Below are 113543 nucleotides of genomic sequence, written 5' to 3'. Positions count from 1 at the left end.
TCGGCCAGCCGTCGATAGTGAGCTGCTTGGAGCCGTCGGCCCTGGTCACCTCGCCGATCAGTGAGGCATCGGTGCCCGGGGCGGCGGAGGCGCCGCCGGCGGCCACGACGGGCCATGTCTTCGCGCACTCGCCTTCGCAATTGGACTTCGGCGGGCTGGCGGTGTCCTTGTCGAAGCGGTAAAGCGTGAAGCCGGCGCTGTCGGTCACGACCTTGCCGAGCTCCTTGCTGTCCCAGACGGCCAGTTGGCCGGCGGGCTTGGCGGCCGCCTGGTCGGCGGCGCCGGCGCCGTAGTCCGAGCCATAGCCGCCGTCCGCGGGCTGCTGCGCCGGGTTGGCCGCGCCTACCGCCTGACCATTGGGGTTCTCAGTGCCTTTGTCCTGACCGCACGCCGTCGTCAGCGCGAGTACGGCCGCTGCAGTCACCGCGAGCGAGGCGTTCCGCCAGGTGTTCATGTCCACTCCCGTAGTCCATCGAGCTTGCCTCGGCGCCCAGGTGCGCCGCTCATGGCCCTAGGTACGGACAGCGGGGCGCGATGTGTTCAACGCGTGCGAAAAAATCTTCCTCAGTCGCAGTCGCGAATCGTCGAAATCCCCTTCCACCAGGGGAATTCATCCCAAGACGGAATGGCTTGATTCAACCGAACCATTGGCTCCGTCAGTCACTCGGACAACTGAACCGGTCGAGTGCTCCGCGTACCTGTGCTCGCATCGAGGCGCTGCCCTTGTGCCCCGAGTCGTCGACCACGACGAGTTCGGCGTCGGGCCATGCGCGAGTCAGTTCCCAGGCAGTGTCGAGCGGGCTGCTCAGATCCAGTCGGCCGTGGAAGAGGACGCCGGGAATTCCCTTGAGCCGACCGGCGTCGCGCAGCAGGGCACCCTCTTCCAACCAGGCGCCGTGCGCGAAGTAATGAGAGGCGATCCGTACGAGCGCCAGTCGCGCTGCCGAGGGTCGGCCGCTGTAGGGACTCGGCCCGCCCTGGGGTTCCAGGGACAGTACGGCGTCCTCCCAGCGGCACCATTCGGCGGCGGCCCGCTCCCGTACGCGAGCGTCGGGGTCCGCCATCAGGCGCGCGTAGGCGGCTACGAGATCTCCCTCGCGGTCCCCCTCGGGAACACCGGACCTGAAGCGCTCGTGCTGCTCGGGGAAGAACCGTCCGACCCCGCCGTAGAGCCAGTCGATCTCCGACCGCCGGGTAGTGGTGACCCCATTGACGACGATCTGGGACACCCGCCGCGGATGCCGCTCGGCGTACGCGAGGAGCAGCGTCGAACCCCAGGATCCGCCGAAGAGCAGCCAGCGCTCGATGCCGAGGTGCTCACGCAGCCGTTCCATGTCGGCGAGGAGATGGCCGGTGGTGTTGTGGGTCAGGTCCGCCGCGGGATCGGCGGCGTGCGGCGTACTGCGGCCGCAGCCGCGCTGGTCGAAGAGGACGACGCGGTAGCGGTCCGGGTCGAAGTAGCTACGGACACCCGTGGAGCACCCGGAGCCCGGACCGCCGTGGACGACGAGGGCAGGCTTGCCGTCAGGGTTGCCGCAGACCTCCCAGTGGACCAGATGGCCGTCGCCGGCATCGAGCATCCCCTGTTCGTACGGCTCGATCGGCGGATACAGCTCGGACATCCTTGCGCTCCTTGCCTGCACGGACGGCTTCCGTCCCCAGTGCACCCGGTCGGTCGTACGCTCGCCGGCACGCAGCCGCGGCTTCACCCGGCAGCGGAAAACGACATCGTGACACGCCCCGGCGATGGGCCGCACGGGGGACATGGATAACCCATTCGCGCGACAGCGATCGCGGGGAGTAACAGCCCCTCTTAGCGTTTCGGTCATCGAGGTGCATTCTCTGCCTTTTGTGGAAATCCGTTCCGCAGCTGCTCCTCGGAGACCCGGAGGAATGTCCATGCGTGCGATACGTGTCGCATCCGCCGCTCTGCTGGGAGTGGCCTCATTCACGCTGACCGCCCCCACCGCGGCCGCAGCCGACAACCAGGTGACGTCACCCGTCTTCAGCGTCAGCCCTTCGACCGTCGCGCCGGGCGGGCGCGTCACTCTGTCCGCCAGCGGATGCAACACCACGGCCACCGCCGCTTCCGGGGTCTTCGACACCGTCACCATCCGACCGGGCTCCTCCACCACGGCCGTCGTCGACACGGACGCCAGAGTCGGCGCGCAGTACTCGGTCCAGTTCAACTGCCCCGGGCAGGGGACCGGATCGTTCAACCTCACGATCGCGGGCGGAAGGTCCACTCCGACCATTGGCAGCACCGCCACCGCCACCGCGCCCGGGCCCGCCAGGGGCGGGCTCGGCGGCAGCATCGGCGGGCTCAACGGCGGGCAGCTCGTGGCCGGCACCGCACTGGTCGTGGTCGCGGCCACCGCCACCATCTTCGTCGTCCGCAGGCGGGCGGAGGGCCGCCGGCACTGAGAGCTTTGCCCGTACCCCTCTTGATACGCCCGTCGCCCCGAGTCCTGGACCTGGACTCGGGGCGACGGGCGTATCAACCTGACCGGGACGTTCAGCCGCTCAGGCGTCAGTGCCGACCATACGGCGGCGACGGACAATGAAGAGACTGCCGCCGACGGCCGCGCTGAGCACCAGCCCGGCGCCGATCGCCATCTCGGTGGAGCTGGGGCCGACGGAGCCGCCGAGACCGCCGAGCGCGCCCCTGCCTGCGAGCACGGTGAACTGTTGGGTCGCCACCGCCACGCTGTCACCACACCTGACCGCCAGGTTGTACAGACCCGGTGCCGCGTCGTTGTGGATCCGCGCGATGGCTGTGCGGTTCGCGGAGAGGTTGGTCTGCGGGAAGGCGTTGGACGTGACCGTGCCGCCGCGGGTGCAGCCCTGGACCGTGAGCGTCAGGGAGCCGCCCTGGTGTACGGATTGCGGGTTGAGGACGACGCGGACGGCGCTGTTGCCCCCCAGGACGCCTGCCAGGCCGCCCAGGCCGTTGTTGTCGCGACCGTTGCCGCCCTGGCCGTTGTTGTCACGGCCGTTCCCGCCCTGGCCGTTGTTGTCACGGCCGTTCCCGCCCTGGCCGTTGTTGTCACGGCCGTTGTTGTCGCCACCGTTGCCACCCTGGCCGTTGTTGTCACGGCCGTTGTTGTCGCCACCGTTCCCGCCCTGGCCGTTGTTGTCGCGACCGTTGTCTCCCTGGCCGTTCCCCCCTTGACCGTTGTTGTCGCGACCGTTCCCCCCTTGACCGTTGTCGCCCTGACCGTTGCCGCCCTGACCGTTCCCGTTCCCGTTCCCGTTCTCACCCCGGCCGTTGTCGCCCTGACCGTTCCCTCCTTGACCGTTGTCTCCGCGACCGTTGTCCCCCTGGCCGTTGCCGCCCTGGCCGTTCCCGTTCTCACCCCGGCCGTTGTCGCCCTGGCCGTTCCCACCCCGGCCGTTATCTCCCCGGCCGTTCCCCCCTTGACCGTTATCTCCGCGACCGTTATCTCCCTGACCGTTGCCGCCCCGACCATTGTCTCTGTGACCGTTGTCTCCCTGAACGTTCCCACCCAGGTCGTTCCTCCCTAGACCATCCCCTCCCTGACCGATCACCCCTAGGTTTTGACCGATATCCCCTACACCGACGTCTGCACCGACGTCTGGACCGACGTCACCGCCCGCCGCGGCAAGCGGGGCAGTGAGCGCGACGGCCGCGATGGCGGCCGCGGCCACTGCGAGAGAGCGTGTCGAACGCATCGTAGAACCTCCTGTGGAAGACGCCCCAAAGCGGGCGCTCCGGGAAAATCGACGAGTACGTCTTCCATGACGAACACTCACTGGGGCGGACAAACGCCGCATTTCGACACTGGTCCACCCCAGTGAGGCGACACGCCGACGACGCGCCGGAGGATCTGATGGAGCTGCAGGTCACAGACCGTCAGAAATTTTTATACGGCTCATTGCTCGGATGGGGCATCGCCCATGCTCACCACCCGTTCGCCTCTCCCCCCTCGCCGCGTGGACAGAGCGCGCTTAGCGTGCTTACAGAGGCCACGAAGGGAGAACCATGGGCCTGCACCACGGCGACTCGGAGAAGAAGAGGCGCTCACCCTGGGGCGTGCTGGCCCTCGCCTTGCTCAGCGGAATCGCGATGATAAGGAATGGCGCGGACGTCTCCCTGGGACCGCCCCAGCCGGCCGCGGCCGCCTCGCTGGCCGGCCGTGCCCAGGGCGAGACGTTCATCCCACTCGCCCTCGAGCCGCTCGCGTACGCCCCGGTGGAACGGGTGCGGATTCCGGCGATCAACGTGGACGCTCCGGTCATGAACGTAGGCCTGGACCCGGAGGGCTGGATCGCAGCGCCGCCCGCGCACGACCCCAATATGGCGGGCTGGTACCAGAACGGCATCGCCCCGGGCCAGCGGGGCACGGCGGTCGTCGTAGGCCATGTGGACAACCTGTCAGGGCCCGCCGTCTTCTACGGCCTCGGCTCCGTCCAGAAGGGCCAGCACATCGAGGTGAGCCGCTTCGACGGCAAGACCGTGGTCTTCGAGGTGTACGGCGTCGAGGTGTTCGCCAAGGACAACTTCCCCGGCTCCCAGGTGTACGGCGACACAGGGCAGGCGGAGCTGCGGGTGATCACCTGTGGCGGCGGCTACTCCGAGGCGCACGGCTACGACGGGAACGTCGTCGTGTTCGCGCGGATGGTCAGGATCCACTGACCCCGGCCTTTGCGGGCAAGCCGCCGCGTGGCGGTCGAGCAGCCGCCGCGCGGTTCAGCGGCGCGGAACCGTGATGCGGTACCCGGCGTCGAGCAACTCGGGCAGATAGCTGCGCAGCGCGGCGACGCTCTGCGAGCGGTCGCCGCCCGCGTCGTGCGACAGGACGACGACGCCGGGTCCCGCGCCGTCCAGCACGCGGCGGACGATCGTCTTCGTGCCGGGCTCGGTCCAGTCCAGGGTGTCGACGGTCCATGCCAGCGGCTCCATTCCGAGCTTCGCGCCGATCTCGAAGGAGTGCTTGTTCCAGGCTCCGAACGGAGCCCGGTACCAGAGCGGCGGGGTGCCCAGCGTCTCTTCGATCACTTCGCTGGTACGGCCCAGCTCCTCGCGGATCCTGGACGGCGGCAGCTTCGGGATCAGCGGGTGCGACCAGGTGTGGTTGCCGACGACATGCCCGTCGTCGGCCATCTCACGGAGCAGATCGCGGTGGTCCGAGGCCATCTCGCCGCAGACGAAGAACATCGCGGGCACCTCGTACTTGCGCAGCGTCCTCAGGATGCCCGGCGTGTAGCGGGGGTCGGGGCCGTCGTCGAAGGTGAGCACCATGGTGCGACCGACCGCCGACATCTTCAGGAATGGCCGCTGGCGCACGGGTGGCATCGCCCGCCGGAATCTCGGCGGAGAGTACGCCGTCATGGGCTGCAGCCGGTAGGCCGATGCGTTGACCGGCCGGCGCGCGACCGCCCGGGGACCCGCTGCCGGGCGCGTGACCGGGGTCCTGGACCCTCGCTCGGTGAAGAGCAGCCCGGCGGTGGCGGCTGCGCCGAGGCAGGCGGCGATGCGCAGCACCGACCGACGCCCCGGGAGCATCTGATCCGTTTTCATGACCAACTGCTCGCACGGTCGGCGCCCCGGGCACCTCATCAACACCGGTGACGCAGGCGAAAGCACCCGATAGGAGCAGCGGAACCCCGATTCGGACCGTCAGCCGCGGCGCACCAGCGGGAAGGGCAGCGTCTCGCGGATGGTCAGTCCGGTGAGGAACATGACGAGCCGGTCGACTCCGATGCCGAGACCGCCGGTCGGCGGCATGGCGTACTCCAGCGCGTCCAGGAAGTCCTCGTCGATCTCCATGGCCTCGGGGTCGCCGCCGGCGGCGAGCAGCGACTGGGCGGTGAGCCTGCGCCGCTGCTCCACGGGGTCGGTCAACTCCGAGTAGGCGGTGCCCAGTTCCGTACCGAAAGCCACCAGGTCCCAGCGTTCGGCGAGCCGTGGGTCGCGGCGGTGCTGACGGGTGAGCGGGGAGACATCGGTCGGGAAGTCCTTGTAGAAGGTGGGCATCTTGGTCCGCTCCTCGACGAGGCGCTCGTACATTTCGAGCACCACATCCCCGCGGGTGTCGTCCGGGATGTGCGGGACGCCGGCCCGGTCGCAGAGCCGGCGCAGCACCGCCTCGTCGGTGTCGGCGTCGATCTCCTCGCCGAGCGCCTCGGACACCGCTTCGTACAGCGTCTTGACCGGCCAGGGGCCGGAGATGTCGTGGGCGACGAGCCTGCCGTCCGGGCCTGCCTTGTGCGCGATCGGGGCGCCGAAGGCAGCGGTGGCCGCGCCCTGGATCAGCTCGCGGGTCAGATCGAGCATCACGTCGTAGTCGGCGAAGGCCTGATAGGCCTCCAGCATCGTGAACTCGGGGTTGTGCTTGTAGGAGACTCCTTCGTTGCGGAAGGTGCGGCCCATCTCGAAGACCTTCTCCAGACCGCCCACGCACAGCCGCTTCAGATACAGCTCGGGCGCGATGCGCAGATACAGGTCGAGGTCGTAGGCGTTGATGTGAGTGGTGAAGGGGCGGGCGTTGGCGCCGCCGTGGATCTGCTGGAGCATCGGCGTCTCGACCTCGAGATAGCCGCGGTCCAGCAGGCCCTGGCGCAGCGCCTGGACGGCGGTGGATCGGTTGCGTACGACATCGCGCGCCTCGGGGCTCGCCACCAGGTCGAGATAGCGGCGGCGGACCCGGGCCTCGGGGTCGGCCAGTCCGTGCCGCTTGTCGGGCAGCGGGCGCAGGCATTTGCCGGTCAGCTGCCACTCGGTGACGAAGACGGAGAGCTCGCCCTTGTCGCTGGCGCCGATCTCGCCGCCGACGGTGATGTGGTCGCCGAGGTCGACGACGGAGGTGAAGTCCTTCAGGACGCCCTCCCCGCAGTCCTCGCGGGTGAGGGCGAGCTGGAGGTCGCCGGACCAGTCGCGCAGTACGGCGAAGACGACGCCGCCGAGGTCGCGTACGGCCATCACGCGCCCGGCTACGGTGGCCTTGCGGCCGGTGCGGGTGCCGGGTTCGGGCGCGGGGGTCACGGCCCGGATCTCGGCGAGAGTGTCGGTGCGCTGGGCGATGCCGACGGGATAGGGGTCAGTGCCGTTGGCGCGCAGCCGCTCCAGCTTGCGGTGGCGGATCCGCACCTGCTCGGGCAGCCGCTGCTCGCCCGCCGCGGCGGGCGAGTCCGGACCCACCAGGCCGAGCGAGTCGATGGACGGCAGCCCCTCGGTGGTGACGGGGGTGACCATTCCCCTCGGCCGTCCCTTGCCCCTCCCCCAGAGCTTGCGCAGGCTCGGTACGGAGACGAAGCCCTCGGCGATCCCGGAGGCCAGGCCCACGCGCGCGAGGGAGCCGGCATCGCCGTAGCAGAGGAAGCGCGGGTACCACTCGGGCTGGTACTTGACGTTGGACCGGTAAAGGGCTTCCAGCTGCCACCACTTGGAGAAGAAGAGGAGCAGCTTGCGCCAGATCCGCAGGACGGGGCCCGCGCCGATGCGGGCGCCCTCCTCGAAGGCGGAGCGGAAGACGGCGAAGTTGAGGGAGATCCGGCGGATGCCGACTCGGCGCACGTGGGCACAGAGCTCGGCGACCATGAACTCCATGACGCCGTTGGGCGCGGTGCGGTCACGGCGCATCAGGTCGAGCGAGATGCCGTCCCTGCCCCATGGCACGAAGGAGAGCAGGGCCACCAGATTGCCGCCCCCGTCGAGGGCCTCGACGAGCAGGCAGTCGCCGTCGGCCGGGTCGCCGAGGCGGTCGAGCGCCATGGAGAAGCCGCGTTCGGTCTCGGTGTCCCGCCAGGCGTCGGCCTTGTCGACGGTGCGCTGCATCTCCTCGTCACTCAGGGCGGAGTGACGGCGGATCCGGGTGGTGGCGCCGGTTCGCTGCACACGGTTCACGGCCTGCCGGGTGACCCGCATGTCGCGGCCGTTCAGGTCGAAGCGGCCGACGTTCAAGATCGCCTCGTCGCCGAGCTGGATCGCCCCGAGCCCGGAGCGGGCGAAGACCTTGGCGCCTTCCTCGGACGCGCCCATCACGGCGGGGGCCCAGGCGTAGCGTCTGGCGACGTCCAGCCAGGCCTCGATGGCGGGGGTCCACGCCCCCCTGTCGCCGACCGGATCGCCGCTGGCGAGGCAGACGCCTGCCTCGACGCGGTAGGTGACGGCGCCCTTGCCGTTGGGTGAGAAGACGACGGCCTTGTCGCGGCGGGTGGCGAAGTAGCCGAGCGAGTCCTGGGAGCCGTAGGCGCCGAGCAGGGCACGGATACGGGACTCCTCGTCGCCGTGCAGGGCGGCTTCCATGCGCTGCGAGCGAAACAGCGTCGCGGCCGCGCTGAGCAGGGCGATCGCGCCGAAGAGGCCGAGCAGGAAGAAGAGCGGTCGCGGCGGTAGGCCGTCGAATTCGTTGCTGGAGACCAGTCCGCCGAGCACCCGGTTGGCGGCCCACAGCAGCCGCTGGCCCCGGGGCAGCCCGCCCGGGAACAACTCGACAAGACCCCAGCCGACGAGGATTCCGGCGGCGAGCCCGAGAACCAGGACGAGGAGCGCGCGCCGCAGGGCCCCTCGCCGGGTCTCGGCGTAGAACTCCCCGCGGGCCATGACGAGCACCGCCAGGGCGATCGCGCACAGCACCAGACTGGGGATCCAGACCCAGTCCCTGTCGAAGATCAGTACCAGGACGTCGGTGATCAGCAGCAGGGCCAGATAGCCGACGACCAGCCACCAGGCGGCCTTCTTGCGGGCGCCGACGGCCGCGGCGAGCAGCAGCAGGAACGCGGCGTAGGCGAGGTTCGCGCTGACGGGGACAGTGACCCGGTCCAGGAAGAGGGCGACCGGGCGCAGCACATGCCGCAGCGGAGGGATCAGTGCGAGGACGACGCAGAACACGCCGAGTGCGCCGAAGAACATCGCGAATGCGCCCGGCACCCTGCTCAGCAAGCTGCCACGGGCGGGAGTCGGCTCCAGCACGGTGACACTCATGATCTGCACTCTAAAGAGGCCACCAGCGGGCCGCCTGTCGGGAGCGACTAGCCTCGTTGGTGTGACAGAGCAGCAGCCTCGGCAGCAACCGCAGCAGTTCGAACGCGGCACCGACGGCCCGAAGGTCATCGTGGTCGGCCTGGACGGTTCCGATTCCTCGCTGCGGGCGGCGGCGTACGCGGGCGGTCTCGCACGTCGGCAGAACGCCCTGCTCGCCATCGTGTACGTCCAGCCGGTGATGCCGGCGGGCGCGGCGTTCGGCGTCCCGGTCGGGGACGCGACCGGGGAGATCGCCGAGGAGCTGGTGGCCGAGATCCGGTCCGCCGCCGAGCGGGTCAAGGGGATCTGGGACGTCCGCTGGGAGTTCCACACCGTCCGCGGTGACCCGTACAGCGGACTGGTCACCGCGGCCGACGAGCTGAAGGCGGACGCTGTGGTGGTCGGGGCTTCGGAGTCGGCGGGGCACCGGATCGTCGGGTCGGTGGCGGTCCGTCTGGTGAAAGCCGGGCGCTGGCCGGTGACCGTCGTTCCGTAGCCGGTCGCCCCTGTGGGTGGGGCGCTGGCGGCTCATGGTGAGGCCGTCCTTGGCGGCCCCGCGGCCGAGGACCGCCTTGCGGATCGCCGCCTGGGCCTCGCGGTAGTCGTCCCGGTCGGCGGCGCGGCGCAGCGCGTCCGGCAGGCTGATGACGCGACTGGCTCTGGCGTCCATCCACTGCGGCACGAACTCCGCCTTCGTCACCGGCCAGCGCTCACCCGCCTCGGCAGGCGGTGAGAAGGTGAAACAGCCGAGGGAGCCCTGGTTGCCGCAGGGGTCGCTGCCACCGGAACGGCTGACCGCCGAACCGGCGATCTCGTCGCCCATGCCGTAGACGGTCCGCGCTGAGACGGAGCTGCCCGTTCCGATTGCTCCGGCTGACCGCTCACCGCACCATTCGTCGCTCCGTGCGACCGCTCGCCGAAGACAACCGTGCGTCATCTGTCCCTCCGCGCCCGGATGCGTTCGTATACGCCACGTGGAGCGATTCTGCACGAAGGGGTGTTGACAATGGCGACCGCGACCGCTTCAGCGACAACCGACGAGCGCGCCATGGTGGAGCTGCAGCGTGAACACGGCCCCGCTCTGTTCAGCTTTCTGCTCGGTCTGACCTATGGGGACCAGCAGCGCGCCGAGGATCTGCTGCAGGAGACGCTCGTACGGGCCTGGCAGCACCCCGAGGCGTTCGAAGGCCCTTACGAGTCGATGCGGCCCTGGCTCTTCACGGTCGGCCGCCGCCTCGCGATCGACGCCCGCCGATCCCGGCTGGCCCGTCCCACCGAGATCGGCGACGGGGTTCTGGCCACCACGCCGGACCCGGCGGACGTCACAGAGGCGGCCGTCGCCGCGCTCGACGTCCGGGCCGCCGTGGAGTCACTGACCCCCGAGCACCGCGCGGTGCTGGTGCAGATCTACTTCCACGGGCTGAGCGTCAACGAGGCCGCAGAAACGCTCGGGATACCGGCGGGGACGGTCAAGTCGCGTTCGTACTACGCACTGCGTGCGCTCGCCCGCTGCCTGCCTGGCTACGCGCGACCGCGCGCGAGGGCGGGCGCGGGCGCGGGCCGTCGCTGACGCCGCGCACCGGTCCGCCGCGCCGCTCGTCGCGCCCCTTCGACCGTTGGTCGCCGCTGCCGCGCCGGATCCGACAGCCGAGCCCGGGCAGTCACGCGCGCCCCGGATGTCCCGCCGGTTTCCCCGTCCCCCTCGGGTCACGGCCAAAGGGCGACCGTATGCGAAACCTCACGCTCAAGTTGAGTAAAGACGGGCTCCCAGCCGTGTCTCTCGGTGGAGGCTCTTCGTCGGGGCCGGCGCACGAAGCCGCCCAACGAAGTCGTCCGGGAGGAAGGTGGGAAGCGTGCGGCCCGAGAGTTCGAACGGCACCAGCGGAGGCGGGCTGGCAGTACCCATGGCGTGGCTCTGCGCCGAGTACATCGCCGACGAGATGCTGCGCACGGGCGCTCTCGTCGAGGGCGGCTCGCTCGAGTACCGGGCGGGCCGGGAGACGCTGGCGCTGACCATCTATCTGTGTGACAGCGCGGAAGAGCTCGCGGGCGTCCGGGTGGTCTCCCGCATCGACGAGTGGCTGTCTCTGACCTCCTACGGCCATCCCTGGCGTGAGTGGGTGGAGGAGCGGCTGGCCGCCCGGCGGCAGCGGGAGAGCGAACTGGGCGACGGCGCCGACCCGGATCTGGCCCTCGCGCTGGGCGCCTGGAGCTGGCTGCGGCAGACCGAGCTGCTCGCCGCCGATCTCGGCGAGGGCGGCGATCCGTGGCACTCGCCGAACCCGATGGACGCAGCCGTGGACGAGTACGCGCAGATATGGACACCGGCCTGGCAGTTGGGACTTCCGCTGAGCCATCTGGCCATCCATCTCTTCTGAAGAACGCGAGGGATGGCCGCCGGGAAAGCCTGGGCGGCGCGGAGCTGCCTCGCCCCGCGGCTGAGCTGCCGCACGGCGCGGGTGGCCCCCGGCCCGGCCAGCCGCAGATGCACCTCGGTCACCCGCAGATGCACCTCGGTCAGAGGAAGCCCGCTCACTCCGCGGACCGGCGGCCCGCCGAGGAGTGCACGCCCGCACGGTACTTGGGGATCCGGATCGTGATCTTCATGCCCGCGCCGACGCCAGTTTCGATGACGAGCCCGTGATCGTCCCCGTACACCTGGCGCAGCCGTTCGTCGACGTTGGACAGGCCGATGCCCGACGACGTCGTCCGCTCCCCCGCGAGGATCCCGCGCAGCACGTCCGGGTCCATGCCCACGCCGTCGTCCTCGATGGTCACCATCGCCTCTGCGCCGGCGTCCCGCGCCGCGATCGTGACGCGGCATTCGCTCTTCGAGTCCTCCAGACCGTGTTTGACGGCATTCTCGACGAGCGGCTGCAGACACAGGAACGGCAGCGTCACCGGTAGCACTTCCGGCGCGACCTGGAGGGTCACCTTGAGCCGGTCGCCGAAGCGGGCCCCGGCCAGCGCCAGGTACTGCTCGATGGAGCGCAGCTCGTCGGCGAGGTTGGTGAACTCTCCGTGCCTGCGAAAGGAGTAGCGGGTGAAGTCGGCGAATTCCAGGAGCAGTTCACGGGCGCGCTCGGGGTCGGTGCGGACGAAGGAAGCGATCGCGGCCAGCGAGTTGAAGATGAAGTGGGGCGATATCTGGGCGCGCAGCGCACGGATCTCCGCCTCGATGAGCCGGGTGCGGGACCGGTCGAGCTCGGCCAGTTCCAGCTGGACGGAGACCCAGCGGGCCACCTCGGTGGCGGCCCGCACCAGAACGGCCGACTCCCGCGAGCCGTAGGCGACGAGCGCGCCGAGCACGCCCTCCTCGCCGGTCAGCGGGGCGATCACGGCCCAGCGCAGCGGGCACTCCAGGTCCTCGCACTCGGTATGCACACTCTGACTGCGCCCGGAGTCCAGCATTTCGGCGACGCGCACCATCACGCGCTGCTCGTGGTGGTCGGCACCGGGACCGTCCCAGGCGAGGACGGATTCGCGGTCGGTGAGGCAGAGCGCCTCTGTGCCGAGCAGCGAGCGCAGCCGCCGGGCGGCCTTGCGTGCGGTGTCCTCGGTGAGGCCGGCCCGCAGTGGGGGCGCGGCGAGCGATGCGGTGTGCAGGGTGAGGAAGGTGGCCCGTTCGACGGGCGTGCCCAGGTCGAGGTCGGACTTGACGACGCGCCGTGCCGTCAGCCTGCCGAGCGCGATTCCGGCCGTGAGCAGTACCGCTCCGGCGGCTACGAGTGCGGCCATTCCCATCCCGGTCATCGTTCCGCTCCTTCGGGCTGCGGCCTGCCAGCGAGATCTTCCGGCAGGTGCAGCCGCGCGAGGATGGCGGTGGCGCCGGGAGGTATATGGCTCGGCGTGGCCAGCGAGACCAGCACCATGGTCAGGAAGCCGACGGGCACCGACCACACCGCGGGCCAGGCCATCAGGGTGTGCGCCCAACCCTCGGGCGCGAGGCCCGCGCGGGTGGCCATCACCGCGGTGAGCGCCGCCCCGCCGCCGACGACGAGCCCGGCGGCGGCGCCCGGCGGCGTGAGTCTTCGCCACCAGATGCCGAGCACCAGCAGCGGGCAGAAGGAGGACGCGGAGACGGCGAAGGCCAGCCCCACCGCGTCGGCGACGGGCACATTGGTGGCCACGACGCTGACGGCGAGCGGCACCGCCATGGCGAGGAGGGTCGCGAGGCGGAAGTACCGTACGCCGCGCGCGGGCAGCACATCCTGCGTGATGACGCCGGCGACGGACATGGTCAGTCCGGACGCGGTGGACAAGAACGCGGCGAACGCACCGCCCGCCAGCAGCGCCCCCAGCAGGTCCCCCGCTATTCCGCCGACCATCCGCTCCGGCAGCACGAGCACGGCCGCGTCCGCGTCCCCGGTAAGGGAGAGTTCGGGCGCGTAGATCCGCCCGAGCGCGCCGTAGACGGGCGGCAGCAGATAGAACGCGCCGATCAGCCCCAGGACGACGAGGGTGGTGCGCCGCGCGGCACGTCCGTTGGGGCTGGTGTAGAAGCGGACCGCGACATGCGGAAGCCCCATCGTGCCGAGGAAGGTGGCGAGGATCAGTCCGTACGTCGCGTACAGGTGATAGCCGTCCCGGCCGCCGGAGAGCGGCTGCGACCAGCTTGCCGGATCGGTGCCCGACGAGGCCGAGGCCCGTTGGGGCACTTCGGCGCCCTTCGGGAAGCCCAGAGTCGTCCCGGCCTCGATGCGGTGGGTGCCCTTGTCGAGAGTGACCTTCCGGTCCTCGTACCGTGTGTCGTCGACGTCGCCGGTGACGGTGAGGGTCAGCGGCCCGTCGAGATCGACGCGGACGGTGTCGTCGATGCGCACGGCCGTGTGCTCGCGGAAGAGCGCGGGTGCGTCGAAGCGTGCCCGGGGCGTGTCGTCACCGGCCCAGGCCGCGACGAGGAAGAGCGCGGGCACCAGCAGGGCGGTGAGCTTGAGCCAGTACTGGAAGGCCTGTACGAAGGTGATGCTGCGCATGCCGCCCGCCGCGACGGCCCCGGTGACGACAACGGCGACGACAAGGCCGCCCACCCAGTCGGGTGCACCGGTGAGGATCTCCAGAGTGAGGCCCGCGCCCTGTAGCTGGGGCAGCAGATAGAGCCAGCCGATGCCGACGACGAAGAGGCTGGCGAGCCTGCGCACGGCGGCGGACTCCAGCCGGGCCTCGGCGAAGTCGGAGAGGGTGTACGCCCCCGAGCGGCGCAGCGGGGCGGCGACCAGCACCAGCAGGACGAGATAGCCGGCGGTGTAACCGACCGGGTACCAGAGCATGTCCGGGCCCTGCAGGAGGACCAGCCCCGCTATGCCGAGGAAGGAGGCGGCCGAGAGGTACTCGCCGCTGATGGCTGCGGCGTTGAGGCCGGGTTTCACGCTGCGGGAGGCGACATAGAAGTCGGAGGTGGTGCGGGATATGCGCAGACCGAGGGCGCCGATGAGGACGGTGGCGAGCACCACGACGGTGACGGCCGTCACCGCGTAGGTCTGGTTCACGAGGTCAGCGTCCTTCGACGAGCCTGGTGAAGTCCTCTTCGTTGCGCTCGGCCCGGCGCACGTACCAGCGGGCGGTCAGCCACATCACCGGGTAGACCGCCACACCGAGAGCCGCCCAGACGAACGGCTCGGGCGAGGAGAGGGTGCCGCCGAAGACGGCCGGGAGCGCGAAGAGCAGCGGCAGCGAGCCGACGAGCAGGGCGAGCGTCCCGAGCGCGTAGAGCGCGGCGCGCAGCTGGCTGCGCATGAGCGAGCGGACATACGTTGCGCCGAGTGTGGTCTGCTCGCTGATCTCGGACCGGGCGGGGGCGTGCCCGGGAGCGCGCCTGGCGCTGCGCGGCACGCCGGTGACCACTTCACGGCGGGGTTGTTGCTCTGCAGACATCGTCGTCCGCTCCAGCATCTCTCGGCGAACTCTTGAGAGCTGTGGAGTCTACGCAGGGGTGATTACCTGCGGTAGACACCAGCCGAAGCTCGAGACGGCGACGGTAGAGCGACGACTTTCAGTGGCCCGTGCGCTGCGCGCAGTCACTCAGCGCGATCTCCAGCTCGACGTAGGACTCCTCGGCCCTGCGGAACGCGACTTCGAGAGCGGCCTCGGCGCGCGGGCCGGCCAGGCCCTGTGCCGATTCATGGATCTCGTACAGCACATCCGCCCATCGCCCGGCCGCGCTCTTCACCGTGGTGAGCAGTGTCTCCAGGTCACCAGCGCTGGACAGCCGGGTCGACGGCAGGCTCCGGAGTTCCTCCAGCAGTGCTTCGATGTCGGACATCAGGCCCCTTCTCCCCAGGCCCGATCAAGGCTAGGCGGCGGGCGGGGGCGGCTGCGCCGAATCCGGCGGCGGCTCGGTCAGCGGATGACGTACGTCGCCGTACGGCGGTGGTGGGGCGACGAGCGGTTCCGTCCGCCCGTCCGGCGGTCGACCGGGTCCGGGCGCCGGGGGTCCCGGGCGCTGGGTCCGCCCACGCGGTTCAGCCCCTGACGTGCCGCATCAGCAGTTCGCGCAGCTGGCGCGCATGGCGGCGGCTGACGGCGAGTTCGGCGGAGCCGACCCGGACCGTGGTCGTCCCGGCGTCCAGGCGCAGTTCGTCGATACGGGCGAGGGCGACGAGATGGCTGCGGTGTATGCGCACGAACCCGCGCGACGCCCAGCGCTCCTCAAGGGTGGACAGCGGGATGCGCACCAGGTGGCTGCCGTCCTCGGTGTGCAGCCTGGCGTAGTCCCCCTGGGCCTCCACGTAGGCGATGTCGTCGATCGGCACGAACCGTGTGACGCCGCCCAGTTCGACGGGTATCTGCTCAGCGGCCTGGCCGGTCCCCCCTTGGGCGGCCTGCTGCGCGAAGGCCGGTGGGGTGCTGGGTACGGGGGTGGGCAGCGCGGGGCCCACCGGGTCGGGCTGCCGGGGCTCGCGCGCCGAGACGACCAGGTCGCGGACCCGGCGTACGGCTTCGGCCAGCCGCTCCCTGCGCACCGGCTTGAGAACGTAGTCGACGGCCTTGAGGTCGAAGGCCTGGACGGCGAAGCCCTCGTGGGCGGTGACGAACACGATCAGCGGCGGCCGGGCGAATCCGGCGAGCAGTTTGGCGACGTCGAGACCGGTGAGACCGGCCATGTGGATGTCGAGGAAGACGACGTCGATGGCGTTGTCCCCGTCCGGGCCCGCGTCCAGCGCGCGGCCGATGCGGCGCAGTGCCTCGGTCGCGTCCGTGGCTCCTTCGGCGCTCCTGATGCGGGAGTCGGAGCGCAGCAGGTAGAGCAGCTCTTCGAGTGCCGGTTTCTCGTCATCGACAGCCAGTACGCGCAGCATGCTACGGAGTGTAGGCGTGCCTCCGCGGCCGGACTACGGCGTCCGGCCGCCGGGACCGGGGACCGGCAGGTGGCCACGGGCGCGGGCGTCCTCGGCCGGACCGAGCACACCCAGGACGTACGCGCCGAGCAACCGGGCAGTGCGGGGGTTGCGCTCGACGCCCATGGAGTTGAGCACGGCGCGCACCTGATCCGTACTTCAGGGCGACAGACCCGCTACAGACCCGCTACAGACCCGAGACGCAGTACGGCAACGGGGCGAAAGACGAATCGAGGACGCCATGAGCTTGCAGCAGCGGCACCGGGACGTGGCCGCCTATGCACTGGGCGTCCTGGAGCCCGCGGACGCGTTCCGATTCGAGGAGCATCTGGCGGACTGTGCGATGTGCACGGTACAGCTCTCCGACTTCGCCTCGGCCGCCACGTCGCTGGCCGAACTCGCAGGCCCCGACCGGGTCGAGGCCCGTCCCAGCAGACGGCTGCTCGACCGGCTGACCGACGAGGTCGTCGTGGTGCGGCGGCGCAGCCGCAGGCGCCGGCTGCAGCTGGTCGCGGCGGCCGCGGCTCTGATCGTCGCCCTGCCCGCCGCGGCGCTCGCGATCCAGGACGCCGGGAGCGGGAGCCCCGCCCCTCGCCAGATCGTGGCGAAGGATGCCACGACGGGTGTCACGGCGGCCGCCGCGACGCAGGACCGGGCCTGGGGCACGGCGGTCGCGCTGCGTCTGTCGGGTCTCAAGGGGCCCGGCGCCTGCCGTCTCGTCGCCATCGGCAAGGACGGCATCGAACACCCGGTCCTCACCTGGACGGTGCCGACCGGTGGCTACGGGATACCGGGCTCTGAGGGCCACGAGGATCCGCTGGACATCGAGGGGGGTACGGACCTGCCGAGCGGCGACATCGGCCACTGGGAGGTTCGTACCCTCGACGGACAGCCTCTCGTCTCCCTCAAGGGGTAGCTCCGGGCTCTCGGGGCCGCTGTCCGGCGCTACTTCAGAAGCCGGGAGAGTCTGCGGTCGGCGAGCGGCTTGCCGCCGGTCTGGCAGGTGGGGCAGTACTGCAGCGAGGAGTCGCTGAAGGAGACCTCACGGATGGTGTCGCCGCAGACGGGGCACGGCTGACCGGTGCGGCCGTGGACGCGCAGGCCGCTCTTCTTCTCGGCCTTGAGCCGGCCGGCGGCGACTCCGCGCGAGCGCTCAACTGCGTCACGAAGGGTGGAGCGCAGGGCCTCGTACAGGACGGTGATTTCGTCCTCTGCGAGGTTATGCACGGGCTTGAACGGCGACATCTTCGCGGCATGCAGGATCTCGTCGCTGTACGCGTTGCCGATTCCGGCGATCAGGCCCTGGTCGCGCAGCGCGCCCTTGATCTGCCGCCGTTCCCCGGCGAGCAGCGCGGCGAAGGCGTCCCGGTCGAAGCCGTCGGCGAGCGGATCGGGGCCGAGACGGGCGATGCCGGGGACCTCGGCCGGATCGCGTACGAGATGGACGGCGAGGCGCTTGGTGGTGCCCGCTTCTGTGAGGTCGAAGCCGCCGCCCGAAGCGAGGACGGTACGCAGCGCGAGCGGACCTTTGCCGGGGCGTGGCGGGGCGGCCGGGAACTCGTCCTTCCACTGGAGCCAGCCCGCCCGGGCGAGATGGGTGACCAGATGGAGTGGGCCGACGCTGATGTCGAGCCACTTCCCGTGCCGGTCCACGGCGGTGACCTCTTCGCCCTCGACGGCGGTCAGCGGTGGGTCGTACGTCTTCAGGACGCTGATCGCCAGCGGCAGGACGCGGACGACCTCCTGCCCCACCAGGTGGGTGTCGAGGAACTCTCTCAGCGCTTCGACTTCGGGCAGCTCAGGCATGCATCCAGGGTGCCAAAGGGGCGGGGCGGGCGCAGGCTCACCGAGATTCACCGTGCGGGGGCAGTCCGTAGACCCGGCTCGCGGTGGTCTCGAAGACGGCGGTGGTCGGCGGGTACGGCGAATCTCCGATCTGTCCGATCTATCGGGCCGGAGTATCGAGCGGGGCCACTGGAATCAGATCGAGGAGTTCTGCGAGCTCCTCCCCCAGACTCCGCGCCAGCCGGTCGAGATCGGGCAACGCCTTGCCGTCGGCGACCAGTCCGACATGCACCCGGCCGCCATAGGTGGACATGGCGATCGCCAGGGACTGCCCGCGGGCGAGGGGCGCCATCGGGTAGACCTCGCGCAGCGGGCAACCGCCCAGCGACAGGGCCGAGCGCGGCAGCGGCACGCTGGTCACCAGCACGTCGAAGAGCATCCTGGCCGCGCCGCCCGCCAGGGGCGCGCCGAACCGGTGTGCCAGCGGCGGCAGTTGATCGGCGAGCACGGCCAGCGCCCCGGCGCCGCGCGAAGGCCCTGCCGCCTTGTTGCGGTCCATGGCGGTGCGTACGGCGTCGAGCCGTGAGCGCGGATCGGGGTCGGAGACCGGAAGCTCCAGCAGATACGCGGAGAACTTGTTGCCAGAGCCGGGCGGGCTGCCGGGCCTGCGCTGGGAGACGGGCACCAGGGCACGAGGGTCGGCGGCCGGCAGCCGCTCGCCGCGCTGTTCCAGCCAGCGCCGCAGCCCGCCCGCGACGATGGCGAGCAGCACATCGTTGGCGGTGCCGCCCGCCGCCCTGCGTACGCGCTGCACGTCTTCAAGGTCGAGTACGGCGGTGCCGAGCCGCCGGGTGCCGCTCGAACCGGCCGTGAGCGCGGCTGTGCCGCGCGGGTCGAGCCTGCTGGCCCGGACGACCGAGGCCCCCACACCGACGGCCCGGCCGAGCTCCTCGATCCGGCCGCGGGCGAAACCGGCCACCTGTGAGGGACCCGCGAACCAGGGCCGGGGCGGCACAGTACGCGCCCGCCGTACGCCGGTCGTGCGGGCGTCGGCGATCTCGTCGAAGATGCCGGCCCCGATGGCGACCGCGCGCATGCCGTCCGCCAGCGCGTGGTGCAGCTTCACCAGCACCGCGAACGGGCCGCCCGGCTCACCCGTGAGGAGGTACATCTCCCACGGCGGCCGACCTCGTTCGAGAGGACGTTCCATCAGCTCGCCGGCGATCCCGGCGGCCTCGGTGGCGAAATCACCGGCCGGGAGGCGGACATGGTGCACATGCCGCCGTACGTCGAAGTCCTTGGCCACGGTCCAGCGCGCGCCGCCGACGGGCAGCAGGACATCCCTCACCCGCATCCGCAGCCGGCGGATCGCGGCGGCGCGCGTGGCGAGCAGATCGAGGATGCCGTCGTCGCTCCGCGCCCCGGCCGCGGGCGCGGGCGCGGGCGCGAAGAAGGCAAGGGCACCGAGGTGCATCGGATGGCCGGCGGACTCGAGGTGCCAGAACGCCAGGTCGAGGGGGGCAAGAAGCTCGCTGCTCAAGGGGACCTCTTGTCCTAGAAGGTGTCCGAAAGGGTGTCCTGAAGGCCACAGAATACGAAGTCAAACGCCTGCGGTCGATTACGGTCAAGTACGATCACTTCACGGACAGTTAACAACAGGTTTCCATCAGTTGGGCGGCCGGTCCGGAACTATGAACTCGCACCAGACACATTTGCCGCTGCCTCTCGACTCCACGCCCCAGGCCTCCGCCAGCCTGTCCACCAGCATCAGCCCGCGGCCGGAGACGCCCGACTCGCCCGCGTCCCGCCTGCGCGGCAGCGCACTGGAACGGTCCTCGACCTCCACCCGCAGCCGCCGCTCCGGGCCGGACAGCACCCGGATGGTCACGATCGCGCCGCCGTCCGTGTGCATCAGCGCGTTGGTGATCATTTCGTCGGCAGCCAGTTCTATCTCGTCCGACCGCTCGCGTGCGCCCCAGGCTCGTACCGCCGCACGGATCATGTGCCGGGCCGAGCGAAGCGCCTCCGGGTCGTTCTGCCCGACATGCTGCTGCAACCGGCCGCCCGTCTGCGGGGTGTACGCGCCCTTTCTGCGCAGCAACAGCATCGCCACGTCGTCCTCACCGCCCCGATCGCCCGCCACCTCGCACAGATGGTCGGCGAGCAGCTGCAGATCGCGCGGGCCGCCGCGCACCACCGCGGTCAGCATCTGCATCCCGTCGTCGAGATCGGCGCCGGGCTGCTCGACCAGTCCGTCGGTGTACAGGAGCAAGGTCTGGCCGGGGTCCAACTCGACAGTGCTGACGGGGTATTCGAGCTGCCCGAACTCCGCAGAGAGCCCCAGCGGCAGCCCGCCCTCCACCGGCAGCCGTCGGCAGGTTCCGTCGATGTCCCGGATCAGCGGGTCGACATGCCCGGCCCGCACCAGCTGCACCACACCGGTGGACATGTCGGCCTCCGCGTACATGCAGGTCGCGAACCGGTCGGTGTCGAGCTCGTCGAGGAAGACGGAGGCTCGCGCCATCACGGTGGCCGGGGTGTGCCCCTCGGCCGCGTACGCCCGCAGCACGATGCGCAGTTGCCCCATCACCGCTGCCGCGTCCGTGTCGTGTCCCTGTACGTCGCCGATGACCGCGCCCACCCGCCCCCCGGGCAGCGCGATGATGTCGTACCAGTCGCCTCCGATGTCCCGGCCCATGCGGGCGGAGCGGTAGCGCACCGCGATCTGCGCACCGGGCACCAAGGGGATCCGGCGCGGCAGCATCGCCTGTTGGAGGCCTTCGGCGAGATCGTGCTCCTGTTCGTAGAGCATGGCGCGCTGGAGGCTCTGGGCGATGCTGCTGCCGAGAGCGACCAGCAGATTGCGCTCCTCCGAGCTGAAGCCTGTCTTGTCGCCGTACAGCAGGCCGAGCGCCCCGATGGGACGAGCCTGGGCGATCAGCGGCAGATAGGCGGCAGAGGTGATTTTGAGTCCCTTGATATGCGGCCACAGGACCGGATACGACTCGGCGAAGTCCCGTTCGGACTCGATGAAGCGGGGCGTGAGGGTTCGTACCACCTCACTCATCGGGTACTCCTCGTCGACGCGCGTGTAGCGGGTGCCTGGCACGAACGAGCCCTCCGGCCCCTCGGCGACCAGGTGGATGCGGCCCGATTCCAGCAGCCCCATAACGAGGCTGGTCGCGCCGAAGTGCTCCAGACCCTGCGAGTCCTTCAGTACGTCGATGACGTCCTGGACGGTCCTGGCGTGGGCGAGGGCGGCGGTGGTGCTCTCCACGACGCTGGTCTGCCGGCGGCGCTCGACGTCGACTTCCAGGCGCGCCCTGGACTCGGCAAGCTCTTCGGTGGCGTCGCGGACGATGCCGATGATGCGCACCGGGCGACCCGTCCCGTCGCGGCGGACACTCGCCTGCGTGTGGGTCCAGCGCAGGCTGCCGTCGCGGCGGCGGATGCGGAAGTACGCACCGTAGTGGTCGCTGCCGTTCTTCAGCGCCTGCGCCACCGCGGTGTCCAGCCGGGCGGCCTCGTCCGGCGGCACCCGGGATGCCAGACTCTCCGGGCGGCCGTCGTACTCGCCCGGGCGCAGATCGAACACCTCATGACCGGCCTGGTCCAGATGCATCAGCCCGCTGACCAGGTCCCAGTCGAAGCTGCCCATGCGGTTGAGGGTCAGGTTCTGATCCGGGTCGGCCGGCCAGTCGTCGGGAAGCGACAGGGCACCCGCTGCCCGATCAACCATGGGCCCACTCTGCCATCATTTGTCGGATTCTTCGACCGGCTCGGACAGTGCGCTCACCCCTGGAAGAGGTCCGGCGACGCCGGCTCCTCGGGGATGATCAGGTCCGGCTGGGACGGTGCCACTCCCTCTTCGGAGGGCATATCGGGGTTGACCGGCGGGGGCAGTGCCTCGCCCGGGGGGTCCGCAGGCGGTTCGGCGGGCGGCTGGGCGGGTGGGTTGGCTGGCTGGTCCGGCGCTGTGGGCGCTGTGGGCGCTGTGGGCGCTGTGGGCGCGAGGCTGTCACCGGGCTCGGGCGTCACCGGCGGATAGGTGAAGATGTCGTCCGGGGTCACGGGCGGGAGCACATCGGGCCGCTTGTCCAGCTCGCCGTCGGTCCCGGCCTGCCGCTCGATCCAGGTGTTGGTGACGATGTTGACGATGACGAAGTTGTTGACGACGTCGGCGGTCGGCTTGATGACGACGACCCGGTCCGACTGGTAGCCCGTCCAGGACTGGCCCTTGCGGACCACGGCGCCCTTGACGGCGACCGGCGGCTTCAGCGGGTTTCCGCAGGCACACCTCACGCGCGGCGTGCCGTGCTGGTCCACCAGCACGGCGGTCCCGGCCTGCAGCACGGCCTGGTAGCTGGTGGCGGCGCCGTCGCGGAAGCCGTGGCTGGTCACGCGGGTGTCGGCGCGCAGTACGACGGGGGTCAGTCCGCGCAGATGGTCCGGGACCTCCGCCTGGGAGACGTCGGCGGCCTTGGCGAAGGCGCGCTCCTTGGCCTGGTCGGCGACGAGGAGGCTCACCTGCCGCTCGACGTCGCAGCTGCCCAGCGACTGCGTACCGCCGTACAGGCCGGGCGTCGCGCCGGAGAGGGTGCGCAGCGTCTGCGGCCCGGCGGGACCACGCGGCACGCCGGACGGGGCGGGTGGCACAGGTCCGATGCCGGTCCTGGCCGTGGAGGCGGTGTACGGGTCCTGGCCCGCGACCCCTGCGGGCTGGAGGTAGACCTCCTCAGACTCCGCCGCCGTGCTGCTGCCGCCGCATCCGGCGACCAGGAGCGTGCAGGACAGCGCCGCGGACAGCCCGACGACCGCGGCGTACCGACGGCGAATGGGTGGACGCACGAAAGTCTCCCGCCTCTTCACCCCAATTGGTCCCTCAAGTTCTGCCGGATTCCCCTCACCTCCGCGACTTGAACGCGTTCAAGTAAGCGCATAGTCTGCGACCACAGGGAATTGAACACGTTCAATCCAGGGGTGGGGTGCGTGATGTCCGTACTGGTCAGCCTGATCGTGATGCTCGGCATGCTGGTGGTCGTGCCCGCGGGACTCCGCCTCATCGACGCCGCCGGGCTCGCGCCCATTCGGCGGACATGGCCGCTGTTCGCGGTCCCGGGAGCCGTCTCCCTCTGGCTGCCGCGCTCGACCACGGCGACGGTGCTCGCGGCCGTGTACGCGCTCGGCACGCTGGTCCTCGCCGCGCAGGCCCCGCGTCGGGCGGCCCGCACCCGATCGCTCGCGCCCGCGGAGATCGCGGTGCTCACGGCCCTGGTGACCCCGTCGGTCGCCGGTGTCGCACTCGTCGCGGAACGCTCCGGGCACGAGCTCTTCGGCTTCAGCCTGCCGATCCTGGCGCTGACCGTGCCGCACTTCCACTTCGCCGGTTTCGCGGCCGCGCTGGTGGCGGGCCTGGTCTGCCGCACGACGGCCGGTCCTGCCGGGCGCTTCGCGGCGCTGAGCGTGCCGCTCGGCACCCTTCTCGTCCTGGCCGGCTACTTCCTGGACGACTGGGCCGAGCTGCTCGGTGCACTCGTACTGACCGCGGGCATGTGGACCGTCGCGCTGCTGACCTGGCGCGACGTCCGCACCGGCAGCCGCGACCGGTTCACCCGCGGACTGCTGGCCGTCTCGGCCGCCGTGCTGGTGGCGACGATGCTGCTCGCCCTGAGCTGGGCGCTAGGCGAGGCGACCGGCCTGCCCCACCCGACCCTGACCTGGATGGCCGCCACCCACGGCCTCGGCAACGCCCTCGGCTTCGCACTCTGCTCGGTGCTGGCCTGGCGACGACTCAAGGAGAGCGCCGCATGAATCGCGTACGCACCCTCAACTATCCCGAAACCGGCGCCACCCGGCTCGGCCCGATGCCCGACGGCTACCACCACCTCCACCACACCGCCCCGATCGGCCGCGGCCGCGCCGTCTTCGAGGCGGCGGGCGCGGCGGTCACCGGCTGGCGGATGCACCGCGGGTCGGGCGCCAGGGTACGCACCGCGGCGGCACGGGCCGAGCCCGGCGCCCGGGTCGAGGTCTCGCTCGGGGTCGGCCGGCTGCGGCTCACCGCGCCGTGCGAGGTGATCTGGACGGCGTACGAGAATGACCGGATCGGATTCGGCTACGGCACTCTGACCGGGCATCCCGAGCGCGGTGAGGAGTCGTTCGTCGTCGACATCCGCGACGACGGCTCGGTGTGGTTCACCGTCATGGCCTTCAGCCGTCCGGCGAGCTGGTACACCCGGCTCGCGGGTCCGCTCGTGCCCGTGGTGCAGAAGTGGTTCGCCAAGCGGCTCGGTCGTACGGTGCGACGGCTTGCCGCGGCCGATACTGGAGGCAATGGAGTGGTTCAGCGACGGTGACTACTGGCTCAGCCGGCTGGTCTTCCAGCGGGCTCTGGCCGCGGTGTATCTGGTCGCCTTTCTCACCGCCGCCCTGCAGTTCCGGGCGCTGATCGGCGAGCGGGGCATGCTGCCGGTGCCCGCGTACGTACGCCGGGTGCCGATGCGCCGTGCGCCGAGCCTGTTCCAACTGCGCTACTCCGATCGCCTGTTCGCCCTCTGCGCCTGGGCCGGCTGTCTGCTCTCGGCGGCGCTGGTGGCGGGCGCGGCCGACCATGTCCCGCTCGCGGCCGCGATGGCGTGGTGGGCGGCCCTGTGGGTGCTGTATCTGTCGATCGTCAATGTCGGCCAGACGTGGTACGGCTTCGGCTGGGAGTCACTGCTCCTGGAGACGGGCTTTCTCGCGGTCTTTCTCGGCAATGAGCGCACGGCTCCGCCCGTGCTGGTGCTGTGGCTGCTGCGCTGGGTGCTGTTCCGGGTGGAGTTCGGTGCGGGGCTGATCAAACTCCGCGGCGACGAGTGCTGGCGCAAGCTGACGTGTCTGGACTTCCACCATGAGACACAGCCGATGCCGGGTCCACTGAGCTGGTTCTTCCACCATCTCCCCAAACCCTTCCACCGGGTCGAGGTGGCGGCCAACCATGTGACCCAACTTCTCGTCCCCGTGCTGCTGTTCACCCCTCAGCCGATCGCCAGTGCCGCCGCCGGGATGATCGTGCTGACCCAGCTGTGGCTGGTGCTGTCCGGCAACTTCTCCTGGCTGAACTGGCTGACCATCGTGCTCGCCCTGTCCGCCGTGGACGGCTCACTGATCACGGATCCGCCCGCGCTGCCCATGCCTCCGCTCTGGTACGAGATCGTGGTGATCGCCGTCACCGCCCTGATCCTCGGCCGCAGTTACCGACCGGCGCGCAATCTCTTCTCGCGGCGGCAGCAGATGAACCGGTCCTACGATCCGCTCCATCTGGTCAACGCCTACGGCGCGTTCGGCTCGGTCGGGCGGGTGCGGCACGAGCTGGTGGTCGAGGGCACAGACGAGAAGGTGCTCCATCAGGGCACGGTGTGGCGGGAGTACGAATTCAAGGGCAAGCCGGGTGATGTGCGAAGGCTGCCCCGCCAGTTCGCGCCGTACCATCTGCGGCTCGACTGGATGATGTGGTTCGCCGCGCTCTCCCCCGCATACGCGGCCCCCTGGTTCGGCCCGTTCATGGAGCGGCTGCTGGACGGCGACCGGGACACGCTGCGACTGCTGGGACGCAATCCGTTCCCCGACGCCCCGCCCGCGTACGTCCGCGCCAGGCTGTACCGCTACCGGTACACGACCTGGCGCGAACTGCGGACCACCGGCGCCTGGTGGCACCGCACCCATGTGCGCGAGTTCCTCAGACCGACCAGGCTGCTTTGAACACCCGGACGCCGCGTACCCCCTGCCGATGCGGCAGGGGGTACGCGGCGAAGCGATCCGCTCAGTCGATGCCGGGCAGGATGTGCGGCTCGGCCAGGTCGTCCTCGTAGCCGGCCAGCCGGATCGGAGCCGATCGGGCCCAGACTTCCAGGCTGCCGAGTTCTTCGGGCCGGCCGGCCCGTTCGCCGCCGCGTTCCGGCGGTCGCTTCTCGTGCTTCTTCACATCTGTTGTCACCGCGCACTCCTCTGTGTCGCGTAACTGGGACAAGTGCATTTCGGTCGCGGTGGCGCCGGTAATCGGGCGGGACCGCAGCCTGGTTGTAGACCTGTCCCAGGACGGCCAAGGGGGTTTCGTGGGCCCTTTGGTGGCGTCCGTTCACCCCAGAGTAACCAAATGAGCAAGGCTCCGCTCGATGGGGCCTGTAAATCTCCGGTAAACCAACTCAATTCCGGCCAACGATCAATTCCTGTGCGGGGCTTCGCGGGATCGTAGGCGGAAGATTTCCGGGCCTGCGCAAAACTGCCCCGGATACAGGACAGCCCAGGTGACAGGGGCCTTTGTGGTACCGGCTTCGCCATCGCAGGCGCACCGGCCGGGGCAGGGCCGATGCGGTGGTCACCGTGCGGGACCCGGATGGAGTAACGGCGGCTGCGGCCGAGCTGCGGGACGGAGGCCTACGCCGCGGCACGTCACACTGCAGCCCGCCGGCGAACTCGCCCCGGCGGTGCGGGTGAACGCGGTCGCACCGGGGCTCGGACGAATCCGCGTGGGTGACCGGGGACGGTCCGCGGGTGGACGGCGGTACGGGAGTGGGCTCTCGTACCGCCGTCCATGACCAGCTGCGGGTTACCAGTTCGCCGGAGCGTAGTCCTTGAGGAAGCAGCCGTAGAGGTCTTCGCCGTCCTCGCCGCGCACGATCGGGTCGTAGACGCGGGCGGCGCCGTCGACCAGGTCGAGCGGGGCGTGGAAGCCCTCGTCGGCGAGGCGCATCTTGTCGGGGTGCGGGCGCTCGTCGGTGATCCAGCCGGTGTCGACGGCGGTCATCAAAATGCCGTCGGACTCGAACATCTCCTGGGCGCTGGTGCGGGTGAGCATGTTCAGCGCGGCCTTGGCCATGTTGGTGTGCGGGTGACCGGCGCCCTTGTAGCCGCGGCTGAAGACGCCTTCCATGGCGGAGACGTTCACCACGTAGGTGCGCTTGGCCGCGGCCGCGGCCATGGCCCGGCGGAGCCGGCTGATCAGGATGAACGGCGCGGTGGAGTTGCACAGCTGCACTTCGAGCAGCTCGACCGGGTCGACCTCGGAAACGGTCTGGATCCAGCTGTTGGTGTCGTGCAGGTCGGGGACCAGACCGCCGGCGTCGATCGCGGTGCCGGCGGCGATGCGCTCCAGGGACGCCGAGCCGGAGACCAGCGCGAGGCCGGTGACGTCCTGGGCGGTCAGGCCCTCACCGGCGGCGGACGGCAGCGCGGCGACGGAGTCCACGGCGCCGCTGCCGAAGGTGCCTATGACCTGGGCGGGCGGCAGCTCGCCCGCGGGCAGCGGGGCGTGCTCGGCGGCGACCAGTTCGCTGTACGCCTGCGGGGAGCGGCGTACGGTCTGCGCGGCGTTGTTGATCAGGATGTCCAGCGGGCCCGCGGCGGCCACCGAGTCGGCGAGGGCGACGACCTGCGCGGGGTCGCGCAGGTCGATGCCGACGATCTTGAGGCGGTGGATCCAGTCGTCGCTGTCCGGCATCGCCTTGAAGCGGCGGATCGCGTCGTTCGGGAAGCGGGTGGTGATGGTGGTGTGGGCGCCGTCGCGCAGCAGTCGCAGCGCGATGTACATCCCGATCTTGGCCCGGCCGCCGGTGAGCAGGGCGCGCTTGCCGGTCAGGTCCGTGCGGGCGTCGCGGCGGGCCCGGTTCTCAGCGGCGCACTCCTGGCAGAGCTGGTGGTAGAAGGCGTCGACCTCGATATAGCGGGACTTGCAGATGTAGCAGGACCGGGGGCGCTGGAGTATCCCCGCGATCTCGCCGGAGACGGACGAGGACGGCAGCAGGCCCTCCGTCTCGTCGTCGATCCGCTCGGCGGAGCCGGTGGCGGTGGCCTCGGTGACCGCCTTGTCGTGGGCGGTCTTGGCGGCCCTGCGCTCCTGGCGGCGGCGCTGCTTCACCGTGCGGTAAATGCCCGCGGTGGCGCGCCGTACCGTGATCGCGTCGGGGTGGTCGACGTCCAGCTTGTCGAGTTCGTCCAGCACGCTGAGGCAGACGGCCAGGCGCTCCGGGTCGATGCCCGGGCCGTACACCGGGCTGTCCTCTGTCACCGTCATTGCCTTGTCGTTCCTCGATCACTCGCGCGCTGGGGGTTTCAAAAGCGCAACTTTACTGAGCAAATGGGTGACGACAAAATCCCGTGACCGGGGGCTTGGGGACAAAGGCTCCCGGCTGTGCCCACAGCCCCCGGTCACTCCCACACCGGCTCACGCAAAGAGACCGGTCAGCCACTTCTGCCAGGCGCCCTCGTTCTTCTCCGCGTCCGCGTCACCCGCGAAGTCGTGCACGCTGACGCCGACCGGCGCACCGAAGTGGTTACGGCCGAAGATCCGGTACATCGCTTCGTCGGTGCGCAGCCCCACGAAGTACGCGTTGCGGTAGTCCAGGACCGCGTCCACCGGTCCGGCGCCGGGCACCTCGACCCGCACCGTCGCGCCCTGGGCCGCGTCGTCCGGCAGCCCGAGTCCGCGGCTGACGACTTCGAGGCCGCCCGGGGCGTTGGAGGCGGCGGGGGCGTCCAGCGTCGAGAACGTGGCGGCCCGGCCGCTGAAGTGCTTGAGGTACTGCCGCAGGGTGTGCAGATAGAAGTCGGTGTGCTTGTTGGCGCCGTCGTACTGGTTGTCCCAGTCCTCGACGAGGATGCCGCTGTGCACATAGCGCACCCATGAACCGCCGCCCTCGCGCGGCTCGATGACATGGTCGAGCTGGTTGAAGGTCTGCTGGGGCACGCCCTCCGCGTCCTCGGTGCGGGCGGTGAGACGGTGCGGCGGGTCCCATGCGGTGAGGGTGCCGCCGAAGGGGGCCGCACCGCCCTCCTTGGGCTCGTACTCCATGGGCCACAGCCAGCCCGCCGTGCCGTTGGTGATCGCGTCCCAGACCTGCTCGGGGCTCGCGTCGACCTCGAACTCGCGGACGATCTCGAATTCCTTGGACATGGTGACTCCGGATGCTCAGGCGCTCTGCGGCGCGTAGACGATGTGCTGGGTGACGACCGGCTTCCTCATGACGACTCCTCGATGGCGGGCGGAGTCTTCACGGTGGGGTGCAGAGCGACGACGACGCGGTGGTCGCGGCCACCCGGGGCGTCCTCGTCGTGGTATTTGGCGATCAGGGCGCCGACGCCCTGGGTCAGCTCCGCCACGAACGCCGCTCTCTCGGCGGCGGAGGCGAAACGGACCTCGCCGTCGAGCGCGTACGTCGCCAGACGCTTGCGGGCCTTGGCGGCGCCCGTGATCAGGGTGCCGACGTCGCGTACCAGCCCCGCGGCGACGGCGAGCAGCCAGCGCGCGGAGAGCTCGTCGCGGAAGCGGGCGGGGTCGGGCTGCACCGCGGCCAGCGCGAGCGGGGAGATGACGTACGAAGCCGCGGTGGCCCGCATCAGCCGCTCGGTGACATTGCCCTTCCTGCGTTCGCCGGCCAGCTCGACCAGGCCGTGCCGCTCCAGGGCCTTGAGGTGGTAGTTCACCTTCTGGCGGGGCAGCCCGACCCGGCCGGCCAGCATGGCGGCCGACGCCGGTCCGCCGGCCAGCTCGGCGAGCAGCCGGGAGCGCATGGGGTCCAGCGAGACGGCGGCGGCCGCCGAGTCCTCGATCACGGTCACGTCCAACATGGATCCACCGTCTCACCGAAAACTTTTTTTGTCCAGACTCATTTCATTGTCGGAAGCCGCGTCTGGCCGAATCCTGCGAGTAACGCGGAAGAATTTCCTTTGGTCCAGACCCTTGCCGGTCGCGCTCCACCCGAGAGTCGCTTCGCGCTCCCCTGACCTGCGGCCGGGCACCGAGGCGAGGTAGGACGGACCGCCAACAGGCCTGCCAGAGCCGGTGATCGGCAATGCACTCAGGCACAGGCATTGCATCCGTTTCGCGCCAGTTTTCACAATGTCCACACAGGTTCCCCAAAATACGCCCCACTATGTGATCCGACAGAGAGCGGGACACGGGGGGCGTTCTACACGCGCCGACCACCGCTGGGGGGCAAGGGGCATGCCGGACCTCGGTCAGGCATGCCCCTTCCGGGGAGGAACCGAACACATGAGGCGCAGCGTCCGCACGGCTGCCTTGTCCACTACGAGCGCGCTTCTGCTGGCATTCGCCACACCGGCTGCCCAAGCAGCCGCGGCACCTGCGCCACGTATCGATCTGAGAGTCCTGGTGGTGGACGACGGGGGCCCGGCCACCGCCGCCATCACCGCCGAACTGGACGGCTCGGGAACGCCGTACACCCTGCTCGATCTGCATCGGACGAACCGTCCCGTGATCGACGCGGGCTTCCTCGCCGACACCGTGGGCGGCCGGCCGCGAGCCAAGTACCAGGCCGTGGTGCTGCCCAACGACAATCCCTTCGGGGCCGGTTCACCGGAGATGGCCGCTCTCGCCTCGTACGAGAAGAGGTTCGCGATACCGCAGGTCGACGCCTACACCTACGCCCGCCCCGAAGTGGGCCTGGACTACCCCGTCAACGGCGGCTACAGCGGCTCGCTCGACGGCGCGCGGGCCGAGGTGACGGCCGCCGGCAAGGCGGGCCCCTTCGGCTATCTCGACGGGTCCGTCCCCTTCGAGGACAACTCGCCTTCCGTGGGCGAGAGTTACGCCCATGTAGCGCGGCCCGCCGCGGGCGCCGACTTCACCAGCTACGTGGACGCGCCACTGCCCGGCTCGCAGCAGCGCGGTTCGATCGTCGGCGAGTACCGCCACGACGGCCGCCGCGAGCTCGTCGTCACCTTTGTCTACAACCAGCACCAGCAGCAGTTCAGGCTGCTCGCCCGCGGCATCGTGAACTGGCTGACGCAGGGCGTCCAGATCGGCTCGGCCCGCAACTACTTCGCCGTCCATGTCGACGATGTCTTCGGCGCCGACGACCGCTGGGACAGCGTCCTCAACTGCACCCCCGGCGACGTGGACTGCCCGCCGGGACAGGGCGAGCCGGACCCGATCCGGATGACGGCCGACGACGCGCAGTACGCGGCGCAGTGGTCCGCCGCCAAGGGCTTCACCCTCGACATGGTCTACAACGGCGGGGGCAGCGAGCTGTTCAAGGAGGAGCATGGCGGCAACGACCCGCTCGCGCAGCAGCTGACCGCCGACAAGGACGCCTACAGGTGGGTGAACCACACCTACAACCACCCCTTCCTCGGCTGCGTCCAGGACGTCACCGTCGTCCCCTGGGTGTGCGCCAAGAACGCGGACGGGAGCACGAAGTACGTCAGCCGCTCCACGATCTCCGCCCAGATCGCGGACAACCGCTCCTGGGGCCGGCGGGCCGGACTCCCGCTGCGGAACGACGAGTTGGTCACCGGTGAGCACTCCGGTCTGCGGATCCTGCCGCAGCAGCCGGACGACAATCCGAACCTCGCGCCCGCCCTGGCCGACAACGCCGTCGCCTGGCTCGGCTCGGACAACTCGCGCGACCGCGCCCAGCGCCGGGTCGGCTCCGCCCTGACCGTGCCGCGCTACCCGATGAACGTCTTCTACAACGCGGGCCGCACCGCCGAGCAGATCGACGAGTACAACTGGATCTACACCCGCGCGGCAGACGGCGGCAGCGGCATCTGCGAGACCGCGGCCAACTCCACCTGCCTGGCGGAGCCGCTGGACACCGTGACCGGGTACGCGGACTACGTGGTGCCGCTCGAGGCCCGCATCGGACTCGGCCACGCCCTCGCCAACGACCCGCGGCCGCACTTCATCCACCAGTCCAATCTGGCCGAGGACCGTATCGCCTACCCCGTGCTGAACCGCATCATCGACGACTACGCGGCCCTGTACGCGGACAGCACTCCGCTGGTGAATCTGCGCCAGCGCGACATCGGCGCCGAACTGCGCGACCGGGCCGCCTGGAACACCGCCGTCAAGGCGGGCCAGGTGACCGCCTACCGCATCGGCGACGCCGTCACCGTGCAGGCCCCCGGCGGCGTCCGGGTCACCGCGACCATGCCCGCCGGCACCCGGCAGAACCTGCTCCTCGGCACCGCCGGCTTCGGCAGCGCGTACGCCGGCGCGGTCTCCGGATGGGTCGGCCCGGGGCTGCTCCAGGACCGGGTGACGCTCACCCTGCCCGACGCGGCGCCGACGGCGGCCCGCACCGCGGAGGCCGCTCCGGTCCAGGCGTCCGCGCCGCGGCTGCCGCTGCCCGCTGGCGTGCGCCAGCGCGTCCCGTACGGCGTGACCGGCTGACACCTCGGCACACGCGGTCCCGGGTCCAGTCCCCCCCGGGACCGCGCGCTCGACGCGCCGCCGCCCGTCCCCCGGGCGGGGCGCCCCCTTCCCTTCTCGCATCCAGGGGAGCAGTTCCACATGGCCGAGTCCTTGTTCGCGCCGCGATCCGGCGCGCCTCGGGTCACCCTCCTCACCGAAGGCACCTATCCGCACAGCCACGGCGGCGTGAGCGTGTGGTGCGACCAACTCGTGGGCGGAATGCCCGACTTCGAATTCCACGTCATCGCGGTGACCGGCACCGGCCGGGAGTCCCTCGCCTGGGAGCTGCCCGCCCATGTCGCCGAGCCCGTCAGCGTCCCCATGTGGGGGCCCGACCCGGCCGGAGCCGCACCGCGCGGACGCCGGCTTCGGCAGCTGACCGAGACGTACGAAAGGTTTCTGACCGCGCTCCTCGACCCGGCGGCCGAGGCGCACTTCGGTCCCGCGCTGTACGAACTGGCCCTCGCTGCCCGGGACGGCGTGCTCGCGCCCGCGCTGCGCACCGACCGGGCCGTGCGCATCCTGGCGGGCGTCTGGAACCGCCGCGACCTGCCGGTGTACGCGGCCCGGCCCACCCTGCACGACGCGCTCACCGCCACCGATCTGCTGGAACACGCACTGCGGCCGCTCGCGGCCGCGCCGCCGGAGCGGGGCGTCGCTCACGCGGTCAGCGGCGGCATCGCGGTCCTGCCCGGTCTGGTCGGCCGGCAGCTGCACGGCGTACCGCTGCTGCTCACCGAGCACGGGGTGTATCTGCGCGAGCGCTATCTCGGCTACCGCACGGGCCCCTACCGCTGGCCGGTGAAGGCGCTGCTGCTCGGCTTCTTCCGGCTGCTCGCAGAGGAGACGTACCGCGCGGCCGCGCTGATCACTCCCGGCAATCGCTACAACCGGCTGTGGGAGGAGCGCGGCGGTGCGGACCCGGAGCTCATACGCACGGTCTACAACGGCGTCGACCCGGCGGCGTTCCCGCCCGCCGGGCCCGAACCGGAGGTGCCCACGCTGAGCTGGGCGGGCCGCGTCGACCCGATAAAGGACCTTCAGACCCTGATCCAGGCCTTCGCGCTCGTACGGAAGGACCTGCCGGACGCGCGGCTGCGGCTCTTCGGCGGCACCCCGCGCGGCGGCGAGGCCTACCGGGAGCGCTGCGAAGCGCTCGCCGCCGAGCTCGGGCATGCGGACGCGGTCACCTTCGAGGGGCGGGTGGACGACATACGGGACGCGTACGCGGCCGGCAATGTCGTGATGCTGTCCAGCATCAGCGAGGGCTTCCCGTTCACGCTGATAGAGGCCATGTCCTGCGGGCGCGCCACCGTTTCCACCGACGTCGGAGGGGTACGCGAGGCCGTCGGCGACAGCGGTCTGGTGGTGCCGCCGCGGGAGCCGGAGGCGATGGCGCGCGCCGCGCTGGAGCTGCTCAGTGATCCGCCGCGGCGGGCCGCGATGGGCGAGGCGGCGCGGCTGCGGGTGATCGAGCAGTTCACGCTCCGGCAGACCGTCGACACCTTCCGCTCGATCTATCTCGAACTCGCTCTGGGCGTCCATGAGCCGGCGGCCTCGGCATGGCCTGCGGAGGTCCTCGCATGAGCGGCCCTTTACGCCTTCTGCCGGGCGACGGCGACACCCTGCCTGTCATGCCCAGGCCACGCCCCAGAACGCCCTCCCGGCCCAGCTGGGCCGAGGACCCGATCGACGAGCTCGCCGAGCGTCTGGTCGAGCAGGTCGCGACCGCCGTCCATCCCTACGAGGTGGCCGCGCTGCTGGAGTCCGACGGTCTGACGGGTGAGCAGATCACCGAACGCTACGCGCGTCCGGACCTCTTCACGCTCGCCGAGGACCTGTACGCCCGCGTGCCGCGCCACTACCCGGAGCCGCCGCCCGCGCCCGACCCCTGGCGGCCCGACCATCTGCGTTGCGCGCTGCGCGGTCTGGTCTTCGCCCTGCCGGGCCTTGCCTATGTGCTGGGGGCCGGGCTGTGGCACGGCACGGCGGACGTCTCCGGGCTCGTCGTCTCCGCGCTCGCGGCCTGGGCGTGGAACCAGGCGCTCAGCCATCGCGCGTATCTGCGGCTCGCGGCCGAGGGGAAGGCCGCAGCCGGGCGGACCCTGCGCGTCGGCGCGCCCGCCGGTGCGCTGGGGGCGGCGGTCACCGGGCTGCTCGTATCGGGTCCCGGTACGGGCGCGGCCTTCGCCGCCGGTCAGTCCTGCTATCTCGCGGCGGCGAGCGTCCTGCTGGTCCTCGGCCACGAACGTGCCCTGCTGCTCACGCTGTTGCCCGTGACCGCCGGTGCGGGAGCCGTGCTGCTGTGGCAGCCCCCGGCGTCGCTCGCGCTCGGGCTGCTGCCGGCGACGGTGACGCTCGCGGTCCTGGCCGCCGCTCACGCCGTACGCGACGCCGTGCGATCCGGGACCACGGCCGCGGGGGCCACGCCCGGGATGCTGCGCTCCCTTCCGTACGGGCTGTTCGGCCTCGCCGCGGGCGTGCTCGCGGCGCTGGCCGGGGCGGACGACCCGCGCTCGGTCGTCGTCCTCACGCTCAGCATGGGGTTCGCCGAGTGGCTGCTGTACCGCTACCGCTCCCTCGCGCTGGCCGCGCTGCGGGCGAGCACCACCGGTCGCGGCTTCACGCTGCGCGCCGGGCGGGCCCTGGCGTACTGCGTCGGCGCCTATCTGGCGGTGCTCGGTCTCGGCTCGCTGGTCGCGGGGACCTCGCCCGCTCCCCTGCTCGGCCTCGGCGCCGTGCTCTGGACCGCACTGCTGCTGCAGGCGTTCTCGCTGGCCTGGACGCCGGCCGCCGTCACGCTCGCCGCCGCGGCCGCGGAAGCCGCGTCCCACTTCGCCGGGCTGCCGCCCGGCACCGCCCAACTGATCTGTCGCACCGCGGCGGCGGCCGTCCTGGTCGCCGCGGCCTGCCGGCTGCTCGGCCGGCCCACCGCACACCGCTGACCACATCCCACCTCAAGGCACCGACGACCAACCACAGACCGCTCACCACCGACCACCGACCACCGACCACAGGAGCAACCGTCGTGACATCCAACGCGCTTGTCGCCGTAACCGGAGCCGAGGGCTTCATCGGATCGCATCTGACCGAGGCCCTCGTCGCCACCGGCTACCGGGTCCGCGCCATGGCCCAGTACAACTCCTTCTCCTCCTACGGATGGCTCGAGACGCTCTCCCCCGACACCCTCGACCAGGTCGAGATCGTCCTCGGCGACGTCCGTGACGTCGGCTCCGTGCATCAGCTCGCCGAGGGCGCAGAGGCCGTCTACCACCTCGCCGCGCTGATCGCGATCCCGTACTCCTACCAGGCCCCGCACAGCTACGTGGACACCAATGTCACGGGCACCCTCAATGTGCTGGAGGCGGTGCGCAAGCTGGGGATCCCGCGCCTGGTGCACACCTCGACCAGCGAGACGTACGGCACCGCGCAGACGGTGCCGATCACCGAGGACCACCCCATCAACACCCAGTCCCCGTACGCCGCTTCGAAGGCGGGCGGGGACCGGCTCGCCGACAGCTACCACGCCAGCTTCGACACCCCGGTCGTCACCCTTCGCCCGTTCAACACCTTCGGGCCGCGCCAGTCGATGCGGGCGGTCATCCCGACCGTCATCGGCCAGGTCGCGGCGGGCGAGCGGGTCATCACCCTCGGGGATCTGCGCCCCACCCGCGACTTCCTGTACGTGAAGGACACCGCCCGCGCCTTCCTCACCGTCGGCACGGCGCCCGCCGACGCCGTCGTGGGCCGCACCTTCAACGCGGGCACCGGCAGCGAGATCTCGGTGGGCGAACTCACCCGGCTGATCGGCAAGTTGATGGAGGCAGACCTCGATGTACGCCAGGACGAGGAGCGCATCCGGCCGACGGGTTCAGAGGTGATGCGGCTGGTCGCCGACGCTACGCGGCTGCGCGACGCCACCGGCTGGCAGCCCGAACACGACCTGGAGCAAGGGCTCGTACGCACCATCGACTTCTTCCGGAACCCGGCGAATCTCGCCCGCTACAAGACCGGCATCTACAACATCTGAGCCACCGGACCTGACAGGGGAGTCCCCATGCACGCAGTGATACTCGCAGGAGGCAGGGGCGTCCGGCTTCGGCCGTACACCACCGCTTTACCCAAACCGCTGGTACCGATCGGCGACCAGCACGCGATCCTGGAGATCGTGCTGCGCCAGCTGGCCGCCGCGGGCTTCGTCAGCTGCACGATCGCGATCGGCCATCTCGGCCACATCATCCGCGCCTACGTCGGCAACGGCTCGCAGTGGGGGCTGCGCGTCGGCTACTCCACAGAGGAGAGTCCACTCGGCACCATGGGTCCGCTGCTCACCATGATGGACCGGCTGCCCGACGACTTCCTCGTCATGAACGGGGACATCCTCACCGACCTCGACTACGGCGACGTCCTCAAGCAGCACCAGACTTCCGGCGCGCCGCTCACCGTCGCCACATACGCGCGCAAGGTCTCCATCGACTTCGGGGTGCTCACCACCGAGTCCGGGCGGGTCGTCGACTTCGCCGAGAAGCCGAGCATGGACTACCGCGTCTCCATGGGCGTGTACGGACTCACCCGCGAGACCCTCGCCGGCTATACGCCCGGTCTGCCGCTCGGTTTCGACGAGTTGGTGCTCGACCTGCTCAAGGAGGAGAACCCGCCGCACACCTACGAGTTCGACGGCTACTGGCTGGACATCGGCCGGCCCGACGACTACGACCGGGCGAACGCGGAATTCTCCACACACCGCGGCCTGCTGCTCAAGGGAGCGTGACGGTCCGTGCGCATACTCCTCCTGGGCTCCACCGGATTCCTGGGCGGGCACACCGCCGAGCAGCTGCGCGCCCTGCCGGGCGTGCGGCTGCTCGTCGGCGGCCGGTCCTCCGACGCCGACGTACAGTTCGACCTCACCGCCGGTCCCGGCGTCCTCGCGGACGCGCTGCGGGCGGCCCGACCGTCCGTCGTCGTCAACTGCGCGGGCCTGGTGGCCGGCAGCGCCGTCCACCTCACCGACGTCAACGCACGCGGCCCGGCAGCGCTGTGCGAGGCCCTGGGCGACGCGGCGCCCGACGCCCGGCTCGTCCACCTCGGCTCCGCCGCGGAGTACGGGCCGACCGCGCCCGGCGAGCCGGTCACCGAGACGGCCGCCACCAGACCGCTCGGCCCTTACGGCGCCACCAAGCTGGCAGGCACGGTCGCCGTCGGCGCCTCGGGGCTCGACGCGGTCGTACTGCGCGTCTTCAACCCGGTGGGCCCGGGCGCGCCTGCCGCGGGCCTGCCCGGGCGGCTCGCCGCCGAGCTGCGGCGGGCCGGCGAAGCCGACGACACGGTGCGGGTCGGCGACCTTTCCGCGCACCGCGACTTCGTCGACGTACGGGACGTGGCGGACGCGGTGGTGCGCGCCGCGACAACCGAGGGCACGCTGCCGCCGGTGCTCAACATCGGCAGCGGCGTGGCGACTTCGGTCCGCGACCTTGCCCATGGCCTCGTCCGGAACGCCCGTTTTCACGGCCGCCTGGAGGAGACCGGCACGGGGTCCGCGCGCTCGACGGCGGTCTCCTGGCAGTGCGCGGACATCACGTGGGCGGCCCGGGCTCTCGACTGGCGGCCGAAGCGGGCTCTGGTCGACTCGCTGCACGACCTGTGGGCGTGTCCTGCTGCGGCGGGGGCGCCTCGATGAGGGCGCGGGCCGGCTCCGGCGAACCCGTGGCCTCCCCGTGAGCGGCAGACCTGCATGAGCATGCTCGTGCCCATGTACGTACACCCCGCCGTCGACCCCGCCGCCTGGCAGGCCCTCGTCGCGTCCGCTCCCCTCCTCTACGGTGTGGTGCTCAACGTCGACGACGGTCCCGGCGGCGCCCCGGACCCAGCGTTCGTCGCCGCCGCCCGCGCACTGCGGGCGGCCGGCGTGCGGGTGCTCGGGTACGCGGACACCGATTACGGGCGGCGGCGCTCAGGCGAGGTCGCGCGGGACTTCGAGCGGCATCGCGAGTGGTACGGCACGGACGGGTTCTTCCTCGACCAGGTCGCCCCCGACGCGGCGGGGCTGCGTCACTACCGGCGGCTCACCCGGGCCGCCCGGTCGCGTGGCGGGCGGACCGTCGTCCTCAATCCGGGTGCCCACCCCGCGCCCGGCTATGCCGCGCTCGGGGATCTGCTGATCACCTTCGAGGGCAACTGGGACAGCTACCGCACCGCCCCTGCCGCACCGCCGTGGACCAGGGGCCTTCCGCCGAGCCGGTTCTGCCATCTGGTGCACGGGGTTCCCCGCGGGCTCTGCCGGCTCGCGGCCCGTACCGCGGAGCTGCGCGGCGCCGCGGTGCACTGTGCCGTACCCGGCCATGGCCCCAATCCCTGGTCGGCTCTGCCGCCCGCCCTCCGGAAGGACTCATGAACCGCACGAGGTGTCTGCGGACCGCGATCCTCGCTCTTGCGCTCGCGGTGCTCGCCGGGTGCTCGACCACGCCGCCGGGCCCCTCCCCCCACCCGCGGCGCTGGCAGCCGAGGCCGGGCACCGCCTGGCAGTGGCAGCTCGACGGCCGGGTCGACACCCGCGTCGACGTGCCCGTCTATGACATCGACGGCTTCGAGAACGACGCCGCGACCGTCCGACGGCTCCACCGGGACGGCCGCAAGGTCATCTGCTATCTCAATGCGGGCGCGTGGGAGTCCTTCCGCCCCGACCACGGGAGCTTCCCCGCCTTGGTACTCGGCAGGGCCAACGGTTGGGAGGGCGAGCGCTGGCTGGACATCCGGCGCCTCGACCTGCTGCGCCCACTGATGGCGAAACGCATGGACCTCTGCCGGGACCGGGGCTTCGACGCGGTGGAGCCCGATCTGCTGGACGGCCACCTCAACGACACCGGGTTCCGGCTGACCGCCGCCCACCAGCTCGCGTACAACCGCATGATCGCGCGCCTCGCCCATGACCGCGGCCTGTCGGTGGGGCTGAAGAACGACCTTCCCCAAGTCGGGCAGCTGGTGCGGGACTTCGACTTCGCCGTGAACGAGGAGTGCGCGGAGTTCGGTGAATGCGCGGCGCTGACGCCGTTCATCCAGGCAGGGAAGGCGGTCTTCCATGTCGAATACGCGCTTGGGGTCGACGAGTTCTGCAAGCCGGCGCGCGCACTGGGACTCAGCTCCATGCGCAAGAAGCTCGACCTGGGGGTGTGGCGTCAGCCGTGCTGAGCCGGGTCGGCTCGTGACCCTGAGGGCCAGATGCCCTGCCCCCGCTCACGCCCTGACGCCATCAGGACGCGGCGAGCACCGCCTGTACGGTCTTACCGCCGCCGGGTCCTCCCCGTACGGCGTAGGTCTGCGCGAGCTCACGCACCATGACCATGCCCCGCCCGCTCTCTTCCGTCTCCCGCGGCACGCGCATCCGCGGCGGAATCGGGCTGAGGTCCTCCACCTCGACTGTGACCAGCCCGGGATCGACGTGCAGCCGCAGCCGGCAGCTGCTGTGGCCGTGCCGGGTGGCATTGGTGACCAGCTCGGAGACGACCAGGATGGCATCCTCGACCTGGTCGCCGGAGACCTTCTCGCCGCAGCCCCGGGTGAGGAAGGCGGTCGTCAGGTGCCGTGCCCAGCGGGCGGACGTCTCCGCCTGCGGCAGGACATACGTCGCGCAGACGGCACGCCGACGCGAGCGCCTGTGCGCACGCATGTGCATCACTCCGTTCCGGCACTGGAAACAGCCAGGCAACGGCCGGGAAAGCCGATCGGGGCGGCTCCCGGCGGTCCAGACGCAATGACAAGCCTCTTACCCCTGTCTGATGCCCGCAGGGCGTGATCGGCAATCGGCCAAGGGTGCTCCGGTCCGCCTGCGCAGCGGCGGACCGGAGCGGCCGGCCGGTCAGGAGCTCGCGCACTCCATCGAAGCCGGGTCAGAGGCGTCACGGATCAGGGCGTCGTGCGCCGCCTTGAGCCGCTTGACGTCGGGCTTCGTGATCACGCGGTCGTAGGTGAGCAGGCCGTTCAACTCACCCTCCACATCGGTGATCTGGGTGTAGACGGCGCCGTTGCTCCCCTGGCAGGCCAGTCTGCGTACGTTGCCGAGCTGGGCCAGGTACTCGTCCGTGTACTTTGCCTGGTCGACGCCGACGTAGGTGTGCTGGACCGGCCAGGCGTGGCCCGGCACGGCGAGTCCGAGTCCGCCGTACTCACCGCTGACCAGCGCCCGTCTGCCGTCCGCCGCGGGGATCTGCGGGCTCGGATAGCCGTGGGCGTCGGCGATGTCGCCGTTGCCTCCGTCGACGGCTCCGCAGCAGTTGACGCCGCTCATGTTGTTGACCAGCCGGGCCGGGTCCCAGGCCTTGGCCTGGTCGGCGATCCTCGCCTGGTCGTACTGACCCCAGCCCTCGTTGAAGGTGACCCACATGACCACCGACGGGCTGCTCGAGTGCTGGTCGATCATCTCCTTCAGCTCGCGTTCGTACTGTGCTCGCGAGGCGGCGTTCGGGTTGATGGTGTTCATCGCCGGCATGTCCTGCCAGACCAGCAGGCCCAACCGGTCGGCCCAGTAGAACCAGCGGTCGGGCTCGACCTTGATGTGCTTGCGCACGGAGTTGAAGCCGAGCTTCTTGTGCATCTTGAGGTCGTACGCCAGCGCCTCGTCGGTCGGCGCCGTGTGCAGCCCGTCCGGCCAGAAGCCCTGGTCGAGGGTGGCCATCAGGAAGGTCGGCTTGCCGTTGAGCACGGTGCGCGGCACGCCGTTCACCTTCTCGACGGCGATGGTGCGCATGCCGAAGTAGCTGCTGACCCGGTCGGAGCCGGTCTTCACCTCGAGCCGGTACAGATGCGGATCGTCGGCGGACCACAGATGCGGATCCGGGACGGGCACCGACAGCGGTGAGCCGGTGGTGCCGGTGGCGGTGCCGACCTTGCGACTGCCGTCGTACGCGGTGGCCGTGACCGGAACACCCGCCCGCACCCCGCGTACCTCCACGGCGAGCTTCTCGCCCGCGACGTCGGGGGTGAGCTTCAGCGAGTCCGCGTGATCGGCCGCGACCGGCTCCATCCAGACGGTCTGCCAGATGCCGGACGAAGGGGTGTACCAGATGCCGCTCGGGTCGAGGCGCTGCTTGCCCATGGGCGGGTTCTCGCCGTCCCTGGAGTCCGTCGGGTCGTAGACGCCGACGATCAGCTCCTGGGTGCGGCCCGGCTTCAGCGCGTCGGTGACATCCGCGCTGAACCGGTCGTAGCCGCCCTTGTGCTCGGTGACCTTGACCCCGTTGACGTACACCTCGGACTGCCAGTCGACGGCGTCGAAGTTCAGCTTGAGGCGTTTACCGTCACCGACGCGCCAGCTGTCCGGGACGGTGAAGGTGCGGCGGTACCACATGCGGTCCTCGTGCCGTTCGAGGCCGGAGAGCTGCGACTCCACCGGGTAGGGAACGAGGATCAGCTCGCCGAGGGTCTTGCCGACCGGCGGCCGCTCCCCCGCTTCGGCGGCGGCGAACTGCCACTGCCCATTGAGATTGCGCCAGGCGTCGCGGGTCAGTTGCGGGCGCGGGTATTCGGGGTGGGCGTTGCCCGGACCGACGTCCTTGGCCCACGGCGTACGCAGCTCGTACTCGGACTTGTTGGGCCCGCTGCTCCAGAACGCGCCGACCGCCGTGCCGTTCTCGGCGCTCAGGCCGCCCTTTCCGTCGTAGCGCAGATCGGCGATGCCGCCGCCGTTGCCGTCCTTCTTGCCGACGACGGGCTCTTCGAGTGCGACGAGGAGGCGACGCGAGTCGGCCGGGTCGCGTGTGACGGCGCCGAGCGGCCATTTCGCGCCGCCGATGACCGCCTCGAAGTGCGCGGCGAGGCCGGCGGGCGGCGCTGCGAGCTTCTGTACGAAGTCCAGTCGCAGGCTGCGGCCGTCGGCGAGCACAGTGGCGCCGATCGCTCCGTCGTACGCGTAACCGTCGGGCAGGCGGAAGGCCGAGGAGGGCACGGGTACTTTGGCGCCGCCGGGCTCGGTCCAGTTGAGGTGCAGGTTCGAGCCGCCGTAGTGCTCGAAGTACTCCACCTTGATGTCGTACGCGCGTCCCGCGGTGAGGTCGACGGGCGGCGCGGTCTGTTCCCTGTCCCAGTCGTCGACCCAGTGGTCGATGGTGAGCCTGCCGTCGACCCACAGCCTGAATCCGTTGTCGCCGATCATCGAGAAGGTGTGGGCGCCGGTGCGGGCGGGAACGACCTTGCCGGTCCAGCGGACGCTGACGTCGTCGGCGCGTCCGGTGGCGGCGCTGAGGCGGGGTTCGAGGTTGCCGAAGTCGATGGACGGGTCGAAGCCGGTGGCCTTGAGCTCGGCGAAGTCGAAGGCCCCGGGCGCGGACTGGGTGTAGTACTCACCTTTGAGGCCATGTGCTTCGACCGGGTCGTCCGCGGTGCTGGACGCCGGCGCCGAAGGGGCGGACACGGCCGGTACGACGGTGAGTCCGGCAATCCCCAAGGCGGCTGCGAGAAGCAGGGCCAGCTTTCTTTGAATGCGCACAAATCCTCCTTGCCAGTGAGGGTGGCGGCTCGCTGCGATGCTCTGTACAACGTTGGAAGGAACGGTAGTTGGCATAAGAGCATAGGGTTCCGCTTGGCGTCCAGGGTCATGACAAGCCGGGGGCGAAGGGCTTATACATCGTTGTACAAACGGGCCAGGGCCGGAGAGGAACAGGCGTGAAGGTGAGTCTCAAGGACGTCGCGGAGCATGCGGGAGTCTCGATCAAGACCGTATCGAACGTGGTGAACAACTATCAGCACGTCACTCCGGCCATGCGCGCCCGGGTCCAGCAAGCCATCGACGAACTCGGCTACCGGCCCAATCTGACGGCCCGGCATCTGCGCAAGGGGCGCACCGGCATCATCGCGCTCGCCGTCCCCGAGCTGGGCAATCCGTACTTCGCCGAGTTGGCCGGCGCGGTGATCGACGTGGCCGCCGAGCACGAGTACACCGTGCTGCTCGACCACACCGGAGGCCGCCGCGAACAAGAGATGCTGGTCAGCCAGGGTTTCAGGGCGCGGGTCATCGACGGCCTGATTCTCAGCCCCATCGAGCTGGAGCCGGAGGACCTGCGCCAGCGCAGCGACGACGCCCCGCTGGTGCTGCTCGGGGAGCGCGAGTACGACCTGCCGTACGACCACATCGCGATCGACAACGTGGCCGCGGCCCGGACGGCGGTGCGGCATCTGCTGGACCTCGGCCGCACCCGGATCGCGTTCCTCGGCGCGCGCACCGACCGGGTCAACCAGCCCGCCCAGCTGCGACTGCACGGCTGGCGCGCGGAGCTGACGGAGGCGGGGCTGGCGGCTCCGGACTCGCTGGTCGCACCGACGACCGGTTGGGACCACGCGCACGGGGCGGCGGCGATGGCCGGACTGCTGGAGTCCGGGGGGCGGCCCGACGCGGTCTTCGCGTACAACGACCTCATCGCCATCGGCGCGATGCGGGTGCTGTCCGAGCAGGGGCTGCGGGTGCCCGAGGACGTCGCGGTGGTGGGCTTCGACGACATCAGCGAGGGGCGCTACGGAGCCGTCACGCTGACCACGATCTCGCCGGACAAGCAGACGATCGCGCGGCTCGCCGTGCAGTCGGTCGTGGGACGGCTGCTGGGCACCACGGATTCGGCCCAGGCGTGTGAAGCACGCGAAATCCGCCCTGATTTCAGCCTGGTTGAGCGTGAGAGCACTCGGGGCAGGGTCTGACGCGAAGGGTTTTACAGGCTTCGTACAACGAGAGCCGCCCTCGCGTGAGCGCCCTGCGCACCCGCCTCATCCAGCTGCTGACCGCCACGCGCTGGTGGCCGCCGTAGCGTCCTTCGGCTTCGACACCTTTCTGACCGGCGACAACCCGGAGAACATGGCGGTCTCTTCTGCGTCCCTCGCCGTGGTCGCCCTCGGCATGACCTTCGTCATCATCACCGGCGGGATCGACCTCTCGCTCGGCTCGCTGTTCGCGCTGGGCGGAGTGCTGGCCGCCTGGGGCTCGCAGTACGGTACACCGGTCGCGCTGCTCCTCCCGCTCGCCGTGTGCGGGCTGATCGGCCTGGTCAACGGGCTGCTGATCGCACGGGCCAGGCTCGCGCCGTTCATTGTGACGCTCGCCGCGATGCTCGCCGCCCGCGGCATCCTGCCCTCCATCACCGACGAGGGCTCGACGACCTATCTGGTGGACGAGAAGTCATTCTTCGCCCGGCTCGGGCAGGACAGGCTGCTGGGCGTGGGCGTGCCGGTGTGGATCACGGCGGTGCTGTTCGTGCTGGGCGCGATCGTGCTGCGCCGCAGCCGGTTCGGACAGTATGTGTACGCCGTCGGCGGGAACGAGGACGCGGCGGCACTGATGGTCGCCCCCGTCGCCCGTACGAAGATCGCCGTGTACGCGCTTCCCGGGCTCTGCGCGGGGCTTGCCGGAGCGCTCAACGCCGCCTGGCTGGTCTCGGGAGTCACCATCCTCGGCGCCGGTATGGAGCTTGAAGCGATCTCCGCAGTCGTCATCGGCGGCACCCTGCTCACCGGCGGCTTCGGCTTCATCAGCGGTTCGCTCTGTGAACTCCGGCAACCCCCGTCCAACGCGGCCGCGCCCGGTGCCTCACAGCACCGGCTGTCCCTTGCCCAGGGCGATGACGCCGTTCTTGGAGACGGTGTAGAGCTCTTGGTCCCGCCCGGGGTTGACGCCGATCGTCGCGCCGGGCGGGACGTCCACGTTCTTGTCGAGGATCGAGCCGCGCACCACCGCGCCACGGCCTATGCGCACGTTGTCGTGGAGGACCGAGCCCTGCACGACAGCGCCCTCCGCCACGGTCACACCAGGCGAGAGGACGGACCGGGTGACCTGGCCGCGGACGACGCAGCCGGGGCTGATGATGGACTCGCTCGCGATGCCCGCGCCGATGAAGCGGGCGGGGGGCAGCTGGCCGGAGTGGGTGTAGAGGGGCCAGCGGCGGTTGTCCAGGTCGAAGACCGGCCGGTCCGGGATCAGATCCATATGGGCTTCGTAGTACGTGTCGAGCGTGCCCACATCACGCCAGTAGCCGTGCTCCCGCGCACTCTCGCCGGGCACATGGTTCTGATTGAAGTCATAGAGCTGCGCCACACCCTGTTCGGTGAGCATCGGCAGGATCGAGCCACCCATGTCATGGAGGGAGTGCCTGTCCTCTGCGTCCCGGTGGAGTGCGTCGACGAGGACCTTGGTGGTGAAGAGGTAGTTGCCCATGGAGGCGAAGACCCGGTCGGGGTCGCCGGGCAGCCCGGGCGGGTCGGTGGGCTTCTCCAGGAACCGTTCGACCCGGTTGCCGTCGGAGGCCGGGGTGATGATCCCGAACGACGACGCTTCGGCCCGCGGCACCTTGATCCCCGCGACGGTGACGCCCGCGCCGTTCTCGATGTGGTGCCGCAGCATCTGCCGCGGGTCCATCCGGTACACATGGTCGGCGCCGAACACCGCGATGTAGTCGGGCTGTTCGTCGTTCACGAGGTTGAGGGACTGCAGGATCGCGTCCGCGCTGCCCAGATACCAGCGCGGACCGAGCCGCTGCTGGGCCGGGACGGGGGTGACGTAGTTGCCGAGCAGGCTCGACATCCGCCAGGTGGTTGTGACATGGCGGTCCAGCGAGTGCGACTTGTACTGCGTGAGCACGCAGACACGCAGGATGTCGCCGTTGACCAGGCTGGAGAGCACGAAGTCGACGAGGCGGTACATACCGCCGAAGGTCACCGCCGGTTTGGCGCGGTCGGCGGTGAGCGGCATCAGCCGCTTGCCCTCCCCGCCGGCCAGTACGATCCCCAGCACCGAAGGTCCACCGCGCATCGCCGCCCCTTCCACGCCTGTGACTGCCCTGCCCTGCTACGCCTGCTTGAGCAACTCCTCGTACACCTCGTGCGTCCGCCGGGCCACCTGGTCCCAGCCGAACTCACGCACCGCGCGCTCCCGGCCGGCGGCGCCCATCCTGGCGGCCTCCACGGCGTCGTCGACGACCCGGTTCACCGACTGGGTGAGGCCCGACTCGAAGGCCTCCGGGTGACGGGCGTCGTAGGGCACCAGCAGTCCGGTGCTTCCGTCGTCCACTACCTCGGGGATGCCGCCGACCGCGGACGCCACGACGGCTGTACCGCACGCCATGGCCTCCAGATTGACGATGCCCAGCGGCTCGTACACCGAGGGGCAGACGAACACCGTTGCGTGGCTCAGCAGTTGGATGACCTGGGGCCGGGGAAGCATCTCGGGGATCCAGTGCACCCCGTCCCGTACCCGCTCCAACTCCTCGACCAGTTCGCGGAATTCGCGGTCGATCTCGGGCGTGTCCGGGGCTCCCGCACACAGCACCAGCTGGATGTCCGGGTCGAAGGAGCGGGCCGCGCGCAGCAGATGCGGGACGCCCTTCTGGCGGGTGATGCGGCCGACGAACAGGGCGAAGGGGCGGTGCGGGTCGACGCCGATCCGCTCGAGGGCGTCCGTCTCGTGGTCGGGGCGGTACATGCGGGTGTCGATGCCGTTGTGGATGACGCGCACCCGGTCCGGGTCGAGGGCGGGGTAGCAGGCGAGGATGTCGGCGCGCATGCCGTGGGAGACGGCGATCACGGCGTCCGCGGCCTCGATCGCGGTGCGCTCGGCCCAGCTGGACAGGGCGTAGCCGCCGCCCAGCTGTTCGGCCTTCCAGGGGCGCAGCGGCTCCAGGGAGTGTGCGGTCATCACGTGCGGGACGCCGTAGAGCAGCTTGGCGAGATGGCCGGCGAGGTTGGCGTACCAGGTGTGGGAGTGGACCAGTTCGCGGCCCTGCAGCTCTGCGGCCATCGCCAGGTCGACGGAGAAGGTGCGCAGCGCTTCGTTGGCATTCTCGAGTCCGGCGAGCGCCTGGTGGCGCAGGACCCCTTCGGCCGCGCCCTCGCCCCAGCAGTGCACTTCGAGGTCGGTAAGGGCTCGTAACTCCCGGGCGAGGAACTCCACATGGACCCCGGCGCCCCCGTAGACGTCCGGCGGATACTCGCGCGTGAGCAGGCCGACCTTCACCCCATGATGGTCACGCAGATACGGCGTACGGGGAAGAGCGCGGCCAGGATCACTCGGCATCAGTGGGCGCTCCGCCGCGGCGGGAGGTCGAAGACGCAGTCGCCGCACAGCCCGCCGCCCGGGCAGCGGTAGTAGAGACAGCAGCTGCGCCGCCGCATCGCACGTCCGTGGACGGTGCCGGACAGATCGGGGTGGGCGAAGAGCTCGGCGGCCAGCGCCGCGGCCCGCTCGGCCACCTCGGGCCGGCCGCTGCGCCGGGCCCAGGTGCGCAGTTCGCGTACGGCTCCGGCGAGCGCGGAGCCCGCGTTGCCCCACAGCAGCTGTGACGAGATCCGTGTGTCGCTCCGCAGCGCGTCGGCGAGCGGAACGAGATGGCCGTACTGCACTGTCTCGCGGATCGTGGACGCGTCGGCAGGCAGCGCACCACAGCCGGTGAGACACAGGTCGTCGGGCGAGCTGCGTTCCGGATCCCAGTGCAGCCGCGCGGGGTCGAGGTCGGGGACCTCGCCGTGCAGCGCGGCACAGCCGAGCGCGACCGACCAGAGCCGGGCGACGAGGCCCAGGTGCGCGACGGAGGCGGCGACCCGGCGCTCGGGGGCGCGCAGCCGGGCCGCGACTGTGTCGACGCGGGCCACGAGCGGGGCAGCGTCTCCCGCGTACAGCCGCGCGAGCGGGGCGTGCCCGTCGCCCGGCGTCCCGGTACGCAGGGCGAAGAAGCCGCCCACGGACGCCAGCTCGTCGAGATCCACGCCCACGCTCCGTCCCCTGTCACCTTCCGTATGCGCACCCGGTCGACGCACCCGGTCACCGTATCGACGGCGCGTGGCCATCTCATCCCTGCTGTCCTGCTCACCCGCCGTGAGGGGGACTTTTGGCCTACGCTCGTACTACGTCGGCAGTACGTCCAAGTGCCTGCTCAAGGACGACGACGGATTCACTTAAGAGGGCGATCGTGGTCTCTATGAGTTCCCTCGCGCTGGCCGTGGTGCTGTCCCTGGTCTCCGCGGTCGCGTATGCGGCCGGGGCGATCATGCAGGAGCATGTCGCCGCCTCCACCTCGGCCCGTCCGTACGCCCCGCTGCACCACGCCGCGTGGTGGGTCGCCGTCGCTCTCAACGGCCTCGGCGCGGTCCTCCATGTGATGGCGCTGGCGTACGGGCCGCTCAGCCTGGTCCAGCCGCTCGGCGCGCTGACGATCGTCTTCGCTCTGCCGATGGCCGCCCTCTTCGTACGTCGCAGGGCGGGCGGTGCCGCCTGGCGCGGCGCGATCATGGCGACGGCGGGTCTCGCGGGGCTGCTCGCGCTGACCGGCGAGTCCGACGCCCACTCACTGGGCGGCGGGCAGCGCGGGGTACTGGCCGCCGTGACCTTCGGCGGTGTGGCCTTGATCTTCCTGGCCGCCCAGACCGTGCACCGGCCCATCCTCCGCAGCGTGGGACTCGCCGCGGCGGCCGGCGTGGCCTTCGGCATCGCCTCGGTGTTCACCAAGACCGTCGCGGTGGACTGGACATGGTCCGCACCGCTCTCCCAGTGGCCGAGTCTGCTGGTGATCTCGGTCCTCGCGATCGGCGGTCTGCTGCTGTCCCAGGCGTCCTACCGCGGCGCGGGCCTCGCGGCCCCGCTGGCCACGGTCACGGTCGTCAACCCGGTGGTGGCGGCGGCGGTCGGCATAACGATGTTCGGCGAGACCTTCCGGTACGGCGTGCCGGGCACCGTGCTCGCCCTCGGCTTCGGCGTCATGGCGGCCGGCGGGCTGATCCTGCTGACGACGGAGCGGCTGAAGGCGACGCGCAAGGAGTCGGCAGCACAGGCGCAGGCGTCGGCGCGTCCCGCGCAACAGCCGGTGTTCCCCTCAGAACCCCGCATACTTCACGCGGATGCGCAGGTGCTCCCCTCAGACCGAGACGCCGCCCGATCTGAGGTAGGCGAGCGGATCGATGTCGGACCCGTATCCCGGCCCTGTACGCACCTCGAAATGGAGATGCGGCCCTGAGCTGTTGCCGGTGGACCCGGACCGTGCGATCCGCTGACCACTGCTGACCTGCTGGCCGGAACGCACGGTGAGCGCCGACAGATGCGCGTACTGGCTGTATTTGCCGTCCGCGTGGCGGATGACGACCTGGTAGCCGTACGAACCGCCCCAGCCGGCCGAGACGACTCGTCCGGAGGCGACTGCCTTCACGGAGGTACCGGTGGGGACCGGGAAGTCCACGCCGGTGTGATAGCCGCTGGACCAGGCGGAACCGGCCTTGCGGTAGGGGGTGCCGATGCTCGCGTCGACGGGCGCGCTGAGTCCGGTCCGGTGCGCGGGCTTGGCGGCGCGGACCGGCTTCACCTGCTTCTTGGGAGCCTGCTGCTTCGGCGCCTGCTGTTTCGGCGCCTGCTGCTGTGTCCGCTGTTTGGGCGCCTGTTGCTTCGGCGCAGGCGGCTTCGGTGTCTGCTGTTTCGGCGGGGTCTCCGGCCGCGGCTGAGCCTTCGGCTTCTGCCGGCCCGGTGCGACCGGAGCCTCGACGCGCAGGATCAGCTTCTGGCCGGGGTGGATCAGGTTGGGGTCGCTGCCGACGACCGCGCGGTTCTGTGCGTACAGCCGCTGCCAGCCGCCGCTGACCTCCTCGGCCGTCGCGATCTTGGAGAGTGAGTCTCCGCGGGCCACGGTGTAGCCCTCGCGCTGCGTGGGCACGGTGGTCGGCGTCGCCTTCTTCAGTGCGGCGCTGCGCCCACTCTGCGGCGCTAATCGTGTGGCGGGCGCGATCTCGGGCGCGTCCCCGCCGCGGGTGAGGCCCGCCCGGGTGGAGCAGGTGGGCCAGGCCTTCGGCCCCTGCCCCTTGAGGACCTTCTCGGCGATGGCTATTTGCTGATCTTTGTCGGCCAGATCCGCGCGCGCGGCGAACCGTCCGCCGCCGTAAGCCTCCCAGGTGGACTGGCTGAACTGGAGCCCGCCGTAGTAGCCGTTACCGGTGTTGATATTCCAATTGCTGGTGGACTCGCAGGCCGCGACCTTCTCCCAGACGTCCACGGAAGCCGCATGGGTCGTGCCCGCGCCGATGAGCGGCAGAGCCATGCCCGCACCGCCCGCGGTGACGGTGAGAGAAGCCCGGTTGATGCGGCTCGGCTGGTATCGGCGGTGCCGACCGGTTGCGGCCATGGTGAGACTCCCCCACTGACAATAGGTCACGTCGCAAGCGGTCAACTTAGGTGCTCGGCCCGGACTATGACAAGGGTTCAGGCGCGGTGCACGGAGGCGGTGGGGCGCACCGGGCCGGCAGCCGGGGGCCGACTGCCGCCGCGGGCCAGGAAGTCGGCCAGCGGCAAGGTCGCCGCGCCGACGGTGACCGCGTCCGGGCCGAGTTGCCCCAGTTCGATGGTGGTTCGGGCGGCGGCGTGACGCAGGGCGTACTCCCCCGCGTACCGGCGTACTTCGGGGAGCAGACGGGGGCCGATGAGCAGTCCGGCCCAGCCCCCGATGAGGATACGTTCGGGGTGGAAGAGATTGATCAGGTCGGCGACGGCCGCGCCCAGGTACTCGGCGGTGTCGTCGAGGAGGGAGAGCGCGACCGGGTCGGGCTCAGGTCCTCCCGGGCCGGCCTCAGGTCCTCCCGGGCCGGGAAAGGCCGCCGCCAGCAGGGCAGCCAGCGCGGTTTCGTCGTCGGCGTCGGCGGGAAGCGGTCCGCCCGCCTCCTGCCAGCGTTCGCGCAGCGCTTCCGCTCCGGCGTACGCCTCAAGACAGCCCAGCGAGCCGCAACGGCAGCGCCGGCCCCGGATCCGTACCGTCGTATGTCCCCATTCGAGGGCGGTGCTGCGGGCGTTCTCGTCGGGGGTGGCGGCGTGCACCACGCAGGCGCCGACTCCGGAACCGATCAGGGCGACGGCGGCTTCGCGGGCGCCACGGCCGCCCCCGAACCACATCTCGGCCTGGCCGAGTGTCTTGGCGCCGTTGTCGATGAACAGCGGGACTTGTGGGGGCAGTTCCATGGAGTCGCGGAGCAGTCTCTCGAACGGCACGGCGCTCCAGCCGATCGTCTGACCGTGAACGATCGCGCCGGTCGCACCGTCACCGGTGGCCTGCTCGATGATGCCGGGGACGCCGATCCCGATGCCGAGCAGGCTCGCGGCGTCGGCGTCCGCGTCCCGCAGGACCTCGGCGACGCCGGTGCGGACATGGGCGACGACGCGCTCGACGTCGTAGCCGTGCTGGGCCAAGAGGTGTTCGGTGCGGCCGAGTTCGGTGAGCGAGAGGTCGAAGAGCTCGACGCGTACCCGCGTCTCTCCGATGTCGATGCCGATCAGCAGGCCGGTGGTGGGTGCGACGCGCAGCAGGGTGCGTGGGCGGCCGCCCTCGGAGTCGACCATTCCGGCTTCTTCGAGTACGCCCTCACTGACGAGTTCCGAGACGACGTTGCTGATAGAACCTGAACTCAGCCCGGTGGCCGGTCCGAGCTCCTGGCGGCTCAACGGGCCGTCGAAATACAACCGTTGCAGAACCCTGGCGCGGTTGCCGCGCCGCAGGTCACGCACTGTCCGTCTGTTGCGCTCCGCCATGGTGCTCCTTTCCTGAACGAAACATACCCCGGTCACAGGCCTTGACGCGACCTTCTTTCACCTCTTAAATCACGGCATAAATTAAGTCATGGAGGCCGTTCGGGAACCGAACGCAGCCACCCCCGGAAAGGGGCCACCTCTCATGCGCACCAGAGCCGCACTCGCCGTCGCCGTCGTCACCGCGCTCGCCGCCGTCACCGGCTGTGGCGGCGGCACCTCCACCGATGGGGGCGGCAGCAACGAGTCGCCCAGGACGCTCACGTACTGGGCCTCCAATCAGGGCCCGAGCGTCGAGGCCGACAAGAAGATCCTCACACCCGAGCTGAAGAAGTTCGAGGAGCAGACGGGCATCAAGGTCAAGCTCGAGGTGATCCCCTGGTCCGATCTGCTCAACCGGATCCTGGCCGCCACGACGTCCGGGCAGGGCCCCGACGTCCTCAACATAGGCAACACCTGGTCCGCCTCGCTCCAGGCGACCGGTGCGCTGCTGCCCTGGGACCAGAAGAGCTTCGACGCGATCGGCGGCCGGGACCGCTTCGTCGCGTCCGCGGTGGCCTCGGCCGGGGCCGAGGGCCAGGACCCCGCGGCCGTGCCGCTGTACTCGCTGGCGTACGCGCTCTACTACAACAAGAAGATGTTCGCCGACGCGGGGATCTCACAGCCGCCGGCCACCTGGGACCAGCTGGTCGCCGACGGCAAGAAGATCTCCAAGGACGGGAAGTGGGCGCTGGGCGCCGAGGGCGGCAACCTCGCCAACAACATCCACCAGGTATTCGTCCTTGGCAAGCAGCACGGCGCGGACTTCTTCGACTCCTCCGGCAAGCCCACCTTCACCTCGGACGGCGCGGTCGCCGCGGTGAAGCAGTACGTCGACTTCATGGCCAAGGACAAGATCGTCGCGCCTGGCAACGCGGAGTACGCCCAGAACCAGTCGCTCCAGGACTTCGCGCGCGGCAAGACGGCCATGGTGCTGTGGCAGGCCGCCGCCTCGACCTTCGCGGCGCAGGGCATGAAGCCCGCCGACTGGGGGGTCGCTCCCGTTCCTGTCCCGGCGGGCACTCCCGGCACCGGACAGAACACCAACTCCATGGTGGCCGGGATCAATATGGCCGTCTTCAAGAACACCAAGAACATCGACGGCGCCAAGAAGTTCGTGAAGTTCATGACGAGCGACGCGGAGCAGAAGCTGCTCAACAAGACGTACGGATCGATCCCGCCGGTCAAGGCCGCGCAGGAGGACCCGGCGTTCTCCGCGCCCGATCTGAAGGTCCTGCGCGACACGCTCGCCACGAGCGCCGCGCCCCTCCCGCAGGTGCCCACCGAATCGCAGTTCGAGACGGCCGTCGGCACCGCGGTCAAGGAGCTGTGGGCCGACGCCGCGGCCGGACGCCCGGTGACGACCGAGTCCGTCAAGGACCGTCTGGCCAAGGCCCAGCAGCAGATGCAGCAGTGAGGCCGGCGCGATGACCACCACCGTGACTCCCGGCCGCACGGACCGGGCGGGCAGCGGTGAGAGCCCGGGCACGACGGATGCGCGCAGAAGGCTGCCGCGCATCCCCGACCGGATCCGCCACGGCGGCCTGCCCTATCTCCTGCTGCTGCCCGCCATCTTGCTCGAACTGCTCGTCCATCTGATCCCGATGGTCATCGGCATCGCGATGAGCTTCCGTCAGCTCACCCAGTTCTACATCCGCAACTGGGGCGAGGCGCCGTGGGCGGCGCTCGACAACTACCAGGTCGCCGTCGACTTCGACGCCCCGATCGGCCAGGCGCTGCTCCATTCCTTCTATGTCACCTGCCTGTTCACGGTGCTCGCCGTCGGCCTGTCCTGGCTGTTCGGGGTCGCCGCGGCGATCATGATGCAGGAGAACTTCCGCGGCCGCGGCTTCCTGCGGGCCGTCTTCCTCACTCCGTACGCACTACCGGTGTACGCCGCCGTCATCACCTGGGGCTTCATGTTCCAGCGCGACAACGGCCTGATCAATCACGTCCTGCACGACCAGCTCGGCCTTACCGACCAGCCGTCCTTCTGGCTGATCGGCGACAACAGCTTCATCGCGCTGGTCGTGGTGGCGGTCTGGAAGTCCTGGCCGTTCGCGTTCCTCATCATCATGGCGGGGCTGCAGAACATCCCGCGCGAGCTGTACGAAGCCGCGGCCATCGACGGCGCGGGCGTCTGGCAGCAGATTCGCAAGATCACCCTGCCGTCGCTGCGCCCGGTCAACCAAGTGCTGGTGCTGGTGCTGTTCCTGTGGACGTTCAACGACTTCAACACGCCGTATGTGCTGTTCGGGAGAGCCGCCCCGGAGGCCGCCGACCTGATCTCGATCCATATCTACCAGTCGTCGTTCGTCACCTGGAACTTCGGCTCGGGCTCGGCGATGTCCGTCCTGCTGCTGCTCTTCCTGCTGCTGGTCACGGCCGTCTATCTGCTGCTCACGTCCCGGGGAAGGAAGACCGCCGATGCCTAGGCCGCCGAACTCGCCGACCGCACCGCCGCGGTCCTTCCGCTGGACGCGCCGTATCGTCCTCACCTTCCTGACGGCCTTCGCCGTGCTGCCCGTCTATGTGATGCTCAGCAGCTCGCTCAAGCCGCTCCAGGACGTGTCGGGGAAGTTCCAGTGGATCCCGTCCGGGCTCACCGTCCGCCCGTACATCGACATCTGGGACACCGTGCCGCTGGCGCGCTACTTCCTCAACTCGCTGATCGTGGCGGGCGCGGCGACCGTGCTGTCCGTGGTGATCGCGGTGTTCGCCGCGTACGCCGTGAGCCGCTACCGGTTCCGCGGAAGGCGGGTTTTCACCGTCACGGTGCTCTCCACCCAGATGTTCCCCGGCATCCTCTTCCTCCTCCCGCTGTTCCTGATCTTCGTCAATATCGGCAACAGCACCGGCATCGCCCTGTACGGCTCGCGCGGCGGGCTGATCCTCACCTATCTGACGTTCTCGCTCCCCTTCTCCATCTGGATGCTGATCGGCTACTTCGACTCCATCCCGCGGGATCTGGACGAGGCCGCCATGGTGGACGGCTGCGGGGCACTCGGCGCGCTCTTCCGGGTCGTCGTGCCGGCCGCCGTCCCGGGCATCGTCGCCGTGGCCGTCTACGCGTTCATGACGGCCTGGGGGGAGGTCCTGTTCGCCTCCGTCATGACGAACGACGTCACCCGCACGCTCTCCGTCGGGCTCCAGGGCTACGCCACCCAGAACGACGTCTACTGGAACCAGGTCATGGCCGCCTCGCTGGTCGTCAGCGTGCCCGTCGTCGCCGGGTTCCTGCTTCTCCAGCGCTATCTCGTCGCGGGCCTCACCGCGGGCGCCGTCAAGTGATCAGCCGATCAGACCCCCGACCCCAGCAGAAAGGCAGTCCGTGAACGACCTCAATGCCCTCCCGGCCGACTTCACTTGGGGGGTCGCCACCGCGGCGTACCAGATCGAGGGAGCCGTGGCAGAGGACGGCCGCTCCCCGTCGATCTGGGACACCTTCTCCCAAACCCCGGGTACCGTCGCCGGCGGCGACACCGGGGATGTGGCGTGCGACCACTACCACCGCTGGCCCGAGGACATCGGTCTGATGAAGCAACTCGGCGTCGGCGCGTACCGGTTCTCGATCGCCTGGCCGCGGATCGTGCCGGGCGGCGACGGGCCGGTGAACAAGGCCGGACTCGCCTTCTACGACCGGCTGGTGGACGGGCTGCTCGAAGCGGGCATCACGCCGTTCGCCACCCTCTACCACTGGGACCTCCCGCAGGCGCTCCAGGACCGGGGCGGCTGGCCGTCCCGTGAGACCGCGGAGCACTTCGCCGCGTACGCGTCCGCCGTCGCGGAGCGGCTCGGCGACCGGGTCAAGGACTGGGCGACCCTCAACGAGCCGCTGTGCTCCGCGTGGATCGGCCATCTGGAAGGGAAGATGGCCCCGGGGCTGACCGATCTCGGGGCCGCCGTGCACGCCTCGTACCATCTGCACCTCGGCCACGGTCTCGCCGTGCAGGCGATCCGCGCGGCCTCGTCGGACGCCCGCGTCGGGATCGTCAACAACCTCAGCCCGATCGAGCCGGCGAGCGAGCGCGAGGAGGACGTCGCCGCCGCGCTACGGGCAGACGGCCACACCAACCGCTGGTGGCTCGACCCGATCCACGGGCGCGGCTATCCGCAGGACATGCTGGAGCTGTACGGCATCGAACTGCCCGAGCGCGCCGGGGACTTGGCGACGATCGCGGCCCCGCTGGACTGGCTGGGGCTGAACTACTACTTCCGCCAGATCGTCACTGCCGACCCGACCGGCTCCGTCCCGTACGCCCAGCAGATCTTTTTGCCGGGGGCCCGGCACACCGCGATGGACTGGGAGGTCCACGCGGACGGCCTGGAGCAGCTGCTGCTGCGGCTGACCGAGGAGTACGGCGCCCGGCGCATCTACGTCACCGAGAACGGCTCGGCCTATCCGGACGTGGTACGTGCCGACGGCACCGTCGACGACCCCGAGCGGGTGCGGTACCTGGAGGAGCATCTGGCGGCGTGCGGACGGGCCGCGCGCCGGGGCGCCCCGGTCGCCGGGTACTTCGCCTGGTCGCTGATGGACAACTTCGAGTGGGCGTACGGCTACGACAAGCGGTTCGGCCTGGTGCATGTGGACTACGCGACGCAGCGCCGCACGATCAAGGGCAGCGGGCACCGGTACGCGGACATCATCCGCGCGGCGACGTGCAGGGCGCGCAGGGCGGCGTGATCTGGCGCCTGTGCACTCGTAATGCGTAGGTCTCGGGTTCGAATCCCGAAGGCGGCTCCACAGCGAACCCCAGGTCAAGCCTTTGACCTGGGGCTTCTTGCTACTGGTGACCTTGGAATCTGCGCAAATCAGACACTCATGATCTGCGCATCGTAAAGGTCGGAGGTATAGCTTCCGTGACGGAGCGCGGAGTGCAAGCCTCTGAGCTGGGCTTTTGCCGTTTTGAGTGCCTCACGGGGACACACGTGTTTCTGGCAGTAGTTGGGAGCGAAGTCCCTGGCCATTGTGCTGGGCTGTTACGGACAGATCACCCCGGGCCTTCGAGTGGGCGATCCATGTCAGGGCGACGGGGCGTTCGTCACTCGTCAACGCTGCGTGGAACTGAGCTGAACCGGATTTTGCAGCGGCCCTGAAGCCAGGCATGCCCGCCTTGGCAGATGGGAGAACGCGGGTTCGATGCCTGCGCCACGGAAGAACCCCGACGAACTGCGCGAGCGGGCTGTCCGCGAAGTACAGAGCTCCGGCCGGCGTCAGGTCCGTCCGGTCGGCGGATGCCAGAACCTGGCACACGACCTGCAATTTCGCGGTGATCGCTGCTACACCACTTGGTGGGACACCATCCGAGTATGGGTGCGATGCTGGAAGATCTGTGCACCGGGGTAGAGCGCGGCGCCCCCGTCACGTCTTTCCGGTACGTGCCTTTCGTGCACGAACGGCGGATGCTTCAGTGGCGTACTTCAGCGGAAGGGTGATCAGGATCAGGCTGTGGAAGGTAGTTTCTATTGGCCTGACGCCCAACACTCCGGTGCAGGTCCGATCTGAGGAGTTTCAAGATGTCTGAGGTTGCTGAGGTCCTATCAGCATGGAACCGGATCGTTCGCTGGCTTGAGGCGAACGCCCCAGTGAGCGCGCAGGCGCTTAAGCCTCCGGCTACGAACGAGGACATTGACCGTCTGAACGAATATCTGGGATTCGAGATCCCGGATGTCCTTGATGCATGGCTTCGGATGAACAATGGAAGCACTGCGAAAGACTCCACAGCGCCGATCTCCGGCGGCGGTATGGCGCTGATCTCTCACGCCGGTTCATTGATTTTCCCGGACGGTGAGGTGTTCCTCGGGTGCGAGGAGATCATGCGTCGGCACGCCGAGTATCTTCAAATCGCCAGCAGTATCGACGACGAGGACTACTGGAAGCGGTCGTGGATACCGGTCGTCGAGAAGAGTGATGCGCCCTACGGGTTCCTGCTGGATGCAGAGCGGCGTGGTGAAAGTGCGCCCGTTCTGAGGTTCGGCGAGGGCGACTACCCGGAAGTGTGTCTGCCGTCGCTGAGCGGCCTGTTGTGTCCCATCGCGGATGTCCTGGAGCACGGCGAGGCCGCGGGTTCCCTCATGGCTTACCGAAGGGCAACTGTCACGGATGGCAGGATCGAGTGGGCGGGTTGACCGAGGAAACAGGGATGGGGCCCGGCGAACCGGGCCCCATCTTTGTGTCAGGGTGCCTCAGGTCGGCTTGGGCACGTCCAGCCAGTACTCGTCCTTGCCGATCAGACGGTTCCGCTTACGGAATCCCGGGAACGGTGACATGGACTGGGTGTTCTGGTTATTGGACATGCTGGACCGGCCGCACTTCTCGTTCCACTCGGGAAGCGGGTAGCGCTCGTCGGCGTAGATCCGCCAGATGCCGTCAGTGCCCTTCTTCGCGACGGTCTGCAAGCACTCGTCGCCGGAGCTGACCGGGTTGGTGCCCCCCATCGAGGTGGGCATACCGGCACTCTGGTAGCTGGAGGCGAAGGCGAACTCGTCGCAGCTCTGTGTGTCCGTTCCCGACGAGCTCAGCTCAGGTGAGAGCGTCGCGTCGGGGTGGCGGACGTATGAACTCGGGCAGATGACATCGCGGTTGGCGTCGCTCTGCTTCTTGTTGGGGTTGGTCGGCGACATGACGTCAGTGCCGAGGTACCTCAGAGCAGCGCCCTTCCCCTTGAGCCCGAAGTGTCCGGGAAGTTTCTGCTGGACCAGCCATGCATGCGCGGCAGCCGCCGGGAACTTCTTGGAGTTCATCACGTAGGTCGGCTTGTAACGGTCAAAGACGCAGCCGGGCGTGGCAGTGACTATGTTGTCGCAGCGGATCTGCTGCGGTGTGCCGGTGATCATCTCCGAGAGGTTGCCGGAGTGTTCGCCGCCCATCCAGCCGCCGAACTTCCACTTGAAGCCGATGAGGTCCGTGATGGAACTCTGGCTCTGGTTCCAGGTGTGAGTCATCCTCATGTGGGCGACGTGCCGGTCTCCGGCGCCCCAGTTCCAAGTGGCGCTGGTGACCCAGTTCTGGGTGGAGGAGGTGCAGTCGATGGAGCAGAACTGTTCTACGGTCTGGGTGACGGGGCCGGTTGCTCCGGTTCCGGTGAACGCGACCGGAATGAAGAAGACGTCGGTCTCGATGGTTCCGCTGCTCGGATCCGTTTTGATTTCGGCCTGGACGTGGATCCTCGCGGTACCGATGATCTCGTCCGTCGAAAGATCCCTCTGGGTCAGGTTGAAAACTGTCTTCAGGCAGCCTTCGGTGCGGTTGATCCAGCGGTTCGGCAGCGCGTAGGGGATCGGGAACGGCTTGATGCCGCACCAGTCCACGCCACTGTTTGCAGCGCTGGCTGTAGCGAGCCGGTTCTCGGCGTCTTCCAGTTCCTCCTTGGACGGTTTGCTGGTGGACGGGGCGACCTCGGTTTTCGTGTTCTTGCCGGCAGTGCTGGTGCTGTCGGTGCTCGGGCTCTTGGCCAGGTTGTTGCTGGCCGACAGCGGGATGAAGTCCTCGGTGACGTCCTCGGGTGTGGTGATGTCGCCCGGGGTGGGGGCCAGGAGGTCGGGGCCGGAGAAGGAGATGTCCGGCATACCGGTGTAGTCGCCGGGGACGAAGGCGATGGCGTCCCAGGCGATGTCCTTGTCTCCGGTGCCGGTGCCGTTGAAGTTCGACAACTTCACCTCGGGGATGGTGCTGTTGAACCGGTAGGCGCCCAGGGAGACCCACTTGTTGGAGGAATTGTCGGTCTGTGAGATCGCCTTGGTCTTGACGCCGAACGCGGTCTTGATCTCGTAGACGGCCTTCATGGTCTGCGCCCCGTGGTCGGGGATGTGCACGTACACCTCGGCCTGGCCGCCGGGGACCGTCTTGCCTAGCTTCCAGGTGCCGGTGACCTTCATGCGGTAGGCGTTGCCCGGGTAGGACTCAGGCTGGCGGGCGTGGGTGAACCAGAAGTGGTTGCCGTAGGCGGCCCCGATCTGGTGGGTGTCGATCTTCCCCGGATAGGTTCCGTTCCACTCGACGAAGTCGAAGGCGAACGTTCCGTCCGACTTGACCGGTCCGCATCCTCGGCTGCCCGATCCGGCCGGAGTCACCCCATTGGGCAGGTCATCGATGACAAGGGTCCCGCTGGGGAGGCCGTGGCTGCACCGGGGTGGGTAGGAGTTGGCGTCGGGCTGCTCCGGGTAGGAGGTGTTGAACCGGTGGACCTGGTAGCCGCACTGGGCCTGCACGTCGCAGCTCTTCCACTCCGCCGACTTGTTCCACCAGCAGTGCAGCCAGTGCGGGTTGGTTTTGCTGTCGCCTGCGTCCAGGGTGCACGCCCCGAGGCCGGGGTCGTTGGAGTCACCGTCGGCGATCTTGGACGGGTCGCAGTTGTTGGAGGCGTCGCAGAACAGGTCGACCGGCGGCTTTGCAGCGGTGCGGCCCGAGTTGCTGTTCCACCATGCGGGCCGGTATCCGGCCTGGATGTCGCCGGGGCCGAACATGGCCGCGATCGGACGGGCGGCCCATCCGATCACCTTCTCCTCGTACGGCCAGTCCTGCGGGTGCGCGGCGTGGCTGTAGTCGTCACCGCCGGTTCCGCTCTCCAGGAACGGAAGGCGGTTGGCCTTCCAGAGGGGGTTGGCCGGGTTGTTCGTCCAACCCACGCCCCAGTGGCCTGCGGAGTCGGCGGTGGGGTAGAAGCCGGAGTTGTAGGCCCACAGGGCGAAGAACCAGTTCTCGATCCACTTGGGGTGGCCGTTGTTGACGGTCATGCCCGCCTTGCGGGTCTGGTTCCACTTCTCGGAGAGGATCTGCGCGCCGGCCGCGATGTTGGCGGTGTAGTCCAGAGCGATGGCTTCCTGCTGGAGCGTGCTCTTGGGCTGCTCGCCCGGCTTTTCCTTGCCGTGCATGCGCATGCCGTCGGTGGCCTGGGTGATGCCGTATCCGCAGTCGGCGTCGGCCCAGTTGATCCGCCACGGGTCGAGCTGTTCGCCGGAGGCGGCGTAGTCGGTGCCGTAGTAGTTGCCGATCAGGGAGTTGGCGGTGACGCCGGGCACGGCGAACCGGGTGGCCTGCCACATGTTGGATTCCTGGGCGGTGATGCCGAGGAGGATCTGTGCGGGGATGTGCCAGCGGTCATTGTCGCCATCCTCGGTGTCGAGGGTGCCGTTGGGATCACCGGCGAGGAGGATCGGGGGAAACAGGTTCTGCGGGGTGTAGCCGCCGGTTCCGGTGTTCTTCCAGTTCGGCTCCCGGTAGAAGTCCAGCTTTCCGACGACGGCCTGGTCCACGGCCCATTCGACCTGGCGCGGGGTGGGCTGGAACGCCTGCTTCTTGTGGTCGTTCCGGGCGACGGCGCAGTAGCGCTCTTCTTCGACCGGGTCGGTCGGTGAGGCCGTCAGCACACTGGTGCGCAGGGCCTGGGTGGACATCCCCTCAGGCTCGGTGCTCTTCGGCTGCGGAAGTGCCGGGGAAGGCGCGGAAGCGGCCTTGCTCGCCTTGGCTCCGCCGATCCGCTTCTTGCCGGGGTGGGCGTCGAGGGTCACGGTCTTGCCCGTGTCGAGGACCCGCAGCGTGGTGCGTGCGGTGCGCTCGGTGCGAGCCTCCTCCGGGCGAATCCGGGTGTCCTTTCCATCGGCCCAGGCAGTGGTGATCGCCGCGTTGCCGTGGCTGGACATCCGGGCACCCTTGGCGATACCGCCAGGGTTCTTCACGCGGCTGGGCAGCCTGGCCTTGTTCTTGGCATTGCCTGTGATGAACACCGTGCCGTCCGCCGTACCGGTCAGGTCCCACTCGGTCAGCTTGCCGCTGGCCAGCGTGGCGGCCTTGGTCTTGCCCTTGCCGATCTGGGTGGCGGTCAGATGCTTGGCGTAGCTGGTGGACGCCTTCTTCTTGGTGTCCATGGTGCGGTCGATGAAGGTGACGCCGCCAGTTGAGTCGGCGGTAATCTCAAAGGGCACGGACGCTGTGGCCGTGAGCGTGGTCAGCTTGCCCTTGGAGGTGGCCGTGACCAGCTTGTTGCCGTGGGCGGCGATGATGCCGTGCCGGGTGGGGATCGCCGAGGTGACCTGCCCGGGGTAGGTGACCGGCTTACCGGTCCTGCCCGTAGCGGCGTTGACGGTGATCAGCCGGGTCTGCTGCGTCTCATCCCTGTCGTGGGAGAGCTGGGTGAACACGACCTGTTCGCCGGTGCCGCAACCGGGCGAGAAATGCGCCAAGGACGCCTGATAGGGCAGCTTGGCGACCTTCCCCGACTCAAGGTCCACGATCGCGGTGAACGCGCCGCGAACCATCAGCTCAGGCTTGTTGGTAAATGTACGCGGCGCATAAGCGACCGCCGCCCGCTTGCCCGAGCCGGTCACACAGGCGTTACCAATCCAGGCGTCGGTGTCGAACCCGGTCTCGGACAAAGTCGCCGCGGTCTTCCAGCCGTACCCGTCTGCGCCTTCAGCCGTCAGCAGATGGAACCCGGTGACGTCCCCGGACGTGGTCAGAACCCGGTCGTCGGCGCTGCCGGCGATCTCCTTGCGCTTGCTGCCGGGGATCGCCGGGGGATAGTCCTTGTCGGAACCCTTGGGCTTGGCCATCCCGTTCGCAGCGCCCTTGGGAGGAGCGGGCTCACCTGCCTGTGCCGGCAAGGTAAGCGGCACGGACATCACGGCCGCGGTGGCGAGGGCTACAACTAAGCGCCCCCGTCTTGTCTGGCCTATCAAAACGTCTCCCATTCGTGTGGTGTTCCTCATAGGGACCAGGGCCGGAGCACGCATACGAGTGCTCCGGCCCTGGTGGTCTATGGGGTGTGGGGGTCAGCCACGGAGGACTTCGCGCGTGCTCTTCACGATCGAGACACGCGGATGGTCGGGAACCGGTTTGCCGGGGTCGGTGAAGGTCAGCTCCGTCGGCCACGACCCGCCCGGATAGACGCCAACGGTTCTGGTTTCCATGGAAACCTTCGCGTCGAACCCGCCGGGACCGGTGACACGCACCTCGACCCGGTAGACGGCCCGCCCGCTGCCGGTGTTCGTTATCTTCAGCGGAACCCTCAGCGCATCTCCCTCCCTGACCGGAGAGAAAACGCTCACATCCCCCCGGGTCGCGACGGTCCGTCCGAAGTCTTCACCTCCCGACACACTGCCTCCGGGCCTCATCGAGGGCGTGACCGGATCCCCGCTCGCCGCGGCGGCGGCCCGCTCCCTGCTCACCTCGTCCGTCCACTTCGGGGCAGGGGCAGAGCTGGTGCCGGGCGATGCCGGGGCAGTGGCTGCCGGGCTCGGAGAGACCCGCACGGACGGCGTCTTCGGGGCAGAAGCCGACGCGTCGGCCTGTGGCCCCGCGCAGGCAGTACACAGAACGCCGACCGCCACAGCGGCCGCGCTCACAGCGAAAGATGCGCGGCACCAGAGGGGCGGGCGCTCAGAAGTACGGCTCATCATGTGACGTCCGTCCCCTGTCAGTTGCACGGAGGGACGTAGAACTGACGGTTGATGAGCGCGGTGGTGGAGGTCTTGGAGTTCTTCATGATCGCGGTGACCTTCGCGCACAGACCATCGGTTACACGGACCGGGCCGGCGTACTGGCTGAAGTTGCCCTCATCCACGCTGCACGGCTTGCTGAGGTCGTTCGGACACAGCTTGAGTTTCATGTACTTCGTGGTGCCGAGGTTGTTGTCGAAGATCGCGCAGCTGTTGAAGGGGGCTACATTCCTCTGGTAGGTGAACAGGGTTCCCCACCGCCGCTCGTCGGGAAGCTGCTCGGCGTACTGGAGGTAGTAGCCGGATCCGCACAGGTTGGATGTGGCCTGGACTGCCTGAGGGTCAGATGCGGCGATCGTGCGCGTGGTGCTGGTGGCTGTGGGAGAGATGGGCACCCCCGCGACGGTGGTTACCGAAGCGGCAGAGTCCTTCGGATCGCTCTTCATCGAAGCGGCACTGACGGTGGCAGGGGACTTGACGGTCTCCTGCCCGGCGGCGGGAGAGGCGTAGCCGGCCGCTAGGAGACCGACGGTTGCAGCTCCGGCGGCTATCCGGGCCGTCTGGGATCGGGCAATGGTTCTTAACTGCATGGCTTCCCCTCGGATTCACGTGAAGGCGTGCGAACAACCACGCCATGGCAATGCGCCCCGCTGCCGGACAGTCGGCAGGGGCGGGACAGTTGGCGCCCTTGCATCGGTTGAGTGTTCGAATTCTGGCCTGACGGGGGGTGAGCTTATGTCCACGTCTGCCGCCAGGGCAACGAACTTCCTGGCCGCGCACTCGCGTACGGCCCGCAGCACTGGCCTGATCGTGCTGCTCACCAGGTTCCTGGGGCCCGGCGCCGACTGGTCACTCCTGTCACGGGTGGCGACCCTCGCATCAGGCGTTAAACGATCGATAGACGCCACGGCCAGCGCTGGAGTCAGTGGGCGGCGTTGAGGATGGACGCGGCAACCGGGCCGGCGGCAGCACTTCCGTGTCCGCCGGACTGCACCACCACCGCTACCGCCGTACTACCGCGGAATGCGGCGAACCAACTGTCTGGCTGCGCCTGGCCGTCGACCTCAGCGGATCCGGTCTATGCGCCGGTGTCGCCGGATACACCGGCCATGGCCTGCCTGCCGGTGCCGGAGGACGTGGTCAGGCGCATCATGTCCCGAACTTGGGAGGCCACCGGCTGCGGGAGCTGTGTGGCCGTAGCCAGCTCGCGCGTACCGGACGTACCGCGGGTCAGGACGTGCTGGCGGAAACGTCCGCTCTTCACGGTGGCCACGACCGGTGCCATATTCAGCGGATTGACCTGAACCTGCCCCTGACCGATCAGCGCGGCAGCCTTCGCCGGCCCGTTCACGGGCGGTACCTTCCCATCGAAGCTGGGGCCGCGGTCGTCGTGTGGCCGCGTGAGCGGGCCTTCGCGGCCCGTGGCGAGGCCGGATCGCGGTGGGCCCTGGAGGAACTGCGCGCAAGCATCGCGCGGGGCGACCTGGACCGGGCGCGCGACCACGCCCGGTCCCTCGCACCGTTCTGGAAGCACACCAGCCCGCAACCCGAGCTGCTGGAGTGCGCGTTGCAGGTGGCCGCGGGCCTGGACGTGACCGAGACCGCGGCCATGCTGCTGGAGCCGTTCCAGGTGGGCGCGCTCGCCCCGGAGCACGCGGGCGCACTGGCCGCGGCGGCCAGCTGGGGCAGGGAGGCCACCGCGGGCGAACTCGGCGATCCCGGGTAACAGCCTGTGCGGTAAAGCAAGTTCGGTGAGCACGGCGCCGTCCAGTTCAGTTGGCGTGGCCCGTTGCCGAGGCCGCATCGGTCTTGTCGGCGTCAGCGAAGAGGAGAGTGGGCTCGGCCAGGATGTCGCGTCCGGCTTCACTCTTGTAGATCTCGTCGACACTTCCGAAACGGGCCTCGGCGTAGTCGAGGTCGATCAGTGCTGCTGCCTGGCGGACCGATGCCTCGTCGGGGCCCTCGATCTCGATGAAGGTGGGCAGGTCGGGCCAGGTGTCGAAGTCGAAGGCGACCTCCCCCAGACGCCACTCCTCGCGGTAGTTCTCCTGGTAGCGGACCTCCCGCAGGCCGAGGCCGCGCAGGATCTCAGCCATGGCGTGCAGATCGGTGACCTCGGTCTCGATCTCTGTCGTGCCGTCGATCCGTGTGGCGTCGGTGACGTGCTTGAGCGTCAGGGTGGAGCGCGTGCCCTCGTCGCGCAGCCGGATCCACTGGCCGCCGTCGAGGACGTCGTTCTCGAAGATCTTGCGGGTGAGGAGTGTGCGGGGGAACGTCTGTGTGGCGCCCAGGTTGGTGAGCTTGGCCTGGAGGGCGTCGACGTCGATGGCGCGGAACTTGGCCTCGTACTCGTGCTTCATGATCTCCTTCTTCCTTTGCTCGATGGTTACTGCGAGGTGCGGGTCGCGAGGAGCAGGCCCATGCGGTGGGTGTGGTCCTGAAGCTGGCCGACGTGGGCTGGCTCTATGAACTCGTTCGTGCGCAGCGTTAGCAGTACGCGCCAGTCGTCGGTGAAGTGACGCCTGAGTTTCTCCGGCGAGGTGTAGTGCTCGATGCCGATGTGGCGTTGCTCGGTGGGCATCATGAATTCGGCCCCGAACAGGCCGCCAGGGCGGACGAGTGACTGCATGCGTGACACGAAGTCAGCAAGCGGGCGACGGTGGTTGGCACTGTAGTGCCACGAGCAGCTCGTCCAGACGGCGTCACACTTCGCCTGCCTGGTCCCGGTCTGCAGGAAGTCCTCCTCCAGAACCTGCACACGGCCGTACAGGGCTTCGAGCTTGAGCCGGTCGACGAGTCCCATCGCGCGGGCGGTGATATCCCCCGGAAGGCTGACCTCGCCACCGTGCAGGGCGAACGGGTCACGCTCGATGGCGAGGACGCGGTAGCCGGCCGCGGCGAGCGGCAGTACGAACTTGCCGTCGCTCGCTCCGACGACCGCGATGGTGGCGTCATCGGGAGCGTGCTCTGTCACCGAGGCCAGGAACTGAGGGAAGAACGTGAGGGTGTGCTCCCAAAGGCTCTGCGTCTCCACGGCGGACTCCTTCGGTATCGCTGGCGAGGATGGTGTCGACGACCTGACCGGGTGCAAGGCCCGTGGTCTCGATGCGGCGCATCGGGAAGCGGGCATAGGCCCTGGTGATCCGGTCCGGGACCACTTCGCTGAGCACGTCCCATGGGGAGATCCGTTTGTCCCGCGCGAGCAGGCGGCGCTGGCGCTCGTCCTCCGTGCATGTCAGCTGGTATGTGGTGGGCTGTTGCAGGTGGGCCGGCAACGTGACGTCGAGACGGGCGCCTATTGCGCGGTGGGTAGCCAGGCATCGGGCGAAGTAGCTCTCTACGACAACCGATGTCCCGGCGTCGAGGTGGCGCTGGACTTCGTCGGCAGCGGTGAACAGAGCAGAGAGGTAGAAGCACATCCGTGCCTCGACGTTTTCCCGCATGTCGACCTGCTGCCGCAAAGCCCGGAACGAGGCTGGCACGGTGGGGACCACGACGGCACCCCGCGCCTGGGCAAGCAGGGGCGCGATGGTCGACTTTCCGGTGCCCCGGAGCCCCTCCAGGCTCTCGAAGAGCGGGCTCTCAGACACGGGCGTACGAAACGTCCGGGACGGCGAGGGTGAGCTCGTCGGTGGCCGACGGTCGGTGGACAATCCTGTCGGCGTGCTTGTCGTACCAGAAGGCGTGGGAGTCCTTTCCTACACCCTTGCATGACATGGTGAGCGCGCCTCGCGGATCGGCCTCGATGCGCTCTATCTCGACGGGGCCGCCTACAGGAGCACAGATGTCCGGGGCGCCGTGCTCGGAGAGGTCCTCGTCGACGATCACCTCGATGGCCAGCTCGCTCGCCTGCAGCTGCTGCCGCAGGCGGGTGTATGCCGCCGGATCGGTGACGAGCAGCTCGGGGTGGGCGGCGGCGTTGCCGACCGGCCGCAGGCAGTGCAGCTTCAGCTGCTCGACGCCGAAGTGCTGCAGCGAGCGGGCCAGCGGCAGTACCTCGTCGATGTTCCGCGAGGTGACCGTCATGGTGGCGCCCGTGCTGACGCCGAGACTCTGGGCGAGGTCCAGGCTGCTGAGGGCACTCTGGTAGCTGCCCGTCTTGCGGATGTGGTCGTTGGTCGAGCCGATGCCCTCAAGGGAGACCCGCAACAGGTCCACGTACGGGGCAATCTCAGTCAGCCGCCGATCGATCCGGTAGCCGTTGGTGCAGATCTCGATCTGCTGGCCCAATTCCTGCTTGCCGTACCGGACGAGCTCCGGGAGGCTCTTGTAGACGAACGGCTCGCCGCCGAGCAGAGTGAGCGCCTCGGTGCCGTACTCGTCACGCATGAGCGTCATGAGACTGATCGCCTCCTCCAGCGTGAACGCGTCGGCGTGCTGGAGCCGCTTGCCGTGGAAACAGTGCAGGCACTTGAAGTTGCAGTGGTACAGCAGCTGCAGGTACAGCATCCGGATACGCCGGATCCTGGTCACTTCCTCGATCACGTCTGCCTCCTGCAGCAGTTGCTTGATAGGAGACCTGATCGTGCTGGAGAGACGCGGTACGGCGTCACCGCGTATGCGGACGGTGCCAGGACGTCCCGGGACGTTTTCAGTGACGAGCGAAGCTCTCCAGCAGTCGGAGCAGGCTGATCGTGTCGGACAGGTCCGGGAAGACAGCCGTTGCGCCGGCAGCAGTCAGCTCGGCCTGGCTGTGGACGCCGGTGGCGACAGCTACGGCTTCAGCACCGGAAGCGCGAGCTGCCTCGACGTCTCGTGGGGTGTCGCCCACTAGGACGACGGGGCTCCCGTCCAGCAGGCCATGGTGTTGTCGCACCCGTCGACGGGCCACATCCACAAGATCGGACCGATCGACCGCGTCGGCACCATAGGCCCCGAGGCGCAGGTCCACCAGCGTGTCCAGGCCGAACGCCGACAACTTCACCTGTGCGTTTGCAGCGATGTTCCCGGTGAGAATCGAGGACGCCCAATTCGACTGGCCAGCGACCTCCTTGAGTGCGTCACGCGCCCCAGGAAGGGTGGTGCCTCGCTCACGCAGATCACCGAGGCGGTCGCGGCCGACTTGCGTGAGGGCGGCTTCGATGCCCGTCCAGTCGGGTTCGGTCAGGTCGTGCCGCCGGAACATCTCACGCATGATCAGGCGGTCTGTTCGGCCTTCCGTCACCGCTGGTTGGGTAGGCGGTTCGCCAGCCAGCATCGTGAAGGCGGCGGCGTAAATCTCCTTGCTGACACCGGCATTGTCGACGAGCGTGTGGTCGATGTCCCACAGGACGATGAGCGGCATGCCGCCAGCGTAAGCGCCCTCGGAACCGTCGACTCCGGGAAATAGATCCCAGAACGTCCTTGCAAGGCTTGGACTGGCTCGGCTTGGATTACGTGCGTGAACGAGCGACTCCACTCCGTACTCGCGCAACGAGGCGTCTTACCCGAATCGCTCGCCGAGGCATGCGAAGTCGATCCCAAGACTGTCGGCCGCTGGCTGGGCGGGCGAGTGCCACACCCACGACACCGCTTCCGCGTTGCTCAACACCTCCGCGTGGAGGAGACATTCTTATGGCCAGCGCCCCAGCGTCGCAGCGGTCTGCGGGGCAACCCGGGCACGGAAATCGTCGGCACCTACCAGAACCGTGCCAGCGTCCCCCGAGAGACGTGGCTCTCCCTGTTGCACGAGACGCAGGAGCAGATCGACGTGCTCGTGTTCTCCGGGACCTTCTTGGCCCAGTCCAACCCGCGCGTCGCGGACATGCTGACCGAGCGTGCGGCTGACGGTGTCCGGGTACGACTGTGCTTCGGTGACCCGAGCGGCCAGGCAGTCGCCAACCGAGGCCGCGAAGAGGGCATCGGAGACACCCTCGGCGCAAAGATCCGCGCCTCCCTCACCTACTACCGGCCACTGCTGCCGGCACCCGGCTGCGAAGTCCGGCTGCACGACACCACCCTGTACAACTCGCTGTTCCGGTACGACGACAACCTGCTGGTCAATCCCCACGTCTTCGGCCAGCCGGCCAGCGCCAACCCTCTCCTTCACCTCAAGAGAGTGGACACCTCAGGGTGGTTCGACAATTACGCTCAGAGCTTCGAAGCCGTCTGGGCCAGCGCACGTGCTTGGAAGCCCGACCAGGAGGGGAACCCCGCGAATGGGCAGGACTGAGTACGTCAACGACCCCAACGCCCCCAAGGCCAACACCCTCATCCCTGCCAGCAATCTGCTGGTCGTCAACGACGAGGGCGCCATCCTGCTCCAGCGCCGCCGCGACACCGGTCAGTGGGCCCTTCCCGGCGGAGCCCAGGACATCGGCGAGACCGCCGCGGAGTGCGCCGTGCGTGAATGCCTGGAGGAGACCGGCATCATCGCCGAGATCACCGGCTTCCTCGGGATCTACACCAACCCCAGGCACATCGTCGCCTACACCGACGGCGAGGTCCGCCAACAGTACGAGAACACCTACATTGGCCGCCCAATCGGCGGCGAGCCCACCGTCAACGACGAGGCCGACGGTGTTCGCTTCGTCCAGCCGTCTGACCTCGATCAGTACGACATCCACCAGAGCATGCGCCAGCAGATCGGCGACTACGTCGCCGGAACCTACCCCTACCTCGGCTGAGCAGCCACGAGCTCCGCATCCACCCGTCTCACAGCAGCAAGAATCTCAGGCGACGCCCGACGGATGAACCGCCCCACCACGCTGTCCGCTCCGTAGCGGTCCGTGATCTCCGCCAGCCGAGCCTTGGCACTGGTGCGTTCCCCGTTGGGTGTCGTCGTCATGTCGCACCAGACCAACGCATCCACCAGCCGCTGATTGTCGAGCAGCGGAAACTCAACCTCCAACACGTCCCGCAGCCCCCGTTCCTCGGCCTCCAGAAGCGCGAACGAATGGTTCGCCACCAACCGCACCAGCCGCTCATCGGCCGCGTGGACGTCACGGAGAAACCGCGCGCCGTCCAGCGGGTGGAAGCCAGTCACAGCCAGCCTTGGCGCATACCCCACGTCATGCAGCACAGCTGCCGAAACTAGAAGATCAGAATCGTCACCCAGGATCCCCACCAACCCGGTCGCACGATGTCCGACGCCTTGCGAATGCGCCCATCGACGGGGAAGCGGACCGCTCAACTCGGCCTCGGCCACCTGCCGTGCCCACGGCGCCAGTAGTCCGTTCATAACTTGGACTATGCCCAGTGCAGCGAGTGCAGTCGAATGTCGATCAGCCAATGACGGCCGGAACCAGTTGATGCAAGGAAGGACGGAGGTGGGCGCTTCATACGGGTAGAGGTCGGGAGCTTCACTGCGCGCTCGACGCCAACCCTCGAGCGACCACAGCTGATCCAGCTCCGCCGCGGCGACGTACACATTCGATCTCGAGGGGCCGTTCGGCTGGCGGCGGTCCGCGGACGAACTGGCGCAGGCGTCGGCCGTGACACTGCACGGCGGAGGATTCGCGACCGTGGTGACAACCAAGAATGTGGTGGCCGCGGCCCGAGCGCGGCCGGCCTCACACACGGACGCCTCGCGGAGACGGAGACCGGGACCGCGCCTGCGCGCTCGGGTTCGAGTACCGAGCCCGGCGCGGTGAAGGCTCAGGTCAGTTACCGGCTGACCTGAGCCTTTCCCCTGGTCCACCTCAGCCGTTGGCCGCCTCGTCGATGCGCCGCCGCAGGCGACGCATCCCCCGGAGCCACCTGTCCGTGTCGGTCGCCCGGAACGCGTAGTGGTCCCGTACTTCCGGGTGCGGGAGGATCAGGAAGCGCCCGTCCGCGAGCCCCTCCATGACCTCGTCGGCCACTTGCTCGGGTGCGAGGACGTTGCCGCCGAGCACCGCCTTGGCGGCCGCGTCGGTCTTCTCGTACATCTCGGTGCGAACGCCCAGCGGGCACACGACCTGGACCGTCAGACCTCGGTCGCCGTACGTGGCCGAAAGCCACTCGGCGAAGGCCAGCGCGCCGTGCTTGGACACCGAGTACGACGCCGATTCGAGGTGGGTGAGCAGGCCCGCGGCGGAGACCGTGGCCAGGAAGTGACCGCGTCCCCGTTCCAGCCACGGCTCGATCAGATGGCGGGCCACCCGCACGTGTCCCATGACGTTCACCTGCCAGACCTGGTCCCACACCTCCTCCGGGGTGTGCGCCCCACCGCCAGGTTCGATGCCTGCATTCGCGCAGAACAGGTCGATGTCGCCGAGGTGGGCGCGCGCCGCCGCCACCAGGGCGGCCACGCTCTCCTCAGCGCCTGCGTCGCCCGGCACAGCGAGTCCGCCGACCTCGGCGGCGACCCGGGCAGCCGCCTCACCATCCAGATCGTTGACCACGAGCCGGGCGCCCTCGGCGGCGAACCGACGGGCGAGCGCCGCTCCGATGCCCGACCCGGCGCCTGTGACGACCACACCCGCGTCTTTGAGATCCATGGATGCCATCCGCCTCACTCGTCCGCGATCTTGAGCACGAGCTTGCCGAGGTTCTCACCGCGGAACAGTCGCATCAGCGTCTCGGGGAACGCCTCGACCCCGCCGGACACCACGTCCTCCTTCGACACCAGCCGTCCCGCTGCCAGCCACTCGGCGAGCTGCGCAACGCCTTCGCCGTAACGGTCCGCGTAGTCGAAGACCACCATTCCCGTCATGGAGGCGCGGTTGACGAGTAGCGACATGTAGTTGCTCGGTCCCTTGACCGCCTCGGTGTTGTTGTACTGGGAGATCGCGCCACAGATGACGATCCGGGCGCCGCGCGCCAGCCGGGTCAGCACCGCGTCGAGGATGTCACCGCCGACGTTGTCGAAGTAGACGTCCACACCGTCGGGGGCGTGCTCACGCAGCGCCTTGCGCACATCCTCCGTCTGGTAGTCGATCGCGGAGTCGAACCCGAACTCCTCCACCACCGAACGGCACTTGTGCTCGCCTCCGGCGATGCCGATGACGCGGCAACCCATGATCTTGGCGATCTGGCCGACCACACTGCCGACCGCACCCGCCGCTCCGGAGACCACGACGGTCTGTCCCGGCTTCGGACGTCCGATGTCGAGCAGGCCGAAGTAGGCCGTCATGCCCGACATGCCGAGCGTCCCGAGATAGACGGGCAGGGATGCCAGCTCCGGGTCGACCTTGGTGACACCACGACCGTCCGAGACGCAGTACTCCTGGACGCCGAACGAGCCCGACACGTGGTCCCCGACCGCGAAGTCGGGGTGCCGGGAGGCGATGACCCGGCCCACCGCGCCGGCACGCATCACCTCTCCGATTTCGACGGGCCGTATGTATGACTTGCCCGCATTCATCCAGCCACGCATGGCCGGGTCGATCGACAGGTAGAGCACCTGCACCAGCAGCTCGCCGTCGCCCGGCTCGCCAACCTGCTCGTCGACGTGCTCCCAGTCGGTCGGCCGGGGCTGCCCCACAGGACGTGCGGCCAGACGCAATTGATGGTTGGTGCGGCTCATCTCCGCGGCTCCTTGGCTGAGGTGGGCGAATCCGACACGCGGCGCGAGGTCGCTGCAAAGTGCCCGGGCGACTGCGGATACCAACTGGTCGGTACGTGCCTCGTGAGGCTAGATGCTGCCGGGCCGGGAAGCAAGTGCCCCGTCAGCAGCGCGAGGGGTTCCACATCACATCGCCGATGCCTGTGTGCGTGACGCGTGGGCGGCGAAGGAGGCGCGGTAGTCGCGCGGGCTGGTGGCGAGGCGTGAGGCGAAGTGCTGGCGCAACGTGATCTCGCTGCCGAAGCCCGTACGGCGGGCGACCTCGGGCATGGGCAGGTCGGTGTGTTCGAGGAGCTTCTGGGCGGCGGCGATGCGCTGGTCCAGAAGCCAGCGCAGCGGCGTCGTGCCGGTGGCCGCGGTGAAGTGGCGGGCGAAGGAACGTGCCGACATGCCCGCGTGGGCGGCGAGGTCGGCGACGGCCAGCGGTTCGTGGAGGTGACGGAGGGCGTACTCGCGCACAGACGCGAGCGCGTCGGCGTCGCGGTCGGTGCGCGGGGTTGGGTGCTCGATGAACTGAGCCTGGGTTCCCGTGCGGAAGGGGGCGGTGACCATCGACCGGGCGATCGTCGCGGCCGCCTCGGCTCCGTGAGCCGTGCGGACCAGGTGCAGGCACAGGTCGATGCCGGCCGCCGTACCGGCGGCGGTCCAGATGTTGCCGTCCTCGATGAAGAGGGCGTCGGGTTCGACGGTGACGCGGGGGTGCTCGGCGCGGAGCAGCTCGACGAGGTTCCAGTGTGTGACCGCGCGGCGGCCGTCGAGTAGGCCGGCCTGCGCGAGTGTGAAGGCGCCGCCGCACAGCGCGGCGATGGTGGTGCCGCGGACGTGTGCGCGGCACAGGGCTTCGAGCACCGGTTCCGGTGCGCGGGTGAGGTGGTCGTCCAGGCCGGGGACCAGGATCAGGTCGGCACGGGCCAGCCAGGCGAGGGTGCGGTCGGGGGTGAGGCTGAGCCCCCCGCGCATGGGGACGGGCGCGGTGTCGGCGGCGACGCGGCGCAGGTCGATGGCGGGGACGCCGCGGTCGGTGCGATCCGTGCCCCAGACCTCGGTGATGACGGAGACGTCGAAGGCCCGGACGCCCGGGAAGCTGACAAGGGCGACACGGTACGGGGCGGGAGCGGTGGCCACAGTGGCAGTAAACCATCGATCGCTGACTTGTACCCCTCTGGGGCCAGGTCAACCGGGGCGGCAGCATCGTAGGTATGGAGATCGCAGAGAACGCGGCACTGGTCGTGGTGGACGTACAGAAGGGCTTCGACGAGCTGGACTTCTGGGGGCGGCGGAACAATCCGGAGGCTGACGAGAACATCGCCGCGCTCATCGACGCATGGCAGGCCACTGGGCGGCCGGTCGTCTTCGTCCGGCACGACTCGTCGAAGCCGGACTCGCCGCTGCGACAGGGGCACGAGGGGAACGGTTTCAAGGAGTACGTCGAGCAGCGGCGAGGCAAGGGGGCCGCGCCGGAACTGTTCGTGACGAAGACCGTGAACTCGGCCTTCTACGGGACACCGGACCTGGACGCGTGGTTCAAGGCTGAGGGGATCTCGCAGTTCGTGGTGGCCGGTATCCAGACCAACATGTGTGCGGAGACGACGGCACGGATGGGTGGAAACCTGGGGTACGAGGTGTTCTTCGCGCTGGACGCGACGTACACCTTCGATCTCGATGGGCCGTTCGGCTGGCGGCGGTCCGCGGACGAACTGGCGCAGGTGTCGGCCGTGTCACTGCACGGCGGAGGCTTCGCGACAGTGGTGACGACCAAGGATGTCGTGGCCGCAACGGCCTGAGTGCGGCCGGTGCCGGCCCGCGCACGGACCCCATCCGCCGGGACCGCACCCGCCCCGCCGGACCGCATCCGGCGGGGCGAGCGGTCAGGCGTGCGCAGGCGCCGACGGCTCTGTGCCGGTCTGCGTGACCACGGACGCGGCGACCCGTGAGGCGTACTCCAGCATCGCCCCGGCACGTTCCGCGGACAGCGTGCGCTGCCACGCGCCCACCGTGCCGAGCCACGCGAGTACGCCCGCCATGAACGCGTCCCCCGCACCGATCGTGTTGACCACCTCGACCGGCACCGCCGGTACGGACACGGGCGGTCCTTCCGGAGTGTAGGCGGCCGCGCCCCGCGCGCCGCGGGTCAGCACCACCAGCCGTCCCTCCGCGGCAAGACGTCGGCAGCTCTCGTCCGGGTCGGTGTCCGGCCAGAGCCGTACCAGGTCCTCGTCGCTGGCCTTGACGACATGGGCCAGCGCGCACAACTCGCGCAGCAGTGCCAGGCCCCGGCCGGGGTCGATGGTCCGGTCCTCGCGCACATTGGGGTCCACCACCAGCAGGGAGTGCCGGGCGGCTGCCTGCGCGGTGGCGGCGACGGCCTGCGCGGCCGGTTCGACGACCGCGGCAAGGCCTCCTGCGTACACCGCGCCGAAGCGGCCGACGTCGGCCGCCCGGTCCGGGAAGCGGAAGGTCGCGGTGGACTGGAGGTGGAAGTGGTAGCCGGTTCCCGATTCGCCAGGATCGGCGACTGCCAGCGTCGTGGGGAGTTCGGACCTCGCGCAGAGGCTGAGATCCACGCCCGCGTCCACCAGCCGCCGCTCGATGCTCCGCGCGAAGCCGTCCCCGCCGAGCGCTCCGGCGAACGCGACCGGCCTGCCGAGGCGGGCCAGGCCGACCGCGACATTGGCGGGCGCGCCGCCCGGCTGTGCACGCCGTACCTCCGGCTCGCCTGCCACCGGGACGAGGTCGATGAGCGCCTCGCCCAGCACCAGTACGGCCTCAGTCCCGAGTGCGGCATCAGGCCCGAGTACGGCATCAATCCCGCTCACGGCTCCACCACGATCTTGCGGCCCTGGCCGGCCTTGAACCGGTCGATGGCCTCGGGGTACTGCTCCAGCGGCAACCGGTCGCTGATGAAGACGGACGGATCGAGCACCCCGGTTGCGAAGAGCGCGGCGGCCCGCTCGTAGCTGTGCAGCACCGCCATCGAGCCGGTGATGGTGATCTCCTGGTTGTAGATCCGGTACGGCTCGATGACCGCGGTGGTCGCATAGTCGGCGACCCCGAACTGCAGGAAGGTGCCGCCCTTTGCGACCCGTCCCAGACCGTCCTGGATGGCACCGGCGTTGCCGGTCGCGTCGATGACGAAATCCCAGCCGCCCGGCTGGTCCAGCTCCGCGGCGGTGGCCGCCGAGCGGGAGCAGCCGAGCACGGAGGCCGTGGCGAGGCGGTCCGGGTTGATGTCGAGTACGTCCACGCCCGCAGCGCCGGTGCGCTTGGCGAGCTCCAGCATCATCAGGCCCATCGTTCCCGAGCCGTAGATCAGCACGTTGGCGCCGAGGGTGCTGCTGTTCAGGACGTCGTATCCGCGGACCGCGCAGGACAGCGGCTCGATCAGCGCCGCGTCCTTGACATCGATGTGGTCGGGCAGCCGTATGCAGTTCGCGACGGGCGCGACGGCGAACTCGGCCGCGCCGCCGGGCACGGTGACGCCGATGGCGGCCCAGCGGTCGCAGAGATTGCCGCGTCCCGCCCGGCAGTAGCGGCATTCGTGACAGTGCAGGGACGGGTCGACTGCCACGCGATCGCCGACGGCCAGTTCGGTGACGTCCCTTCCGATGCCCACGACCTCGCCTGCGAACTCATGGCCGGGCAGGATCGGCAGGGTGGGCGCGAACTCGCCCTGGAGAATGTGCAGATCAGTGCCGCACAGACCGCACGAGGCCACGGAGACGACGACCTCCCGCGGTCCCGGTGTGGGGTCGGGAACCGTCGTGACGGAGACCTTGCCGGGGGCTTCGACGATCGCTGCCCTCATTTAACAGCTCCAAGGGAGAGGCCCTGGACCAGCTTGTCCTGGGCGGCGTAGCCGGCGGCGAGTACCGGCAGGGACACGACGATGGACGCGGCGCACAGCTGGGCGAGGAAGAGGCCCTGGCTGGTGACGAATCCGGTCAGATAGACGGGTGCGGTCTGGGCGACGACGCCGGTGAGCACCCGGGCGAAGAGCAGCTCGTTCCAGCTGAAGATGAAGCAGATCAGCGCGGTTGCGGCGATCCCCGGAGCGGTCACCGGCGCGACCACCCGGGCCAGGACCGTGGGCAGCCGTGCGCCGTCCACCTGAGCGGCCTCGATGATCGAGATCGGCACGTCCGCGAGGAAGGACTGCATCATCCACACCGCGATCGGCAGATTCATCGAGGTGTAGAGGAGGACGAGGAGCCAGATGTTGTCCAGCATCCCGGCGTTCTTCGCGAAGAGGTAGATGGGCAGCAGACCGGCGACCACCGGCAGCATCTTGGTGGAGAGGAAGAAGAACATCACGTCCGTCCACTTGCGTACGCGCCGGATGGAGAGCGCGTACGCCGCGGGGAGGGCGAGGACGAGCACCAGCAGCGTGGAGAACGCGGACGCTGTCAGGGAGTTGATCAGGGACGGCCAGGGGCTCGGCCCGCCGCCCGCGCCGAAGAATTCCCGGTAGCCGGCCAGGGTGAGCGGCGCGGCGAGGGAGGGCGGATTGGTGGCCGCGTCCGCCTCCGAGTGCAGTGAGGTCAGCAGCATCCACATGGCCGGCAGACAGAACCCGATGCCTGCCACCCAGGCGAGCAGGCCCAGCGCCGTGGAGCGGCGCCTGGCCCGGCGCGCGGCGGGCGGCAGTGACTGGGGGCGGGCGGTCTTCGTCGTGGGTGCCGGGGCCTGAGCGGGCGCGGTGTGAGCGGTCATGCGCGGTTCGCCTCCTCACGGAAGAGGGACGAGACCACCCGGAGCGCGAACGTCGCGATGATCATCGTGCCGATCACGACGACGACTCCCGCGGCGGACGCCAGTCCGTACTCGTGGGCTTGGTAGAAGGTCTGGTAGATCGTGTAGGGGAGGTTGGCGGTGCCGAGGCCTCCGGAGGTGATCGTGAACACCGCGTCGAAGTTCTGGACGATGTACACGGAGCCGAGCAGGACGCCCAGTTCGAGGTAGCGGCGCAGATGCGGCAGGGTGAGGTAGCGGAAGGACTGCCAGCTGCTCGCTCCGTCGAGGTGTGCGGCCTCCATCATGTCGGCGGGCCTGCTCTGCAGTCCCGCGAGCAGGATCAGCATCATGAACGGCGTCCACTGCCACACCAGGGCCGCCTCGACCGCGATCAGCGGCATGCCTGATATCCAGTCCGGCTGGGCGGGGCTGTCGTCGCCGAAGAGCCCGGCGATCCAGGTCCAGGCGCCGTTGAGGAGCCCGTACTCGGGGTTGTAGAGCGCGTGCTTCCACAGCAGCGCGGCCGAGACCGGGACGATCAGGAAGGGCGTGATGAGCAGCGTGCGCACCATGCCGCGTCCGAAAAAGGTGCGGTCGAGGAGCAGAGCGAGCCCCAGGCCGAGCACCACGGTCGTGATGACGACGCTCGCGGTGAGCAGGACGGTGGTGAAGACCGAGTCGCGCAGCTCCGCGTCGGTGAACACGGAGGTGTAGTTGGACAGGCCGGCGAAGCTGCGCTCGTCAGGACTCAGTGAGTTCCAGTCGAAGAGCGAGATCACCAGCGTGGCGACGAACGGCAGTTGGGTGACCGCGATCAGGAAGACCAGGGCCGGCAGGAGCGGAGCCCGGGTGGCCCAGGCCCGCGCTCCCCCCTTTCGCTGCTTCGTCTGCCGCGTCTGCTTCGTCCGGACCGTCGGTGACGGCGGTGGGGTGGTGACGGAGGCACTCACTTCTGCTCCTTGCCGACCTTCTCGGCCAGCTTCTGGGAGGCTGCCAGAGCCTGGTCGACGGACTGGCGGCCGGCGATGGCCGCGCTGATCTCCTGCGAGACCTTGGTGCCCAGATCGGTGAACTCGGGGATGCCGACGAACTGGATTCCGGCCGCCGGACGCGGCTGGGTTCCGGGGTTCTCCGGGTTGGCGCTCGCGATGGCCTTCTCGGTGATGTCCGCGAAGGCGCCGGCGGCCTTGCGGTACTCCGGGTTGGCGTAGGTGGAGGTCCGCTTGCCGGCGGGCACATTGGCCCAGCCGCTCTTCTCGCCGACCAGCGCCTCGTACTCCTTGCTGGACGCCCAGGAGATGAACTTCCAGGCGCTGTCGGACTTCTTGGACGCCTTCTGCATGCCCCAGGCCCAGGTGTAGAGCCAGCCGGAGCTCTCCGTCTTCTCCACCGGCGCCGGTACGTAGCCGATCTTGCCCTTCACCGGGGACCCGGCCGCCTCCAGGGAGCCCGCTCCTGCCGTGGCGTCGTACCACATCGCGGTCTTGCCCTGTGTCATGTTGTTGAGGCACTCGGCGTATCCGGACTGGGCCGCGCCCGCTTCACCGTGCTTGCGCACCAGGTCGACGTAGAACTGGGTGGCCTTCTTGAACTCCGGGGAGGTCAGCTTCGCCTCCCAGTCCGCGGTGAACCAGGTGCCGCCCATGGTGTTGACCACGGTGGTGAGGGGTGCGATGACCTCGCCCCAGCCGGGGAGTCCGCGCAGGCATATGCCCTTCATCCCGCTCTCGGCGCCGTCCGCCTTCGCGGCGAGATCGGCAACCTGCTGCCAGGTGGGCTGCGCCGGCATCTTCAGGCCCTTGTCGGCGAAGACGTCCTTGCGGTACATGAGGAACGACGACTCGCCGTAGAAGGGCTCGGCGTAGAGCTTTCCGTCCTTCGCAGTGAGCGATTTCCGCAGTGGCTCGAGGATGTCGTTCTGGTCGAAGGCGGTGTCCTTCTTCGCGTACTCGTCGAGCCCGTGCAGCCAGCCGTTCTTGGCGTAGAACGGCACCTCGAAGTTGCTGATGGTGGCGACGTCGTACTGGCCCGCCTGGTTGGAGAAGTCCTGACTGATCTTGTCCCGGACGTCGTTCTCCGGGAGCACGGTGAAGTTGACCTTGATGCCGGTCTCTTTGGTGAAGTTGTCCGCGGTCAGCTTCTGCAGTTCGACCATCTGCGGGTTGTTCACCATGAGTACGTTCACTGTCTCGTCCCCCGCGGAGGAGGAGGCGCCTGCCCCGCTGCACCCCGCGAGAAGTGCCATGGCGGCTGTGCCTGCGCCCGCACTCAGGCGGATTCCACGTCGTCGCTGGAGGTGCATGATTTTTCTCCTGATCATTCGTAGCGGCTCGGTGATCGTTGCTTCGAGGACGTGACGGGTCCGGCCCCGTGCCTGCGTCCGGGGATCAATGTGCTTATGGGGTAGTGAAGTTGAGGGGTGTGGGCGCCCCACGGTCTGTTCAGACGCGGATGACCTGCGGGCCGAGGAGGGAGTAGCGCTGCGCCTCGGCCGAGGGCAGGCCCACGTCGGTGACGATGGCCTCGAAGTCGCCGACGTCGGCGAAGCGGCAAAAGCTCACCGCGCCGAACTTCGAATGGATTCCGGTGAACACGCGGCGGCGTGCGCTGCGCATGGCCTGTGCTTTGACCTCGCTCACCGCGGGGTCGGGTGTGGTCAGTCCGTACTCGCGGGAGATGCCGTTCGCGCCGACGTACGCCAGATCGATGACGAAGTCGGCGAGCATCCGGGTGGTCCAGTGGTCGACCGTGGCCATGGTGCCGCCGCGTACGCGCCCGCCGAGCAGCAGCACGGAGATCTTCTCGGCGTCCGCGAGGACGGTCGCCACCGCCAGGGACGCGGTGACCACGGTCAGCGGCCGGTCCCGCGGCAGCGCTTCGGCGACGAGCTGCGGGGTGAAGCCCTCGTCGACGAAGACGGTCTCGGCGTCACCGAGCAGGTCGGCGGCGGCCGCAGCGATCCGTGACTTCTGCGGCACATGACGGGTGGTCCGCACCGCGAGCGTCGTCTCGAAACCGGCGGACTCGACGGGGTAGGCGCCGCCGTGCGTACGCCGCACCAGACCGTGTTCCTCCAGGGCGTGCAGATCCCGCCTGATCGTCTCCTTGGCAACCTGGAACTGGCCAGCCAGGCGGTTGACATCGACCGCCCCGTCCCGCCGGGCCGTCTCGAGAATTCCCCGTCGGCGTTCCTCGGTGTCCACGACACACTTCCCTGTTTCTGACCTGTTGCGCTGTCCTTGCGCCTTCGGCGCTTCCCGGGCCCGGCGTCCGTTCGGGCTCATGCGTCGTTTGTACAAGCAGGCACACCCTCTCGAACAGGCTCTTCGCTGGATTCGCTGTGCCCGTTCGTGCCCGTTTCGACGACACCGTCGGCGCTGGTGGTGCGGTGCGGGGCACGTATCGCGGCGCGGCGCGCTGCCCGCTTGGCGCCGTGAGGGCGTCCGAACGGTGCCCGCGGGCGGACACTGGAGCGACGACGTGATTCGGCCGTCCCGGAATGCGTGAGCGTCCGGAGGGCTTGAAGATCGATGAATGGCTGGCTCCGCCCGTACGTATGCGTGGGGGCGGGACATGGATTTTCCGACGGACTTCCAGGAGCACACTGATGAGTGGAACAGCCCAGATCGGCGTCACGGGGCTCGCGGTGATGGGCCGCAATCTCGCCCGTAACTTCGCCCGCAACGGCTTGACGGTCGCCGTGCACAATCGCACGGCGGCCAGGACGCGCGAGCTGGTGGAGGAGTTCGGCGACGAGGGCACGTTCGTGGCCGCCGAGTCGGCCGAGGAGTTCGTCGCGGCCCTGGAGCGCCCGCGCCGCCTGGTGATCATGGTCAAGGCGGGCGATCCGACAGACGCCGTGATCCAGGAGTTCGCGCCTCTGCTGGAGGAGGGCGACGTCATCATCGACGGCGGCAACGCCCACTTCGCCGACACCCGGCGCCGCGAGAAGGAACTGCGGGAGCGCGGCATCCACTTCGTGGGTACGGGCATCTCGGGCGGCGAGGAGGGTGCGCTGCACGGGCCGAGCATCATGCCGGGCGGCTCGGCGGAGTCGTACGCCTCGCTCGGCCCGCTGCTCGAGAAGATCGCCGCGAATGCTCCCGACGGCACCCCGACCGTCGCGCACATCGGCCCGGACGGCGCCGGTCACTTCGTGAAGATGGTGCACAACGGCATCGAGTACGCCGACATGCAGCTGATCGCCGAGGCGTACCACCTGCTGCGCGCGGTCGCGGGCTACTCCCCCGCGCAGATCGCCGAGACCTTCCGCACCTGGAACACCGGGCGGCTCGACTCGTATCTGATCGAGATCACGGCGGAGGTGCTGGCGCACACAGACGCGGCGACCGGAAAGCCGTTCGTCGACATCGTCACCGACCAGGCGGAGCAGAAGGGCACGGGCCGCTGGACGGTGCAGATCGCCCTGGATCTCGGGGTGCCGGTCTCCGGCATCGCGGAGGCGGTCTTCGCCCGTTCACTCTCCGGGCACGGGGACCTGCGCGCGGCCTCACGCTCCCTGCCCGGGCCGACGGCCAAGCCGCTGAGCGAGGCCGATGCCGCGCGCTTCGCCGATCAGGTCGAGCAGGCGCTGTACGCGTCCAAGATCGTGTCGTACACGCAGGGCTTCCACCAGATCCAGGCGGGCAGCGATGCCTACGACTGGGACATCGACCTCGGTTCGGTGGCCTCGATCTGGCGGGCCGGCTGCATCATCAGGGCGGCGTTCCTGGACCGCATCCGCGAGGCGTACGACACGCAGGCCGACCTGCCGAGTCTGCTGTCGGACAAGCAGTTCGCGGAGGAGATCGGCGCGGCGCAGGACGACTGGCGCGAGGTGGTCTCTGCGGCAGCCCGCAAGGGCGTCCCGACGCCGGGCTTCTCGGCGGCTCTCTCGTACTACGACGCCCTGCGCGCCGAGCGGCTGCCCGCGGCGCTCACCCAGGGCCAGCGTGACTTCTTCGGTGCGCACACTTACCGGCGGACCGACCGCGAGGGTTCGTTCCACACCCTCTGGGGCGGCGACCGCACGGAGGTGCGCACCGACTGATCAGCGCTGCGGCCTATTCAGCTCGCCGGACCCGGCTGGGGCTCCGGCTCCGGCGGCGGTACGGGTTCGGGGCTGGGGCCGGGCGGCTGCGGAATGGGGTCGGGCGCGGGTCCCGGCGGAGGCTTCGGAACCGGCCCCGGCCCCGGCAGCGGTCCGGGATCGGGTCCGGGCGGTCCCGGCGACGGGATCGGCGAAGGCGGTACGGGTGGATGGGTCATGCCAGACCTCCAGCGGTTCAAAAGTCGTGCGTTCCCAATGTCTCCCGGTGCGCGTGCCCACGCGCGCCGGGTCCAGTCATCATGATCCGTACGTGGTGGCCAGATGATCCGTACGTGGTGGCCAGGGCGGCGGCCCGCAGCCCGGACCGCTGGCGTCCCGCAGGGAGTCGAAGACCGGCACGGGGACCGGGGAGGTGTGCAGCAGCGTGATGCCGGCCCCTCCGCCCGATCACCAGAGCTGCGGCTGGTCCTTCAGCTGCTCCTCCGCGGTGCGGACCAGCTCGGCCGACGGCCTGGGAGCCTCGTCGGGGTGGCGATGCGCCCACTGGGCGGCGTACGGGCACAGCGGTACCGCGGGCACACCCTCGCGTGCCGCCATCGCGTAGAACTCGCGCACCAGCGCGCTCGCGATGCCCTTGCCCTCGTGCTCCGGCTCCACCACGGTGTGCACGGCCACCAGCGCGGCCGGCGTGGCGTCGAGGGTGAAGTAGGCGATGCGGCCGATGACTTGACCGTCCTCGTACGCCTCCAGGAGCCCCCTCTGCCGGTTGTCGCGGATATCGGGTTCTGCCATGGCCGCTGTCTCCTTCGGGCTGTCGGGCAGGTCGGACGACGGCACCGTCAGCGTACGGGCTACTCCCCCGCGGCGTCCGCGGCCTGCTTGTCGAGCTGAGCCTGCGCCCTCCTGCCGATCACCGCGGCAGCGGCGAGCGCACTGCCGAGGAAGGCGACGGCCACCACCCACGGCTGGTCGAAGCGGTGCCCGGTCGCGTGATCGAGGGAGTACCGACCGGCCCCGGCGATGCCGATGGAGGCCGCCGTGAAGCCAAGGAATGCTGGGTACTCGAAGCCGCCGGCCTGGTTGAAGAACCCGGCGGGAACATGCACCGACACCGCCCCTGCCATCGCGCCCGCGGCAGCGGCACCGGCCACGGGGGTGGCCAGACCCAGTGCGAGCAGCGCCCCGCCGCCCGCCTCGCCGAGCCCGGCGGCGGCAGCGCTCGGCCGGCCCGGGCGGAATCCCATGGCCTCCATGGCCTGCGCGGTCGGTTCCAGACCGCCGCCCCCGAACCAGCCGAAGAGTTTCTGTGCACCGTGCGCCGCGAGGACGGCTCCCGTGCCGACCCGCAGGACGAGCATGCCGAGGTCACGTCGGTGGAGGCAGGCCATGGGTGTCTCCCGGTGAGTACGGGGTCGGGTGGGGCGTCCGTCATCCACTCTCGTACGGGTCCGGCCGCCGTCCGCTGTGGTGCTGCGCCATGCGGGTGACACGGACCGGTGATCCACTGGCCGGAACCGTGCGGTAGATTTTGCGCGCCCTTGACCAGCATCAATTCATCGACATGGAGACCGCCCCTCAATGAGCGACATCGTCAACGGACTTGGCCGCGCGAGCGCGTACGGCGCCCTCGGTGTGGTCCTCCTGATCCTCGGCATAGTCCTGATCGACCTGCTGACGCCCGGAAAGCTGGGCCGGCAGATATGGGAGGACCGCAACCGCAATGCCGCGCTGCTGCTGAGCTCCGCGCTTCTCGGCATCGGCGGCATCGTCTTCACCTCGATCTGGACGACGTACGACAGTTTCGGCAAGGGCCTCGCCTCCACCGCCGCGTTCGGCCTGCTGGGCCTGGTGATGATGGGGGTGGCGTTCCTGGTGGTGGACCTGGTCACGCCGGGCAAGCTGGGGGCGACGCTGGTCGAGCCGGAGCCGCATCCGGCGGTGTGGGTGACCGCGTCATGCAACCTGGCGGTCTCGGCCATCGTCTCGGCGTCCATCGCCTGAGGACCGGGAGCTCTGCCGCGGGCTGGGGCTTCCCGTGGCGCGCCGGGCGAGTGTGGGCGTAGGTCTGGCGCCCACCGCTCACGGCCGGTGCACGTGGTGGCTCACGGCGTGTTCCAGAAGTGGTGCATCGCGTACGAACTCCACGGCCGCCACCCCGGCGCATCCGCCGTCGACGCGCCCGCCCGCCGCATGCCCGCCCGGATGGCCGCGTCCCCCGTCAGCAGCACGTCCGGGTCGCCGAGGGCGCGCATCCGGATGTAGCCCGCCGTCCAAGGGCCGATGCCGGGCAGGGCCAGCAGCTGGAGCTCGGTCTCGTCACGGTCCGCGCCCGGGTCCAGGGCCACCGCGCCCTCCGCGAGTGCGGCCGTCACCGTACGCAGCGTGGCGCGCCGCGCGTCGGGCATGTCGAGTTCGCCCAAGGCGGCCGCCGTAAGCGCATCGGCCTGCGGGAACAGGTGCGTGAGCCCGCCGCTCGGCTCGCACAGCGGCTCTCCGAACGCAGCCACCAGCGCGTCACCGAGTCGCCGACCCGCCGCCACCGAGACCCCCTCACCCAGCACTGCCCGTACCGCGAGTTCGTGCGGGTCGGCCGTGCCGGGGGCGCGCAGGCCGGGGCGCGCGGCGACCAGCGGGGCCAACGCCGGGTCCGTGCCGAGGCGTTCTGCGACGGCGCACGGGTCGGCGTCCAGGTCGAACAGGCGGCGCATGCGCTGCGTGGCCGTCGTCAGATCGCGCAGGTCCGCGAGGTGCAGCCGGCATTCCAACCAGCCTCCCGGGCCGGGCTGTTCGCCGACTTCTGCGACGCCGGACCCGCCGGGCAGCCGCAGGGTGCGCCGGTAGACGCGGGAGCCGCGCGCGCCGACGAGTTCCTCGATGCCGGCGACGGCGCGGCGGCCCAGGTAGTCGAAGACCTCAACGGCGGCGTAGGGACCGCGGTGGGCGAGCCGCAGCGGCACGCCGGCGGCGGCGCCGTTGTAGGGGGCGACCGGGCCGAAGCGTGAGCTGCGGCCGTCCCGGGCGGAGCGGAGTTCGCTGGGGGTGGCCGCGTAGATCTCCCGGATGGTGTCGTTGAACTGCCGTACGCTCGCGAACCCCGCCGCGAACGCGATCTCCGCCGCCTGCATGGTGGTCGTCTGCAGCAGTACGCGCGCGGTGTGACCGCGCTGGGCCCGGGCCAGGGCGATGGGGCCCGCGCCGAGTTCCGCGTTCAGCTGGCGCTGCACCTGGCGGGCGCTGTAACCCAGTCGGCTGGCGAGGCCCGCGACACCTTCGCGGTCCACGATGCCGTCGCCGATGAGCCGCATGGCGCGGCCCACGACGTCGGCGCGGGCGTTCCACTCGGCGGAACCGGGCACCGCGTCGGGGCGGCAGCGGCGGCAGGCCCGGTAGCCGGCCCCCTGCGCGGCCGCGGCCGTCCGGTAGAACGTCACGTTCCGGCGCTTGGGAGTGATCGCGGGACAACTGGGCCGGCAGTAGATCCCGGTGGTCGAGACGGCGAAGAAGAACACGCCGTCGAACCGGGCGTCCCGGCTGCTCACCGCCTCGTACCTGCTGTCCTCGATCGTCATGCGGCCAGTATGGGCACCGCACGCAGCGCACGGCTGGCGGAAATCGGACATGACGTTTTCCACGCGGGCGGCAATGCCGCACCCCCGCGAGAGGCGGCGTATCTGACGGGTCGGATCTGCACATCAGCGGCGGCGCGGCGCTGGTCGCCAGGGCGGCCCGCTGATCAGTTCGCGCGTCTGCCCGGACTCTCATGACATGTCTGGGATGATGCCCGAACGCCGCAGCCGGGCGCGAGCGATCACTGGAGGAGTCATGGCCGGTCAGTTCCAGGCAACGGTCGAGATCGACCGCCCCATCGAGGAGGTCTTCGCCTTCCTCGCAGACGGGAGGAACGATCCCAAGTTCAGCCCCAGGGTGCAGGAGATCACGAAGTCGCCGGAGGGCCCGACCGCGGTGGGAACCGTCTTCGCGAGCACGGTCAAGGACGCCGGGATGAAGACCAAGCGGCAGTTCCGGATCAGCGAGTTCGTGCCGCCCACCAAGATCCGCTGGACAGAGATCTCGAAGAACCTCGTGACGGCCGACGAGGGCGGATACGACCTGGAGTCGACCCCCGACGGCAGGACCCGCGTCCGCATCTTCAACAGGCTCGAAGGCCATGGCATCGGCAAGCTGCTCGTGGGCCTCGCCCTGAGTGCGGCACGTAAGGACGCCGACGCGTTCGGCCGGCGGATCAAGGCAGCCGTCGAGGCTTCCTGAGCCGAGCCGCGGCTGGGCGCGTCGCGTCACGCCCGACACCTTCCACGAGGACTCCGGCCACCCGCTCCGGCCGCGGCTTTGCCCTGCCCGAGCGGGTCGCGTGACCTGCGCAGAAAAATCTTCGCGCAGGATGTCGAAACCACGGCGCGTGCTTCTACCTACTCGTGAGAGCGCCGACGAGGGCGCGACGAAGGACGAAGGAGCAGGCCATGAAGTACATGCTGCTGATGCAGTTCAGCGAGCGGAACGCGGGCTTCCCGAGGATCGAAAGCTGGACCCCCGAGGAGATCCAGGCGCACATCGCGTTCATGGTGGACACGAACAAGAAGCTCGTGGACAACGGGGAGTTCGTGGACGGCCAGGGTCTGGCCGGGCCGGAGACCGCCAAGATCGTGCGGGCCGGGGCCGAATCAGCCGCCCCGGTGGTCACCGAGGGCCCCTACCCTGAGACCAAGGAGTTTCTCGCCGGGTACTGGATCGTCGACTGTGACAGCCCCGAGCGGGCGATCGAGCTCGCGGCATCCATCTCGGCGGCTCCCGGCCCCGGCGGAGCTCCGCTGAACATGCCGATCGAGGTACGCCAGGTGATGTCGGCGCCGACTGAGGAGTAGCGAGCTCTGGCCGGACCCGAGGAGACAGCCGCCGACCTGCTGCGCGAACTCGCGCCGCAGGTCGTCGGCGTGCTCACCCGGCGCTTCAGGGACTTCGACGCCGCCGAGGACGCGGTGCAGGAGGCGTTGCTGGCGGCGGCGACGCAGTGGCCTCAGGAAGGGCTGCCGCACAATCCGCGGGGCTGGCTGATCCAGGTCGCGAGCCGGCGGATGACCGAGCAGGTGCGCAGCGAGCAGGCTCGGCGGCGCCGCGAGGATCTCGCCGCACGGCGCGAGCCGGTCGACCGGCAGTCGGCGCCGTCGGCTGACAGCGACGACGCGGTGGAGCAGGACGACACCCTGACCCTGCTGTTCATGTGCTGCCATCCGGCTCTCACACCGAGTGCGGCGATCGCGCTCACGCTGCGGTCGGTCGGCGGGCTCAGCACGACCGAGATCGCCAGCGCCTTCATGGTGCCGGACGCCACGATGGCGCAGCGGATCAGCCGGGCCAAGCAGCGCATCAAGTCCTCGGGAGTGCCCTTCCGGATGCCGGACGAAGAGGACTGGCCGCGCCGTCTCGCCGCCGTTCTGCACGTCCTCTATCTCATCTTCAACGAGGGGCATACGAGCAGCTCCGGCCCGCAGTTGCAGCGCGTCGAGCTGTCCCGGGAGGCGATCCGGCTGGCAAGGGCGCTGCACGCGCAGCTGCCCAAGGACAGTGAGGTCGCCGGGCTGCTGGCGCTGATGCTGCTCAACCACGCCCGGAGCGGGGCGCGGTCCGGGCCGGGCGGTGAGCTGATCCCCCTCGCCGAGCAGGACCGCAGCCTGTGGGACGCCGAAGCGATCGCAGAGGGCGTCGCACTCATCACCGAGGCGCTGCCCAGGGGGCCACTCGGTCCGTACCAAGTGCAGGCGGCGGTGGCCGCCTGCCACGACGAGGCGAAGACGGCCGAGGAGACCGACTGGCCGCAGATCCTCGCGCTGTACGGCGTGCTCGAGCGCCTCTCCGCCGGCCCGGTCGTCTCCCTCAACCGCGCCGTCGCCGCCGCGATCGTCCAGGGACCCGCGGCCGGTCTGCGGATCCTTCAGGAGCTGGAGAGCGACGGCCGGCTGGCGGGGCACCACCGGCTGTATGTCGTACGCGCCCATCTCCTCGACATGGCCGGTGACCGGGAGGCCGCCGCGGAGAACTACCGGGTGGCCGCGAGCCGTACGACGAGCCTTCCTGAGCGGCACTACCTCATGCTGCGGGCCGCCCGGCTGGGCTCGCCGGACGAGTGAGCCGCAGGACGGGGGGCGCCAGCGCCGGGACGGCCCGTCAGAGGGCGCTGCCGCGGATGATGGCCAGCGGGGCCCCGAAGGGATCCAGGAACATGGCCATGCGGCCCACGCCCTCCGCGTCCATCGGCGGGATGAGCGTGGTGGCGCCGCGCTCGGTGGCCTTGGCGAACGTGGCGTCGACGTCGGCCACTTCGAAGTACGGATGCCACTCCGAGCGGGAGCCCGCGTCCAGGTTCTCCTGCGGGAGCTGCATGATGCCGCCGTGCGTGGCGTCCTTGCCGCCGCCCGCCGGGGAGACGACGGTGTAGGTGATGCCGGCGAACGGCATGTCCTCGTAGTCCCACGAGAAGACGGTGCGGTAGAAGTCCTTCGCGGCGGCCGCGTCCGTGGTGTACAGCTCGGTCCAGGACAGTGTGTTCACATCGGTGACCGCGCCCAGGCCTTGGGTGTCGCCGGGCTGCCAGACGGCGAATTCGGCACCGGTCGGGTCGGTGTACGCCGCCATCCGGCCTGCGGTGAAGACGTCCATCGGCTGGACGCGGACCCTGCCGCCGGCCTGCTCGACGGCCTTGGTGGTGGCGTCGGCGTCGGCGGTCATGAAGTACGGCGTCCACGCAGAGGTCGCGCCCTCCTCGGTGAGCGGGCCGATCGCGGCGACGGTCTTCCCGTCCAGCTGGAAGAAGCCGTATCCCCCTGCCTCCGGTCCCATGGTCTGCAGCTCCCAGCCGAACAGGTCCCCGTAGAAGGCGGCAGCCGCGTCCAGGTCGGGGCTTCCCAGGTCGAGCCAGTTCGGCGCGCCCGGGACATATGTGGTGGTCAGCATCGCAATTCTCCTCCCGCGAGAGCGCGGTGGGTGACTGATGTGGTCGGTCGCCTTCAGCATGCCAGCCCCCACTGACATCGGCCGTTCCGCGCGCCGCGACACCCTGCCTGCACACGAGGGCGTACCAAGTGCACTTGTTTCCACCCAATTGACCGGACGGTTCGTCAGTTCTCCGGCTCCGCGCCGTCTCCCCCGGCTCGCGTACCCCGGCCTCCACCCCGGGAGCCCGCACGGGGGCGACAAGGGTTTTCCCCGTATCGGGTTCATCTCGCCGTTCCCTACTGTCTGCCGCACCGGCGGATCCCGTCCTCTGACTCTTTGGTGTCAGGTGCATGTAAATCATGGGCTCCGTCGGTGATGGCCCTTGACCAGGGGCCGTCGCGCCGGCGGCGGCGCGCGGGCGACCCAACCCAGGGAACCGCGGATCGCACCCCCACAGCGAACCGCGGTTCCCGCGCCGCCGCCCGCGCTCCGCACCGTCAGTGGAAAGGGAACACCTTGAACGGTTCCAGACGGAGACTCATATCCGTCGTGGCCGCGAGCGCCACGATCGCCGCAGTCGCCGCCACGTCATCCGTGGCACTCGCCGCCACCCCGCAAACCCCCTCGCCGAAGCCCGCTCCGGCTTCGCAGTCCATGACCGCACTCCCGACCGCGCCGGTCGAGAAGGTCATCGTCACCTACAAGTCCAAGTCGGCCGAGGCCAGTTCCAACAAGGCCGCCGCCGGCGACGCCACGGCCAAGGGCGCAGAGACCGGCGAGAGCCTGTCGTTCGAACGCCGGCTCGCCGGTGGCGCCGCCCTGGTCGACCTGGGTGGCGAGGCGTCCAAGAAGGACCTCACCGAGGTCATGGACGCCTTCCGGGCCGACCCCTCCGTCGCGTCCGTGGACCCCGACATCCGCGCCTACGCGATGGCGGTCACCCCGAACGACACCGAGTACGCCAAGCAGTGGGACCTCTTCGAGGCCACCGGCGGCATGAACGTGCCCGGCGCCTGGGACAAGAGCACCGGCAGCGGCGTCACCGTCGCCGTCATCGACACCGGCTACGCCGCCCACACGGACCTGGCTGCCAACGTCGTCTCCGGCTACGACTTCATCTCCACCTCCGCGGATGCCCGCGACGGCAACGGCCGCGACAGCGACGCCAAGGACGAGGGCGACTGGAACGCCACCGACGGCGAGTGCGGCCTCGGCTCCAAGGCGAGCAACTCCTCCTGGCACGGCACGCATGTCGCGGGCACCATCGCGGCGACGACGGGCAACAGCAAGGGCGTTGCGGGCATCGCGTACAACGCGAAGGTCCAGCCGGTCCGCGTGCTCGGCAAGTGCGGCGGCTCTTCGGCCGACATCGCCGACGCCATCACCTGGGCGTCCGGCGGCACCGTCCCGGGCATCCCGGCGAACCCGAACCCGGCCAAGGTCATCAACATGAGCCTCGGCGGAGCCAGTTCCACCTGCCCGAGCGTCTACCAGAACGCCATCAACGGCGCGGTGTCGCGCGGTACCACCGTCGTCGTCGCGGCCGGCAACAGCAATGCGAACGCCTCCGGCTTCACGCCCGCCAACTGCGCGGGCATCATCAACGTGGCGTCCACCAGCCGTGAGGGCAACCGTTCGTTCTACTCGAACTTCGGCAGCATCGTCGACGTCGCCGCGCCCGGCGGCGAGACCCGCCGCGCCACCGACACGCCCGGCACCGTCACCACCCCCGAGAACGGCATCCTCTCCACGCTGAACTCCGGTGCCACCACCCAGTCTGCGGAGAACTACAAGCCCTACCAGGGCACTTCGATGGCCGCCCCGCACATCGCCGGGCTCGCCGCGCTGCTCGAATCGGCCAAGCCCGCGCTGACCCCGGCCGACATCGAGTCCGCGATCAAGACCAACGCCCGGCCGCTGCCCGGCACCTGCACCGGCGGCTGCGGCGCCGGTATCGCCGACGCCACCAAGACCGTGAACGCCGTCACCGGCACCCCCGGCGGCGCGACGTTCAGCAACGCGACGAACGTGACGATCTCGGACCTCTCGACCGCCACCTCGTCGATCGCCGTCACCGGCCGTACCGGCAACGCCCCCGCCGCCCTCAAGGTCGACGTGGACATCAAGCACACCTGGCGCGGCGACCTGGTCATCGATCTGATCGCCCCGGACGGGACGGTGCGCAACCTGAAGGCCTCCTCCGGCCCGGACAGCGCGGACAACGTCCTCGCGACGTACACCGTCGACGCGTCCAGCGAGGTCGCCAACGGCACCTGGAAGCTCCAGGTCCGCGATGTGGCATCGGGTGACACCGGCTACATCGACAACTGGAGCCTCACCTTCTAAATACACCTCGCAAAACTGCATCATCGCTGGTCAGGGGCGCGTCCACGGCATATCGCCGAGGGCGCGCCCTGCCGCCTGTCCGTCCCCGTGCGTCCGAATGCCGGACTCAAGGCCTGGACTGCGGCGGCCGGATTCGTATGCTCTGCTCCCAGGGCAGGGGGCCCGGGCGTGTCCGGAAGGGGGTGGCGGCGCGTGACATCGTCGGCGTACCGCCCCGCGACGGTCGGGCGAGGGGAGCTTCTCGCGCGGCTGGAAAGCGTCCTGCACACCCGTGGGCGCGCTCTGCTCACCGGCCCTGCCGGGGTCGGCAAGACGGAGGTCGCGCTGGCCGTCGCCGCGCGCGCCGAGTCCCGCGGCGAGAGGGTGCTGTGGCTCGCGACGCTCCCCGCCGACCGGAACATACCGGGAGCCGCCGCCGCGGCCCTCGTCGCGTCCGTGTCCGCGAGCCTGTCCTGGCCCGCGCCGGGCGCCCACGAGGGTCTGGAGGCTCACGCCGGTGCGGGCGGCGGCGGAGCTCCGGGCGGGTTCGACATTCTCGAAGGGCTGCCCGGTCCGCAGCGGAGCGCCGTCGCCATGCTGTGCCGTGAGGCGCCGATCCCGGAGCTCGGCTGGGACCCGATCGCCCTGCGGCTGGCCCTCGCCCAGATCCTGCGGACCCTCGCCGCGCGCGGACCGGTCCTGCTCGTCGTCGACGGCGTACAGCGCATCGACGCCGACAGCGCGGACCTGCTGCGTTTCGCTCTGCATCTGGCTCCCTCCGCGCTGCGGGCGGTCGCCGTCGAGACCCCGGCGGCATACGGCCCCGACACACCCCGTACCGCGTCGCACGGCCCCGACACACCGCGCGCCGGCGAGCCCAAGCCGGACCCGACCGACGCCGAGCCGCTGTGGGTGCCGTCCGAGGCCGATGTCCTGTTCGTGCCGCCGCTGCACGCCGACGAGATCGCCGAACTCCTCATCCACCACCGGCTGCCGTCGCGGATGGCCGGCCGCATCCACCGGGCGAGCGGCGGCAATCCGCGGCTCGCGCTCGCCGTCGGCCGGTCCCTCGCCGACGCGCGGACGCCCGTGCACCATGCCGAGGCGCTGTCCCTCTCCGGACGCGCCCGCGATCTGGCCCGCCAGTTGCTCGACGCCGCGTCCCCCGGCGTCCGCGGCACGCTCCTGCTGGCCGCGCTGGCGCTGCGCCCGACGGCGTCGCTGATCCGCCGCGCGGGCCGACGCAACGCCGAGGCCGACCTCGCCGCCGCCGAGCGGGCGAATCTGATCTCCCTCAAGGAGGACGGGACGGTCGTGTTCACCGCCGGTGTGCTGCCCTCCACGCTGGTGCACGACGCCTGCTGGACCGAGCGCAGCGACGGTCACGCGGCGCTCGCCCGGGTCGTGGACGATTCCGTCGAGGCCGTACGGCACCGGGCGCTGGCCACGGACGTTCCCGACGAACTGCTGGCCGCGGAGGTCGCGGCGGCCGCCGAAACCGCGCGGCGCCGCGGCAACAGCGCGCTGGCCGCCGAACTCGCCCTGCTCGCCGCCGAGTCCACGCCCATGCAGCACAGCGCGCAGCGGATCACCCGGCTCGTCGACGCCGCAGAGGAAGCCGCCCGCGCCGCCCGCGCGGACCTGGCGATGCGCGCCGCGACCGATCTCCTCGCCCGCGACGCCGCACCGGCCGACCGGGTCCGCGCGCGGCTCGCGGTGCTGGACACGGCCGGGCAGGGACTGAGCGACCTCGACGAGATCTACGTACACGCGATGGAGGACTCGGAGGGCGAGACGGCGCTGCGGGCGGCCGTCCAGCTCCGGCTGGCGGTGAAGTACGTGCTGGCCGACGGCGATCCCGCACGGTCCCGGGCCGCCGCGGTCGAATCCGCCGCGCTCGCGGGCTCCGTGGGCGACCGGAAGACGGCGGCCAGGGCGCTGACCGTGCAGGCGCGCATGGACCGGGTTCTCGGCTCGCCGGACGCGGAGCGGGTCCTTGCCGAGGCGCGGGCCCTCGAGGTGTTCGAGCGCCCGCTCGGCATCCGTAACGCGGCCCAGATACTGACGATCCGTCATGCCCTGTTCGACGACCGGCTCACCGAGGCCCGCGACCAGTTGAACGCCCTGCTGCCGCTGGTCGAGCGGCGAGGCCCGGTCGAGGACGCCATCGAGCTGTTCCGTACGCTCGCGGAGGTGGAGGCCAGACAGGGGCAGTGCGCGGCGGCGCTCTCGCACGCCGGACGGTCGCTCGCCCTGACACTGGAGGCCGGCCTCTCGCCGGGGCCCGCCTGGTACGCGCTGGCTCTCGCCGAGACCGCGGGCGGCAGCTTCGCACGCGCCGCGAGCTACGCCCGGCGCAGCGCCCAGGCCTCCGAGGAGGAGGGCGACCACGTCTTCCTCTCCCGCAGTCTGTACGCACTCGGCCGGGTCCAGCTCGTCGCCGGGGATGTGGCCAACGCCCTGGAAACCCTGCGCCGGGTGCAGTCCGGCGAACGCGCCCAGTCGACCGTCGACCCGTCCATGCTGCGCTGGCACGAGGAGCTGGCCGAGGCGCTGCTGGCGAACGACGCCCCGGAGGAGGCCGCGGCCCTGCTCGCCGATGTGCGCCCGGTCGCCGAACGCCTCGGCCGCGCCACGGTGCTGCTCGGCTGCGACCGGGCGTACGCGCTGTATCTGGCCGCGAGCGGGAACGTCGAGGAGGCGACGCGGCTGCTGACGGAGACGGCCGAGCGCTTCGCCGTGGCGGGTCTGCCGCTGGATCGCGGCCGGACGCTGATCGCGCTCGCCCGGGTCGAGCGCCGCCGCCGCAGGCGGTCGGCCGCGCAGAACGCGCTGCACGCCGCGGCCGCGGTCTTCGAACGGGCGGGGGCGTCCCCCTGGCTGGCACTGGCGACGGAGACGCCGTCCCGCACGGCCGAACCCGCCCCGGCCGGCGGCGGCGCCCCGTCCTCCCTCACGGACGCGGAGCTGCGCCTCGCGCTGCTGGTACGCCAAGGGGCCAGCAACCAGGAGGCGGCGGCGAAGCTGTACCTCAGCGTGAAGACGGTGGAGGCCCGCCTCACCCGCATCTACCAGAAGCTGGAGGTCCGTTCGCGCGCGCAGCTGGCGACCGCGCTGAACGCGTGGCAGGGCCACCCGCCGACGGTGCGGACGACGGACAGCCCGGCGGCGGGCTGACCGCACGGACCCGGGGGATCATTGATCTCAGACCGGTCAGAGACGACCACACGGAGGCCAGCGATGGGAGCGCAACCCGAGAACGTCATCTGGGAGCCCAGCGAGCGCTGGGTGCGCGGGACGAAGGGTGATGTCACCGTCGTCGACAGCCGCCGCCCGATCCTGGTCTGGGAGCCCGGCCGCCCCGTACCTCTCTACGCCTTCCCCGAGCAGGACGTCCGCACGGATCTGCTGCGGAAGGCCGCGCGACCCCCGACCGGGCGTCACGCGGGATCGACGGTCTTCTACGACCTGGAGATCGACGGCGAGGTGACCGGGAACGCGGCGTGGTCCTACCCCGGCGACGAGCTCGCGGGGTACATCTCCTTCGAGTGGTTCGGGCGGGACGTCCTCGACCACTGGTACGAGGAGGAAGCGGAGATCTTCGTACACCCGCGTGACCCGCACAAGCGAGTCGACGCCATCCCCAGCAGCCGGCACGTCCAGGTCGAGATCAACGGCACGGTCGTCGCCGACACCCGCGCACCGGTGCTCCTCTTCGAGACGCAGCTCCCGACGCGCTACTACATCCCTCGCGAGGACATCCGGTTCGGCCTGCTGACCCCCACCGGTCTGCGCACCCAGTGCCCGTACAAGGGCACGGCGACGGAGTACTGGTCCTGGGCGGGCCCCGGCGACGCGGCGGCGAACGTGGCCTGGAGCTACCCTGATCCGCTCCCCGCCGTGCGCGAGATCAAGGGCCTGATCGCCTTCTACAACGAAGCGGTCGACATCATCCTCGACGGCGAGCGGCTGGAGCGCCCGGTCTCCCCGTTCAGCGAGCTGTTCTCCTGAAGCCGGCGCTGCCGGCCGAGTACGTCCGCGCGGTGTTGGGACGCCACGCCTTCAGCGCGCATGTCGTCGCCGCTGACCTTCCCCGCCGGAAACGCGTCGTGCAGCCGGTCTCGACCCGCCTACTGACTTTGCGGCGACCGCTCTGGCCACGGGGCCGCGCCGAGTGCCGCGGGAAAATCGGAGCGCGACCCGTCAGCGACACCGGCGGGCGTTGAGCCGGGCGGCCTGGCGCGTCAGGTGGTCGCGCTCGGCGAGGTTGGGTGCCTTTTGGGCCGCCTCGGCATACAGCCGTGCCGCCGTCGCCAGGTCGCCGTCGCGCTCGTGGAGGTAGGCCGCCACCGCGGCATGGCGGGGCAGGGAGTCGTCCAGCGCCACGAGCGCCGCCAGGCCGGCGCGCGGTCCGTCGGCCTCGCCGACGGCCACCGCGCGGTTGAGCCGGACGACCGGGCTGTCGGTCAGGCGCGCGAGCTCGTCGTACCACTCGACGATCTGCACCCAGTCAGTCTCCTCGGCGGTGGGCGCGTCGGCGTGGAGTGCCGCGATGGCGGCCTGGGCCTGGAACTCGCCCAGCCGGTCGCGGGCGAGGGCCGCCTGCAGGATCTCGACGCCCTCGGCGATCAACTCGGTGTCCCACCGGCCGCGGTCCTGCTCGGCGAGCGGCACCAGGCTGCCGTCGGGCGCGGTCCGGGCGGCGCGCCGGGCGTGGTGGAGCAGCATGAGGGCGAGCAGCCCCGCCACCTCGGGGTGGTCGATCGCGGCCGCGAGCTGCCGGGTGAGCCGGATGGCCTCGGCGGCGAGGTCGACGTCGCCGGAGTAGCCCTCGTTGAAGACCAGGTAGAGGACGCGCAGCACGGTGGCGACGTCGCCGGGCTGGTCGAACCGTCCCCGAGCTCTCGACTTCTCCCCCAGGCTTCGGCCGGGAGGTGCCCCCAGAGCAGGGGATACCCCAACGCCGGAGACGGTGCGCTTGGCCCGGCTGATGCTCCCCCAGCCTTCGGCCGGGGGTACCCCCAGCGCCATCGTCGCCTCGGGCACCAGGTAGGCCTGGGCGATCTGGCGGGTGGTCAGCCCGCCGACGGCGCGCAGCGTGAGCGCGACCGCGGACGACGGCGTCAGCGACGGGTGGGCGCACAGGAAGTAGAGCTGGAGTGTGTCGTCCACCGCGGGTGCGGGCCCGGGCGCCGGCTCCTCGTCGAGGAGGTCCTCACGTCGGCGGCGGGCGGCGTCCGCCCGGGTCGCGTCGAGAAACCGGCGCCAGGCCACGGTGACCAGCCAGCCCTTCGGGTCCCGCGGCATGTCGGCCGGCCAGACGCGGACCGCCTCGACCAGCGCGTCCTGCACGGCGTCCTCGGCCGCCGCGAAGTCGGCTCCGCGGCGGACGAGGATCCCGAGCACGCTCGGTGTGAGGCTCCGGAGCAGGACCTCGTTCACTTCAGTGGCACTCCGTGATGGTGGGCGGCGCGGTCAGGAACGGGCGCAGCTCGAGCCACTCGTGGATCGGCTTCCCGCCCGCCCCAGGAGCGGCCGACAGTTCCCCGGCCAGCTCGAGGGCGCGCTCGTAGCTGTCGACGTCGATCACCATCCAGCCGGCGATGAGGTCCTTGGTCTCGGCGAACGGGCCGTCGGTGACCGGCGGGCGGCCCTCGCCGTCGTACCGGACGAAAGTCCCTTCGGGGGCGAGCGCCTGACCGTCGACGAACTCGCCGGTCCCCTCGAGCCGGGCCGCGAAGTCGTTCATGTACTGCACGTGGGCCGAGATCTCTTCCGGCGTCCATTGGTCCATGGGCACGTCGTTGACCGCAGCCGGGGCGCCGCGGTAGTGCTTGAGCAGCAAGTACTTGGCCATCGTGTTTCTCCTCGGTGCTGGTGCGACCCATTGTGGTCGCGTTCATTGCGGGGACGGAGCCAGTCACGGGTTCTCGACATCGCCGTCCGAAATTTTTTGACTCTCGTAGATGAGCCTGGGTGAGCCCTCTCGCGGTGTCCGGGTCCACGCCATGGCGCGAGGGCGAGACGGAGCGCGGCCTTCCAAGATCAGCAGCGATCAGGCAACTGAATCAAGAGAAGGCCTCGCGTGCGTCACTACGTGTGGTCCTGGCGCGTCGTGGTGCGCTCGGACCGGGGTGGTCGCGGTCGGCCACGGCCGGCCCGTCCAGGCCCTGCACGACGCCCAGTCCTTCGGCACGCCGGTGCGGGTGCGGTGGCGCAAGCGGATCTGGCGCCAGAGAAGTTGTGAGACGACGGCCCCCAAAACCGATCAAGGGCCTTGCCTCACCGAAGTGAAACAAGGCCCTGACCTGGGCTCGAAGCCCTCTTGCACCGTCGGGACGACAGGATTTGAACCTGCGACCCCTTGACCCCCAGTCAAGTGCGCTACCAAGCTGCGCCACGTCCCGATGCGCCGTTCGCCGGGTTTCCCCGCCGAGGGGCGCAAGAGAACATTACCCCACTCCCCGGTAGCCGCCGGACGTCCGGCCTGCGGTCATGTGCCGACCGTCGCTTCCGGCGGCGGCAGCGCATTCCGTGAGCAGCAGAGCCCGTTCGTAAGCGTCAGAGCTCTTCCATGACGAAGTCGGCCTTCATGGCGCCGCAGTCGGGGCACTCCCAGGTGTCGGGGATGTCCTCCCAGCGCGTTCCCGGCTCGATTCCCTCTTCGGGCAGGCCCAGCTCCTCGTAGTACACCCAGCCGCACAGAAGACACATCCACGCCCGCTTGCCGGACGACTGGTCGTTCATAAGATCCCTTCTCGGTTCCTGTTCCGGTCCATGTTCCGGGAGACGAACGCGGACACCAGCGCCTTGACCTCCCTGTCCATGAGGATCCCGGCGTGACCGGTCCCCGGCGCCGCTTCGAGGGTCACATCGCGCAGGCCGGCGGCGACCGCCTTGGCGTCGGAGTACGGCACCATCGGGTCGCCCGGGTCGTGGACGGCCAGGACGGGGGTGCCGAGCCCTCCGCCGAGCGCGACGGCGTCCCAGTGACTGACGGGCACGCCGTTGCGGAGGTGGAGTTCGCGGTAGATGCCGTCGACCACGGTGCGGGTCAGCCGCAATCCCGCGCCGTCCCATCGCTCCAGCACGCCGCCCAGGGTGCAGGCGGGGGCGATCGCGACAAGGCAGTCCAGCGGCTGCGCCCTCCGCCGCACGGCCGCGCCGATCGATGCGATCGTGCCCAGCGAGTGCGCGACGATCACCCGCACGTCTCCGAGGGTGTCGAGGACCGCCCGGACCGCCCGCGTGTACTGGGTCATCGTGGCCTGCGAGCCCTTGCGCACCCCGTGGGCGGGGGCGTCGAACGCGGCGACGGAAAGGCCGAGTTCACGCATGGGCGCGACGAGCGAGTGCATGCTGCTGCTGTCGGACGCCCAGCCGTGGACGAGCAGCGCGGTGCCTTCCGTACCGCCCTGTTCGCCCCACAGGTATCCGTTGGGCGCGTCCGGGCTGTCGTGCACGGTGAAGTGCCGTGCCCCCAGCGGCAGTACGTTGTCGGGGCGCAGCCCGAGAGTGCGCGTGCTGCTGAAGACATCGGTCGCCCAGCGCGCACCCGCCCCGGGCGCGACGGCGCCCAGGGCGGTGTGGGCGAATCTGCGCAGGGCTCGGGCGGTCACGAGACGCCCTTGCCGGACGCCATCGCCTTCTCCCCCGGCGCCACCTTGGCGCGGGTACGGTCGGTGTAAAAGCCCGACTCGGTGTCGTAGAAGTGCAGATGGCGCACGATGCGCCACATCTGGCCGAAGGTGAACTTCTTCTCCCTGACCATGCCCGGGTACTGCCGCTTGAGTGCCTCCTGCGCCTTGGGGAGGTTGTAGTACGGCACGACGGGCGCGACATGGTGCGCGGTGTGGATGGAGATGTTGTGGGTGAGGAACAGCAGCCACTTCGGGTAGACGTAGTCCGTGGTGAGCAGTAGCCGGCTGGCGTTGCGTGTCCAGTGGTCTGCGGTCAGATAGGGCACGTCGCTGGCACTGTGGTGCATCAGCGTCGTGGCGCTGAACCACGCGTGGGTGGCGATCCAGGGGGCGACGAAGTACAGCAGCACGCCCTGGAATCCGGTGAAGTGGATGAGCATCCCGAAGTACGGGACGCCCAGGGCGAGGACGAAGGCGATCGAGCGCCGCACCTCGCGCCGCTGTCCCTGTTTGGGGAAGAAGCCGGGCCGGAAGCCGGACTCCAGCCAGTAGTTGATGGTGCCGCCCCAGAATGCCCAGGTGCGGGTGGACATGTAGACGAGCTTCTCCCGCACCGTCATGCGGTCGTACATCCCGGCCGGCAGAGGACGCCAGTCGGTGTCCAGCTCCAAATGGTTGGTGCTGCTGTGGTGCATATTGTGAACATGTCGCCAGGCGTGGAAGGGATAGGCCAGCGGCAGCAGTGACAGGTGCCCGATGGCGTAGTTGAACTTGCGGGAGCGTGAGAACGATCCGTGCCCGCAGTCGTGCGCGATGCAGTGCAGGCCCCAGCCGCCGAGCCCCGCCACGATCCACAGGGGTAAGTAGAGGAGCCAGTGCGGGGCGTGGGCCACGCCGAGGATCGCGCCGAAGTACAGCAGCCAGCTGACGGCGAAGCCGGCGATGCCGCGGGCGACCCGGGGTTCGAAGTAGTCCTTGGGGATCGCGCCGGCGAGGCGCTCCCCCTCGATCTGCTCGGACTGCCGGAGGAACTTCTCGAAGTGTTCGTCAGGCGCCGAAGGAAAGTTGAACGCACCCATGTCGTCTGTCGTCTCCTTTGCGGACGTCCGGTCCTACAGCCTGAGTTCCTTGGCGAGGTAGGCGCTGAGGTCGTCGATGGACTGGTACTCGTACAGCAGGCCCGGGGACAGGCGGCGCTCGACGATCTTCTCGAGCGCGCCGGAGACCTGGACGGCCACCCGGGAGTCGAGCCCGTAGGACTCGAAGGTCTTCTTCGTGTCGATCTCACCGGCCGGGACCTCGATCTGCGAGGCCAGGTAGTCGGTCAGCCAGTGTCTGAGCGACTCTTCGGTCAGCGGGCCGTCCGGCTTCGGGACGGCTTTCTTCCTCCTGAACAACTGCCAGCTCCTGTCTTGCCTCTGTCCTGGGCGGACGGTGGGGGGTGAACTCATGTGAAGAGGGATACCGTGAAGAGGGATATTGCGGTATTCGTACGGCTACGGCACGGTCTGGCGGACAGCCGCGGCCTTCGCCTCTTCCCTGCGCTTGGTGATCGTCTCCCTGTCGGGCTCGCGCAGGCTCCAGACGACGCCCACCTTGCCGAGTCCGGCCAGCAGCCAGCCGCTCATGTCCGGCTCCCACCAGGTGACCCCGTGGCGGTAGGAGCCGGGGAACGCATGGTGGTTGTTCTGCAGACCCTCACCGAAGGTGAGCAGGGCGACGGGCCAGTTGTTGGCGCTGCGGTCCTTGTTGTGGAAGGGGCGGCCGCCGAACGCGTGGCAGACGGAACCGACGCACCAGGCCGCCTGGTTGGCGACGAAGATCCGCGCCAGACCACCGAAGACCAGGCCGGTGAGCGCGGACATCGCGGTCCCCTCGACGGCGAAGCCGATCAGTGCGGGCAGCACCAGACCGCTGACCACCCACAGGGGATAGGTGCGGTGGAAGTACATCAGCCGGCGGTTCTTGAGCACATCGGGGCCGAAGACCGTCCACTTGGTGGTCTCCGCGCTCAGCATCCACGGCATGTGCGCGTACCACAGGCCGTGCATACGAGCCTTGAATCCCCTGCCGTGCAGATTGGGCGAGTGCGGGTCGCCCTCCTGGTCGCTGAACCGGTGGTGCCTGCGGTGGGTGGTCACCCAGAACATCAGCGGCCCCTGCGCGCCCATGGAACCGGTGATCATCATCACCGCCTCGAAGGCCGGCGATGTCTTGAACGCCTTGTGCGCGAGATAGCGGTGGAAGCCCACGGTGATGCCGAACATGTGCACGAAGTACATGGCCCCGAAGAGCCACAGGTCCGTTGCTGTGAAGTTCCCGGTCCATAAGAAGTACACGGCGGCTGCCGTGCCGATGAGCGGCAGCGTCATCGTCGTCAGCGCGGAGAAGCGTTTGATCCGCAGACTTGCGGGATCAAGCGTGACGATGGCGCCGGAGAGCGCCGGGGAGGTGGCCGTGGCCGAGGACATCAGTCGACTCCTTCCTTGTCGGGTCGTTCCCGGTCGGGATAGCGCGCGTTGGACACCAGGCCCAGCGCGTCGAGTGCCCGGATGACCGCCCCCGTGGGGTCGATCTGCCAGAGCCCGTGCCGGTTGTGCGCGAGCGCCGGGCGGGCGTGATGGTTGTTGTGCCAGGAGCCGCCGACCGACAGCGCGGCGAGCGGTGCGACGTTTCTGCTGTTGTCACGGGTGCGGTAGGGCCGGTTGCCGATGCTGTGGCCGATGGAGTTGACGCCCCAGGTCACATGGTCGAGCAGGAAGATCCGCGCCAGACCGCCCCAGAGGAGGCCGCCCACTGCCCCGCGCACACTCCCGGTGGCCAGCCAGCCCAGCAGCGCGGGCAGCGCGAGACCGGCGAGGATCCAGCCGAAGTAGTACTGATTGAGGCGCATCACGAGCCGGTCCCGTACGAGGTCGGGCACGCGCTTGGCCCAGTTCTGCCGGCGTACCTGGAACAGCCAGCCGACGTGTCCGTGCCAGAACCCGCGCAGCCGGGGGAACCGGCCGCCGCCGAGCGGACGCGGCGAATGCGGATCGCCGTCGCGGTCGGTGAAGGCGTGGTGCTGGCGGTGGGTGGCGACCCAGAACAGCACCGGCCCCTGGGCTGCCATGCTTCCCGCGATGCCCCAGAAGGCCGTCATGCCGGGCCCGGCGGTGAAGGACTTGTGGGAGAAGAACCGGTGGAAGCCGCCCTCGACGCCGAGTGAGGTCACCGCGTACATCACCAGCAGAAGCAGGCCGTCGACAAGGGTGAACCCGTAGTTCCAGGAGAAGACGACAGCAGCCGCGAAGCCGAGGGTCGGCACTCCGACGGTGACGTAGGCGAGCCTCCTCGCCGCCGTGTCCAGCTCCCCGACGGGCGGCGGGTCGGCGGCGGTCGGCGAGGGGCCGGTGGAAGCCGTCGTGCCGCCCGCAGGAGTGGTCGGGTGGTGGGTGGGGGTTGTCGTGTTGTCGGTGGTCATCGCACAGACACCTGGCTTTCGGCCGGAGAGGGCGGAAAGGCCTTCAGGCTTCCGTTCTCGAAAGCGGCCTTGGTGGCGTTGCGGCGGATCTTGCCGCTGGTGGTCATCAGGACGACCCCGGGCGGGCCGAAGTGCACAGCGGCCGGCTTCACTCCGTGTTCGGCGGTCACCGCGGCTGTCACCCGCTCCCGCAGCCGGCCCTCCTCGGCCGCGAACTCCCCCGGCGTACCCCGGAATTCGGCGACGACCACGACCTCTTCCTCCTCCCTGCGCGTGCTGCGTACGGAGAAGGCGGCCGTTCTGCGCAGTGCGCTGTGGGACTTCTGGACGGAGTCCTCGATGTCCTGCGGGTAGAGGTTGCGGCCGCTGATGACGATCAGGTCCTTGAGCCGTCCGGTGACGAACAGCTCCCCGTCGAGCAGGAACCCGAGGTCGCCGGTCCGCAGATACGTCTGTCCCGCCCTGCCCGGCAGCCTCGCGCCGAAGGTCTTCGCGGTCAGTTCCGGCCGGTTCAGATATCCGCTCGCCACGTTCGGGCCGCTGACCCAGATCTCTCCGATCCTCCCGGCGGGCACCGGATGTGCGCTGTCCGGGTCGACGACGACGACCTCGTGACCGGTGGCGACGACGCCGCAGCTGACGACGCCCACCGCTCCCGCGGCCTCGCGGTCCGGGGCTCGGCGCACCTCGCCCAACTCCAGCGCCGTGCCGTCCAGCCACTCGGTCCGTACGCCTTCGCTCTCGGTTTTGCCGGAGACGAAGAGCGTCGCCTCGGCCAGTCCGTAACAGGGAATGACCGATACGGGGTTGAAGCCGGTGACGGGTCCGAAGCGCTCGTGGAATGTGTCGAGCGTCGCCCCGGAGACCGGCTCGCTGCCGCAGAAGACCTGCCGCAGCGTGCTCAGGTCGAGGGTGCGCAGTTCGTCGTCGCCGATGGACGAGGCGCACAGGTCGAAGGCGAAGTTGGGCCCGACTGTGATGGTCACCCGGTGGTCCGTGATGGCCTTGAGCCAGCGGTAGGGGTCCTGGACGAAGTGCACCGGGGAGAGCATGACGAGCGGCCATCCGCCGTGCACGGCCAGCATGATCGTCCCCATCAGGCCCATGTCGTGGTAGGGCGGCAGCCAGGAGCAGCCGACGCGGTCGGGCTCCACCCCCATGTGGTCCTCGAGCACCCGGCAGTTGCTGACCAGGTTGTCGTGGGTCAGCACGATTCCCTTGGGGTCCCCGGTGGAACCGGAGCTGTACTGCAGCAGTGCCTGGTCGGCGAGGCGCAGCGGGGCCGCGGCCTCCCCCGTGCCGAGGTAGAACTCCTCCTCAGGGAAGATCCACTCGATCTGCGGTGAGCCGCCCGGGAGTTGCTCGTCGAACTGCGCGGCCTGGCCGCTGAAGCGTGGATCGGTCAGGACGGCGTCGGGTGCGCAGTCGACCACGATGGAGAGGAAGCGCGCCATGGCGCGCCGCCCGATGGGCGGGAAGGAGGGGACGGCGGTGCAGCCGGCCCTCAGGATTCCGAACAGCCCGGCCACATAGTCGAGTCCGGGGTCGAGGGCGAGGACCACCCGGCCGCCGTCGAGACCCCGCCGGCCCAGCTCGGCCGCCACCGCCTCGGCGCGCACGGCCAGCTCGTGATAGGTCCAGTCGACAGCCTGGTCGCTCGTGCCGTCCTGCAGAAAGCGGAACGCGAGCCGGTCCGGCTGCGTCCTCGCCCGCTCCTCGAGGATCTGGGGCAGAGACGTTCCCAGGGGCTGCGTCTCCAGGGGCTTCGGTGGCGGTTTTGGGTATGGCGATTCCACTGACGGCGTTTCCACAGAGGGCCTTTCTGCTGGATACGGGTCTGCTGGATCGAGGTCAGGGCGTTCGGCGGTCAGGGGGGTGCGGCAGTCCCGGGGGGTGCGGCGGTCGCCGCGGTTCGGCGGTCAGCCCTGGCGGACGAGACGGAGCTGGTGGGCCGTGCCCAGGTGGGTGCCGTCGCGGCCCCAGGCGTCGATCTGCTCGTCGACCCAGCCGCTCGGGCTCGCCGCGAGCGTCCTCGCCCTCAGCAGGATCCATGGCGACGAGGTCCGGGCGAGTCCGGCGCCGGGCCTGACCGTCAGTTCGACCGTCGGCACGAACACGAGCGTGGACAGGATCGCCGTGTACGAGGGCGCAAGAGCGTCCATGAGAAAGACGAAGCGCAGAACGTCCGGTGGCTCTTCGTCCTCGACGATCCTTATCCACGCCGTCAGTTCGGGTTCCTTTCCGCCCGCATACGGACGCGAAACGCCCACCGGCCTGACTTCCATGCTGGTGGCGATAGGCAGGAATTCTTTGGGAATGGCGAATACTTCAAGATCCTCGGGCGCCGGTGCTTCGGGAGCCGCGGCGGCGACGAGCGGCCAGTCCGCATCGCTTCCCGCACCGAAAATCGCGGACGCCTCGACGTGCACGCCCTTGTCTGTTTCCGCAGACGCCGTCACCGTTGACGTATTGCGCCCGGCCCGCACCAGCGAACTCGAAATACGGAACCCGGAATCAATCGGCCTGCCGAATCTTCCGGTGATGCTCCGCAGTTCGTGTCCGGGAGCGTGCGGCTCCATGGCGGAGGCCAGTAGGGCGAGGGTGAGCCCGCCGTGAAACCCCCCGAAACCGTTGAGATGACCTGCGGCTTCCACCCATTCTCCAGCGGGCTTGCGCAGCAGTGCGCCGGGCGGGACCAACTCTCCAAGGCCATCGTGATCAAGCGTGACATTTGGCATGAACACGACGATATGCCGCACCGGATCCAGTCAACAAGAGAAAGCTTTGTGATGCGCGCCACATCCTATGCTGCGTACACGGGAATTAATTAATCCGCCTCCTGAACGTAACGTCAGGAAATAATACGGAAACCCCGCGAGCAGGTGTTACGAGAATTCGTAGCCGTAAAATTTCGTTCACTCCGCACCTCCGACCAGGACGCACCCGACGCGCCACGAAAACCTACGCGTCATATGACCGAAGATGCAGACTCAACCAACGTACCCAGTGGTAATGAACAACACACGATCGATATTCGGCCGAATTCGACGAGCACTGCGACGTCGAGAACGGGCCACGGGCGACGAACGGCGGGACACCGCACTCAGGCCTGGGCGGAGCCGTCCTCCGGCGCGACCGGCCCGCTCCAGTCCCAGTCAGGTGTGCGCACCCTCATCCGCAGATCCTCGGGGGCGATCTCCCCGCCGCAGTGACGGCAGCTGTGAACCATGTCCAGTTCCTCGCCGCAGGTGTGGCTGAAGACCGCGGGTGGCTCGTCGACGAGCCATCGGTCGCCCCACGCGCGCAGCGTGGTCAGCACGGTCAGCAGGTCCCGCCCCGCTTCGGTGAGGTGGTACTCGAAGCGAGGGGGGTGCTCGCTGTATCGCCGCCGGGCGAGGACGCCCACGGCCTCCAGATGGCGCAGACGCACCGTGAGGACGTCACGAGGAGCGCCGGTGTTGCGGGCGATCGCGGCGAAGCGGTGATTGCCGAAGCTGATTTCCCGGACGGTCAGCAGCGACCACTTCTCGCCGACGGCCTGAAGCGACGCCGCGATCGAACACGGCCTGCCGCGCGAGTCCAGGGGCAGAGCGGGGAGTGTGCCGTCCTCCGTGGTACGTGCCTTCATACCCCTAGGTTGCCACATCCAACTCACTCCCTCTAGCATCCCGTGCCGAGTAGTCAGTTTGACATCCAAACCGCATGCACACCCTCCTGAAGAGAGTGAAGAACATGGCCCAACAGGCCTCAACCGTCGAGGACAAGGCAGCCGTCTCCCGCTTCCGCCTGGTCTTCGCCGTCGTCGCCGCAGGCGTGGCGATGTCGAACCTCGACCTCTTCGTCGTGAATGTGGCGATCCCCAACATCAGCAGCCACTTCGACGAGGCGTCGCTGTCCTCGCTTTCGTGGGTGCTCAACGCGTACGCCGTGGTCTTCGCCGCGTTGCTCGTCCCCGCGGGCAGCTTCGCCGACCGCACCGGGCCGCGCCGCGCGTATCTGCTGGGCATCTCCCTCTTCACCGTGGCCTCGGTGCTGTGCGCCGTCGCGCCCAGCGTGTGGTTCCTGGTGGCGGCGCGGGTCGCCCAGTCGGCCGGAGCGGCGCTGCTGATCCCTGCCTCGCTCGGCATTCTGCTGGCCGCCGCTCCGCCGGAGCAGCGCGGCTCTGCCGTACGCAACTGGGCGGCCCTGAGCGGACTGGCCGCGGCTCTCGGCCCAGTCATCGGTGGTGCGCTCGCCCAGGCCGACTGGCGCTGGATCTTCCTGATCAACCTGCCGGTCGGCATCGCCACCGTCATCGTCGGCCGGCGTGCGATCGCGCCCTCCCCCCGCCGTACGGACACCGGCCGTGGCGATCTGATCGGCGCGGCGCTCCTCACCGCCGGAATCGGCGCGGTCGCACTCGGGCTGGTCAAAGCCCCAGACTGGGGCTGGTCTTCGGGCTCCGTGGCGATCACGCTGGCCGCCGCGGTCGTCCTGCTGGCCCTCTTCGTCTGGCGCTCGGCGAAGCATCCGGCGCCGGTTCTTCCGCTGGATCTACTGCGGATTCCCGCCATGGGCCCCGCCATGCTGGCGAATCTGCTGTTCGCGGTGGCGTTCGCGGCGATGCTGCTCTCCGCGGCCCTGTGGTGCCAGGACGTATGGCACTGGTCCGCGCTGCAGACCGGTCTGGCGATCAGCCCCGGGCCGCTGATGGTGCCGCTGCTGTCCAAGTACGCGGGCATGCTCGTGCAGCGCTTCGGCGCGGCCGTGGTGTCCACCGCCGGCTGTGCGCTCTTCGCGATCGGCCTCGTCTGGTGGATCGCGGCTCTGAGCGTCGATGACCACGACTACGTACTGGGGCTGCTGCCCGGCATGGTGCTGACCGGCATCGGCGTGTGCTTCACGCTGCCCACCCTGGTGGGTGCCGCGGTCACCAGGGTCCCGCCGACGAACTTCTCCACCGGCTCGGGCGTGGTGACCATGGCGCGCCAGGCCGGCGGTGTGGTGGGTGTCGCGGGTCTGGTCGCCGTGCTCGGCAAGCCGCACGGCGCGGCCGCGATGGACGCGTTCCGCCACGGCTGGATCTTCACTCTGGTGGCGACGGTCGCCGCTGCGGCGGCCTGCTGCCTGCTCCTGCCCCACACGAAGCCCGCGGCCCGCGCCGGCACCTGACCGAACCCGGAGCCCGTCCGGGCCGCCCGCCGCGGGCCGGGGGACAATCGAGGCGTGGACAAAGCATCGGGCAGGGACCGCGACACCGAAGGACGCGCACGCAACGCACGCCCTCGTGACGGGCTGGGACGACCACTTCCGTACGGAAGTCCGGGAGTGGAGCGGCAGGCCGAGGGTGTGGTGCGCGCGCCGGATCAGACGCTGGCCGAGGCACAGCGACTGCTCGACGCGGGCATGCCTTTCCATGCCCACGAGGTCTTCGAGGACGCGTGGAAGTCCGGCCCCGCGGCGGAGCGTGAGCTGTGGCGCGGGCTCGCGCAGCTGGCGGTGGGGCTCACGCACGCCGCACGCGGCAACAGGGCGGGCGGCGCTCGGCTGCTGCTCCGGGGCGCGGACCGGATCTCCGGGTACGGGGAGCCGTACGCCATCGACGTGGCCGGTCTGACGGCCTGGGCACGGGAGCTCGCGGCCCGGCTCGAAGGCCCGGTGGACACGGCGGTGGACACGGTGGACGCGGGCGCCGAGGCTCCCCGGCTGACCTCAGTCCCGTAGCAGCACGACCTCGAGCGTGCGGGGGCCGTGCACGCCCTCGACCCGGTCGAGCTCGATGTCGCTGGTGGCGGAGGGCCCGGAGATCCAGGTCAGCGGGCGGGTCGGGTCGAGTCGCGGCATCGCCTGCGGTACGGAAGCGACAACCTGGTCCGGGGCCCGTACGACGCAGATGTGCAGATCCGGGACGAGGGTGAGCGCCCGGCGCCCCTGTCCCGGTCCCGCGTCGAGGACGATCGTGCCCGTCTCGGCGATCGCGAGGGCGCAGCCGGTCACCACGGCGTCGACGGCGTCGAGTTCGTGCGGAGTCAGGGGGCCGTCGTCCGTACGCTGATCGGCGTCGGCTGCGGCGAGCCAGGCGGCCGGCAGCCCGTCCGGCACGGCGACCGACCGCGCGCCGCGATCGGTGAGCAACTGCGCAACCAGGGCGGGCAGTTCCGCCTCGCTCGCGCGGTGCACGATCGCCCGGTAGTCGGCGAGGTTCTCGTGCAGCAGGTCGAGGATCGCGGCGGGGTCGTCGGGGGTGTGGCTGTCCAGGTAGTCGCGAGCGGCCTCGGGGGCGTCGGGCGCGGCGGCGACGGCGGCGCGGATCCGGGCGAGGATGCGGTCGCGGGAGCCGGTTCGGATGCTCATGCTGCCGGTGCTCATGTTCTCGGTGCTCATGTTCTCGGTGCTCATGTTCTCGGTGCTCATGTTTCCGGTGCTCATGTTCTCGGTGCTCATGTTCTCGGAACTCATGTTTCCGGTGCTCATGTCTCCGGTATTCATGTGCGGTTCTTCTTCCACCAGTCACGGAAGGATTGGGCGGGAAGTTCGGGCAGTTCACGGTCGGCGGTCCAGGCACCCGCGCCCGGCGGCTTCCTCGGATGCAGCCCGCGGGTCTTGGACGCTGTCTTCTCGCCGGCGGCCAGCACGGCCGGATGATCGAGGATCCAGCCCGCCGCTTTGATCGCGGCCTTCTCAAGACGGTGGCCCCTGCCACCCTGGTCGGCGACCTTCTCGCGGAGGTGGACGAGGACTTCGGGGATGTCGATGGCGACCGGGCAGACTTCGTAGCAGGCCCCGCACAGGGAAGAGGCGTACGGCAGGGAGGCGTCGATCTCGCTCTGGATGCCACGCAGTTGGGGGCTGAGGATGGCGCCGATCGGACCGGGGTAGACGGAGCCGTACGCATGCCCGCCGGCCCGTTCGTACACCGGGCAGACGTTGAGGCAGGCGGAGCAGCGGATGCAGCGCAGCGCCTGGCGGCCGACCTCGTCGGCCAGCGCGTCGGTCCTGCCGTTGTCGAGCAGGATCAGATGGAAGGTCCGCGGGCCGTCGGCGTCGGCCGTGCCGGTCCACATCGAGGTGTACGGGTTCATGCGCTCGGCGGTCGAGGAGCGCGGCAGCGTCTGCAGGAAGACCTCCAGATCGCGCCAGGTGGGGACTGTTTTCTCGATACCGACGACGGAGATCAGGGTCTCGGGGAGGGTCAGACACATCCGGCCGTTGCCCTCGGACTCGAAGACGACGAGCGTGCCGGTCTCGGCGACCATGAAGTTGGCGCCGGAAATACCCACCTTGGCCCGCAGAAACTTCTCGCGTAGGTGGAGGCGGGCCGCCTCGGCGAGTTCGGCAGGGGAGTCGGAGAGCCCGTCGGGCGCGGGCCGTCCCCAACTCCCCATCTTCTGCTCGAAGATGTCGCGGATCTCGCCACGGTTGCGGTGGATGGCGGGGACCAGGATGTGGCTCGGCCGGTCCTCCCCCAACTGCACGATCAGTTCGGCGAGATCGGTCTCGTACGCCGAGATGCCCTCGGCCTCAAGGGCTTCGTTGAGGCCGGTCTCCTGGGTGGCCATCGACTTGACCTTGACGACCTCGCTCTCGCCGGTCGCCTTCACCAGACCGGCCACGATCCGGTTGGCCTCCTCGGCGTCGGCCGCCCAGTGGACGGTGCCGCCTGCCGCCGTGACCGCCGACTCCAACTGCTCCAGATACCGGTCGAGATGCCGGAGCGTATGGTCCTTGATCTGCTTTCCGGCCTCGCGCAGCAGCGCCCAGTCGTCGAGTTCCGCGACGGCCTTGGCCCGCTTGTCCCGGATGGTGTGGGTGGCGTGCCGCAGATTGGCGCGCAGCGTCACATCGTGCACGGCGTCCTTGGCGGCCTTCGGGAAGGACGGCATGCCGAGATACGTACCGCTCACAGGAGTGGCTCCTCTTCGGTGCTCGCGAGGATGTCGGCGATGTGCAGGGCGCGCTGCGGAGCGTCCTGGCGGCGCAGGATGCCGCCGATATGCATCAGACAGGAGTTGTCGGCGCCACACAGCACATCGGCTCCGGTGGAGAGGGCGTTGCGGACCTTGTCCTGGCCCATGGCGGCGGAGACGGCGGAGTTCTTGACGGCGAACGTGCCGCCGAAGCCGCAGCACTCGTCGGCGCCGGGCAGTTCGCGCAGTTCCAGCCCCTTCACCGCCTCCAGGAGCCTGCGCGGCCGCTCCCCCAGCCCCAGCAGGCGCAGACCGTGGCAGGAGGGGTGGTAGGTGACGGTGTGCGGGAAGTACGCGCCGACGTCGGTGACGCCCAGGACGTCGACGAGGAACTCGGTGAGTTCGTAGGTACGGGCCGGGAGCGCCGTCTCCCCGAACTTCGGGTAGTGCTCGCGCACCATCGCCGCGCACGATGCGGACGGGGTCACGACATACTCGTATCCCTCGAAGGCCCGCGCCGTGCGGCGGACCAGCGGCTCGGTCTCACGCCGGTAGCCGGTGTTGAACTGCGGCTGTCCGCAACAGGTCTGCGCGGCGGGGAAATCCACCGCCACCCCGAGTCGCTCCAGGAGTCTCACGGTCGCGATGCCCGTGGCCGGATACACCGCGTCGTTGACGCAGGTCACGAAGAGTGCGACACGCATGGTCGGAGGATATGCCGCTACCGGCAGCCCCGGTAGGCACCGCGATGGGCCGGATGGGGCAGACTCGTCGGCGTGAGAAGGATCTATGTGATCGGCATCGGGGCGGGCGACCCCGACCAGCTGACCCTGCAGGCGGTCAAGGCGCTGAACAAGGCGGATGCGTTCTTCATCCTCGACAAGGGCGAGGAGAAGTCGGATCTGACGCAGCTGCGCCGGGACATCCTCGACGCGCACGTCGAGGACCCCTCGTACCGGCTTGTCGTGGCGAGCGATCCGGAGCGGGACCGGAAAACATCGGACTACTCCCCCGCGGTCGACGACTGGCGCAACCGCCGGGCCGACCTGTACGAGCGGTTCATCGCCGAGGAACTTGGCGATGACGAGTGCGGGGCGTTCCTGGTGTGGGGCGATCCGGCGCTGTACGACTCCACCCTCGGCATTCTTCAGGAGATCCTCGAACGGGGCACGGTCGCCTTCAGCCATGAGGTGGTACCGGGCATCAGCAGCGTCTCGGCGCTGCTGGCCAAGCACCGCACCGGTCTGAACCGGGTGGGCCGCCCGGTTCAGATCACGACGGGCCGGCGGCTCGCCGACGGCTGGCCGGAGGGCGTGGACGACGTGGTCGTGATGCTCGACGCGCGGCAGGCCTTCACACGTCATGTCGACCAGGATCTGTTCATCTACTGGGGCGCGTATGTGGGCACCGAGGACGAGATCCTGGTTTCTGGGCGGCTTTCCGAGGTGTCCGACCGCATCGAGGAGCTCCGTGCCGAGGCGCGCGCCCGCAAGGGCTGGATCATGGACACCTATCTGCTGCGGCGGGGCTGAGACCCGGGACTGCACAGCGGCGGTAGCGGACGGACGGATGAGGCGCCGACGAGCCGGGATCGCGCTGTGGTCCCGGTCATGCGGCCGGAATCAGCATTTCGAACCACGTCGTCTTGCCGCGGCCGGTGGGGGAACTTCCCCAGTCGGAGGCGATGGCGTCCACGATCAGCAGGCCACGGCCGGACTCCGCTTCGTCGTTGCGGGTCTCCTCGATGTCCAGGATCGCCGCGGGAATGGGCGGATGGGGCTCGTTGTCGCGAACCTCGACCCGCAAACGGTCCTCGTACTTCCGGATCCGCACGTCGACCGCGCTCTGCCCGTGGATCAACGCATTCGTCACGATCTCCGAGACCAGCAGTTCCAGTTCGTCGGTGAGCTTCTCCAGACCCCAGTCGACAGCCTGCGCACGGGCGAAGCGCCGGACATCCTGCACCCGTCCCACGTCGTACCGGTGGACCGCCATGTCGGCGACCTGCGCGGTGACGTCCTCGCTGCCGAGGAAGCGGGTGAGCAGCAGTGCGATGTCGTCGCGTCGTGTCCGCGAGTCGGAGTCCTCGATGAGCCGGTCCGCAATGTTCTCCAGGTTGTCGTTCACGTGCTCGGCCACAACGCGGCGCAGGCGCTCCACGCGCCCCTCCGCGTCCAACGTCCGGGCATTGAGGAGGCCGTCGGTGAAGAACGCGGCGACCGTGTGCGGAGGGACCACGAACTCCGACTGTCCGTACACCGCCGTGGGGTCGACTCCCATGGGCGGGCCTACTGCCACCTCGGCGGCGACCGTACCGCCGTGGGGATCAACGGCGACGGGCGGACGATGACCGGCGCTGGCCAGTGTGGCCGTGCCGGTCTCGAGGTCCAGCCACATGCAACTGCACGTGGCGAAAAGATCACTCCCCAGCGCCGAGAGCAGACGGTTGCTCCTGGTCAGCACGCTCGCGGGGTCATGCCCCTCGGTCGCGTAGGCGCGCACGCCACTGCGCAGCTGTCCCATGATCGCGACCGCGTCCAGGTTGTGCCCCTCGACATCACCGATGATCATCCCGACCACGCTTCTGCTCAGCTTGATCACGTCGTACCAGTCGCCTCCGACCTCCGCTCCTACGGTGGCCGGGAGGTACCGGGCCGTGGTTTCCACGCCCTTTACATGCGGCAGGTCTCGTGGCAGCAGGGCGCGCTGCATGCCCCGGCTGACTTCCTGCTGAATCTCGG

At 69.7% G+C, this 113543-nt stretch carries 104 protein-coding genes, 1 tRNA gene and 2 pseudogenes (2 of these 107 cut by a window edge); 42 read left to right on the top strand and 65 right to left on the bottom strand.

Annotation, left to right across the window (positions count from 1 at the left end; genetic code table 11):
- Together ACFYWY_RS09160 and pip are read right to left on the bottom strand one after the other, a co-directional pair.
- Window positions 1-454 carry the 5' portion of an SCO0930 family lipoprotein gene (locus tag ACFYWY_RS09160; protein ID WP_389182047.1) on the bottom strand. It extends 557 nt beyond the left edge of the window, so only the first 454 of its 1011 coding nucleotides appear in the window; it begins with the start codon at window positions 452-454; its stop codon lies off the left edge, out of view.
- Between the two features lie 202 nt (window positions 455-656).
- The gene (gene pip, locus ACFYWY_RS09155) at window positions 657-1622 is read right to left on the bottom strand and encodes a prolyl aminopeptidase (RefSeq protein ID WP_389182044.1); all 966 of its coding nucleotides are present in this window, start codon (window positions 1620-1622) and stop codon (window positions 657-659) included.
- A gap of 277 nt (window positions 1623-1899) precedes the next feature.
- Here pip and ACFYWY_RS09150 point away from each other — a divergent pair, with 277 nt between their 5' ends.
- Entirely contained in the window at window positions 1900-2424 is a 525-nt protein-coding gene (locus ACFYWY_RS09150; protein ID WP_389182041.1) for a hypothetical protein, read from the top strand.
- A 99-nt stretch (window positions 2425-2523) separates the two neighbouring features.
- On the opposite strand, the gene ACFYWY_RS09145 is transcribed toward ACFYWY_RS09150, so the two are convergent.
- Window positions 2524-3693, bottom strand: a complete 1170-nt coding sequence (locus ACFYWY_RS09145) for a hypothetical protein (protein ID WP_389182038.1) — start codon at window positions 3691-3693, stop codon at window positions 2524-2526.
- Window positions 3694-4003: 310 nt separating this feature from the next.
- On the opposite strand from ACFYWY_RS09145, the gene ACFYWY_RS09140 reads away from it, so the two are divergent.
- Window positions 4004-4657: a class F sortase gene (locus ACFYWY_RS09140; protein ID WP_389182035.1), complete on the top strand. Its 654-nt coding sequence runs from the start codon at window positions 4004-4006 to the stop codon at window positions 4655-4657.
- A 54-nt stretch (window positions 4658-4711) separates the two neighbouring features.
- On the opposite strand, the gene ACFYWY_RS09135 is transcribed toward ACFYWY_RS09140, so the two are convergent.
- Window positions 4712-5542, bottom strand: a complete 831-nt coding sequence (locus ACFYWY_RS09135) for a polysaccharide deacetylase family protein (protein ID WP_389182032.1) — start codon at window positions 5540-5542, stop codon at window positions 4712-4714.
- A 99-nt stretch (window positions 5543-5641) separates the two neighbouring features.
- Window positions 5642-8947, bottom strand: a complete 3306-nt coding sequence (gene lysX, locus ACFYWY_RS09130) for a bifunctional lysylphosphatidylglycerol synthetase/lysine--tRNA ligase LysX (protein WP_389182029.1) — start codon at window positions 8945-8947, stop codon at window positions 5642-5644.
- Here lysX and ACFYWY_RS09125 point away from each other — a divergent pair.
- The 4 genes from ACFYWY_RS09125 (at window position 8946) to ACFYWY_RS09110 (ending at window position 11364) form a co-directional block, all read left to right on the top strand.
- Entirely contained in the window at window positions 8946-9482 is a 537-nt protein-coding gene (locus ACFYWY_RS09125) for a universal stress protein (RefSeq protein WP_389182026.1), read from the top strand. The two genes, lysX and ACFYWY_RS09125, sit on opposite strands and share 2 nt — an antisense overlap.
- A 148-nt stretch (window positions 9483-9630) precedes the next feature.
- Window positions 9631-9816 (top strand): hypothetical protein, encoded by a 186-nt coding sequence (locus tag ACFYWY_RS09120; protein ID WP_389182023.1) that lies wholly within the window; start codon window positions 9631-9633, stop codon window positions 9814-9816.
- A 176-nt stretch (window positions 9817-9992) separates the two neighbouring features.
- Window positions 9993-10556: a sigma-70 family RNA polymerase sigma factor gene (locus ACFYWY_RS09115; RefSeq protein ID WP_389182020.1), complete on the top strand. Its 564-nt coding sequence runs from the start codon at window positions 9993-9995 to the stop codon at window positions 10554-10556.
- Between the two features lie 283 nt (window positions 10557-10839).
- Window positions 10840-11364 carry a hypothetical protein gene (locus ACFYWY_RS09110; RefSeq protein WP_389182017.1) on the top strand — a complete coding sequence of 175 codons (525 nt, stop codon included), beginning with the start codon at window positions 10840-10842 and terminating at the stop codon, window positions 11362-11364.
- 154 nt (window positions 11365-11518) lie between these two features.
- Here ACFYWY_RS09110 and ACFYWY_RS09105 read toward each other — a convergent pair whose 3' ends face one another.
- The 6 genes from ACFYWY_RS09105 to ACFYWY_RS09080 all read right to left on the bottom strand — a co-directional run bounded on the left by ACFYWY_RS09105 (window position 11519) and on the right by ACFYWY_RS09080 (window position 16461).
- Window positions 11519-12739, bottom strand: a complete 1221-nt coding sequence (locus ACFYWY_RS09105) for a sensor histidine kinase (RefSeq protein ID WP_389182014.1) — start codon at window positions 12737-12739, stop codon at window positions 11519-11521.
- Window positions 12736-14475: a cation acetate symporter gene (locus ACFYWY_RS09100; RefSeq protein ID WP_389182011.1), complete on the bottom strand. Its 1740-nt coding sequence runs from the start codon at window positions 14473-14475 to the stop codon at window positions 12736-12738. Before ACFYWY_RS09100 ends, ACFYWY_RS09105 begins: the two co-directional genes overlap by 4 nt.
- A 4-nt stretch (window positions 14476-14479) precedes the next feature.
- Window positions 14480-14860: a hypothetical protein gene (locus tag ACFYWY_RS09095; protein ID WP_389182008.1), complete on the bottom strand. Its 381-nt coding sequence runs from the start codon at window positions 14858-14860 to the stop codon at window positions 14480-14482.
- Window positions 14861-14978: 118 nt separating this feature from the next.
- The gene (locus ACFYWY_RS09090; protein WP_389182005.1) at window positions 14979-15248 is read right to left on the bottom strand and encodes a hypothetical protein; all 270 of its coding nucleotides are present in this window, start codon (window positions 15246-15248) and stop codon (window positions 14979-14981) included.
- Window positions 15249-15447: 199 nt separating this feature from the next.
- Window positions 15448-16284 (bottom strand): LytR/AlgR family response regulator transcription factor, encoded by an 837-nt coding sequence (locus ACFYWY_RS09085; RefSeq protein WP_389182002.1) that lies wholly within the window; start codon window positions 16282-16284, stop codon window positions 15448-15450.
- 33 nt (window positions 16285-16317) lie between these two features.
- On the bottom strand, window positions 16318-16461 hold the full coding sequence (locus ACFYWY_RS09080) for a hypothetical protein (RefSeq protein WP_389181999.1): 144 nt from the start codon (window positions 16459-16461) through the stop codon (window positions 16318-16320).
- A 103-nt stretch (window positions 16462-16564) separates the two neighbouring features.
- Between ACFYWY_RS09080 and ACFYWY_RS09075 the strand changes: the two genes are divergently transcribed.
- Window positions 16565-17239, top strand: a complete 675-nt coding sequence (locus ACFYWY_RS09075; RefSeq protein ID WP_389181996.1) for a hypothetical protein — start codon at window positions 16565-16567, stop codon at window positions 17237-17239.
- A gap of 29 nt (window positions 17240-17268) precedes the next feature.
- Here the strand turns inward: ACFYWY_RS09075 and ACFYWY_RS09070 are convergent, their stop codons facing one another.
- The 4 genes from ACFYWY_RS09070 to ACFYWY_RS09055 all read right to left on the bottom strand — a co-directional run bounded on the left by ACFYWY_RS09070 (window position 17269) and on the right by ACFYWY_RS09055 (window position 22956).
- A complete protein-coding gene (locus tag ACFYWY_RS09070; RefSeq protein WP_389181993.1) occupies window positions 17269-18129 on the bottom strand; it encodes an Fpg/Nei family DNA glycosylase in 861 nt (286 codons plus the stop codon).
- A gap of 139 nt (window positions 18130-18268) precedes the next feature.
- A complete protein-coding gene (locus tag ACFYWY_RS09065) occupies window positions 18269-19648 on the bottom strand; it encodes a wax ester/triacylglycerol synthase family O-acyltransferase (protein ID WP_389181990.1) in 1380 nt (459 codons plus the stop codon).
- Between the two features lie 126 nt (window positions 19649-19774).
- Window positions 19775-21847 carry a SpoIIE family protein phosphatase gene (locus tag ACFYWY_RS09060; RefSeq protein ID WP_389181987.1) on the bottom strand — a complete coding sequence of 691 codons (2073 nt, stop codon included), beginning with the start codon at window positions 21845-21847 and terminating at the stop codon, window positions 19775-19777.
- A 53-nt stretch (window positions 21848-21900) separates the two neighbouring features.
- Window positions 21901-22956 carry a DUF6777 domain-containing protein gene (locus ACFYWY_RS09055; protein WP_389181984.1) on the bottom strand — a complete coding sequence of 352 codons (1056 nt, stop codon included), beginning with the start codon at window positions 22954-22956 and terminating at the stop codon, window positions 21901-21903.
- A 144-nt stretch (window positions 22957-23100) separates the two neighbouring features.
- Between ACFYWY_RS09055 and ACFYWY_RS09050 the strand changes: the two genes are divergently transcribed.
- From ACFYWY_RS09050 to ACFYWY_RS09040, 3 genes are read left to right on the top strand one after another with little or no spacing between them, the layout of a single operon-like run.
- Window positions 23101-23919, top strand: a complete 819-nt coding sequence (locus ACFYWY_RS09050) for a YndJ family protein (RefSeq protein WP_389181981.1) — start codon at window positions 23101-23103, stop codon at window positions 23917-23919.
- Window positions 23916-24464: a DUF1990 family protein gene (locus tag ACFYWY_RS09045; RefSeq protein ID WP_389181978.1), complete on the top strand. Its 549-nt coding sequence runs from the start codon at window positions 23916-23918 to the stop codon at window positions 24462-24464. Before ACFYWY_RS09050 ends, ACFYWY_RS09045 begins: the two co-directional genes overlap by 4 nt.
- Window positions 24442-25848 carry a lipase maturation factor family protein gene (locus tag ACFYWY_RS09040; RefSeq protein ID WP_389181975.1) on the top strand — a complete coding sequence of 469 codons (1407 nt, stop codon included), beginning with the start codon at window positions 24442-24444 and terminating at the stop codon, window positions 25846-25848. Before ACFYWY_RS09045 ends, ACFYWY_RS09040 begins: the two co-directional genes overlap by 23 nt.
- 61 nt (window positions 25849-25909) lie before the next feature.
- Here ACFYWY_RS09040 and ACFYWY_RS09035 read toward each other — a convergent pair whose 3' ends face one another.
- The 4 genes from ACFYWY_RS09035 to ACFYWY_RS09020 form a co-directional block, all read right to left on the bottom strand.
- Window positions 25910-26083 (bottom strand): hypothetical protein, encoded by a 174-nt coding sequence (locus ACFYWY_RS09035; protein WP_389181973.1) that lies wholly within the window; start codon window positions 26081-26083, stop codon window positions 25910-25912.
- A 612-nt stretch (window positions 26084-26695) separates the two neighbouring features.
- Window positions 26696-28159 carry an SDR family NAD(P)-dependent oxidoreductase gene (locus tag ACFYWY_RS09030; RefSeq protein WP_389181970.1) on the bottom strand — a complete coding sequence of 488 codons (1464 nt, stop codon included), beginning with the start codon at window positions 28157-28159 and terminating at the stop codon, window positions 26696-26698.
- A 150-nt stretch (window positions 28160-28309) separates the two neighbouring features.
- Entirely contained in the window at window positions 28310-29038 is a 729-nt protein-coding gene (locus ACFYWY_RS09025; protein ID WP_389181967.1) for an SRPBCC domain-containing protein, read from the bottom strand.
- 65 nt (window positions 29039-29103) lie between these two features.
- Window positions 29104-29712, bottom strand: a complete 609-nt coding sequence (locus ACFYWY_RS09020) for an ArsR/SmtB family transcription factor (protein WP_389181964.1) — start codon at window positions 29710-29712, stop codon at window positions 29104-29106.
- Between the two features lie 424 nt (window positions 29713-30136).
- On the opposite strand from ACFYWY_RS09020, the gene ACFYWY_RS09015 reads away from it, so the two are divergent.
- The 8 genes from ACFYWY_RS09015 (at window position 30137) to ACFYWY_RS08980 (ending at window position 39484) form a co-directional block, all read left to right on the top strand.
- Window positions 30137-32278 (top strand): hypothetical protein, encoded by a 2142-nt coding sequence (locus ACFYWY_RS09015; protein WP_389181962.1) that lies wholly within the window; start codon window positions 30137-30139, stop codon window positions 32276-32278.
- A 120-nt stretch (window positions 32279-32398) separates the two neighbouring features.
- On the top strand, window positions 32399-33886 hold the full coding sequence (pelF, locus tag ACFYWY_RS09010) for a GT4 family glycosyltransferase PelF (RefSeq protein WP_389181959.1): 1488 nt from the start codon (window positions 32399-32401) through the stop codon (window positions 33884-33886).
- Between the two features lie 47 nt (window positions 33887-33933).
- The gene (locus tag ACFYWY_RS09005; protein WP_389181956.1) at window positions 33934-35244 is read left to right on the top strand and encodes a hypothetical protein; all 1311 of its coding nucleotides are present in this window, start codon (window positions 33934-33936) and stop codon (window positions 35242-35244) included.
- An 83-nt stretch (window positions 35245-35327) separates the two neighbouring features.
- Window positions 35328-36329: an SDR family NAD(P)-dependent oxidoreductase gene (locus tag ACFYWY_RS09000; protein WP_389181953.1), complete on the top strand. Its 1002-nt coding sequence runs from the start codon at window positions 35328-35330 to the stop codon at window positions 36327-36329.
- Between the two features lie 27 nt (window positions 36330-36356).
- A complete protein-coding gene (locus tag ACFYWY_RS08995) occupies window positions 36357-37070 on the top strand; it encodes an NDP-sugar synthase (RefSeq protein ID WP_389181950.1) in 714 nt (237 codons plus the stop codon).
- Window positions 37071-37076: 6 nt separating this feature from the next.
- Window positions 37077-37976 carry an NAD-dependent epimerase/dehydratase family protein gene (locus tag ACFYWY_RS08990; protein WP_389181948.1) on the top strand — a complete coding sequence of 300 codons (900 nt, stop codon included), beginning with the start codon at window positions 37077-37079 and terminating at the stop codon, window positions 37974-37976.
- A gap of 54 nt (window positions 37977-38030) precedes the next feature.
- Window positions 38031-38690: a spherulation-specific family 4 protein gene (locus ACFYWY_RS08985; RefSeq protein ID WP_389181945.1), complete on the top strand. Its 660-nt coding sequence runs from the start codon at window positions 38031-38033 to the stop codon at window positions 38688-38690.
- Window positions 38687-39484, top strand: a complete 798-nt coding sequence (locus ACFYWY_RS08980; RefSeq protein ID WP_389181942.1) for an endo alpha-1,4 polygalactosaminidase — start codon at window positions 38687-38689, stop codon at window positions 39482-39484. Before ACFYWY_RS08985 ends, ACFYWY_RS08980 begins: the two co-directional genes overlap by 4 nt.
- Before the next feature lie 61 nt (window positions 39485-39545).
- Here the strand turns inward: ACFYWY_RS08980 and ACFYWY_RS08975 are convergent, their stop codons facing one another.
- Both ACFYWY_RS08975 and ACFYWY_RS08970 read right to left on the bottom strand, forming a co-directional pair.
- Entirely contained in the window at window positions 39546-39962 is a 417-nt protein-coding gene (locus ACFYWY_RS08975) for an ATP-binding protein (protein ID WP_389181939.1), read from the bottom strand.
- A 189-nt stretch (window positions 39963-40151) separates the two neighbouring features.
- The gene (locus ACFYWY_RS08970; RefSeq protein WP_389181936.1) at window positions 40152-42851 is read right to left on the bottom strand and encodes a PA14 domain-containing protein; all 2700 of its coding nucleotides are present in this window, start codon (window positions 42849-42851) and stop codon (window positions 40152-40154) included.
- A 101-nt stretch (window positions 42852-42952) separates the two neighbouring features.
- Here ACFYWY_RS08970 and ACFYWY_RS08965 point away from each other — a divergent pair, with 101 nt between their 5' ends.
- Together ACFYWY_RS08965 and ACFYWY_RS08960 are read left to right on the top strand one after the other, a co-directional pair.
- On the top strand, window positions 42953-43978 hold the full coding sequence (locus ACFYWY_RS08965; protein ID WP_389181933.1) for a LacI family DNA-binding transcriptional regulator: 1026 nt from the start codon (window positions 42953-42955) through the stop codon (window positions 43976-43978).
- Between the two features lie 100 nt (window positions 43979-44078).
- A pseudogene (locus tag ACFYWY_RS08960) lies at window positions 44079-44816 on the top strand (ABC transporter permease); the annotation flags it as partial.
- A gap of 45 nt (window positions 44817-44861) precedes the next feature.
- Here the strand turns inward: ACFYWY_RS08960 and glgC are convergent.
- From glgC to ACFYWY_RS08945, 3 genes are read right to left on the bottom strand one after another with little or no spacing between them, the layout of a single operon-like run.
- A complete protein-coding gene (gene glgC / locus ACFYWY_RS08955; RefSeq protein WP_389181931.1) occupies window positions 44862-46079 on the bottom strand; it encodes a glucose-1-phosphate adenylyltransferase in 1218 nt (405 codons plus the stop codon).
- Between the two features lie 36 nt (window positions 46080-46115).
- Complete coding sequence (gene glgA / locus ACFYWY_RS08950; RefSeq protein ID WP_389182283.1) at window positions 46116-47279, bottom strand: glycogen synthase; 1164 nt, start codon at window positions 47277-47279, stop codon at window positions 46116-46118.
- 59 nt (window positions 47280-47338) lie between these two features.
- A complete protein-coding gene (locus ACFYWY_RS08945; protein WP_389181929.1) occupies window positions 47339-48028 on the bottom strand; it encodes a (2Fe-2S)-binding protein in 690 nt (229 codons plus the stop codon).
- Between the two features lie 212 nt (window positions 48029-48240).
- On the opposite strand from ACFYWY_RS08945, the gene ACFYWY_RS08940 reads away from it, so the two are divergent.
- Window positions 48241-49272, top strand: a complete 1032-nt coding sequence (locus ACFYWY_RS08940) for a DMT family transporter (protein ID WP_389181927.1) — start codon at window positions 48241-48243, stop codon at window positions 49270-49272.
- Here ACFYWY_RS08940 and ACFYWY_RS08935 read toward each other — a convergent pair.
- Together ACFYWY_RS08935 and ACFYWY_RS08930 are read right to left on the bottom strand one after the other, a co-directional pair.
- Window positions 49174-50424, bottom strand: coding sequence for a peptidoglycan DD-metalloendopeptidase family protein (locus ACFYWY_RS08935; RefSeq protein WP_389181924.1), 1251 nt, complete (start codon window positions 50422-50424; stop codon window positions 49174-49176). The genes ACFYWY_RS08940 and ACFYWY_RS08935 overlap by 99 nt on opposite strands.
- A gap of 77 nt (window positions 50425-50501) precedes the next feature.
- Entirely contained in the window at window positions 50502-51818 is a 1317-nt protein-coding gene (locus tag ACFYWY_RS08930) for an ROK family protein (protein WP_389181921.1), read from the bottom strand.
- 142 nt (window positions 51819-51960) lie between these two features.
- Between ACFYWY_RS08930 and ACFYWY_RS08925 the strand changes: the two genes are divergently transcribed.
- From ACFYWY_RS08925 to ACFYWY_RS08905, 5 genes are all read left to right on the top strand, one after another.
- Window positions 51961-53271, top strand: a complete 1311-nt coding sequence (locus ACFYWY_RS08925; RefSeq protein WP_389181918.1) for an extracellular solute-binding protein — start codon at window positions 51961-51963, stop codon at window positions 53269-53271.
- A 10-nt stretch (window positions 53272-53281) separates the two neighbouring features.
- Window positions 53282-54289 carry a carbohydrate ABC transporter permease gene (locus ACFYWY_RS08920; RefSeq protein WP_389181916.1) on the top strand — a complete coding sequence of 336 codons (1008 nt, stop codon included), beginning with the start codon at window positions 53282-53284 and terminating at the stop codon, window positions 54287-54289.
- Entirely contained in the window at window positions 54282-55145 is an 864-nt protein-coding gene (locus tag ACFYWY_RS08915; protein WP_389181914.1) for a carbohydrate ABC transporter permease, read from the top strand. The genes ACFYWY_RS08920 and ACFYWY_RS08915 overlap by 8 nt, the downstream gene beginning before the upstream one ends.
- Before the next feature lie 40 nt (window positions 55146-55185).
- Window positions 55186-56541 (top strand): GH1 family beta-glucosidase, encoded by a 1356-nt coding sequence (locus ACFYWY_RS08910; RefSeq protein WP_389181911.1) that lies wholly within the window; start codon window positions 55186-55188, stop codon window positions 56539-56541.
- Window positions 56542-57374: 833 nt separating this feature from the next.
- Window positions 57375-57986 carry an SMI1/KNR4 family protein gene (locus tag ACFYWY_RS08905; RefSeq protein WP_389181908.1) on the top strand — a complete coding sequence of 204 codons (612 nt, stop codon included), beginning with the start codon at window positions 57375-57377 and terminating at the stop codon, window positions 57984-57986.
- 57 nt (window positions 57987-58043) lie between these two features.
- Here the strand turns inward: ACFYWY_RS08905 and ACFYWY_RS08900 are convergent, their stop codons facing one another.
- The 4 genes from ACFYWY_RS08900 to ACFYWY_RS08885 form a co-directional block, all read right to left on the bottom strand.
- Complete coding sequence (locus tag ACFYWY_RS08900) at window positions 58044-62477, bottom strand: hypothetical protein (RefSeq protein WP_389181905.1); 4434 nt, start codon at window positions 62475-62477, stop codon at window positions 58044-58046.
- A gap of 150 nt (window positions 62478-62627) precedes the next feature.
- Window positions 62628-63023 carry a hypothetical protein gene (locus ACFYWY_RS08895; RefSeq protein WP_389181903.1) on the bottom strand — a complete coding sequence of 132 codons (396 nt, stop codon included), beginning with the start codon at window positions 63021-63023 and terminating at the stop codon, window positions 62628-62630.
- 248 nt (window positions 63024-63271) lie between these two features.
- A complete protein-coding gene (locus tag ACFYWY_RS08890) occupies window positions 63272-63883 on the bottom strand; it encodes a hypothetical protein (protein ID WP_389181900.1) in 612 nt (203 codons plus the stop codon).
- Between the two features lie 488 nt (window positions 63884-64371).
- A complete protein-coding gene (locus tag ACFYWY_RS08885; protein WP_389181897.1) occupies window positions 64372-64644 on the bottom strand; it encodes a hypothetical protein in 273 nt (90 codons plus the stop codon).
- 39 nt (window positions 64645-64683) lie between these two features.
- On the opposite strand from ACFYWY_RS08885, the gene ACFYWY_RS08880 reads away from it, so the two are divergent.
- Complete coding sequence (locus ACFYWY_RS08880; RefSeq protein ID WP_389181894.1) at window positions 64684-65019, top strand: hypothetical protein; 336 nt, start codon at window positions 64684-64686, stop codon at window positions 65017-65019.
- Between the two features lie 46 nt (window positions 65020-65065).
- Here ACFYWY_RS08880 and ACFYWY_RS08875 read toward each other — a convergent pair whose 3' ends face one another.
- The 5 genes from ACFYWY_RS08875 to ACFYWY_RS08855 form a co-directional block, all read right to left on the bottom strand.
- On the bottom strand, window positions 65066-65653 hold the full coding sequence (locus ACFYWY_RS08875) for a class IV adenylate cyclase (RefSeq protein ID WP_389181891.1): 588 nt from the start codon (window positions 65651-65653) through the stop codon (window positions 65066-65068).
- Between the two features lie 26 nt (window positions 65654-65679).
- Complete coding sequence (locus tag ACFYWY_RS08870; protein WP_389181888.1) at window positions 65680-66327, bottom strand: class I SAM-dependent methyltransferase; 648 nt, start codon at window positions 66325-66327, stop codon at window positions 65680-65682.
- Window positions 66245-66883, bottom strand: a complete 639-nt coding sequence (locus tag ACFYWY_RS08865) for a hypothetical protein (protein WP_389181885.1) — start codon at window positions 66881-66883, stop codon at window positions 66245-66247. The genes ACFYWY_RS08870 and ACFYWY_RS08865 overlap by 83 nt, the downstream gene beginning before the upstream one ends.
- Entirely contained in the window at window positions 66876-67778 is a 903-nt protein-coding gene (locus ACFYWY_RS08860; protein ID WP_389181882.1) for a radical SAM protein, read from the bottom strand. The genes ACFYWY_RS08865 and ACFYWY_RS08860 overlap by 8 nt, the downstream gene beginning before the upstream one ends.
- A 106-nt stretch (window positions 67779-67884) precedes the next feature.
- A complete protein-coding gene (locus tag ACFYWY_RS08855) occupies window positions 67885-68577 on the bottom strand; it encodes an HAD family hydrolase (RefSeq protein WP_389181879.1) in 693 nt (230 codons plus the stop codon).
- A 96-nt stretch (window positions 68578-68673) separates the two neighbouring features.
- Here ACFYWY_RS08855 and ACFYWY_RS08850 point away from each other — a divergent pair, with 96 nt between their 5' ends.
- On the top strand, window positions 68674-69444 hold the full coding sequence (locus ACFYWY_RS08850) for an XRE family transcriptional regulator (protein WP_389181876.1): 771 nt from the start codon (window positions 68674-68676) through the stop codon (window positions 69442-69444).
- A complete protein-coding gene (locus ACFYWY_RS08845) occupies window positions 69431-69898 on the top strand; it encodes an NUDIX hydrolase (RefSeq protein ID WP_389181873.1) in 468 nt (155 codons plus the stop codon). The genes ACFYWY_RS08850 and ACFYWY_RS08845 overlap by 14 nt, the downstream gene beginning before the upstream one ends.
- Here the strand turns inward: ACFYWY_RS08845 and ACFYWY_RS08840 are convergent.
- A complete protein-coding gene (locus tag ACFYWY_RS08840; RefSeq protein ID WP_389181870.1) occupies window positions 69886-70452 on the bottom strand; it encodes an HD domain-containing protein in 567 nt (188 codons plus the stop codon). The genes ACFYWY_RS08845 and ACFYWY_RS08840 overlap by 13 nt on opposite strands.
- 178 nt (window positions 70453-70630) lie before the next feature.
- Here ACFYWY_RS08840 and ACFYWY_RS08835 point away from each other — a divergent pair.
- Window positions 70631-70768, top strand: a pseudogene (locus ACFYWY_RS08835) (cysteine hydrolase); the annotation flags it as partial.
- A gap of 144 nt (window positions 70769-70912) precedes the next feature.
- Here the strand turns inward: ACFYWY_RS08835 and ACFYWY_RS08830 are convergent.
- From ACFYWY_RS08830 to ACFYWY_RS08820, 3 genes are all read right to left on the bottom strand, one after another.
- On the bottom strand, window positions 70913-71701 hold the full coding sequence (locus ACFYWY_RS08830; RefSeq protein ID WP_389181867.1) for an SDR family NAD(P)-dependent oxidoreductase: 789 nt from the start codon (window positions 71699-71701) through the stop codon (window positions 70913-70915).
- A 5-nt stretch (window positions 71702-71706) separates the two neighbouring features.
- Window positions 71707-72720, bottom strand: coding sequence for an NADP-dependent oxidoreductase (locus tag ACFYWY_RS08825; protein ID WP_389181864.1), 1014 nt, complete (start codon window positions 72718-72720; stop codon window positions 71707-71709).
- A 165-nt stretch (window positions 72721-72885) separates the two neighbouring features.
- Window positions 72886-73884, bottom strand: a complete 999-nt coding sequence (locus tag ACFYWY_RS08820; protein WP_389181861.1) for a GlxA family transcriptional regulator — start codon at window positions 73882-73884, stop codon at window positions 72886-72888.
- 74 nt (window positions 73885-73958) lie between these two features.
- On the opposite strand from ACFYWY_RS08820, the gene ACFYWY_RS08815 reads away from it, so the two are divergent.
- Window positions 73959-74543: a cysteine hydrolase family protein gene (locus ACFYWY_RS08815; RefSeq protein WP_389181858.1), complete on the top strand. Its 585-nt coding sequence runs from the start codon at window positions 73959-73961 to the stop codon at window positions 74541-74543.
- 84 nt (window positions 74544-74627) lie between these two features.
- Here ACFYWY_RS08815 and ACFYWY_RS08810 read toward each other — a convergent pair whose 3' ends face one another.
- From ACFYWY_RS08810 to ACFYWY_RS08785, 6 genes are all read right to left on the bottom strand, one after another.
- Window positions 74628-75575: a PfkB family carbohydrate kinase gene (locus ACFYWY_RS08810; RefSeq protein WP_389181855.1), complete on the bottom strand. Its 948-nt coding sequence runs from the start codon at window positions 75573-75575 to the stop codon at window positions 74628-74630.
- Window positions 75572-76564 carry a zinc-dependent alcohol dehydrogenase family protein gene (locus tag ACFYWY_RS08805; protein WP_389181852.1) on the bottom strand — a complete coding sequence of 331 codons (993 nt, stop codon included), beginning with the start codon at window positions 76562-76564 and terminating at the stop codon, window positions 75572-75574. Before ACFYWY_RS08805 ends, ACFYWY_RS08810 begins: the two co-directional genes overlap by 4 nt.
- Window positions 76561-77469 (bottom strand): carbohydrate ABC transporter permease, encoded by a 909-nt coding sequence (locus tag ACFYWY_RS08800; protein ID WP_389181849.1) that lies wholly within the window; start codon window positions 77467-77469, stop codon window positions 76561-76563. The genes ACFYWY_RS08805 and ACFYWY_RS08800 overlap by 4 nt, the downstream gene beginning before the upstream one ends.
- On the bottom strand, window positions 77466-78440 hold the full coding sequence (locus ACFYWY_RS08795; protein ID WP_389181846.1) for a carbohydrate ABC transporter permease: 975 nt from the start codon (window positions 78438-78440) through the stop codon (window positions 77466-77468). Before ACFYWY_RS08795 ends, ACFYWY_RS08800 begins: the two co-directional genes overlap by 4 nt.
- Window positions 78437-79792, bottom strand: coding sequence for an ABC transporter substrate-binding protein (locus tag ACFYWY_RS08790; RefSeq protein ID WP_389181843.1), 1356 nt, complete (start codon window positions 79790-79792; stop codon window positions 78437-78439). The genes ACFYWY_RS08795 and ACFYWY_RS08790 overlap by 4 nt, the downstream gene beginning before the upstream one ends.
- A 139-nt stretch (window positions 79793-79931) precedes the next feature.
- Window positions 79932-80693: a DeoR/GlpR family DNA-binding transcription regulator gene (locus ACFYWY_RS08785; protein WP_389181840.1), complete on the bottom strand. Its 762-nt coding sequence runs from the start codon at window positions 80691-80693 to the stop codon at window positions 79932-79934.
- A 404-nt stretch (window positions 80694-81097) separates the two neighbouring features.
- On the opposite strand from ACFYWY_RS08785, the gene gndA reads away from it, so the two are divergent.
- Window positions 81098-82540, top strand: coding sequence for an NADP-dependent phosphogluconate dehydrogenase (gndA, locus tag ACFYWY_RS08780; RefSeq protein WP_389181837.1), 1443 nt, complete (start codon window positions 81098-81100; stop codon window positions 82538-82540).
- Window positions 82541-82987: 447 nt separating this feature from the next.
- Here gndA and ACFYWY_RS08775 read toward each other — a convergent pair whose 3' ends face one another.
- Window positions 82988-83332, bottom strand: coding sequence for a GNAT family N-acetyltransferase (locus ACFYWY_RS08775; protein WP_389181834.1), 345 nt, complete (start codon window positions 83330-83332; stop codon window positions 82988-82990).
- Between the two features lie 59 nt (window positions 83333-83391).
- Window positions 83392-83928: a DoxX family protein gene (locus tag ACFYWY_RS08770; protein WP_389181831.1), complete on the bottom strand. Its 537-nt coding sequence runs from the start codon at window positions 83926-83928 to the stop codon at window positions 83392-83394.
- Between the two features lie 190 nt (window positions 83929-84118).
- On the opposite strand from ACFYWY_RS08770, the gene ACFYWY_RS08765 reads away from it, so the two are divergent.
- Window positions 84119-84541 (top strand): DUF350 domain-containing protein, encoded by a 423-nt coding sequence (locus tag ACFYWY_RS08765; RefSeq protein ID WP_389181828.1) that lies wholly within the window; start codon window positions 84119-84121, stop codon window positions 84539-84541.
- Between the two features lie 101 nt (window positions 84542-84642).
- Here the strand turns inward: ACFYWY_RS08765 and ACFYWY_RS08760 are convergent, their stop codons facing one another.
- Window positions 84643-86109: an AlkA N-terminal domain-containing protein gene (locus tag ACFYWY_RS08760; RefSeq protein ID WP_389181826.1), complete on the bottom strand. Its 1467-nt coding sequence runs from the start codon at window positions 86107-86109 to the stop codon at window positions 84643-84645.
- Between the two features lie 253 nt (window positions 86110-86362).
- Here ACFYWY_RS08760 and ACFYWY_RS08755 point away from each other — a divergent pair, with 253 nt between their 5' ends.
- From ACFYWY_RS08755 to ACFYWY_RS08745, 3 genes are all read left to right on the top strand, one after another.
- Window positions 86363-86809, top strand: a complete 447-nt coding sequence (locus tag ACFYWY_RS08755; protein ID WP_389181823.1) for an SRPBCC family protein — start codon at window positions 86363-86365, stop codon at window positions 86807-86809.
- A 209-nt stretch (window positions 86810-87018) separates the two neighbouring features.
- A complete protein-coding gene (locus ACFYWY_RS08750) occupies window positions 87019-87420 on the top strand; it encodes a YciI family protein (RefSeq protein WP_389181819.1) in 402 nt (133 codons plus the stop codon).
- A gap of 6 nt (window positions 87421-87426) precedes the next feature.
- Complete coding sequence (locus tag ACFYWY_RS08745) at window positions 87427-88683, top strand: RNA polymerase sigma factor (protein ID WP_389182280.1); 1257 nt, start codon at window positions 87427-87429, stop codon at window positions 88681-88683.
- A 37-nt stretch (window positions 88684-88720) separates the two neighbouring features.
- On the opposite strand, the gene ACFYWY_RS08740 is transcribed toward ACFYWY_RS08745, so the two are convergent.
- Window positions 88721-89506: a VOC family protein gene (locus ACFYWY_RS08740; RefSeq protein ID WP_389181816.1), complete on the bottom strand. Its 786-nt coding sequence runs from the start codon at window positions 89504-89506 to the stop codon at window positions 88721-88723.
- 636 nt (window positions 89507-90142) lie between these two features.
- Here ACFYWY_RS08740 and ACFYWY_RS08735 point away from each other — a divergent pair.
- The 3 genes from ACFYWY_RS08735 (at window position 90143) to ACFYWY_RS08725 (ending at window position 95824) form a co-directional block, all read left to right on the top strand.
- On the top strand, window positions 90143-91834 hold the full coding sequence (locus ACFYWY_RS08735; RefSeq protein ID WP_389182277.1) for a S8 family serine peptidase: 1692 nt from the start codon (window positions 90143-90145) through the stop codon (window positions 91832-91834).
- A gap of 192 nt (window positions 91835-92026) precedes the next feature.
- On the top strand, window positions 92027-94990 hold the full coding sequence (locus ACFYWY_RS08730) for an AAA family ATPase (RefSeq protein WP_389181813.1): 2964 nt from the start codon (window positions 92027-92029) through the stop codon (window positions 94988-94990).
- 63 nt (window positions 94991-95053) lie between these two features.
- A complete protein-coding gene (locus ACFYWY_RS08725) occupies window positions 95054-95824 on the top strand; it encodes a DUF427 domain-containing protein (protein ID WP_389181810.1) in 771 nt (256 codons plus the stop codon).
- A 192-nt stretch (window positions 95825-96016) separates the two neighbouring features.
- Here ACFYWY_RS08725 and ACFYWY_RS08720 read toward each other — a convergent pair whose 3' ends face one another.
- The 12 genes from ACFYWY_RS08720 to ACFYWY_RS08665 form a co-directional block, all read right to left on the bottom strand.
- Window positions 96017-97255 carry an RNA polymerase sigma factor gene (locus ACFYWY_RS08720; RefSeq protein WP_389181807.1) on the bottom strand — a complete coding sequence of 413 codons (1239 nt, stop codon included), beginning with the start codon at window positions 97253-97255 and terminating at the stop codon, window positions 96017-96019.
- A gap of 1 nt (window position 97256) precedes the next feature.
- A complete protein-coding gene (locus ACFYWY_RS08715) occupies window positions 97257-97670 on the bottom strand; it encodes a YciI family protein (RefSeq protein WP_389181804.1) in 414 nt (137 codons plus the stop codon).
- Between the two features lie 476 nt (window positions 97671-98146).
- A tRNA-Pro gene (locus ACFYWY_RS08710) sits at window positions 98147-98220 on the bottom strand.
- A gap of 154 nt (window positions 98221-98374) precedes the next feature.
- Window positions 98375-98560 (bottom strand): rubredoxin, encoded by a 186-nt coding sequence (locus tag ACFYWY_RS08705; protein WP_389181801.1) that lies wholly within the window; start codon window positions 98558-98560, stop codon window positions 98375-98377.
- Entirely contained in the window at window positions 98557-99432 is an 876-nt protein-coding gene (locus ACFYWY_RS08700) for an alpha/beta hydrolase (protein WP_389181798.1), read from the bottom strand. Before ACFYWY_RS08700 ends, ACFYWY_RS08705 begins: the two co-directional genes overlap by 4 nt.
- On the bottom strand, window positions 99429-100532 hold the full coding sequence (locus ACFYWY_RS08695; protein WP_389181796.1) for a fatty acid desaturase: 1104 nt from the start codon (window positions 100530-100532) through the stop codon (window positions 99429-99431). The genes ACFYWY_RS08700 and ACFYWY_RS08695 overlap by 4 nt, the downstream gene beginning before the upstream one ends.
- A 33-nt stretch (window positions 100533-100565) precedes the next feature.
- Complete coding sequence (locus ACFYWY_RS08690) at window positions 100566-100850, bottom strand: acyl carrier protein (RefSeq protein ID WP_389181793.1); 285 nt, start codon at window positions 100848-100850, stop codon at window positions 100566-100568.
- 99 nt (window positions 100851-100949) lie between these two features.
- Window positions 100950-101924 carry an acyl-CoA desaturase gene (locus ACFYWY_RS08685; protein WP_389181791.1) on the bottom strand — a complete coding sequence of 325 codons (975 nt, stop codon included), beginning with the start codon at window positions 101922-101924 and terminating at the stop codon, window positions 100950-100952.
- The gene (locus tag ACFYWY_RS08680) at window positions 101924-102916 is read right to left on the bottom strand and encodes an acyl-CoA desaturase (RefSeq protein ID WP_389181788.1); all 993 of its coding nucleotides are present in this window, start codon (window positions 102914-102916) and stop codon (window positions 101924-101926) included. The genes ACFYWY_RS08685 and ACFYWY_RS08680 overlap by 1 nt, the downstream gene beginning before the upstream one ends.
- Window positions 102913-104712 (bottom strand): fatty acyl-AMP ligase, encoded by a 1800-nt coding sequence (locus ACFYWY_RS08675; RefSeq protein ID WP_389181785.1) that lies wholly within the window; start codon window positions 104710-104712, stop codon window positions 102913-102915. The genes ACFYWY_RS08680 and ACFYWY_RS08675 overlap by 4 nt, the downstream gene beginning before the upstream one ends.
- A 123-nt stretch (window positions 104713-104835) precedes the next feature.
- On the bottom strand, window positions 104836-105675 hold the full coding sequence (locus tag ACFYWY_RS08670) for a thioesterase family protein (RefSeq protein ID WP_389181782.1): 840 nt from the start codon (window positions 105673-105675) through the stop codon (window positions 104836-104838).
- A gap of 344 nt (window positions 105676-106019) precedes the next feature.
- On the bottom strand, window positions 106020-106544 hold the full coding sequence (locus tag ACFYWY_RS08665; RefSeq protein WP_389181779.1) for a winged helix-turn-helix transcriptional regulator: 525 nt from the start codon (window positions 106542-106544) through the stop codon (window positions 106020-106022).
- A 74-nt stretch (window positions 106545-106618) separates the two neighbouring features.
- Between ACFYWY_RS08665 and ACFYWY_RS08660 the strand changes: the two genes are divergently transcribed.
- Both ACFYWY_RS08660 and ACFYWY_RS08655 read left to right on the top strand, forming a co-directional pair.
- Entirely contained in the window at window positions 106619-108067 is a 1449-nt protein-coding gene (locus tag ACFYWY_RS08660; RefSeq protein WP_389181776.1) for an MFS transporter, read from the top strand.
- Window positions 108068-108121: 54 nt separating this feature from the next.
- Window positions 108122-108619, top strand: a complete 498-nt coding sequence (locus ACFYWY_RS08655) for a DUF309 domain-containing protein (RefSeq protein ID WP_389181773.1) — start codon at window positions 108122-108124, stop codon at window positions 108617-108619.
- Here ACFYWY_RS08655 and ACFYWY_RS08650 read toward each other — a convergent pair.
- From ACFYWY_RS08650 to ACFYWY_RS08640, 3 genes are all read right to left on the bottom strand, one after another.
- Window positions 108608-109264 (bottom strand): lactate utilization protein C, encoded by a 657-nt coding sequence (locus ACFYWY_RS08650; RefSeq protein ID WP_389182274.1) that lies wholly within the window; start codon window positions 109262-109264, stop codon window positions 108608-108610. The two genes, ACFYWY_RS08655 and ACFYWY_RS08650, sit on opposite strands and share 12 nt — an antisense overlap.
- A 116-nt stretch (window positions 109265-109380) precedes the next feature.
- The gene (locus ACFYWY_RS08645) at window positions 109381-110799 is read right to left on the bottom strand and encodes a LutB/LldF family L-lactate oxidation iron-sulfur protein (protein ID WP_389181771.1); all 1419 of its coding nucleotides are present in this window, start codon (window positions 110797-110799) and stop codon (window positions 109381-109383) included.
- Window positions 110796-111506, bottom strand: a complete 711-nt coding sequence (locus ACFYWY_RS08640) for a (Fe-S)-binding protein (RefSeq protein WP_389181768.1) — start codon at window positions 111504-111506, stop codon at window positions 110796-110798. Before ACFYWY_RS08640 ends, ACFYWY_RS08645 begins: the two co-directional genes overlap by 4 nt.
- Window positions 111507-111578: 72 nt before the next feature.
- Here ACFYWY_RS08640 and cobF point away from each other — a divergent pair, with 72 nt between their 5' ends.
- Window positions 111579-112334: a precorrin-6A synthase (deacetylating) gene (cobF, locus tag ACFYWY_RS08635; protein WP_389181765.1), complete on the top strand. Its 756-nt coding sequence runs from the start codon at window positions 111579-111581 to the stop codon at window positions 112332-112334.
- 76 nt (window positions 112335-112410) lie between these two features.
- Here the strand turns inward: cobF and ACFYWY_RS08630 are convergent, their stop codons facing one another.
- Window positions 112411-113543, bottom strand: partial view of a SpoIIE family protein phosphatase gene (locus ACFYWY_RS08630; RefSeq protein WP_389181762.1) — the 3' portion only. Its footprint extends 1099 nt past the window's final position; 1133 of the gene's 2232 nt are visible here — the last part of the coding sequence; its start codon lies beyond the right edge, outside the window; the stop codon is at window positions 112411-112413.

This window comes from Streptomyces sp. NPDC002870 (genome assembly GCF_042888505.1).
In the GTDB taxonomy this organism is placed as follows: domain Bacteria; phylum Actinomycetota; class Actinomycetes; order Streptomycetales; family Streptomycetaceae; genus Streptomyces.
Note: the sequence above shows the minus strand (reverse complement) of the source record. Positions and strands in the feature narration are given on the sequence as shown.

Bases quoted from the DNA above. Each gene is read 5' to 3' on its own strand.
- ACFYWY_RS08900 (WP_389181905.1), bottom strand. From the start codon at position 62,477: ATGTCCGTGCCGCTTACCTTGCCGGCACAGGCAGGTGAGCCCGCTCCT.
- ACFYWY_RS09140 (WP_389182035.1), top strand. From the start codon at position 4,004: ATGGGCCTGCACCACGGCGACTCGGAGAAGAAGAGGCGCTCACCCTGG.
- ACFYWY_RS08970 (WP_389181936.1), bottom strand. From the start codon at position 42,851: ATGCCAACTACCGTTCCTTCCAACGTTGTACAGAGCATCGCAGCGAGC.
- ACFYWY_RS08890 (WP_389181900.1), bottom strand. From the start codon at position 63,883: ATGCAGTTAAGAACCATTGCCCGATCCCAGACGGCCCGGATAGCCGCC.
- ACFYWY_RS09105 (WP_389182014.1), bottom strand. From the start codon at position 12,739: ATGACCGGGATGGGAATGGCCGCACTCGTAGCCGCCGGAGCGGTACTG.
- ACFYWY_RS08775 (WP_389181834.1), bottom strand. From the start codon at position 83,332: ATGGCAGAACCCGATATCCGCGACAACCGGCAGAGGGGGCTCCTGGAG.
- ACFYWY_RS08800 (WP_389181849.1), bottom strand. From the start codon at position 77,469: ATGACCGCTCACACCGCGCCCGCTCAGGCCCCGGCACCCACGACGAAG.
- ACFYWY_RS08640 (WP_389181768.1), bottom strand. From the start codon at position 111,506: ATGCGTGTCGCACTCTTCGTGACCTGCGTCAACGACGCGGTGTATCCG.
- ACFYWY_RS08790 (WP_389181843.1), bottom strand. From the start codon at position 79,792: ATGCACCTCCAGCGACGACGTGGAATCCGCCTGAGTGCGGGCGCAGGC.
- ACFYWY_RS09045 (WP_389181978.1), top strand. From the start codon at position 23,916: ATGAATCGCGTACGCACCCTCAACTATCCCGAAACCGGCGCCACCCGG.
- ACFYWY_RS08740 (WP_389181816.1), bottom strand. From the start codon at position 89,506: ATGCTGACCACCACATATGTCCCGGGCGCGCCGAACTGGCTCGACCTG.
- ACFYWY_RS08840 (WP_389181870.1), bottom strand. From the start codon at position 70,452: ATGAACGGACTACTGGCGCCGTGGGCACGGCAGGTGGCCGAGGCCGAG.
- ACFYWY_RS09090 (WP_389182005.1), bottom strand. From the start codon at position 15,248: ATGTCCGACATCGAAGCACTGCTGGAGGAACTCCGGAGCCTGCCGTCG.
- ACFYWY_RS09145 (WP_389182038.1), bottom strand. From the start codon at position 3,693: ATGCGTTCGACACGCTCTCTCGCAGTGGCCGCGGCCGCCATCGCGGCC.
- ACFYWY_RS09030 (WP_389181970.1), bottom strand. From the start codon at position 28,159: ATGACGGTGACAGAGGACAGCCCGGTGTACGGCCCGGGCATCGACCCG.
- ACFYWY_RS09025 (WP_389181967.1), bottom strand. From the start codon at position 29,038: ATGTCCAAGGAATTCGAGATCGTCCGCGAGTTCGAGGTCGACGCGAGC.
- ACFYWY_RS09075 (WP_389181996.1), top strand. From the start codon at position 16,565: ATGAGCTTGCAGCAGCGGCACCGGGACGTGGCCGCCTATGCACTGGGC.
- pip (WP_389182044.1), bottom strand. From the start codon at position 1,622: ATGTCCGAGCTGTATCCGCCGATCGAGCCGTACGAACAGGGGATGCTC.
- ACFYWY_RS08815 (WP_389181858.1), top strand. From the start codon at position 73,959: ATGGAGATCGCAGAGAACGCGGCACTGGTCGTGGTGGACGTACAGAAG.
- ACFYWY_RS08940 (WP_389181927.1), top strand. From the start codon at position 48,241: ATGAGTTCCCTCGCGCTGGCCGTGGTGCTGTCCCTGGTCTCCGCGGTC.
- ACFYWY_RS09115 (WP_389182020.1), top strand. From the start codon at position 9,993: ATGGCGACCGCGACCGCTTCAGCGACAACCGACGAGCGCGCCATGGTG.
- ACFYWY_RS08920 (WP_389181916.1), top strand. From the start codon at position 53,282: ATGACCACCACCGTGACTCCCGGCCGCACGGACCGGGCGGGCAGCGGT.
- gndA (WP_389181837.1), top strand. From the start codon at position 81,098: ATGAGTGGAACAGCCCAGATCGGCGTCACGGGGCTCGCGGTGATGGGC.
- ACFYWY_RS08715 (WP_389181804.1), bottom strand. From the start codon at position 97,670: ATGGCCAAGTACTTGCTGCTCAAGCACTACCGCGGCGCCCCGGCTGCG.
- ACFYWY_RS08825 (WP_389181864.1), bottom strand. From the start codon at position 72,720: ATGAGCCGCACCAACCATCAATTGCGTCTGGCCGCACGTCCTGTGGGG.
- ACFYWY_RS08995 (WP_389181950.1), top strand. From the start codon at position 36,357: ATGCACGCAGTGATACTCGCAGGAGGCAGGGGCGTCCGGCTTCGGCCG.
- ACFYWY_RS08705 (WP_389181801.1), bottom strand. From the start codon at position 98,560: ATGAACGACCAGTCGTCCGGCAAGCGGGCGTGGATGTGTCTTCTGTGC.
- lysX (WP_389182029.1), bottom strand. From the start codon at position 8,947: ATGAGTGTCACCGTGCTGGAGCCGACTCCCGCCCGTGGCAGCTTGCTG.
- ACFYWY_RS08875 (WP_389181891.1), bottom strand. From the start codon at position 65,653: ATGAAGCACGAGTACGAGGCCAAGTTCCGCGCCATCGACGTCGACGCC.
- ACFYWY_RS09040 (WP_389181975.1), top strand. From the start codon at position 24,442: ATGGAGTGGTTCAGCGACGGTGACTACTGGCTCAGCCGGCTGGTCTTC.
- ACFYWY_RS08975 (WP_389181939.1), bottom strand. From the start codon at position 39,962: ATGCGTGCGCACAGGCGCTCGCGTCGGCGTGCCGTCTGCGCGACGTAT.
- ACFYWY_RS09135 (WP_389182032.1), bottom strand. From the start codon at position 5,542: ATGAAAACGGATCAGATGCTCCCGGGGCGTCGGTCGGTGCTGCGCATC.
- ACFYWY_RS08685 (WP_389181791.1), bottom strand. From the start codon at position 101,924: ATGTCCTCGGCCACGGCCACCTCCCCGGCGCTCTCCGGCGCCATCGTC.
- ACFYWY_RS09120 (WP_389182023.1), top strand. From the start codon at position 9,631: ATGACGCGACTGGCTCTGGCGTCCATCCACTGCGGCACGAACTCCGCC.
- ACFYWY_RS08665 (WP_389181779.1), bottom strand. From the start codon at position 106,544: ATGAAGGCACGTACCACGGAGGACGGCACACTCCCCGCTCTGCCCCTG.
- ACFYWY_RS08930 (WP_389181921.1), bottom strand. From the start codon at position 51,818: ATGGCGGAGCGCAACAGACGGACAGTGCGTGACCTGCGGCGCGGCAAC.
- ACFYWY_RS09015 (WP_389181962.1), top strand. From the start codon at position 30,137: ATGAGGCGCAGCGTCCGCACGGCTGCCTTGTCCACTACGAGCGCGCTT.
- ACFYWY_RS08905 (WP_389181908.1), top strand. From the start codon at position 57,375: ATGTCTGAGGTTGCTGAGGTCCTATCAGCATGGAACCGGATCGTTCGC.
- ACFYWY_RS08855 (WP_389181879.1), bottom strand. From the start codon at position 68,577: ATGCCGCTCATCGTCCTGTGGGACATCGACCACACGCTCGTCGACAAT.
- ACFYWY_RS08925 (WP_389181918.1), top strand. From the start codon at position 51,961: ATGCGCACCAGAGCCGCACTCGCCGTCGCCGTCGTCACCGCGCTCGCC.
- ACFYWY_RS09125 (WP_389182026.1), top strand. From the start codon at position 8,946: ATGATCTGCACTCTAAAGAGGCCACCAGCGGGCCGCCTGTCGGGAGCG.
- ACFYWY_RS08935 (WP_389181924.1), bottom strand. From the start codon at position 50,424: ATGGCCGCAACCGGTCGGCACCGCCGATACCAGCCGAGCCGCATCAAC.
- ACFYWY_RS08735 (WP_389182277.1), top strand. From the start codon at position 90,143: ATGACCGCACTCCCGACCGCGCCGGTCGAGAAGGTCATCGTCACCTAC.
- ACFYWY_RS08770 (WP_389181831.1), bottom strand. From the start codon at position 83,928: ATGGCCTGCCTCCACCGACGTGACCTCGGCATGCTCGTCCTGCGGGTC.
- ACFYWY_RS08915 (WP_389181914.1), top strand. From the start codon at position 54,282: ATGCCTAGGCCGCCGAACTCGCCGACCGCACCGCCGCGGTCCTTCCGC.
- ACFYWY_RS08650 (WP_389182274.1), bottom strand. From the start codon at position 109,264: ATGAGCACCGGCAGCATGAGCATCCGAACCGGCTCCCGCGACCGCATC.
- ACFYWY_RS08750 (WP_389181819.1), top strand. From the start codon at position 87,019: ATGAAGTACATGCTGCTGATGCAGTTCAGCGAGCGGAACGCGGGCTTC.
- ACFYWY_RS08695 (WP_389181796.1), bottom strand. From the start codon at position 100,532: ATGGGTGCGTTCAACTTTCCTTCGGCGCCTGACGAACACTTCGAGAAG.
- glgC (WP_389181931.1), bottom strand. From the start codon at position 46,079: ATGCGCGGTGGACCTTCGGTGCTGGGGATCGTACTGGCCGGCGGGGAG.
- ACFYWY_RS09095 (WP_389182008.1), bottom strand. From the start codon at position 14,860: ATGTCTGCAGAGCAACAACCCCGCCGTGAAGTGGTCACCGGCGTGCCG.
- ACFYWY_RS08765 (WP_389181828.1), top strand. From the start codon at position 84,119: ATGAGCGACATCGTCAACGGACTTGGCCGCGCGAGCGCGTACGGCGCC.
- ACFYWY_RS08980 (WP_389181942.1), top strand. From the start codon at position 38,687: ATGAACCGCACGAGGTGTCTGCGGACCGCGATCCTCGCTCTTGCGCTC.
- ACFYWY_RS09085 (WP_389182002.1), bottom strand. From the start codon at position 16,284: ATGCTGCGCGTACTGGCTGTCGATGACGAGAAACCGGCACTCGAAGAG.
- ACFYWY_RS09150 (WP_389182041.1), top strand. From the start codon at position 1,900: ATGCGTGCGATACGTGTCGCATCCGCCGCTCTGCTGGGAGTGGCCTCA.
- pelF (WP_389181959.1), top strand. From the start codon at position 32,399: ATGGCCGAGTCCTTGTTCGCGCCGCGATCCGGCGCGCCTCGGGTCACC.
- ACFYWY_RS09060 (WP_389181987.1), bottom strand. From the start codon at position 21,847: ATGGTTGATCGGGCAGCGGGTGCCCTGTCGCTTCCCGACGACTGGCCG.
- ACFYWY_RS08830 (WP_389181867.1), bottom strand. From the start codon at position 71,701: ATGGCATCCATGGATCTCAAAGACGCGGGTGTGGTCGTCACAGGCGCC.
- ACFYWY_RS09005 (WP_389181956.1), top strand. From the start codon at position 33,934: ATGCCCAGGCCACGCCCCAGAACGCCCTCCCGGCCCAGCTGGGCCGAG.
- ACFYWY_RS08805 (WP_389181852.1), bottom strand. From the start codon at position 76,564: ATGAGGGCAGCGATCGTCGAAGCCCCCGGCAAGGTCTCCGTCACGACG.
- ACFYWY_RS08755 (WP_389181823.1), top strand. From the start codon at position 86,363: ATGGCCGGTCAGTTCCAGGCAACGGTCGAGATCGACCGCCCCATCGAG.
- ACFYWY_RS08985 (WP_389181945.1), top strand. From the start codon at position 38,031: ATGAGCATGCTCGTGCCCATGTACGTACACCCCGCCGTCGACCCCGCC.
- ACFYWY_RS08725 (WP_389181810.1), top strand. From the start codon at position 95,054: ATGGGAGCGCAACCCGAGAACGTCATCTGGGAGCCCAGCGAGCGCTGG.
- ACFYWY_RS08680 (WP_389181788.1), bottom strand. From the start codon at position 102,916: ATGACCACCGACAACACGACAACCCCCACCCACCACCCGACCACTCCT.
- ACFYWY_RS08660 (WP_389181776.1), top strand. From the start codon at position 106,619: ATGCACACCCTCCTGAAGAGAGTGAAGAACATGGCCCAACAGGCCTCA.
- ACFYWY_RS09070 (WP_389181993.1), bottom strand. From the start codon at position 18,129: ATGCCTGAGCTGCCCGAAGTCGAAGCGCTGAGAGAGTTCCTCGACACC.
- ACFYWY_RS09050 (WP_389181981.1), top strand. From the start codon at position 23,101: ATGTCCGTACTGGTCAGCCTGATCGTGATGCTCGGCATGCTGGTGGTC.
- ACFYWY_RS08760 (WP_389181826.1), bottom strand. From the start codon at position 86,109: ATGACGATCGAGGACAGCAGGTACGAGGCGGTGAGCAGCCGGGACGCC.
- ACFYWY_RS09020 (WP_389181964.1), bottom strand. From the start codon at position 29,712: ATGTTGGACGTGACCGTGATCGAGGACTCGGCGGCCGCCGCCGTCTCG.
- ACFYWY_RS08845 (WP_389181873.1), top strand. From the start codon at position 69,431: ATGGGCAGGACTGAGTACGTCAACGACCCCAACGCCCCCAAGGCCAAC.